Source organism: Pseudomonas sp. S3_B08, from assembly GCF_054667725.1.
On record NZ_CP162750.1, the window covers coordinates 4,373,186 to 4,486,016 of the forward strand.

The window sequence follows — 112,831 nt, forward strand, 5'->3', positions numbered from 1 at the left end:
CACATAGCCGCCAATGGTGTCGGTGTTGCGCCCGCCGGCCAGATGCTCGAAACCTGTAGCAAGGTGTGAGGCTTCGTCGAGCAGGGTTTGCGACAGGGTGAAGATGTTGCTCGCCGATTCGCGCACCTTGAACAGCTCTGGCGAGGTTTCGAGGATTTCATCCACGGAGCCGGAAACGAACTGGAACAGCTCGGAAATTTCGCTCAAACGCGCACGGGCGTCGCGGTCTTCGACCTGGCTGATTTTCAGCGCCGGGTTGCCCTGCAACATGCCGTTGAGCACCAGACCGAAACGCGCGGCATCGCGGCCAAAGGCATCGGCGGCCTGCTGCGAGTTTTCGTCACCGGCGAGCACGGTGTTGACGGCACCGAGGATGCGTTCGGCAAGCAACGATTGCCGTTGCGCCATTGCCACCTGCGCCGCCGGAGCGCCGCGCTGGAGCAGGATTTCCACGACTTTTTCGTATTCGATCTGCAACTGCGGCACGGTTTCGGCCAGCGTCGCGGCGACCTGATGCAGCGACAGCACGGTCTGTTCGCTGCTGAGGATCGCATCGGTGTTTTTCAACAGGCGCTCCCAGTCCATCTGCACCGCGCGCATTTCCGGGCGCACGGCGACGGGTGCCGGCGGCAGGCCGGTGTTCGGGTCACCCTTCTTCAGGTAGCCCCAGCGCTGGGCAAAATCGTTGCGCGCATCACTGAGCAGTTTGAAGGCGGCCGCCTTGCCCGCCGCCGCTTCGGTGGCGTTCTTGGCGATGCGTTGCGAGAGCACGCGCAGTTCGCCGGCATGGCCGATGTACTGCTTGTCGTAGTTCGCCTGGGTGTTGAGGTACGCGAAGTTGGCGAACAGCAGCATGATGAACACGATCAGTGCGATAAACAGCACGATGATCTGTGCGCGACTGCGCGATGCTTCTGCCGACTTGCCTGTTTTTGCTTTTGTCATCGGTCCTCGCCTATGAAACCTGCCATGGCCCTTGTGGGAGCGAGCCTTGTGGCGAGGGGATTTATCCCCGTTCGGCTGCGAAGCAGTCGCAAAAATATCGCATGCGCTGACGGTGTCAGGCCTTGCAGTTTTTGGGGCCGCTGCGCGACCCAACGGGGATAAATCCCCTCGCCACATGGCCCGCGTCCACATGGGTTCTGTTGTTCGTGCTATAGAGCCACGCCCATGAACACCGGAGATTTGGCCAGTGCAAACAGGCTGAACACCCGCCAGTTCTGTTCACGGCGGAAATAGCCTTTGACGAATTCAGCCTTGGAGCCCTGGCGCTTGCTGATCGACAGCGGCTCGAAACTGCCCTGTTCGAAATGCTGCAAGCCGATGACTTCGTCGACCATTACCCCGGCGAACACGTCTTCATGTTCCACCACCAATACCCGCCGTTGTTTGCGCAGCGGCGACAGCTCATGGCCGAAGAAGCCGCACAGGTCCATGATCGGCAGCAGCCGCCCGCGCAGATTGGCGACACCCTTGACCCACGGCTTGACCCCGGGCAACTGGGTGAAGCGCGGTTCATGCAGGACTTCGCTGACTTCGCCCATCGGCGCCACATACCAATGCTCGCCGAGGCGAAAGCCGATGCCGCTCCAGCGATCCGGGCGCGCCGCTTGCGACGGCAGGTCGGCTGCCAGCAGGCGGCAGCGCTGGTCGATCTGCCAGAGCAGTTCGAACGCGGTCAGCGATTCGTTCATGATCGCGCGATCAGCCGTTGAGGACGTTGTTCAGGGTCTTGATCAGGGTGTCTTCGTCGACCGGTTTGGTCAGGTAATCCTTGGCGCCCTGGCGGGTGCCCCAGACCTTGTCGGTTTCCTGATCCTTGGTGGTGATGATGATCACCGGGATGTGCGCAGTGTCGGCATCCTTGGTCAACTGCCGGGTCGCCTGAAAACCGTTGAGGCCGGGCATGACGATGTCCATCAGCACCGCGTCGGGTTTTTCCTGACGGGCCAGGGCCACGCCGTCGGCGCCGTTCTCGGCCTTGAGCACTTCATGGCCGTGCTTTTCGAGCATGCCGGTGAGTTTGTACATTTCAGTCGGCGAATCATCGACGATCAGGATACGTGCCATGGTCTTCCCCATTTTTCTGGTCGACTGCCGGCCCGCTGGCCGAGCGTCACTGTGCGTGTCTTACTGCGGCAAAACGGCGGCGAAGCCCGGAACATGGGCCTGGATCGCGTTGAGCAGTTCTTCTTTGCTGAACGGCTTGGTCAGAAATTGATCAGAGCCGACAATCCGCCCCTTGGCCTTGTCGAACAGACCGTCCCCGGACGACAGCATGATCACCGGCGTCGCCTTGAAGGCGCTGTTGTTCTTGATCAGGGCGCAGGTCTGATAACCGTCCAGACGCGGCATCATGATGTCGACAAAGATGATCCCGGGATGGTGGTCGGCAATCTTCGCCAGCGCATCGAAACCGTCGATGGCGGTGATCACTTCGCAACCGACATTCTTCAACAATGTTTCGGCGGTACGGCGAATCGTTTTCGAGTCGTCGATCACCATGACCTTCAAGGCGCTGGACTGCTGTTCCATAAGAGGGTTCTACCGTCGCCTTTGCGAATCAAATTGTCCGTTTTGCTGTGAATAATGGCCTGAAACCCTTGAAACCCATGGGGCGGCGCGATCTGCCAGCCTTTTTAGCACAGTCTCCAGATGCAATCTATCGACGGGTTTTTCCTTGACCCGAAACCCGCCCGGCGCCACTCTGGCGGCACTTTTTCAATACCGATCCGGTAGCCAAATTTCGAGGAAAACCCAATGAGCGTTCGCGTCGGGATTGTCATGGACCCTATCGCCAGCATCTCCTATAAAAAGGATAGCTCGCTGGCCATGCTGCTGGCCGCGCAGAAGCGTGGCTGGGAACTGTTCTACATGGAACAGAAAGACCTGTATCAGGCCGAAGGCCAGGCGCGGGCGCGGATGAGCCCGCTGAAAGTCTTCGCCAACCCGGACAAATGGTTCGAGCTGGACGCCGAACAGGACAAGCTGCTAAGCGACCTGGACGTGATCCTGATGCGCAAGGATCCGCCGTTCGACATGGAGTTCGTCTACTCCACTTACTTGCTGGAACAGGCCGAAGCCGCCGGCGTGCTGGTGGTGAACAAGCCGCAGAGCCTGCGCGACTGCAATGAAAAGCTGTTCGCTACGCTGTTTCCGCAGTGCACGCCGCCGACCATCGTCAGCCGCCGCCCGGACGTATTGCGTGAGTTCGCCGACCATCACGGTGACGTGATCCTCAAGCCGCTGGACGGCATGGGCGGTTCGTCGATCTTCCGCCACACCGCCGGGCACCCGAACCTCTCGGTGATCCTCGAAACCCTGACCCTGCATGGCAAGCAGCAGATCATGATTCAGGGTTACCTGCCGGCGATCGTCGATGGCGACAAGCGCATTTTGATGATCGATGGCGAGCCGGTGGATTACTGCCTGGCGCGGATTCCGGCTCTGGGCGAAACCCGTGGCAACCTCGCCGCCGGTGGCCGTGGCGAAGCGCGTCCGCTGACCGAGAAGGATCGCTGGATCGCCGCCCAGGTCGGCCCGACCTTGCGCGAGAAAGGCCTGCTGTTTGTCGGCCTCGACGTAATCGGCGAGCACCTGACCGAAATCAACGTCACCAGCCCGACCTGCATCCGCGAAATCGACAATGCGTTCGGCACTGATATCGGCGGCATGCTGATGGATGCGATCGATAAAAAGCTGCAAGCGGCCGGCAAAAAGCCACAAGCTTGATGTACGTCACATGCAGCCTGTCGCTTGAAGCGTGAAGCCCAAGGCGCGAAACCAACATTGCGTTATCATGCGCAGCCTCTGAAAAACGCGATGTTGGTTTTCTTGTCATGACCCTTCCGTCCGATCTGCCCGCTGAACTCGCCCATCGTGGCGTGCGCCCGGCCGATCGCCTCGGTTTTACACTGTTTCTGGCAGCGCTGATTCACCTGGCGCTGCTGCTAGGCGTCGGCTTCACCATGGTCGAGCCGCAGCAGATCAGCAAAACCCTGGAAATCACCCTGGCCACCTTCAAGGCCGAGAAGAAGCCGGAAAAGGCAGATTTTCTCGCTCAGGAAAACCAGGAAGGCAGCGGCACGCTGGACAAGAAAGCCCTGCCCAAGACCACCGAAGTCGCGCCATTCCAGGACAATCAGGTCAAAAAGGTCACCCCGCCGCCCGCCGCCAAGCCAGTGGTGCAGGAAGCCGCCCCGAAGGCAGCGGTGACCACCGTTGCGCCGAAACCGAAAAAGGCGCCGACCAAGAAAGAAGAAAGCAAAACCGAAGTCAAACCGACCGTCGACGCGCCGGTGTTCGACAGCTCGCAGTTGTCCAGCGACATCGCCAGCCTCGAAGCAGAGCTGGCCAAGGAACAACAGCTGTACGCCAAGCGCCCGCGCATCCACCGCTTGAGCGCGGCCTCGACCATGCGCGACAAGGGCGCCTGGTACAAGGACGACTGGCGCAAGAAGGTCGAGCGCATCGGCAACCTCAACTACCCCGAAGAAGCACGGCGCAAGCAGATCTACGGCAATTTGCGCCTGATGGTCTCGATCAACCGCGACGGTTCGCTGTATGAGGTGCTGGTGCTCGAATCCTCCGGCCAGCCGCTGCTCGATCAGGCCGCGCAGCGCATCGTCCGCCTGGCCGCGCCGTTTGCACCGTTTACCGGCGATCTGTCGGACATCGACCGCCTGGAAATCATTCGCACCTGGAAATTTGCCCGGGGCGACAAGCTCTCAAGCAATTAAGAGCAAAATCAAAAGATCGCAGCCTTCGGCAGCTCCTTGTATGTTCCCCACACACCAGCATGAATGAGATCTAAGCTCGCTGGTGCGACATACGAAGATGTGTTTCTGGGGGAGACCGATCGCTCCTTAAGGCAGGACTTGCTCCTGACCTTGTATGTAGAGAGGTCCCCCCGCCTCATTGCCCACCACGAAGAGTATCGAGAAGCCGACGAGTCGGACTTCGCATTACAAGGTTGCAGTGGCATGAAGTTCGAGGTCAGGGGAACCAGGAAGCATTTTTAACTCAGTTCTCTTGGAGTTGAAAGCATGAACATGCACGTCGGTTTGGATGTGGGATCTCGCACTACAGCGATGGGCTGGCGCAATGGCGGCCGTTTTGCAGGTCAGTGCAATATCGACCAGACACCGGCGGGGCGCAAAGCTGCTGTCGGCAAGTTACTTGAGCTCAAGCCTATATCTGTGGTGATGGAAGCCACCGGAATCTACTACCTGGACTTGGCCATGGAGCTCGCTGCGGCGGGTTTGCCAGTCTCGGTTATCAATCCGAAGAGTTTTCACAACTTTGCAAAGCTGATGCTGAAAAACAGCAAAACGGACGCAATCGATGCCCAGTTATTAGCTGAGTACGGCGAACGCATGAGCCCAAGGTTGTGGACGCCGCCCACTTCAATACAGCTTGAGCTACGCGCTATCGGTCGCCACATCAATCGTTTGACGGGTCATCGCACCCGCGCCAAAAACGAGCTGCATGCACTAAAAGCCACTCAAACAACTCTTCTGATGCTGATTGAAGACGAAGAAGAAGCCATCAACGCCTTTGACAAACGAATCGAGCGTTTCCGACTCGCTGGTCGGGCACTGATCGACAACTGCCCAACGTTGAGCGCCCAGTTCGCCCACATGATCGCCGCCCCTGGCATGGGTGAGATCTCAGTATTTGCGGCGCTGGCTGAACTGACGACCTTACCGGTAACGCTCAAGTCAGCGCAGGTCAGCCGCCATGCCGGACTCGATGTCCGACTCACGCAATCAGGCACCAGCATTGATAAACCCGGCCGGATAAGTAAGGGCGGCAATGCCTATTTGCGATCAGCGATGTACATGCCTGCGCTGACCGCCATACGTTGCGACCCAAATGTGAAAGCGTTTTACGAAGCCTTGGTGGCTCGAGGAAAGAGGAAGATGCAGGCTATTGTCGCAGTCATGCGCAAATACCTGACCGGACTATGGGCCTGCATGCGGGCAGGCGAAGACTTCAGTACAGCCAAGCTTTTTAGCGATAAACACACCCAAAAAGCTTGACCGTGAACAGAGTATCTACAGTGGGCCTGCGTACACCCTGTAGGAGCTGCCGAAGGCTGCGATCTTTTAAAGCCTCAGCTTGTCAGTTCGCCCTTGCGACGCCACACTAGCGCTCATGAAAAACGTCAGCCCCAGCTACCTCAAGCATCACTTCCTGATCGCCATGCCACACATGGCCGACCCGAACTTTGCCCACACCTTGACCTACATCGTCGAGCACACGGCCAATGGCGCGATGGGGCTGGTGGTCAACAGGCCGCAAGACTTGAACTTGGCCGACATCCTCGAACAGTTGCGCCCGGACATCGAGCCGCCGGCACGCTGCCAGGATGTGCCGATCTTCATCGGCGGGCCGGTGCAGACCGATCGCGGTTTCGTCCTGCACCCGGCGGGCCAGACCTTCCAGGCCACGGCGCAGCTGGACGGCGACCTGGCCCTGTCGACTTCGCAGGACGTGCTGTTCGCCATCGCTGACGGCGTCGGCCCCGCGCAGAGCCTGATCACCCTCGGTTACGCCGGCTGGGAAGCCGGGCAACTGGAAGCCGAACTGGCCGACAACGCCTGGCTGACCTGCCCTTTCAACGCCGACATACTGTTCAACACCCGCAGCGAATTGCGCCTGGAAGCGGCAGCGCGGCACTTGGGCATCGATCTCAATCTGCTCACCAGCCAGGCAGGTCACGCCTGATGGCCCTGCGCCTGATTCTCGGCTTCGACTACGGCACCAAACAGATCGGCGTCGCGGTCGGCCAGGTCATCACCGGCCAGGCCCGCGAGCTGTGCACTTTGAAAGCGCAGAACGGCGTGCCGAACTGGGATCAGGTCGAAGCGCTAATAAAAGAATGGAAACCCGACGCCGTGGTGGTCGGCCTGCCGCTGAACATGGACGGCACGCCCAGCGACATGTGCGTACGCGCCGAGAAATTCGCCCGCCGCCTCAACGGCCGCTACAACCTGCCCTTCTATACCCACGACGAACGCCTGACCACTTTCGAAGCCAAGGGCGAGCGACTGGTGCGTGGCGGGCAGAAAGGCAGTTACCGCGACAACCCGGTGGACGCCATCGCCGCTGCCCTGCTGCTGCAGGGCTGGCTCGATGAAAACACTGCATTGTTTGAATCCTGACAAGCGCTTCGGCGCTTTTCTTTTGGTTATAAACCGAGCTTCGTCCAGCAGGACGCAGCGCGGAATCACGAAGGAGCAACCATGAGCCTGCCCAATCCCGCCGATCTGATCAGCCAGATGGCGACCCGCCTCAAGGCGCACCTTGCCCAGCGTGACATCAGCGAACCGCGTTACATCGGTATCCGCACCGGCGGCATCTGGGTCGCGCAGGCGCTGCTCAAGGAACTGAACAGCGATGCGCCACTGGGCACGCTGGATGTGTCCTTCTATCGCGATGACTTCAGCCAGAATGGCCTGCACCCGCAAGTGCGCCCGTCCGCCCTGCCCTTCGAGATCGAAGGCCAGCATCTGGTGCTGATCGACGACGTGCTGATGAGCGGTCGGACTATCCGCGCCGCCATGAATGAATTGTTCGATTACGGCCGCCCGGCCAGCGTCACCCTGGTCTGCCTGCTGGACCTGGACGCCGGCGAGCTGCCGATCCGCCCCAACGTGGTCGGCGCCACCCTGACCCTGGCCGGCAACCAGCGGGTCAAGTTGTCCGGCCCCGAGCCGCTGACGCTCGAACTGCAAGACGTCACCCTTTAATCCGCCCTATTGAGAGTCCCCCTCGCGATGACGCCTCTAGATACCAAGCGCCCGCTGCAGCTCAATGATCAGGGCCAGCTGCGCCACTTCCTCTCGCTCGACGGCCTGCGCCGCGAGTTGCTGACGGAAATCCTCGACACTGCCGACTCGTTCCTTGAAGTCGGTGCCCGGGCGGTGAAGAAAGTCCCGTTGCTGCGCGGCAAGACCGTGTGCAACGTGTTCTTCGAAAACTCCACGCGCACCCGCACCACGTTTGAACTGGCGGCCCAACGGTTGTCGGCAGACGTGATCACCCTGAACGTGTCGACATCGTCGGCGAGCAAGGGCGAAACGTTACTCGATACCCTGCGCAACCTTGAGGCGATGGCCGCCGACATGTTCGTCGTGCGCCACGGCGACTCGGGCGCGGCGCACTTCATCGCCGAGCATGTCTGCCCGCAGGTGGCGATCATCAACGGCGGCGACGGCCGGCATGCGCACCCGACCCAAGGCATGCTCGACATGCTCACCATCCGTCGGCACAAGGGCGGTTTCGAAAACCTCTCGGTGGCGATCGTCGGCGACATCCTGCATTCGCGGGTGGCGCGCTCGAACATGCTCGCGCTGAAAACCCTCGGCTGCCCGGATATCCGCGTGATCGCGCCGAAAACCCTGCTGCCGATCGGCATCGAGCAATACGGCGTCAAGGTCTACACCGACATGGCTGAAGGCCTGAAAGACGTCGACGTGGTGATCATGCTGCGCCTGCAGCGTGAACGCATGACCGGTGGCCTGCTGCCCAGCGAAGGCGAGTTCTACCGCCTGTTCGGCCTGACCACCGCGCGTCTGGCCGGGGCCAAACCCGATTGCATCGTCATGCACCCGGGGCCGATCAACCGTGGCGTGGAGATCGAGTCGGCGGTGGCCGACGGCCCGCACTCGGTGATCCTCAATCAAGTGACCTACGGCATCGCGATTCGTATGGCCGTGCTGTCCATGGCCATGAGCGGGCAGACTGCGCAACGTCAATTCGAGCAGGAGAACGCCCAGTGAAGCTCAGCATTCTCGGCGCACGCGTCATCGATCCCAGCAGCGGCCTGGATCAAATCACCGACATCCACGTTGAAGCCTGCAAGATCGTCGCCCTCGGCGCCGCACCGGCCGGTTTCAGCGCAGTAGAAACCATCGATGCCCAAGGTCTGGTCGCCGCGCCCGGCCTGGTCGACCTCAACGTTGCCCTGCGCGAGCCGGGCTACAGCCGCAAAGGCTCGATCGTCAGCGAAACCCGCGCCGCCGCTGCCGGTGGCGTGACCAGCCTGTGCTGCCCGCCGAAGACCAGACCGGTGCTCGACACCTCAGCCGTCGCCGAACTGATCCTCGACCGCGCCCGCGAAGCCGGCAACACCAAGGTGTTCCCGATCGGCGCGCTGAGCAAAGGTCTCGACGGTGAGCAATTGGCCGAACTGGTGGCCTTGCGCGACGCCGGATGCGTGGCGTTCGGCAACGGTCTGGAGAGCTTTCGCAACAGCCGCACCCTGTGCCGGGCGCTGGAATATGCGGCGACTTTCGACCTGACGGTGATCTTCAACTCGCAGGATCACGATCTGGCCGAGGGCGGTCTGGCCCACGAAGGCGCGGTCGCCAGTTTCCTTGGCCTGCCGGGGATTCCGGAGACGGCGGAAACCGTGGCGCTGGCTCGCGATCTGCTGCTGGTCGAGCAAACCGGCGTACGTGCGCATTTCAGCCAGTTGACCAGTGCGCGCGGTGTGGCGCTGATTGCCCAAGCGCAGGCCCGTGGCCTGAAAGTCACCGCGGATGTAGCGCTGTATCAGCTGATCCTGACTGACGAAGCCCTGATCGACTTCAACAGCCTCTACCACGTGCAACCGCCGCTGCGCACCCGCGCCGACCGCGATGGCCTGCGTGAGGCAGTGAAGTCCGGGGTGGTTTCGGCCATTTCCAGCCATCACCAGCCCCACGAGCGCGACGCCAAACTGGCACCGTTCGGCGCCACCGAGCCGGGCATCAGCAGTGTTGAGTTGCTGCTGCCGCTGGCGATGACGCTGGTTGAGGATGGTTTGCTCGACTTGCCGACGCTATTGGCTCGGTTGAGCGCAGGCCCGGCCGAAGCGCTGCGCCTGCCGGCGGGCAAACTGGCGGTGGGCGGTGCGGCGGATATCGTGCTGTTCGATCCGAAGTCATCCACGGTGGCCGGTGAACAATGGCTGTCGAAGGGCGAGAACTGCCCGTTCATCGGGCATAGTCTGCCGGGCGTGGTGCGCTATACGCTGGTGGATGGGCGGATTACGCACCAGGCTTGATAGCCAGTTGACCCCTTCGCGAGCAGGCTCGCTCCCACAGGTATTGCGGTGATTCCTGTGGGAGCGAGCCTGCTCGCGAAAGCTTACTGAAAGGCGCCGCGATTCTGCGCGTTGCGCACCGACACCTGATCGTTCAGCGTCCAGAAGTCATACAGCACGCCAATAAAGAACAACCCGCCGGTCAGCAGATACAGCAAGCCGCTGATCCATTTGCCCTGATACATCCGGTGCACGCCGAACACACCGAGGAAGGTCAGCAGGATCCACGCGACGTTGTACTCGATCGGCCCGGCGGCAAAGCGCAGATCCGCTTCGCGATCCATCGCCGGGATCAGGAACAGGTCGATCAGCCAGCCAATCCCCAGCAAACCGAAGGTGAAGAACCAGATCGTCCCGGTCACCGGTTTGCCGTAATAAAAGCGGTGCGCTCCCGTGAATCCGAAAATCCACAGCAGGTAGCCGATGACTTTGCTGTGAGTGTCTTTTTCTTTCACGCGGGGTAGCTGATAGCTGTTCATTAAGACCTCATTGCACTCGATAGATAAATATTCTTCATTTCTTTGTGACTTTTTTACAGGTGGCCGACGTATGGCAAATGTTACCGTTGCTAGCGCGAAACCCTTGTAGAACCTGACTTCTGTCGGACAATTGCGTACTTTTTGAGCGTTTTTGGTTCCGTAGCCAGCCGAATGAATCGATGAACGGCCTCGGAACGGCAAAAAAAGCTGTTATAAAGTTGCGCGCTATCACTTATGAGCCACGCCTAATGCGACCATTTTTCAAGACATGGCTGACTATTTGCCTATTAATGCCACTGGCCGCCCACGCCACCAATCGTGAGCAACGTCTTCCCAACGTCAACGGCTTCACCCCTAAATCCCATGCTTCGGCTCCATCGAGCAAAAGCAGCAAGAGCAAGACCACCACGCTGAGCAGCAAGAGCCGCAGCAAGCTGGTGCCACCGATGGCGAGCAAGGAAAGCAGCAATGTGCTGAGCCGTGCGGTAAACGTCCTCGGTACACCTTATCGTTGGGGCGGCAGCAGCCCAAGTAAAGGCTTCGATTGCAGCGGTCTGGTGAAATACGCGTTCAACGACGCTACTTTCGACCTGCCACGCACCTCCAATGCCATGGCCAGCGGTCACGGCGAGAAAGTCGAGCGCAAGGATCTGAAGCCGGGCGATCTGATTTTCTTCAACATCAAGAGCCGTCGGGTCAACCACGTTGCCATCTACCTGGGCAACGACCGCTTCATCCACGCCCCGCGCCGTGGCAAAGCGGTGAGCATCGACACGCTGAACAAGCCGTACTGGGAAAAGCATTACGTCGTCGCCAAACGCGTGTTGCCGAAAGAACAACAGCAACTGCGCGTAGTCCAGCGCTGAGCTGTTTGATCTCCTGAATCAGCTTCAGCAGTACCGGCCTTTTCGCGAGCAGGCTCGCTCCCACAGAAGAATGCATTCCAGCTGAAGGAATACGGTTTGATGTGGGAGCGAGCCTGCTCGCGAAGGGGCCGGCAGCCGCACCAGCGACCCTCAGAAATTATCCGGCGTACGCGCTTTCTCGCGTGCATGCTCGCGGCTGATCAAGCCCTTGGTCACCAGATCCTTCAGGCACATATCGAGTGTCTGCATCCCCAACGACCCACCGGTCTGAATCGCTGAATACATCTGCGCCACCTTGTCCTCGCGAATGAGGTTACGGATCGCCGATGTCCCGAGCATGATTTCATGCGCCGCCACCCGCCCGCCGCCGATCTTCTTGATCAACGTCTGCGACACCACCGCCAGCAACGACTCTGACAGCATCGAACGCACCATCGATTTCTCGTCGCCGGGAAACACGTCGACCACGCGGTCGATGGTCTTCGCCGCCGAGGTCGTGTGCAGCGTGCCGAACACCAGATGCCCGGTCTCAGCGGCGGTCAGCGCCAGGCGAATGGTTTCCAGATCACGCATTTCGCCGACCAGAATCACGTCCGGGTCTTCACGCAGGGCCGAGCGCAGTGCAGTGGCGAAGCTGCGAGTATCTCGATGGACTTCGCGCTGATTGATCAGGCATTTGCGCGATTCATGGACGAACTCGATGGGGTCTTCGATGGTGAGAATGTGGTGATGGCGATGGGTGTTGAGGTAATCGATCATCGCCGCCAGCGTGGTCGATTTGCCGGAGCCGGTCGGCCCGGTGACCAGCACCAAACCGCGCGGCGCATCAGTGATCTTGCGGAAAACATCGCCCATGGCGAGGTCTTCCATGCTCAGCACTTTCGACGGGATGGTGCGGAACACCGCGCCGGCGCCACGGTTCTGGTTAAAGGCGTTGACGCGAAACCGCGCCACGCCGGGTACATCGAAGGAAAAATCCGTTTCCAGATTTTTCTCGAATTCGATGCGCTGGGTGTCGTTCATGATGTCGTAGATCAGATCGTGCACTTGCTTGTGGTCCAGCGCCGGCAGATTGATCCGTCGCACGTCGCCATCGACGCGGATCATCGGCGGCAGGCCGGCCGACAGGTGCAGGTCGGAAGCGCCCTGTTTGGCGCTGAAGGCCAGCAGTTCAGTGATATCCATAGCGTCCCTCAATTCCAGTAGAATGCCGCGAACCTACAGACCGCCGGCGCCTCTTGATGTCCACGATAGCAGACAACATCCTTCAGGTTAGTTCGCGCATCCAGGCAGCGGCCAAAGCCGCGCACCGCGACGAAAACAGCATCCATTTGCTCGCCGTGAGCAAGACCAAACCCGCCCAGGCCCTGCGGGAGGCCTACGCCGCCGGCCTGCGCGACTTCGGCGAGAACTACTTGCAGGAAGCCTTGGGCAAACAGCTGGAGCTGGCCGACCTGCCCTTGATCTGGCACTTCATCGGCCCCATTCAATCGAACAAGACTCGCGCGATTGCCGAGCATTTCGACTGGGTGCACTCCGTGGATCGTCTGAAAATTGCCCAACGCCTGTCCGAACAACGCCCGGCCGAACTGCCGCCACTGAACATCTGCATTCAGGTCAATGTCAGCGGCGAGGCGAGCAAATCCGGTTGCACCCCGGCCGATCTGCCAGCGCTGGCCGAGGCCATCAGCGCGTTGCCCCGTTTGAAACTGCGCGGACTGATGGCGATTCCCGAGCCGACCGAGGAGCGCGCCGAACAGGACGCTGCCTTCGCCGCCGTGCAGACATTGCAGGCGAGCCTCGCTCTGCCGCTCGACACACTGTCCATGGGCATGAGCCACGACCTTGAGTCGGCCATTGCCCAAGGCGCCACCTGGGTGCGGATCGGTACCGCGCTGTTTGGCGCCAGAGATTATTCCCAGTCTTGAACGTTTCCAGATAAGGACCACACATGAGCAACACACGTATTGCGTTTATCGGTGCGGGCAACATGGCGGCCAGTCTGATTGGCGGCCTGCGCGCCAAAGGTCTGGAAGCGGCGCAGATCCGCGCCAGCGATCCGGGCGAAGACACCCGTGCCAAGGTCAGCGCCGAACACGGCATCGAAACCTTCGCTGACAACGCCCAGGCCATCGACGGCGTCGATGTCATCGTGCTGGCGGTCAAGCCACAGGCGATGAAAGCCGTGTGCGAGGCGATTCGCCCATGCCTGAAACCGAATCAACTGGTGGTGTCGATCGCCGCCGGCATTACCTGCGCGAGCATGACCGCGTGGCTCGGCGAACAGCCAATCGTGCGCTGCATGCCGAACACCCCGGCGCTGCTGCGTCAGGGTGTCAGCGGTTTGTACGCGACCAGCGAAGTAACCGCCGAGCAGCGTCAGCAAGCCGAAGAGCTGCTGTCCGCCGTCGGCATCGCCCTGTGGCTGGAAGAAGAACAGCAACTGGACGCGGTCACCGCAGTGTCCGGCTCCGGCCCGGCGTACTTCTTCCTGCTGATCGAAGCCATGACCGCCGCCGGCGTCAAACTTGGCCTGCCAAAAGAGATCGCTGAGCAACTGACCGTGCAGACTGCTCTGGGCGCCGCGCACATGGCGGTGTCCAGCGATGTCGACGCCGCCGAATTGCGTCGCCGCGTGACCTCGCCGAATGGCACCACGGAAGCAGCGATCAAATCATTCCAGGCTGGCGGCTTCGAAGCGCTGGTTGAAACCGCACTCGGCGCCGCCGCGCACCGCTCGGCCGAAATGGCCGAACAACTGGGCAAATAAAGGAGCCTTACATGATCGGATTGAACACCGCAGCGGTTTACGTGCTGCAAACCCTCGGCAGCCTGTACCTGCTGATCGTGCTGCTGCGCTTCGTCCTGCAACTGGTGCGGGCGAACTTCTATAACCCGCTGTGCCAGTTCGTGGTCAAGGCCACCCAGCCGCTGCTCAAGCCTTTGCGCCGGATCATCCCGAGCCTGTTCGGCCTCGACATGTCGTCGCTGGTGCTGGCGATTCTGGTGCAACTGCTGCTGATGGCGCTGACCCTGCTGCTGACCTACGGCACCACTGGCAATCCGCTGCAACTGTTGATCTGGTCGCTGATCGGCGTCACTGCACTGTTCCTGAAGATCTTCTTCTTCGCTCTGATCATCAGCGTGATTCTGTCGTGGGTCGCACCGGGCAGCCACAATCCGGGCGCTGAGCTGGTCAACCAGATCTGCGAGCCGGCGCTGGCACCGTTCCGCCGCTTCCTGCCGAACCTTGGTGGCCTGGATCTGTCGCCGATCTTCGCCTTCCTCGCGCTTAAATTGATCGACATGCTGGTGATCAACAATCTGGCGGCGATGACGATGATGCCGGAGATTCTGCGTTTGCTGATGTAAGCCAGTGCGTTCGGTCTGACTGACCGAGTCGCCTTTTTCGCGAGCAGGCTCGCTCCCACATTGGAATGCATTTCAACTGTGGGAGCGAGCCTGCTCGCGAATGGCTGCACCTCGATCCGAAGCGAAAACGCCGGACCTGATCGTTGCTTGCCGCTAACCCCCCCCGGTCTTTAGACTTACGCCTCATTTCAACGAGAGCAGGGTCGATGCCAACTGCCTTTCCCGCCGATTCTGTTGGTCTGGTAACGCCGCAAACCGCGCATTTCAGCGAACCGCTGACGCTGGCCTGTGGCCGTTCGCTGGCCGCTTATGACCTGATTTATGAAACCTACGGCACGCTGAACGCCCAGGCGAGCAACGCCGCGCTGATCTGCCACGCGCTGTCCGGTCATCATCACGCCGCTGGTTATCACAGCGTCGACGACCGCAAGCCCGGTTGGTGGGACAGCTGCATCGGCCCCGGCAAGCCGATCGACACCAACAAGTTCTTTGTGGTCAGCCTGAACAACCTCGGCGGCTGCAACGGCTCCACCGGCCCGAGCAGTATCAACCCGGAGACCGGCAAGCCGTTCGGCGCTGACTTCCCGGTACTCACCGTGGAAGACTGGGTGCACAGCCAGGCGCGCCTTGCTGACCTGCTCGGCATCGGCCAGTGGGCGGCGGTGATCGGCGGCAGCCTCGGCGGCATGCAGGCGTTGCAATGGACCATCACCTACCCCGATCGCGTGCGGCACTGCCTGGCCATCGCCTCGGCACCAAAACTGTCGGCGCAGAACATCGCCTTCAACGAAGTCGCGCGCCAGGCGATCCTCACCGATCCGGAATTCCACGGCGGCTCGTTCCAGGAAGCAGGCGTGATCCCCAAGCGCGGGCTGATGCTGGCGCGCATGGTCGGGCACATCACCTATCTGTCCGATGATTCCATGGGTGAGAAATTCGGCCGTGGCCTGAAGAGCGAAAAGCTCAACTACGACTTCCACAGTGTCGAGTTCCAGGTCGAAAGCTACCTGCGTTATCAGGGCGAAGAGTTCTCCGGGCGCTTCGATGCCAACACTTATCTGTTGATGACCAAAGCGCTGGACTACTTCGATCCGGCGGCGAACTTCGACGATGATCTGGCGAAAACCTTCGAAAACGCCACGGCCAAGTTCTGCGTGATGTCGTTCACCACCGACTGGCGCTTCTCCCCGGCGCGCTCGCGGGAACTGGTGGATGCGCTGATGGCCGCGCGCAAGGACGTCAGTTATCTGGAAATTGACGCACCGCAGGGCCACGACGCCTTCCTGATTCCGATCCCGCGTTACTTGCAGGCGTTCGGCAATTACATGAACCGCATTTCGTTGTGAGAAAGCCATGAGAGCTGATCTGGAAATCATCCAGGAATGGATCCCCGCCGGCAGCCGCGTCCTCGACTTGGGTTGCGGTGACGGCGAGCTGCTGACCTGGCTGCGCGACAACAAGAACGTCACCGGTTATGGCCTGGAAAACGACGCCGACAACATCGCCGAGTGCGTGGCCAAGGGCATCAACGTCATCGAGCAGGATCTGGACAAAGGCCTGGGCAATTTTGCCAGCAACAGTTTCGACATCGTCGTCATGACCCAGGCCCTGCAAGCGGTGCATTACCCGGACAAGATCCTCGACGAAATGCTCCGGGTCGGCCGTCAGTGCATCATCACCTTCCCCAACTTCGGCCACTGGCGCTGCCGCTGGTACCTGGCGAGCAAGGGCCGCATGCCGGTCTCGGAATTCCTGCCTTACACCTGGTACAACACGCCGAACATTCACTTCTGCACCTTCGAGGATTTCGAAGAGCTGTGCCGCGAACGTGACGCCAAGGTCATTGATCGGCTTGCCGTGGATCAACAGCACCGCCACGGGTGGGCCAGTAAGCTATGGCCTAATCTGTTAGGTGAAATCGGTATCTACCGCGTCAGCAGTCCGCAGTTGGCGGACGCCCGAGTCGCGGTCTGAGCCAGGGCATTTGAAGGAGCACGAACATGAGCCGTCTAGCGTTGCTTTTATTCACCGCCTGCCTGAGCGCCAGCACCATGGCGGCGGACGTCATCAAAGGTGAGCGCAAGGAAACCTTCGGCGACATTACGGTGCACTACAACACCTTCAACTCGACGTTCCTGCAACCGGACATCGCCAAGGCCGCCGAGCTGATCCGCAGCAAGAACCAAGGCGTGATCAACGTCTCGGTGGTCAAGGACGGCAAACCGGTGATCGCCAGCGTCACCGGCACGATCAAGGACCTGACCAGCAACAGCGTGGCGCTGAAATTCCGCCAGGTCACCGAACAGGGCGCGATCTACTACATCGCCCAGTACCCGGTGCCGCAGCAGGAAACCCGCACCTTTGAAATCAAGGTGCAGAACGGCGACAAGATCAACACTATCAATTTCAACCAAGAACTCTTTCCCGGCGAATGATGAACATCAAGCAGCTCGTACTGGCCAGCCATAACGCCGGCAAACTCAAAGAACTCCAGGCCATGCTCGGCGACTCGGTGCAACTGCGCTCGATTGGCGAGTGGAGCAAGGTCGAGCCGGAAGAAACCGGCCTGTCGTTCGTCGAGAACGCGATCCTCAAGGCGCGCAATGCCGCGCGCATTTCAGGCCTGCCGGCACTGGCCGACGATTCCGGGCTGGCGGTAGATTTCCTTGGCGGTGCGCCGGGTATCTACTCGGCGCGTTACGCCGACGGCCAGGGCGATGCGGCGAACAACGCCAAACTGCTCGATGCGCTGAAGGACGTACCGCAAGCCGAGCGCGGCGCGCAGTTCGTCTGCGTGCTGGCACTGGTACGCCACGCCGATGATCCGCTGCCGATTCTCTGCGAAGGCCTGTGGCACGGGCGCATCCTCACCGCTGCCAGCGGCGAGCACGGCTTCGGTTATGACCCACTGTTCTGGGTGCCGGAGCGCGACTGCTCCAGCGCCGAACTGAGCCCGGCCGACAAGAACCAGATCAGCCACCGCGCCCGTGCAATGGATCTGCTGCGCCAGCGTCTGGGCTTGAAATGACCACTGATTCTTCCGCGTCGTCGCTGATTATCGGCGGCGCCGCGTCCTCGCCTCGGGCGCCGCTGCCAACTCTGCCGCCCCTGGCGCTGTACATCCACATTCCGTGGTGTGTGCGCAAATGCCCGTATTGCGATTTCAACTCGCACACCGCCAGCCCGGTGCTGCCGGAGCAGGAATACGTCGACGCGCTGCTGGCCGATCTCGATCAGGATCTGCATGCGGTGTATGGCCGTGAGCTGACTTCGATTTTCTTCGGTGGCGGGACGCCCAGCCTGTTCAGCGCCGAAGCCCTCGGGCGTTTGTTGAAGGGCGTCGAACAACGCATCCCGTTCGCTGCCGACATCGAAATCACCCTTGAGGCCAATCCGGGCACCTTCGAGCAAGAGAAGTTTGTCGCCTATCGCAAGCTGGGGATCAATCGGCTGTCGATCGGTATCCAGAGCTTTCAGCAGGAAAAGCTTGAGGCCCTCGGCCGCATCCACAACGGTGACGAAGCCGTGCGTGCGGCGGGCATGGCGCGGCAGGCCGGGTTCGATAACTTCAACCTGGACTTGATGCACGGTTTGCCCGATCAGTCGCTGGACGATGCCTTGAGCGATCTGCGTCAGGCCATCGCGCTGAAGCCGACGCACATTTCCTGGTATCAACTGACGCTGGAGCCCAATACGGTGTTCTGGAATCAGCCGCCAGTGCTGCCGGAAGACGACACGCTGTGGGACATTCAGGAAGCCGGTCAGGCGCTGCTGGCCGAGCACGGTTACGCGCAATACGAAGTGTCGGCGTATGCCCAGGCCGGTCGACCGGCGCGGCATAACCTTAATTACTGGAGTTTTGGCGACTTCATCGGCATCGGCGCCGGCGCCCATGGCAAGTTGAGCCACCCGGACGGGCGCATCGTGCGCACATGGAAAACCCGCCTGCCGAAGGATTATCTGAACCCGGCGAAAAGCTTTCAGGCCGGCGAGAAATCGCTGAGCAATGACGAGATGCCGTTCGAGTTCCTGATGAACGCCCTGCGACTGACTGCCGGGGTCGAATCGCGCCTGTATCCGGAGCGCACCGGCCTGTCGCTGGACACCCTCGCCGAAGGCCGGCGCGAAGCCGAACAAAGCGGCCTGTTGCAGGTCGAACCGTCACGCCTGGCGGCGACCGAACGCGGCCAACTGTTCCTCAACGATTTGCTGCAACAATTTCTGAACTGACTTCAGCTCAAAGGGAAAACGCATGGATTTGATACTCGACCTGCTGGCCACCGTCTCCCGCTGGAGCCGCAGCAATCTCTCGGAAATCGCTTTGGCGCTGGTCGGTTGCCTGCTGGTGCTGTTTGGCGCTGACTTCAAAGGCTGGGTCGAGCAACGCCTGGGCAGCATCGCCGGCGCCCTGCGCGTGCCCCTGATGGCCCTGCTCTGCCTGATCGGCAGCGGCGCCGCGCTGATCTATGCCACGCCGTGGGTGATCAAAGGCCTGAGCCAGTTCAACAACTACAGCCTGGCGCCGGTGCTGCTGGTGGTACTGGTGCTGATCGGCGTGGTTGCTGATCGCCGCTGATCTTTCGGCACACCCAAAACGAATGTAGGAGTGAGCCTGCTCGCGATAGTGGTCTGACATTCAACCTCTTCGGTGACTGTCAGTCCGCAATCGCGAGCAGGCTCACTCCCACAGTTGATCGCAATGAAAGGGAAGTTCATGAGTAAAAAACTACTGGATGAGACGAGCAAATTTCTTAGCTTCGTGTTGCGTCACGAGCCTCAGGCGATCGGACTGAATCTGAATTCGGAAGGCTGGGCAAATATCGAAGCACTGATCAGCGGCGCGGCGCGTGATGGCAGGCATTTAAGTCGTGAGCTGATTGAAAACGTCGTGACCAGCAGTGACAAGAAGCGTTTTACGATTTCCGCTGATGGCCACTGTATACGCGCTGTTCAAGGCCACTCGACGAAAAGCGTTGATCTGCAATTCGAGCAGAAACAGCCACCGCAAACGCTCTACCACGGAACAGCGACGCGTTTTCTCGACTCGATCCACAGACAAGGCTTGATTCCAGGACAACGCCATCAGGTGCATCTGTCCGACGAGATCGCCACCGCGTCGGCCGTGGGTCAACGCTACGGAACGCCAGTCGTTCTGAAGGTTGCCGCGAAGCAGATGGAAGAACAGGGCTTCAAGTTCTATCAGGCCGAAAATGGCGTCTGGTTGACAGAGCAGGTGCCCGCTCGATTTCTTGCCCCCCTGTAATCTCCTCATACACAAAACAATTGTGGGAGCGAGCCTGCTCGCGAAGGCGTCTTGACATCCAACATCATCGTTGAACGTCAAACCGCTTTCGCGAGCAGGCTCGCTCCCACAGTTTTTTTTGCGTGATGCTTAAGCGATCTTTTCGAACTTCAGATCCCACACGCCATGGCCAAGACGTTCGCCACGGCGTTCGAACTTGGTGATCGGGCGTTCGGCCGGGCGTGGGACGCATTTGCCGTCTTCGGCGAGGTTGCGGTAGCCGGGGGCGACGTTCATCACTTCCAGCATGTACTCGGCGTAAGGCTCCCAGTCGGTGGCCATGTGCAGAATGCCGCCGACCTTCAACTTGCTGCGCACCAGTTCAGCGAACGAGGCCTGGACGATGCGGCGCTTGTGGTGGCGGCTCTTGTGCCACGGATCCGGGAAAAACAGCATCAGGCGATCGAGGCTGTTGTCGGCGATGCAGCGGTTGAGCACTTCGATCGCGTCGCAATCGTAGACCCGCAGGTTGGTCAGCCCTTGGGTCAGCACGCCATTGAGCAGCGCGCCGACACCCGGACGGTGTACTTCAACACCGATGAAATCCTGCTCTGGAGCAGCAGCGGCCATTTCCAGCAGCGAGTGGCCCATGCCGAAACCGATTTCCAGCGAGCGCGGCGCCGAGCGGCCGAACACCTGGTCGTAATCGACCGGCGCATCGGCCAGCGGCAGCACGTACAGCGGCGCGCCCTGGTCCAGGCCGCGTTGCTGGCCTTCGGTCATGCGCCCGGCGCGCATCACGAAGCTCTTGATGCGGCGGTGTTGGCGCTCGTCGCCTTCGTCCGGCTGGACAGGCGTGTCGTTCGATTCAGTCATCAATGGCTCTTACTTGATCAGACCATCCAGCGGCGAAGAGGCGCTGGCATAGAGTTTTTTCGGCATGCGGCCGGCGAGGTACGCCAGGCGACCGGCGACGATGGCGTGCTGCATGGCTTGCGCCATCATGACCGGTTGCTGGGCGTGGGCGATGGCCGAGTTCATCAGTACAGCGTCGCAACCCAGTTCCATGGCGATGGTCGCGTCGGAAGCGGTACCGACACCAGCATCCACCAGCACCGGGATCCTGGCTTCTTCGAGGATGATCTGCAGGTTGTACGGATTGCAGATACCCAGACCGGAGCCGATCAGACCGGCCAGCGGCATCACGGCGATGCAGCCGATTTCCGCCAACTGGCGAGCGATAATCGGGTCATCGCTGGTGTAGACCATCACGTCGAAGCCTTCCTTGACCAGGGTTTCGGCGGCCTTGAGGGTTTCGATCACGTTGGGGAACAGGGTTTTCTGGTCGGCCAGCACTTCCAGCTTCACCAGATTGTGGCCATCGAGCAGTTCACGCGCCAGGCGGCAGGTGCGCACGGCTTCGATGGCGTCGTAGCAACCGGCAGTGTTCGGCAGGAAGGTGTAGCGATCCGGCGACAGCACTTCGAGCAGGTTCGGCTCGCCTTCGATCTGGCCCAGGTTGGTGCGGCGTACGGCGAAGGTGACGATCTCGGCACCCGAGGCTTCGATGGCCTGGCGGGTTTCTTCCATGTCACGGTACTTGCCGGTACCGACCAGCAAACGCGACTGGTAAGTACGACCGGCCAGCACAAAAGGCTTGTCGCTACGAACGATGCTCATGGGGAATCCTCTTTTAGGGTGAGGGTCTTGCAGAATTCTGTGCCCTTGCGGGCCGGGACAATCAGCCGCCGCCGATGGCGTGGACCACTTCGACGTTGTCGCCGTCGTTCAACGTGGTGTCGGCATGCTGGCTGCGCGGGACGATGTCCAGATTGAGCTCGACCGCCACACGACGTCCGGTCAGATCCAGACGGGTGATCAGGCCCGCAACGGTTTCACCGTCGGGCAATTCAAAGGACTCACCGTTCAACTGAATGCGCATGCACAACGCCGCCATCATTTTTAGGGGCTGGCATTCTAGCCCGATCATGACCTAAAGGTCAGTACCAAGCGTCAAGCGGTTAGCTGCAAGCGCCAAGCGGCTAGCCCCAGACATAACCAACCGATGAGAAACGCCAGGCCTCCGAACGGCGTGATGATACCGAGCTTGCTGATGCCGGTGGTGGTCAGCAGATACAGACTGCCGGAGAACAACACAATGCCGACGGTGAAGGACACGCCGGCCCAAGTGACCAGCCGCCCTGGAATCTGCGTGGCCAGCAGCGCAACGCCGAACAGTGCGAGCGTGTGCACCAGTTGGTAGGTGACGCCAGTGTGGAAGATCGTCAGGTATTCCGGCGTCAGACGGTTTTTCAGGCCGTGGGCGGCAAACGCGCCCAGCGCAACACCGGTGAATCCGAAAAAAGCAGCCAGCATCAAAAAGCCACGCAGCATGGGGAACTCCAGTCAGACGCCATCGGCAGGGTCTGTATAATGGCCCGCTCCACGGGTTCGGCCAAGCCATCTCTATGCTGCGTTCAATTTTCCGTCGTCTCACGAAGGCTCTGCTCTGGTTCGCCGGCGGCAGTGTCTTGCTGGTGCTGGTGTTTCGCTTCGTGCCACCGCCGGGCACGGCGCTGATGGTCGAGCGCAAGGTCGAATCCTGGGTCGACGGTGAGCCGATCGACCTGCAGCGCACCTGGAAACCGTGGAACGAGATCTCCGATGACCTGAAAGTGGCGGTAATTGCTGGCGAGGACCAGAAATTCCCCGAGCACTGGGGCTTCGATCTGCGCGCGATTCAGGCCGCTCTGGCCCACAACGAACTGGGCGGTTCGATTCGCGGCGCCAGCACCTTGAGCCAGCAGGTGTCGAAAAACCTCTTTCTCTGGTCGGGCCGCAGCTATCTGCGCAAAGGCCTGGAAGCGTGGTTTACCGCGCTGATCGAGGTGTTCTGGCCCAAGCAGCGGATTCTCGAGGTGTACCTGAACAGCGTTGAGTGGGATGACGGCGTATTTGGCGCTGAAGCGGCGGCCCGCCACCACTTTGGTGTGAGCGCAAAGTCGTTGTCGCGCCAGCAGGCGAGTTATCTGGCTGCCGTACTGCCCAATCCACGGGTGTGGAGCGCGAGTCATCCGACCGGTTATGTATCGCGCCGGGCTGGGTGGATTCGGCAGCAGATGAGTCAGTTGGGCGGCGACAGTTACTTGCTCGGGCTGAACGATTCGCGGCGGGCGCCTTGGGCTGAATAACACCGAAATTCCAATGTGGGAGCGAGCCTGCTCGCGAAAGCGGTGTGTCAGCTTGCATTGATGGCACTGATAAACCGCTTTCGCGAGCAGGCTCGCTCCCACAGGGTTTGTGTTGAAACAGAAATGAAAACGCCCCGATCATCGCTGATCGGGGCGTTTTTTATTGCGGATTCGCCAGTTAAGCGGCGATCGACAACTTGAGCTTGTTCATCGCGCTCTTTTCGAGCTGACGGATTCGCTCGGCCGACACGTTGTACTTCTGCGCCAGATCGTGCAGCGTGGCTTTCTCTTCCGCCAGCCAGCGCTGGTAGAGGATGTCACGGCTGCGTTCGTCCAGCACTTCCAGTGCTTCGTGCAGGTTGGTGTTCGAGTTGTCGCTCCAGTCGGCATCTTCCAGTTGACGCGCCGGGTCGTACCGGTGGTCTTCCAGGTAGTTGGCCGGAGACTGGAAAGCACTGTCGTCGTCGGCTTCGGCAGCCGGGTCGAAGGCCATGTCGTGACCGGTCAGGCGACTTTCCATCTCGCGCACTTCACGTGGTTCGACGCCAAGGCTTTCCGCCACACGGTGGACTTCCTCGTTATTCAGCCACGCCAGGCGCTTCTTCTGGCTGCGCAGGTTGAAGAACAGCTTGCGCTGGGCCTTGGTGGTCGCGACTTTCACAATGCGCCAGTTGCGCAGGATGAACTCGTGAATTTCCGCCTTGATCCAGTGCACGGCGAACGACACCAGACGCACACCCATTTCCGGGTTGAAACGCTTGACGGCCTTCATCAGGCCGACGTTGCCTTCCTGGATCAGGTCAGCCTGAGCCAGACCGTAGCCGGAATAGCTACGGGCAATGTGTACGACAAAACGCAGGTGGGCGAGCACCATCTGCCGAGCCGCCCCCAAATCCTGCTCATAGTAGAGACTCTCGGCCAGTTCACGCTCCTGCTCCGGCGTCAGCAATGGAATGCTGTTGACGGTGTGCACGTAGGCTTCCAGGTTCGCACCCGGAACCAACGCATACGCAGGTTGCAAAGAATTGGTCATACGAAAAAACCTCCCACTCACATACTCGTGCCTCTCGGCACTGCGAAAAATTGACCGGGAACTCAGGTACAAGTTCCCATAAAAACCGCAAGGTCAATCACGCGCAAAAAAGATTCTACTTCGGCGCCAGCTCCCTGAGATGACGTGCGACTGCAATCCATGCACCGATATAACCCAACAGCACCGCGCCAAGCAAGAGCGACAGACCGTCGGCCACTGGCACACCGGCCAGGGCGAAATCACTGCCGTACAAGCCGGCCAGTCCGACCACCGCATCGTTCAGCCAGTTGAGGCCGAACGCCAATACGCCCCAGGACAACAGCCCTGCACCGAAGCCATACAACGCGCCCATATAAAGGAAAGGGCGGCGCACATAACTGTCAGTGCCGCCGACGAGTTTAATCACTTCTATCTCGGTGCGGCGGTTTTCAATATGAAGACGAATGGTATTGCCTATCACCAAAAGTAATGCAGACACCAACAACACCGTCAGACCGAAGACAAAGCGGTCGCCAAGCTTGAGGATGGCGGCCAGACGCTCGACCCAGACTAGATCAAGTTGCGCCTGTTGTACCTTCGGCAGCTCGGAAAGTTTTTGTCTTAATGCTTCGAGTGTCGGCTTGTCGACTTCGTTCGGTGTCACCAGCACCACACCCGGCAACGGGTTGTCAGGCAGCTCACGCAGGGCTTCGCCCAGGCCGGATTGCTGCTGGAACTCTTCCAGCGCCTGATCGCGGCCGACATATTCGGCATCAGCGACGCCCGGCATGCCTTTGATCTGCTCACGCAGCGCTTCGCCTTGTTCCGGGCTGGCGTCGAGTTGCAAGTACAGTGAAATCTGCGCCGCGCGCTGCCAGGAACCGCCGAGACGTTCGACATTATTGAGCAATAGCGACAGCCCCATCGGCAGACTCAACGCCACGGCCATCACCATGCAGGTGAAGAAGCTGCCGATCGGCTGTTTGCCGAGACGGCGCAGGCTGTCGAGCAGGCTGGCGCGATGGCTTTCGATCCAGGCGCGAAACAGCGTGGCGAAGTCCGGGCCGTCATCATCGTCGTGCTTTTTCTTTTTCTGCGGTTGCGGATCGGCGGCCTTCGGGGCCACGCGCTCGGAAACCTTAGGACTGCGTGTCGCACTCATACCCCGGCCTCCCCGTCGCCGATCAGGCGGCCGCGTTGCAGGGTCAGCATGCGATGCCGCATGCGCGCGATCAGTGCCAGGTCGTGACTGGCGATCAGCACGCTGGTGCCCAGACGGTTGATGTCTTCGAACACGCCCATGATTTCGGCGGCCAGACGCGGGTCGAGGTTACCGGTCGGTTCGTCCGCCAGCAGCAAGGCCGGGCGGTGGACGATGGCGCGGGCAATGCCGACGCGCTGTTGCTGACCGGTGGACAGGTCGCCCGGGTACAGATCGGATTTATCCGACAGCGCCACGCGCTCCAGCGCCGAATCGACGCGCTTGGCGATCTCGACCTTGGACAGGCCGAGGATCTGCAGCGGCAAGGCGACGTTGTTGAACACCGTGCGATCGAACAACAACTGGTGATTCTGGAACACCACGCCGATCTGCCGACGCAGAAATGGAATCTGCGCATTGCTGATAGTGCTCAGGTCTTGCCCGGCGAGCAGCAATTTGCCGCTGGTCGGCCGTTCCATTGCCAGCAACAGGCGCAACAGCGTGGATTTACCGGCACCGGAGTGGCCGGTGACAAACAAGAACTCGCCACGACGGACTCGAAAGCTCAGCTCATGCAAGCCGACGTGACCGTTCGGGTAGCGTTTACCGACCTGTTCGAAACGAATCATGAACGCTCCCGCTCGGCAAACAGTGCCTGGACAAAGGGTTCGGCTTCAAAGGTACGCAAATCGTCGATGCCTTCACCGACGCCGATGTAGCGAATCGGCAGGCCGAATTGCTTGGCCAGGGCGAAAATCACCCCGCCCTTGGCAGTGCCATCGAGCTTGGTCAGCGCCAGGCCGGTCAGTTCGACGGTCTGGTTGAACTGCTTGGCCTGGTTGATCGCGTTCTGGCCAGTGCCGGCGTCGAGCACCAGCAGCACTTCATGCGGCGCGTCGGCGTCGAGCTTGCCGATCACCCGGCGAACCTTTTTCAGCTCTTCCATCAAGTTGTCTTTGGTGTGCAGACGACCGGCGGTGTCAGCGATCAGCACGTCGATGCCACGGGCCTTGGCCGCTTGCACGGCGTCGAAGATCACCGAAGCGGAATCGGCGCCGGTGTGCTGAGCGATCACCGGAATCTTGTTGCGCTCGCCCCAGACCTGCAATTGCTCCACGGCCGCTGCACGGAAGGTGTCGCCGGCCGCCAGCATGACCTTCTTACCCTCCAATTGCAGCTTCTTCGCCAGCTTGCCGATGGTGGTGGTTTTGCCGGCGCCGTTGACGCCTACCACCAGAATCACGAACGGCTTGTTCTGCGAGGCGATTTTCAGCGGTTGTTCGACCGGTTTGAGCATTGCGGCCAGTTCGGCCTGCAGGGATTTGTACAGGGCGTCGGCGTCTGCCAGTTCCTTGCGTGCAACCTTCTGGGTCAGGCGCTGGATGATCTGCGTGGTGGCTTCAACGCCGACGTCGGCGGTGAGCAGACGGGTTTCGAGGTCGTCGAGCAGGTCATCGTCGATGGTCTTGCGCCCGAGGAACAGGCTGGCCATGCCCTCGCCGATGCTGGCGCTGGTCTTCGACAGGCCTTGCTTGAGGCGGGCGAAGAAACCGGCTTTGGTTTCTTCGGTGCGCGGGGTTTCGACTGGCGCTTCTACAGGGACTTCGACCGGCACGACCGGAGCGACCGGAGCGACAACCGGCGCAGCGGCAATCGGTGCAGGCTCCGACGGCGGGACAACCGGGGCGGCGGGTTCAGAAATGACCGGCGCAGGCTCGACAACCGGTTCAGGCACAGGCTGCGCAGGCACCTCGGCAACCGGCGCAGGAATCACTGGCGTCACATGCGGCGCCGCTTCTTCAACAAGCGCGACCGGTTCTTCTGCCACCGGCAAGGTCAGCCACGGCTCGGCGGCGGGCGTCAGCGGCAGTTCGGGAGCGGCGGGCGCTTCCGGCTCGGCTTCAGCATCCGGTTGCAGCACCGGCTCGGCGATCGGCAGCACAATCGGCGCCGGCTCTTCTTCTATTACAGGTGCAGGCGCAGGGGCCGGCTCAGGAATCGCGGGCGGCTGTTCGACGACGGGTTCCTGCGGTTTCTTCCGCAGCCATCCGAACAGGCTTTTCTTCTCGCCAGCCGCAGCTGGGCTCTTCTTGTCGTCGTTGGAACCAAACATGGAGGACGGCTATCTCACGGTAGCGACGCGCCAACAGGGCGCCCCGGCAAATAAATATTCGATGCAGAACAGACTGTGTTTCACCCAGCTTGTTCACGCGCAACATTTTGTCGAGGCACCGAAGGCACCTCAAGGATCGTATTAACGTTGATCTAAACCGGCAAAGATCAGCGAAAACGCGGAGTTTAGTGGGAAAAACACAGCTTTTCGCCGCAAACCTATACAGCCTTATCAAACCCTGAAGCCTGATAGGCGTGGCCGCCAGTAAAACGGATCAGTATCCTAGGGCGTGTCATTGATCATTACCAGTACCGCGTGGCCGCCTGAAAACGGGCCAGACAAGGCGCAGGCCGCAGGGAATGTGCTTTCCTTGCCAAGGACTGCAACGCAGTATGGCCCGTTTTCAGGCGCCACCCGGAGGGCCGGGCCTGATAGTGTGCAGGGCTGCGTTGCTCGGAGTTTATTTGGAACAACCAAACCACACTCCTCGCGCCTTGCCCTGCACACTATCAGGCGCCGGCGCGGTACTGGTAATGATCAATGACACGCCCTACCTCTCGCCCGCCGACGCTAAGACCAAGCGGGCAGCCCAACAGGTTGAAAAACGAATGAATGCTCTAGCCCGCCGCGCTGCTGGCCTGCTGCTCAGCGCAGTCTGCCTGCCCCTTTCGGCCCTGGCGGCCGACCCGCAACCGACCCATGAATTCACCCTCGACAACGGCCTCAAGGTCGTCGTGCGCGAAGACCATCGTGCGCCGGTGGTCGTTTCCCAGATCTGGTACAAGGTCGGTTCCAGCTACGAGACTCCGGGGCAGACCGGTCTGTCCCACGCGCTTGAGCACATGATGTTCAAGGGCAGCGAAAAAGTCGGCCCCGGCGAAGCCTCGCTGATCCTGCGCGACCTCGGTGCCGAAGAGAACGCCTTTACCAGCGACGACTTCACGGCTTATTACCAGGTGCTGGCCCGTGACCGTCTCGGCGTGGCCTTCGAGCTGGAAGCCGACCGCATGGCCAACCTGCGCCTGCCGGCCGACGAGTTCGCCAAGGAAATCGAAGTCATCAAGGAAGAGCGCCGCCTGCGCACCGATGACAAGCCGATGTCCAAGGCCTACGAGCGCTACAAGGCCATGGCCTACCCGGCCAGCGGTTATCACACGCCGACCATCGGCTGGATGGCTGACCTCGACCGTATGAAAGTCGAGGAACTGCGCCACTGGTACCAATCCTGGTACGCGCCGAACAACGCCACGCTGGTGGTGGTCGGTGACGTCACTCCGGACGAAGTGAAAACCCTCGCCCAGCGCTACTTCGGCCCGGTCGCCAAACGCGACGTGCCACCGGCGAAAAAACCGCTGGAACTGGCCGAGCCCGGCGAACGCCAGATCACCCTGCGCGTGCAGACCCAACTGCCGAGCCTGATGCTTGGCTTCAACGTGCCGAGCATTGCTACCGCTGAAGACAAACGCTCGGTCAACGCCCTGCGCCTGATCTCCGCGCTGCTCGATGGCGGCTACAGCGGGCGCATCCCTACGCAGCTGGAACGCGGCGAAGAGCTGGTCTCCGGCGGCTCGTCGGACTATGACGCCTACACCCGTGGTGACAGCCTGTTCACCCTGTCGGCCACGCCAAATACGCAGAAGAAAAAGACCATCGCCCAGGCCGAAGCCGGCTTGTGGAAACTGCTTGAGCAACTGAAAACCACCGCGCCGTCTGCCGAAGAGCTGGAACGCGTCCGCGCTCAAGTTATCGCCGGCCTGGTCTACGAGCGTGACTCGATCACCAGCCAGGCCACCGCGATCGGTCAACTGGAAACGGTCGGTCTGTCGTGGAAGCTGATGGACACCGAACTGGCCGATCTGGAAAGCGTGACCCCGCAAGACATCCAGAACGCCGCGAAAAAGTATTTCACCCGCGAACGTCTCAGCGTCGCCCACGTCCTGCCTTTGGAGACGACTCATGAGTGAGCGCAAAACCCCACGCCTGATGCTGCTTGGCCTGATTGCTGTCGCGGTGATCGGCTCGGCGGCTGTGTATCTGTCGCCCGGCGCTGACAGCCACGCCAGCGAAGCCCTGGATAACGCCAAGTCCAGCCAGAAATTGCAATCGCTGGCCGAACTCGATGGCAAGGCCCCGGCCAGCCGCAAGCTCGATGTGCAGACCTGGAACACCGCTGAAGGCGCCAAAGTGCTGTTCGTCGAAGCGCATGAGTTGCCGATGTTCGACATGCGCCTGATCTTCGCCGCTGGCAGCAGCCAGGACGGCAACGCGCCCGGCCTCGCCGTGCTGACCAACGCCATGCTCAACGAAGGCATCGCCGGCAAAGACGTCGGCGCTATCGCCCAGGGTTTTGAAGGCCTTGGGGCCGACTTCGGCAACGGTGCGTTCAAGGACATGGCGCTGACCTCGTTGCGCAGCCTGAGCGCACCTGAGCAGCGTGAACCGGCGTTGAAGCTGTTCGCCGATGTGGTCGGCAAACCGACCTTCCCCGCCGATTCCTTCGCGCGCATCAAGAACCAACTGCTCGCCGGTTTCGAATACCAGAAACAGAACCCCGGCAAACTCGCCAGCCTGGAGCTGATGAAGCGTCTGTACGGCGATCACCCGTACGCGCATTCCAGCGACGGCAATCCGCAAAGCGTGCCGAAGATTACCGTCGCGCAATTGCGCGAGTTCCACGCCAAGGCCTACGCCGCCGGCAATGCTGTGATTGCACTGGTCGGTGACCTGTCGCGAGCCGAAGCCGAGGCGATCGCCAATCAGGTCTCCTCTGCCCTGCCGAAAGGCCCGGCACTGGCGAAAATCGCTGCGCCGCAGGAACCGCAAGCCAGCGTCAACCACATCGAGTTTCCGTCGAAACAGACCAACCTGATGCTCGCGCAACTGGGCATCGATCGCGATGATCCGGATTACGCCGCGCTGTCGCTGGGCAACCAGATCCTCGGCGGCGGTGGTTTCGGAACGCGCCTGATGAGCGAAGTGCGCGAGAAGCGTGGCCTCACCTACGGCGTGTATTCGGCGTTCAGCCCGATGCAGGCCCGTGGGCCGTTCATGATCAACCTGCAGACCCGCGCCGAGATGAGCGAAGGCACCCTGAAACTGGTGCAGGACGTGCTCGCCGACTACCTGAAAACCGGGCCGACACAGAAAGAACTCGACGATGCCAAGCGCGAACTGGCCGGCAGCTTCCCGCTGTCCACCGCGAGCAACGCCGACATCGTTGGCCAGCTCGGCGCGATGGGCTTCTATAATCTGCCACTGAGCTATCTCGACGATTTCATGCGGCAGTCGCAGAGCCTGACCGTAGAGCAGGTCCGCGATGCGCTGAACAAACACCTGAGCACGGAGAAAATGGTCATCGTCACCGCTGGCCCGACCGTGCCGCAAAAGCCGTTACCGGCCCCATCTGATAAACCTGCCGAGCAACCGCTCGGGGTTCCGGAGCATTAATGGCCACTCGAGCACCGAAAAAACCTGTGCAAAACGTGCACAACGGCGTGAACCAGCTGCGCATCATTGGCGGCCAGTGGCGCAGCCGCAAGCTGAGCTTCCCCGACGCACCGGGCCTGCGCCCGACCCCGGATCGCGTGCGTGAAACCCTGTTCAACTGGCTCGCGCCCTATGTCGAAGGGGCGAAAGTGCTCGACCCGTTCGCCGGCAGCGGCGCGCTGTTTCTCGAAGCGCTGTCCCGAGGCGCGGCCACGGCCCAGGCGCTGGACGCCAGCAACGTTGCGGTTTCCAGTCTGAAGGAACACCTCGGCACGTTGCGTTGCAGCAACGGCCAGGTGCAAACCGCCGACGCGCTGCGCTACCTGGAAACCCAGGCCGCGACGCCGTTCGATCTGGTGTTCCTCGACCCGCCGTTCAACCAGAACCTGTTACCGGCGGTTTGTACTTTGCTGGAAGAGCGCCAATGGCTGGCGGCCGATTCGTGGATCTACACGGAAAGCGAAACAGCGCCATCGACGCTGGGCCTGCCGGGCAACTGGCGCCTGCACCGCGAACAGAAATCCGGTCGTGTGTATTACGCGTTGTGGCAGCGCAGCGCCTGAACCATCCGCACTGCGCTTTAGCGTGCGGTAGATAGTTACCGCACCCAGTGCCTCGCAGTCCGCCACAGTGGTTGCCGCAATCTGCGTTAACCACTGAGGATTTCGCGTATGGATACGCTCTGCAGCCGGATGCTGCTTTTTCTTGGCCTCGCGCCGTTCATGACGCTGGCCGCCACGCCCCCGCCGACTCATCAATTCACCCTGGAAAACGGTTTGCAGGTACTGGTGCGCGAGGATCACCGTGCGCCGCTGGTCACTTCGCATTTGTGGTTCAAGGTCGGCTCGGCAGACGAGGCGCCGGGGCAAGCCGGGCTATCGCACGTTCTTGAACACATGCTCTACAAAGGCAGCCGCAAGACCTGCGCCGGTGAGGCTTCGCGTCTTTTGGAGTCCCTGGGTGCCGAAGAAAATGCCTTCACCGCCGAGGACGTCACCGGCTACTACCAGACCTTGTCGCCGCGCTATCTGGGCGTGGTTTTCGAGCTGATGGCCGACCTGATGACGACTGCTGATTTGCACGTCGACGACCTGAAAACCGAACTGGCAGTCATCCGCGAAGAGCGCCAGCTGCGCATCGACGACGATGTCGACGCCGCTGCGCTGGAACACTTCACCAGCCAGGCGCATGTCGCCAACAGCTATCGCACGCCAGTCATCGGCTGGATGCACGACCTGCAGCACGTGGACGCCAAGGAACTTCGCCATTGGTATCAAAGCCGTTATGCGCCGGGCAACGCCGTACTGGTGATCGTCGGCGATGTCACGCTCGCACACGTGCAGCCGCTGGCCGAGCGCTATTTTGGCGCGCTCGCAAATCGTCCCGTGCCGCGCCTGTTACGGCCCGTGGAGCTGAAAGTGCCGGGCGAACGCAGACTGACCTTGCAGCGCCATGTCCCAGCAGAGCGGTTGCTGATGGCTTTCAATCTGCCCGGACTGGCCACGGCCAAAGACCTGCACACCGTGCACGCCCTGCGCCTGATCAACGCGATACTCGGCGGCGCACATGGCGCGCGCCTGCAAAAGAAATTGATTTTCACCGACCGCGTTCTCAATCGTGTCGACACTCACTACGACGAACGGACGCGCGGCGACAGCCTGCTGCTGTTGACTGCCGAGCTGGCCGATCCGCCGCTGACCGATCTTGAAGGTGCGCAAGCGCGGGTGTGGGAGCAGATCGAAACGTTGCGCACCACACCACCGTCGGCAGAAGAGCTCGAGCGGGCACGCACGCAACTGATCGCGCAGCAGGTGTATGCCCGCGATTCGATTCAGGAACAGGCGCGTCAGCTGGCCAGGCTCCAGGCCATCGGCTTGCCTTGGCGAATACTCGATGAAGATGCAGCTGCATTGGCGAAAGTGACGCCGCAACAGATCCGCGAAGTGGCCGCCACGTGGCTGACACCCGAGCGTCTCAGCGTTGCCCACGTGCGCAAGGTGGACGTCCGATGAGCAGGCCCTCAAGGCGCACGGGGTTGGTCCTGATGTGGCTGTCGGCTGCGGCGGCTTGCGCTGATGGTCAGCCTGAACAAGCGCGGACATCGCGCCTGCAATCGCTCAGCGAAGTCCAGGCGCTGGAAATCAAGCCGCGCGCATTGCAGATCAGGGGCTGGAAAACCCTGACCGGCACCAAGGTGCTGTTCGTGCGCACGAGCGATCTGCCGATGTTCGATATTCACGTCAGCTTCGCCGCAGGCAGCGCCCGCGACGGTAGCCTGCCGGGCCTGGCTGCCACGACCTTTTCCATGCTCAATGAAGGTATCCCCGGCAAGGATTTGTCCGCCATCGTCGAAACCTTCGACGGGCTCGGCGCGCAATGGGAAATGGACATCGATCACGACCGCGCCGTGTTCTCCCTGCGCAGCCTCAGCGATCCGGCCAAGCGCCTACCGGCGATGGATCTGTTGACGCGAATATTCAGCGAGCCATCGCTCAGCGCCCAGCGCCTGCCGCCAGTGAAAGACGAACTGCGCGCCGCGCTCATCGCAGAGCAAGGCGATGCCGCGGGTCTGGCCTCGCAGAGCATCAAGGCACTGCTTGCGCCGGACAGCCCGTACAGCCTTCCGGTCTATGGCACGCAATGGGGCCTCAATGCCGTGACCCGGGCCGCCGTGGAGGATTTCCATCGCCGCTATTACGCTGCCCGACATGCGCAAATCACCCTCGTCGGCGACCTCACTCTGGACCAGGCACAAGCGATCAGCCTGCAGATCAGCAATGCCCTGCCCAAGCCTCCTGACGCGCTGGTGTCTTCAGCAATGGCAACACCCGGAAACGTCCAGTCCAGTCACCTGGAACTGAATCAACTGCAGACCCACATTGCCTTTGCCCAAATCAGCGTGCCGCGACGACATGCCGATCACCCCGCCTTGTACGCCGCCAGTCAGATTCTCGCCGGAGGCAGCAACAGTCGGTTGATGAATGAACTGCGGCACAAGCGCGGACAGGTTTATGACGTGTATGGCGCCAGCGTCAATTGGGCTGGTGGCGCCGGGTTGCTGACCGTCACCTTGCAGACCGGTAGCTCCATGAGCGACAGCACCGTCGCTTTGGTGCGCTCGATGCTCAATGATTTTCTTCGGGAAGGGCCGACCGCCCCGGAACTCGAGCACCTCAAGCGCAGGCTGGCCAACAGAAATGTGCTCACCAGCGCCAGCAACCGGCACATTCTGGCCAGACTCGTGGAGATCAACCGCTACGACTTGCCGCTCGATATGGATTACACAATGCAACAAGTGCAGAGGCTGACGGTGGACGACATCAAACTCGCTATGAACCGTCACTTGTCTGTTGATCGCTGGGTGTCGGTTACGGTCGGCCCCAGTGTCGAGCAACAGCCACTGCCTGGACCGGAGGTTGCGCCGATCGGTCAGGCTGAAGAGGACATGTGTCGCGCCGACCCGGGCTTTGTGGCAAGTTAGGCGCTTTCGTTGAGAAGCGACAGCCCGCCCTGTGCGCCGGTCGCTTTACGCAAGACCTGTCGAGATTTGCCGTGCAATCACCGTCCCCGCTTCCCGCCTCGCGTTTCGTTCCGGCCTTCGGCCTCGGCAATCCGCATCTGCAAACCCTGTGGGGTCCGCTGTGGCGCAAGACCGTGCACATCGAGCGCGAACGCGAACGCCTGTGGCTCGAGGACGGCGACTTCCTCGACCTCGACTGGCACGGCCCGCACAGCGCCGAGGCGCCGTTGGTACTGGTGCTGCACGGTTTGACCGGCTCATCCAATTCGCCCTATGTGGCGGGCATTCAAAAGGCCTTGGCCGAGCAGGGCTGGGCCAGCGTGGCGCTGAACTGGCGCGGTTGTTCCGGCGAGCCGAATCTGTTGCCGCGCAGCTACCACTCCGGCGCCAGCGAAGACCTTGCCGAAGCCATCCAGCACCTGCGCGCGAAACGACCGTTGGCGCCGTTGTACGCGGTCGGCTATTCACTGGGCGGCAACGTGCTGCTCAAACATCTTGGCGAAACCGGCAGCAACAGCGGCGTGCTCGGCGCAGTGGCGGTGTCGGTGCCGTTCAGGCTCGACCAGTGCGCAGACCGGATTGGCCAGGGATTTTCGCGGGTTTACCAGGCGCATTTCATGCGCGAAATGGTCGCCTACATCAAGAACAAGCAGCGCCAGTTCCAGCATGACGGACGCGAAGACGGCCTGGCGAAACTGGCCGCGCTCGGCTCGCTGGAAAACATGCGTACGTTCTGGGATTTCGACGGCCGGGTCACCGCGCCGCTGCATGGTTTCACCGATGCCGAGGATTACTACCGCCGCGCCTCGAGCCGCTACTACCTCGGCGAGATCCGCACGCCGACGCTGATTATTCAGGCAGCGGATGATCCGTTCGTATTTCCCCACAGCCTGCCGCAAGCCGATGAGTTGTCAGCCTGCACCCAGTTCGAATTGCAAACGCGTGGCGGTCATGTCGGTTTCGTCGACGGCTCGTTTCGCCAGCCCGGGTATTACCTGGAGCGGCGCATACCACAATGGCTGGCCGCACTCGGTCAATGAACGCCGCATATCCCTTGCAGGAGTGAGCCTGCTCGCGATGGCGGTGGGTCAGTCTGGAAATTCAATGCCTGACAGGACGCCTTCGCGAGCAGGCTCGCTCCCACAGGGATTTGTGTCGGCATGAAAATGCATGGCACAACCTGGTTCAATGTGGGAGCGATCCTGCTCGCGAAAGCGGTGAGTCAGGTGGCATTTAACTCACAGACACACCGCCATCGCGAGCAGGCTCACTCCTACAGAGAGATCGCTGGGTTTATTCGCCCGTGGCAATGCTGCGCGACGGTTCGTTGATCCACTCGCTCCACGATCCGGCATACAGCGCACCCAGCGGATAGCCAGCCAGGCACAGTGCGAACAGGTTATGGCACGCCGTCACCCCGGAGCCGCAGTAGGCGACCAGTTCCGACGGTGAGCGATCACCCAGCTTCGCCGCAAAGCGCTGCTTGAGCTGCTCCGCCGGCAAAAAACGTCCATCACTGCCGAGGTTGTCGGTGAACGCCGCGCACTGCGCGCCGGGAATGTGCCCGGCGACCGGATCGATCGGTTCCACTTCGCCCTTGAAGCGCGGCAAGGCGCGGGCGTCGAGCAGGGTCAGGGTTGGCTGGCCGAGACGTTGTAGCAGTTGCTCGGCGCTGAGCAGCAGGCTCATGTCCGGCTGACCGCTGTAGTGGCCCGGAGTCATGCTCGGCGGATCCAGGCTCAGCGGCAGGCCGGCCGCGTGCCAGGCCTTGAGCCCGCCGTCGAGAATGAACACGCCGTCGCGCTTGCCCAGCCATGCCAGCAACCACCACGCCCGCGCCGCATACGCACCCGGGCCGTCGTCGTACAAAACCACATCGCTGTCGTTGCTGATGCCCCAGGCTTGCAGGCGCTCGATCAACACCGCCGGCTCGGGCAACGGATGACGTCCGGTCACGCCCTTCTCGACTTTACCGCTCAGATCCTGCTCCAGATCGGCGAAACTCGCCCCGGCAATGTGCCCTTCGGCGTAGCTGCGCTGGCCGTAATCCGGATCTTCGAGGGCGAAACGACAATCGAGAATCACCAGCCCCGGCTGCTCTTTGCGAGCGTCCAAAGCTTGTGGGCTGATCAACTGCGCAATCGACATAACGGGCTCCTGTGGAATTCGGCTGAACGGTTTATTTCACGTCTTCAAGGGCCTGCGCCAGCGGCACATAGAATTCGTCGAACAGTGCGTTGACTTCATCCCGCGCCTGATCGGTGACAAACCCTGCCTCAAGCACCAGCACCTGATACACGCCACGCTTCACGGCCTGTTCGCTGAGGTGGTTGGAGTTTTCCCGCGTGGTGCACAGAAAACGCACCCACGAGGTCAGGATGATCCACGCATTGAGGGTCAGCGATTCGATCTGCACGCGATCCATTTTCAGGATGCCGGCGGCGACAAAACCTTCGTAGATAGCGGCCCCCTGGATCACGCAGCGCTGGGAGAAGCGCCGATAACGCGCGGCCAGTTCCGCATCGCTGTCGAGCAGATGCTCAAGATCGCGATGCAGAAAACGGTAACGCCACATGGCCGAGAGCAGTTCCTTGAGATAGAAACGCTTGTCCTCGACGGTCGCCGGGCGACCCTGAGGCGGACGCAAAAAGCTGTCCACCAGGGCTTCGTACTCACTGAACAACACAGCGATGATCGCCTGCTTGTTGGGGAAGTGGTAGTACAGGTTGCCCGGAGAAATCTCCATGTGCGCGGCGATGTGGTTGGTGCTGACGCTGCGCTCGCCCTGCTGATTGAACAGCTCCAGGCTGTTCTGAACGATGCGCTCGCTGGTTTTTATTCGTGGGGCCATGGCTTGAGCTTTAATTCAGAGTGCGTAGACGGCGCATCTTACGACCTAACCGGAAATGGATAAAACCTTGCCGTGCACGGAAGTCGTTTGACTTTCTAGAGCTTAGACTCTAAAAAGTGTCCATTACAATAAAATCCGGAGCCCGCGATGACTGCCGACATTGCCTACCTGCAAACCCTGCAACAGCCTCTTGAAACCCTCAATCGGCAGTTCCAGGCACAACGGGCCGCGTACGCCGCCAACCCGATGCCGCCGGCCGCACAACGTCAGCAATGGCTCAAGGCTTTGCGCGATTTGCTCAGCGCTGAGCGGCAGGCATTGATCGACGCGATCAGCGCCGATTTCAGTCACCGCAGCGCCGACGAAACCCTGCTCGCCGAACTGATGCCGAGCCTGCACGGCATTCACTACGCCAGCTGTCACCTGAAAAAATGGATGAAGCCGTCGCGGCGCAAGGTCGGCATGGCCTTCCAGCCTGCTTCGGCAAAGGTTGTTTACCAGCCGCTGGGCGTGGTCGGTGTGATCGTGCCGTGGAACTACCCGCTGTATCTGGCCGTAGGGCCGATGGTCGGCGCCCTGGCGGCGGGCAATCGGGTGATGCTCAAGCTCAGCGAATCGACCCCGGCCACCGGCCTGTTGCTCAAAGAGCTGCTCGCGCGGATCTTTCCCGAAGACCTGGTTTGTGTAGTGCTGGGCGAAGCGGATGTCGGCGTAGCGTTCTCGCGGTTGCCGTTCGATCACCTGCTGTTCACCGGTTCCACCAGCGTCGGCAAACACGTCATGCGCGCTGCAGCGGAAAACCTCACGCCGGTCACCCTGGAACTGGGCGGCAAGTCGCCGGCCATCGTCTCCACAGACGTACCGCTCAAGGACGCCGCCGAACGCATCGCCTTCGGCAAAACCCTCAACGCCGGGCAGACCTGCGTCGCGCCCGACTATGTGCTGGTGCCGGAAGACCGCGTCGGCGCCTTCGTCGAGGCCTACCGTCAGGCTGTGAAAGGCTTCTACCCGACCCTGGCCGACAACGCCGACTACACCGCGATCATCAACGAACGCCAGATGGCCCGACTGAACGGTTACGTCAGCGACGCGACCAGCAAGGGCGCGCTGCTGATCCCGTTGTTCGAACAAGGCCAGGGCCGACGCATGCCGCACAGCGTGCTGCTCAATGTCAGCGATGAGATGACGGTGATGCAGGACGAGATTTTCGGCCCGTTGCTGCCGATCGTGCCTTATCGCGATCTGGAGCAGGCATTCGCTTACATCAATCAGCGGCCTCGTCCTCTGGCTCTTTACTACTTTGGCTACGACAAACGCGAACAGCATCGCGTACTGCACGAGACCCATTCCGGCGGCGTATGCCTGAACGACACCTTGTTGCATGTCGCTCAGGACGATATGCCCTTCGGTGGCATCGGCCCCTCGGGCATGGGCCATTACCACGGCCACGAAGGTTTCCTGACCTTCAGCAAGGCCAAGGGCGTGCTGATCAAACAACGCTTCAACGCGGCCCGGCTGATCTACCCGCCCTACGGCACATCGATTCAGAAACTGATTCAGAAGCTGTTCATTCGCTAAACGTTCGTCGACGCCGGGTAATAAAAACAATGCACCCAAGCCTGACCGAAACACCCGCCCTGTCGCGCCGTGGCATGCTGAAATTCAGCCTCGGCGCCAGCGCGTTTCTCGCCACCGCCGGCCTTGGCGCCAGCCTCACTGGCTGCTCGTCGAGCGTCAGCGCCAACGGCTTCGTCAGTTTGCGCGACGGCGATCTGCTGTTCCTGCGCGCGCTGATCCCGGTGATGCTCGACGGCGCCGTTGCCACCGGGGAAATGCCCGCGGCGGTCGACGGCACGCTGAAGTCGCTGGACTACAGCCTTGATCACGTGTCGCCGGAAATGCTCAAGCTCACTCGGCAACTGTTCGATGTGCTCGGCATGGCCGTGACCCGTGGCCCGCTCACCGGCATCTGGGGCAGTTGGGAAAACGCCAGCCCTGAAGCGATGCGGCATTTCCTTGAACGCTGGGAGAACAGCTCACTGAGCTTGTTGCGCATGGGCCACAGCTCGTTGCAGCAGATGGTGATGATGGCCTGGTACACCCGCGCCGAGTCCTGGGCTCACTGCGGTTATCCCGGTCCGCCGAAGGTCTGAAACCAGGGCGCGGCCTTCGCGAACAGGCTCGCTCCCACATTTGAAATGCATCCCCCTGTGGGAGCGAGCCTGCTCGCGAAGGGGCCTGCTGCATCACCTCAGCATCCAGAATAATAAAGAGAACCTGACCGATGCCCGTACCCGATCCCTTCCGCGAAGGCCTCGCCCGAGGCTGGAAAACCTACAACGGCGCGCAACTGAGCGACGACCTCACCCTCGAAGCCGACGTGGCGATCATCGGCAGTGGCGCCGGCGGCGGCACCACGGCAGAGATCCTCAGCGCGGCCGGCTACAAAGTCCTGCTGATCGAAGAAGGCCCGCTGAAGACCAGCTCGGATTTCAAACTGCTCGAAGACGAGGCCTATAGCAGCCTCTACCAGGAAGGCATCGGGCGCATGAGCAAGGACGGCGCGATCACGATCCTGCAGGGCCGCGCGGTCGGCGGCACGACGCTGATCAACTGGACCTCGAGCTTCCGCACACCCGAGCCGACCCTCGAACACTGGGCCAGCGAGCACAACGTCACAGGCCATAGCCCGGCAGAGATGGCGCCGTGGTTCGAAAAAATGGAGCAGCGCCTGGGCGTCGCGCCGTGGATGGTGCCACCCAACGCCAATAACGACGTGATCCGCAAAGGCTGCGAGCACCTCGGCTACAGCTGGCACGTGATCCCGCGCAACGTTCGCGGTTGTTGGAATCTGGGCTATTGCGGCATGGGCTGCCCGAGCAACGCCAAGCAATCGATGATGGTCACGACCATCCCGGCGACGCTGGAAAAGGGCGGCGAGCTGCTGTATCTGGCGCGGGTGGAGAAGCTGCTGATCAGCGGCGACAAGGTTACCGGGCTGCATTGCGTGGCGATGGACGAACGCTGCGTCGAGCCGACCGGGCGCAGCATCACCGTCAAGGCGCGGCATTATGTGCTGGCCGGCGGCGGCATCAACAGCCCGGCGCTGTTGCTGCGCTCCGACGCGCCGGATCCGCATGAGCGCATAGGCAAGCGCACCTTTCTGCACCCGGTGAACATGTCCGCCGCGCGTTTCGCCGAGGTGGTCAATCCGTTCTACGGCGCGCCGCAGTCGATCTACTCCGACCATTTTCAGTGGAAGGACGGCACCACCGGGCCGATGGCTTTCAAACTCGAAGTGCCGCCGCTGCACCCGGCGCTGGCCGCCACACTGCTCGGCGGTTTCGGTCAAGAGAACGCGCAACACATGGCTGATCTGCCGCACACCCACGCGATGCTGGCGCTGCTGCGCGATGGCTTCCATCCGGACAGCAGCGGTGGCTCGGTGGAGCTGCGCGGTGATGGCTCGCCGGTGCTCGACTATCAGGTTTCGCAATACGCCTGGGACGGTTTGCGCCGGGCCTTTCACGTGATGGCCGAAATTCAGTTCGCCGGCGGCGCGCAATCGGTGATGCCGATGCACGCCGACGGCCGCTATGTGAAGACACTGGCCGAGGCGCGCTCAATGATCGATGGACTGAGCCTGGAGCTGTACCGCACGCGACTGGGCAGTGCCCACGTGATGGGTGGTTGTGCGATGGGTGAAGATCCGAAAAGCGCGGTCGCCGACAGCCTTGGTCGCCATCATCAACTGCGCAATCTGTCGATTCACGACGGCTCGCTGTTCCCCACCAGCATCGGCGCCAACCCGCAGTTGTCGGTGTATGGCCTGACCGCGCAACTGGCGACAGCCTTGGCTGACCGACTGAAAAATCCATGAAAAAGCAGAATATTCCCATCGTCTATAGTGCTTTCTTACCCAACAGGCGACTTGGCCGACCGGGAAGGCTGCGATACCATCCGACTCCCCAACGGACTCCCGCCAGGACGACGCGATGAACCGAGTGTTGTACCCAGGTACCTTCGACCCTATTACCAAGGGCCATGGCGATCTGGTCGAGCGCGCCTCGCGCCTGTTCGATCACGTGATCATTGCGGTCGCCGCCAGCCCGAAAAAGAACCCGCTGTTCCCGCTGGAACAACGGGTCGAACTGGCTCGCGAGGTCACCAAACACCTGCCTAACGTGGAAGTGGTCGGTTTCTCGACGCTGCTCGCGCATTTCGCCAAAGAGCAGAACGCCAATGTGTTCCTGCGTGGTCTGCGCGCGGTCTCGGACTTCGAGTACGAATTCCAGCTGGCCAACATGAACCGCCAACTGGCGCCGGATGTGGAGAGCCTGTTTCTCACGCCGTCGGAGCGTTATTCGTTCATTTCCTCGACGCTGGTGCGGGAGATTGCCGCGCTGGGCGGCGATATCAGCAAGTTCGTCCACCCGGCCGTGGCCGACGCGCTGACCCTGCGCTTCAAGAAGTAGGAGCTGCCGCAGGCTGCGATCCTTTCGTTTTTGGATCGCAGCCAAAGATTGCCCTTGATCGCCCCCGCGTGCACTGCGAGCGTCAATGCGGCACAATTGCGCGCATTGATTTATAGCGCCCGGGCCTGCCGCCCCGGCTGGAGTTAGCATGTCCCTGATCATCACCGACGATTGCATCAACTGCGACGTCTGCGAACCCGAGTGCCCGAACGCCGCCATTTCCCAAGGCGAAGAGATCTACGTGATCGACCCGAACCTGTGCACCCAGTGCGTCGGCCACTACGACGAGCCGCAGTGCCAGCAGGTCTGCCCGGTGGATTGCATTCCACTGGACGAAGCCCATCCGGAGACTGAAGAACAGTTGATGGAGAAGTACCGCAAGATCACCGGCAAGGCCTGATCTCTTCAGTGCCCGTCCGGCCCTCTTCGCGAGCAGGCTCGCTCCCACATTTGCAATGCATTCTCCTGTGGGAGCGAGCCTGCTCGCGAATGGGCCATCAGCCACACCCCTGAAACCCGATTAGCTCACTCGCGCTGCTCGAACCCCTCCCCCGTACACCCCAGACACCGCACAAACGCCGCTTTCGCCGGGTCTACCACCAGCGCCTGACCGGCATCGCCAACACCGCCGCCGAGCGCGGTAAACGGCAACGACACCACAAACGCTCCCGCACCGATCACCGTCGCCACCACCAGCAAAGGTCGGGCAATCAGCAGGTCGCCAAGCATGGCGTAGGCCGGGGGATTCTGGATGGTGTATCGCGGGTCACCGCTGCCGTTTTCCGAGGCCTGAACGGCCAAGCTGGAACACAACAGCAGCGTGACGAAGAAGACTTGCAGGAGTTTCATGGCACGATCCTTCGGGCTGAACAGTGAGACTTCTCACTATAGACCCAAGGATTTTTTCAGGTCTGGCAGCGCGGGCAAAACACGCTGGCGCGCTGGCCGAGCTTCACTTCGCGCAATCCGGTGCCGCAGACCTTGCAGTGCTGTCCTCCCCGGCCGTAGACAAACAGTTCCTGCTGGAAATAGCCGGGCTGACCGTCACCGCCAATGAAATCGCGCAATGTCGTGCCGCCACGCTCAATGGCGGCGGCAAGGATGCGTTTGATCTCGATCGCCAGTTTCAAGTAACGCCCGCGGGAAATGCTTCCGGCTTCGCGGCGCGGGTCGATGCCGGCGGCGAACAGCGCTTCGGTCGCGTAGATATTGCCCACCCCGACCACCACCGCGTTATCCATGATGAACGGCTTGACCGCCATCGAGCGCCCGCGTGACAGCTGGAACAGGCGCTCGCCATCGAACAGATCGGTCAGCGGCTCCGGCCCGAGGCGAATCAGCAGTTCGTGATTGAGCGGGTCGTTGCTCCACAGCATCGCACCGAAGCGTCGCGGGTCGGTGTAGCGCAAGGCCAGTCCGGATTCCAGTTCAATGTCGACGTGTTCATGCTTCAACGCCGGCAACCCGGCCTCGACCAGACGCAAATTGCCCGACATGCCCAAATGGCTGATCAGCGTGCCGATCTCGGCGTTGATCAACAGGTATTTAGCGCGCCGCTCGACCAGCACGATGCGCTGCCCGGACAGGCGCACATCGAGGTCTTCGGGGATCGGCCAGCGCAGGCGCCGGTCGCGGACGATGACCCGGCTGACCCGTTGGCCTTCCAGGTGCGGGGCGATTCCGCGTCGGGTAGTTTCGACTTCCGGCAGTTCAGGCATGGTGTCCTCGGATCAATGCGCGCCGAGGTCGCGAATCGTTTGTTTGAGTGTTTCGAAGTCGTAGTCCGACAGACCGACGTAATCGAGCACCAGCGGGCCGACCGCGTTCCACTCGAAATCTTCGCTCTGGTTGCCCAGCACCCGATACGAGGCGCAGATGTGCTCGGCCATTTTCAGTATCGCCAGCAAGTTTTTCAGCTGGCTGTTCTTCGACGATTCGTCGCTGAAAATCGCCAGCGCGTTGTGGTGGTTGGCGATGGCGGCGCTGACATGCTCCGGCAGGCGCCAGGACTTGGCCGTGTAGTAACCGACCACGGCGTGGTTGGTGTTGAACACACGGTTTTCCGTATCGACCACGCGGCATTCCGGGCTGGCGCTGGCGTAGGCCTCTTCCAGCACGGTCATGTAATTGGGGAAACGCTGCAGCATCAACGGTACGCCGCAATCGTGGAACAGCCCTAACGCATAGGCTTCGTCACCGGCCTGGGTGCCGATGCGCTTGGCCAGGGTCAGGCAGGTCATCGCCACATCCTGCGCGGTGTCCCAGAAACGATTGAGGGTGACGATGGTGTCGTCGTTCATCTCGCCCTTGATCGACTGCGCGTTGATCAGGTTGATGATCGAGCGGCTGCCCAACAGGTTCACCGCACGCTGGATCGAGGTGATCTTGTTGCTCAGGCCGTAATACGGCGAGTTGACGATTTTCAGCAGCGCGCCGGACAGACCGGGGTCCTGGGAGATCAGTTTGGCGATCACCTCCAGGTCCGGGTCGGGCATGTACTGCTCCATTTGCAGATCCACCATGATCTGCGGTTGCGCCGGCACACTGATGCCTTGCAGCGATTGTTGAATCTGTTCGGTGGTCAGCTCTTGGGACATAAGTACACACTCCGGGGCAGGCGGCGATTCTAACCGCTGAAACCGCAGGGCGACACACCGATGGGCACATCGCCGGAACTTTCATCTGCGTCCAGGCTTCGGAATCTGTAGGGCGCATCGGACCTCAACGGTTCGCTGCGAAGGCAAAATCTCCACAGACTCAGGAGCTTACCGATGGCAACTTCCCTCAATGGCAAACGCGTCGCTATTTTGGTTACCGATGGTTTCGAACAGGTCGAAATGACCGGCCCCAAGGATGCCCTGGAGCAGGCCGGCGTGCAGGTCGATATCCTTTCCGCCGAGGCTGGCACGGTGAAAGGCTGGAACCATGACAAACCGGCCGACGACTTCCCGGTCACCAACACTTTTCAGGCTGTGAGCGTCGATCAATACGATGCCGTGCTGCTGCCGGGCGGTGTGCAGAATTCCGACACTATCCGTATCGATCAGGATGCTCAGCATCTGGTCAAGACTGCTGCTTCGGCGGGCAAGCCGATTGCCGTGATCTGTCATGGCAGCTGGCTGCTGATTTCCGCAGGGCTGGTCAATGGCAAGACCATGACCAGCTACAAAACGGTCAAGGACGATCTGGTCAATGCCGGGGTCAACTGGGTCGATCAGGAGGTGGTCAAGGACGGCAACCTGATCAGCAGCCGCCAGCCGGATGATGTGCCGGCGTTCAGTCAGGCCCTGATTGACGCACTGGCTGCATAAGAGCTGAAATCGCTTTCGCGAGCAGGCTCGCTCCCACAGGTGAATGCATTCCAAGTGTGGGAGCGAACCTGCTCGCGAAGGCATCATCAGCGTTTCATCGCATCCTCAGCCCTGCGCAAACCTCAACACGCTATACTCCCGCTCTTTTTTCCGGAGCGACGTCATGTCCCTGCCTAGCCTGCGCCTCAAAGCCAACGCCGACCGTCGCCTGCGCAACGGCCACTTGTGGGTCTACAGCAACGAAATCGACGTGGCCGCCACGCCTCTGCACGGCTTCAAGGCCGGCGATCAGGCGGTGCTCGAAGCCGCTGGCGGCAAGCCGTTGGGCATCGTCGCCATGAGCCCGAACAACCTGATCTGCGCGCGCCTGCTGTCGCGCGACATCAAACTGGCACTCGACAAGTCGTTGCTGGTGCACCGTCTGAACGTCGCGCTGTCGTTGCGCGAGCGTCTGTTCGACAAGCCGTTCTATCGCCTGGTCTACGGCGACTCCGACCTGCTGCCGGGTCTGGTGGTCGATCGTTTCGGCGACATTCTTGTGGTGCAGATCGCCTCGGCGACCATGGAAGCGCACAAAGACGACGTGATCGCCGCGCTGACTCAAGTGCTCAAGCCAAGCGGCATTTTGTTCAAGAATGATTCCGCCGCCCGCGACGCCGAAGGCCTCAACCGTTATGTCGAAACCGTGTTCGGTCTGGTGCCGGAGTGGGTCGCGCTGGAAGAGAACGGCGTCAAGTTCGAAGCGCCGGTCATTCAAGGGCAGAAAACCGGCTGGTTTTACGATCACCGCATGAACCGCGCGCGCCTGGCACCTTACGCAAAGGGCAAACGCGTACTTGATCTCTATAGCTACATCGGTGGCTGGGGCGTGCAGGCCGCTGCGTTCGGCGCCAGCGAAGTGTTCTGCGTCGACGCCTCTGCATTCGCCCTCGACGGCGTCGAGCGCAATGCCGCGCTGAACGGCTTCGCTGACAAGATGACCTGCATCGAAGGCGACGTCTTCGAAGCCTTGAAGGAACTCAAAGCCAGCGAAGAGCGCTTCGACGTGATCGTTGCCGATCCGCCGGCCTTCATCAAACGCAAGAAAGACATGAAGAACGGCGAAGGCGCCTACCGTCGTCTGAACGAGCAAGCCATGCGCCTGCTGACCAAGGACGGCATTCTGGTCAGTGCTTCGTGCTCCATGCACCTGCCGGAAGACGATCTGCAGAACATCCTGCTGACCAGCGCCCGTCACCTGGACCGCAATATCCAGATGCTCGAGCGTGGCGGTCAGGGTCCGGATCATCCGGTGCATCCGGCCATCGCTGAAACCCGTTACATCAAAAGCATCACCTGCCGTCTGCTGCCCAACAGCTGATTGCGCTTGAACACCGGGGAGCCACTGAGCTCCCCGTTTTTTTTGCGCGCCCTCCCCCCGTTTTTTCACACTCGACATGAGTGTCCTGCCCTCTTCCTACAACTTCTTTCTCGCTGCCTTGCAGGAAGTTTCGTCATGCCTGTCAATCATGGAAATTAAACCTACGCAGTAAGCCTCCTGCAAAAGATCACTCCGACAAAATTACTGGAATATTCCTACTTAATATCCGCTTGCCAATATTCGATTACAAACTAATATGAAGTTGTCGCAACGAAGCGACTCAACTACCAACGAACAAGGAGTTCACATCATGAAAACCATTTATCTCGAAACAGACAAACTCGCCAACCTGGCCTTTCTGGTTGCAGCCACCGGCCGCTAAGTAAGCCTGGACGCCGGAGAGTGCCGGCACTCTGGCGTCCATCAGACTTTTTCCCGAGTGACCTGAGCCCATGTATATCAATCCTTTTCTTTTTATATTGCCGCGCCCGCCTGGACAAGTTGTCTGGAACTACAAGAACCACACTCAACACGAACTTGATCTTGAATACTCCCATCGCCTCGCCAGCCTTATACACAACCCTGATATATTTGACCCGAACAACATAATAGACACACAACTTCTGGACGCCGGCATTTTAATAACTTTAAAAATAGACAGTCCGAATTGGGGCTGGGATGAATTGTCGAAGATCTATCACATCGGCACACAAAACATACCTAGCGCACATACGCCTCGGAATATCCACGAGTGGTCCAGGCAATATCTGGCGCACTGCAGCGAAGTGCTGGCGAAGCCAGAACCTGCAGACACCCGGGCGCGGCGATCAGTGCAGCCCCTGATTACCCTGCCCGTACCGGGCGCCATTGATGATGACAGCCTGACTCAGGCCCTGATGAGGCGCAAAACCTGTCGTTCCTACACCGGTGCAGCGGTGACACTGGATGAGGTTGGCACGCTGCTGTATTTGACCCTCGGCTATCTTCCCCCACGCGACAATGCCCACGACGATCCGGTCGCACCGGGTCTCGAGGCACGCCGAAGCTGCCCGTCCGGCGGCGGACTGAACGCCTGTGAGGGATTTGTCCTGGCGCAAAATGTCAGCGGACTGGAACCCGGCATCTACGCCTATCACCCTGCCGAACACGCCCTGAGTCGGATCAATGCGCTGCCGGATCCGGAGCTGGGTCAATTGCTCGGCGGCCAGCATTTCATCAACAACCTGCCACTGGGCGTGTTCATCACTGCAAGGTTTGATCGTCTCTGGTGGAAGTACGAGCACTCGCGTGCCTATCGCATGGCCTTCATCGAAGCCGGTCATCTCTCGCAAACCTTTCAACTGGTAGCGACGACGCTGGGGTTGAACACCTGGTTGACCGGCGCATTTGCCGACGCACAGATTGAAACCCTGCTCGGCATCGCGGACAGCGCCGAGCAACCGTTGTTCTTCGTCGGCTGCGGACAAAGCGATGGCCAGGCCATGTGCCAGGAAATGCGTGATCTGCTCAGCGGAGCACAGTCATGATTCCCACGGCTATGGACGAAAGCGAAGCCCCGGTGTCATGGTCGCTCAAATTCACGCTTCCAGGCTGGGAGAACCGTGCATCGGTACGCAGCAGTGTCCACGACTATCGATTACCGGGCGATGTCGAGCAGCAATTGCAAACCCGCTACTGGTTACCCCCGGCCTTTGTGCCCTATCTGGCGCATCCGGCCATCCAGGCCAAAGGTCGCGAAACCCTGCACCGCCTTACCGCCAATCATCTGGTGTATTTCCTCGACTACACCACCCTGCTCGAACACCGCATCGTCAACCGCGCGGTGGAAGTCATCGTGCACCGCGAACTGCCCATTTATATACCGCTACCGATGAAACATGCGGCACTGCAGCTGTATACCGACGAGGGCTACCACGCGCTGTTTTCCAACCAGATTGCCGAGCAGATCGCTGCGCTCTACGGCATCACCCGGCGACCGGTCATTCCGAAGCGGATCAGCCGCATGAACGCTTTGATCGCGCGCACGCCGGAGAAAAACCGTGCATTGGCCTGGTTCCTGCTGGGATTTGTCTCGGAAACCATCATTGCCCGCGAGTTGCTGGAGGTCTGCCGCGACACGCTGGTATCCAGTGTGAGTGACATGTTGCGTGATCACCTTGCCGACGAAGCCCGGCACAGCCGCTATTTCGCCGAAGCCTTCCATTACTTCTGGATTGCGATGAACAGTCGTCAACGCCTGTTCGCCAGCAAGACCCTCGTGGAGATCATTTCCATCTTCTTCGAAGCAGATGAAGGCTGGCTGCAACAAAGCCTGCGTTCGGCCGGTATTGCCGAGATCGACGTGATGGAGATTGTCGGCGGCACGGCAACGGTGCAGGCCAACCGCGCTCGTGCACGCGCAGGCTGCAAACCTACTGTGGAGGCCCTGCACAAGGCCGGCTTCTTTGCATTGCCCCATAACCAGACACTCTTCGCCAAAGCAGGATTGATCGATGGATAAACACAGCCGTGCAACCACCCGCCGACAACAGCGCGGAGCAATCAGCCTGCTGCTGGCGATGATCCTGCTTGGCGTGTTTCCGCTGGATGTGCTGCTGCCTTCCTTTCCGGCATTGGCAGCCCACTTTGGCCGATCGGCAAACGACATCGCGCTGTCGATCAGTCTGTTTGCCGTGGGCATCGCATTTGCCCAGTTATTGATCGGCCCGCTGTCAGATGTGATCGGGCGCAAAGGTCTGCTGCTTGCCGGCATGAGCGTGTCGCTGCTCGGCGCACTTGGCTGCGTGCTGAGCAATGACTACACGCTGTTCCTGATTTTCCGGGTGATGCAGGCGCTGGGATGCGGTTGCTTCGTGCTGTCCCAGGCACTGGTGCAGGATCTGTTCGAAGGCAACGAGCGTGATCGCCTGCGGATCCTGATGGTCACCGCAACGGGCATCTTCATTTCGGTATCACCATTGGCGGGCACGTTTCTGCAGGCCACGCTCGGCTGGCGCGGCAGCTTCTGGGTCTTCATCGCCCTGGCCGCAGCAGTTCTGATCAAGACCTGGCGATTGCTCGATAACAGCCGTCCTCCTCATGATGCCAACCGTCTGGGCTTCATCCAGTCCTATCAGCGCGTCCTGGGCAATTTCGAATTTGTCGGCTGCTGGCTGATTTCCGCATTCGCTTTCGCTTGCCACTTTTCCTTCATCGTCATTTCCCCGCTGATCTTCATGGAGCAGCTGCAGATGGCACCTTACGATTTCGCCTTGATCCTGCTGATCTACGGCGCCGCCTATGTCTTTGGCGGCGTGCTCGCCAGCGTGCTGAACCGGCATATCAATGCGCAACAGCAGATTTTTACCGGGCTGAGTCTGATCCTGCTCTCGGGACTGGTAATGCTCTATCTGGCCGCCAACCATGATTTGTCAGCTGCGACGGTGCTGATTCCAATGCTCATCTGCACGGTGGGCACGACCATTTCCCGGCCACCGGCTACCTCCCGCGCCATGAGCCTGTTTGCCGAAAATGCTGGCGCATCGGCGTCTGCCGGCAGCACCATCATCTTTATCTGTGGCGGGCTGGTCAGCGCCTTGATCAGCCTCGGCCCGGCCAACCTGCAAGCGACGCTGGGTTACGGCTTCGTGGTGTTGAGCGGCGTATCGCTGTTGCTCAACAGCGTGATTGGCCGTCGCGTCAGCAACCTGCGCAGCAATCCGGTGATGCCGGGAGGCGACCACTGATCCTGCCAGTCGTCATCCCGCGTGCCTCTTCAGCGGGGGAACAACGCTTTGCGCCATTCCCTCGCGACGCCAGCGGTGTAGAATCGCCTCATTCATCGCCATTCATCCCCGGCGGGTTTATGAGCTCAGGCTGAGACCAGCGGCGATCCCGCAACGTCATCGGCAGCTTCCGGACACACGGCCATTTTTCGGGTGTTTCAGAGGTCAACAGAAGCTCACTCCCCTTTAGTACGTGATTAGCCGCCCGGAGTGCTCCATGCCAGATTACCGCTCGAAAACATCCACCCACGGCCGCAACATGGCCGGCGCCCGCGCACTGTGGCGCGCCACCGGCATGAAAGATGACGACTTCAAGAAGCCGATCATTGCCATCGCCAACTCGTTCACCCAGTTCGTCCCGGGGCATGTGCACCTGAAGGACCTGGGTCAACTGGTCGCCCGCGAAATCGAACGCGCCGGTGGCGTGGCCAAGGAATTCAACACCATCGCCGTCGATGACGGCATCGCCATGGGCCACGACGGCATGCTGTATTCGCTGCCGAGTCGCGAGATCATCGCCGACTCCGTCGAGTACATGGTCAATGCCCACTGCGCCGACGCTATCGTGTGCATTTCCAACTGCGACAAGATCACCCCGGGCATGCTGATGGCCGCGCTGCGCCTGAACATCCCGGTGATCTTCGTTTCCGGTGGCCCGATGGAAGCGGGCAAGACCAAACTCGCCTCCCACGGCCTCGACCTCGTCGACGCCATGGTGATCGCCGCCGACTCCAGCGCTTCTGACGAGAAAGTCGCCGAGTACGAGCGCAGCGCCTGTCCGACCTGTGGTTCATGCTCCGGCATGTTCACCGCCAACTCGATGAACTGTCTGACCGAAGCACTGGGTCTGGCCTTGCCGGGCAACGGTTCCACTCTGGCCACTCACAGCGACCGCGAGCAGCTGTTCCTGCAGGCCGGTCGCACCATCGTCGAGCTGTGCAAGCGTTACTACGGTGAGAACGATGACTCCGTGCTGCCGCGCAACATCGCCAACTTCAAGGCGTTCGAGAACGCGATGATGCTCGACATCGCCATGGGCGGTTCGACCAACACCATCCTGCACTTGCTCGCAGCCGCCCAGGAAGCCGAGATCGATTTTGACCTGCGCGACATCGACCGTCTCTCGCGCAGCGTGCCGCAGCTGTGCAAAGTCGCACCGAACATCCAGAAGTACCACATGGAAGACGTGCACCGCGCCGGCGGCATTTTCAGCATCCTCGGTTCGCTGGCCCGTGGCGGCCTGCTGCACACCGACCTGCCGACCGTACACAGCCGCAGCATGGAAGAAGCCATCGCCAAGTGGGACATTACCCAGACCAGCGACGAAGCCGTGCATCACTTCTTCAAGGCAGGTCCTGCGGGCATTCCGACCCAGACCGCGTTCAGCCAGTCGACCCGCTGGGAAACCCTCGACGACGACCGTGAAAACGGCTGCATCCGCAGCTTCGAGCACGCCTATTCGAAAGAAGGCGGCCTCGCCGTGCTGTACGGCAACATCGCGCAAGACGGTTGCGTGGTGAAAACCGCCGGAGTCGATGAGTCGATCCACGTCTTCGAAGGCAACGCGAAAATTTTCGAAAGTCAGGACAGCGCCGTGCGCGGCATCCTCGCTGACGAAGTGAAGGAAGGCGACATCGTCATCATTCGCTACGAAGGCCCGAAAGGAGGCCCGGGCATGCAGGAAATGCTCTACCCGACGTCCTACCTGAAATCCAAAGGTCTGGGCAAAGCCTGTGCGCTGCTCACCGACGGGCGTTTCTCCGGCGGTACTTCCGGCCTGTCGATTGGTCACGCTTCGCCAGAAGCTGCGGCCGGCGGCGCGATTGGTCTGGTGCAGGATGGCGACAAGGTGCTGATCGACATTCCGAACCGCTCGATCAACCTGTTGGTCAGCGACGAAGAACTGGCGGCACGCCGCGCCGAGCAGGACAAGAAAGGCTGGAAACCGGTCGAGGTGCGTCCACGCAAAGTGACCACCGCGCTCAAGGCCTACGCCCTGCTGGCGACCAGTGCCGACAAGGGCGCGGTGCGCAACAAAGCGATGCTCGACGGGCTGTAACCGTCAAATCGCCGATGCAAAAATGCCCCGCCATGTGCGCGGCTGATCGTTCCCACGCTCTGCGTGGGAATGTCTCAAGGGACGCTCCGCGTCCAGTGACGCAGAGCGTCACGGGCTGCATTCCCACGCAGAGCGTGGGAACGATCCAAAACAAGATCAAAAGATCGCAGCCTTCGGCAGCTCCTACATGCGATCGTGGCTTACTGAATGTCTTCCGGTTTGACGATCACCCAGTTCTTGTCCGCCGTCACCGGCAAGCCTTCCTTGGCCTGCGCCGCCGCGTGCCCGGCCATCATGCCGTTGATTTGCGTCATGTACTTGTCCTTGCGGTTGATCCACAAGTGAATGCCGCCCTTGGCCACGTCGACATCATGGAACAGCATGTAACCGTCGCTGGTTGGGGTGTCGCCACCGACCAGTACCGGTTTTTTCCATTCATCGATATAGGTCAGGATCGCTGCGTGCTTGCCGGCCATCCACGTTGCCGGGGTCCACAGGTACGGCGTCAGTTCGAGCCCGAGGTTGGCCTTCTCGTCATATTTGCCGGCGGTGATCTGTTTGCGCGCAGTGGTCAGCTCGCCAGTCTTCTGATCCTTGAGCAGCAGTGAAACGCCAATGACGTTCTGCGGTTTGACGTTGTAACCGTACTTGGGATCCGCCGCGACCATGCGTACCAGCTCCTCTGAAGCGGCGGTCATTACGTAGACCTCGATGCCGTTCTCCATCAGCTTGTTGTACAGCTCCTGCTGGCCAGTGAAGATCTTCGGCGGATTGACGTCGAGCTTCTTCACCACATCGCCTTCGTAATACGTCGCCGGCACCGGTTTGCCCGAAGCCATCAACTCGTCAACGTAGCCCTTGAGTTCCTTGAGGGTGAAGCCAGAGAACACCTGCGCCACCCACGGGTAGCAGACCATGTCGTCGACTTCGCAGAGCCGGTAGTAATAACTGAACAGGCTTTCCTTGTGCTCGGCGGTGTCCTTGAAGGGCATCAGTTTCAGCGAGGGGTCGAGCTTTTCGCGGGTAATAAGGCCCTTGTTTTCCATGAACGGCAGCAAGGATTCTTCGAGGTCGTAGCGGTAACTGGTGTTGTCCATGTCGAACACCGCGTAATTACCCTTGTTGGCGTTGGCGGCAATCATCGCGTCCAGCGCCTTGGCCTGATCCGCCGGCCAATGCTTGAGGTCCGTGGCGAATACATGGCCGGCGAGGCCAGCCGCCAGTGCTACAGCCAACAACGTGCGTGCAATTCTCATAGCGCTACTCCCCGATGCAAAGAGTTCGACGCTAACAAATCAGTGTGACAACCCTCGCCTGTCAGCGACCGCCTGCGTCCCCTGCGCGCCAGATGCATTGCCGACAGCGACACGCGCTTATTCCAAAAACGACGGTTGCCCAGCCATTTTGGTATTAAATCATTGCAAATCAAGCTGTTAGGCTTGCCGGTTCGCAGCAGCCCCGGATGGCTGTTGGCACAGTCTTTACTGGAGTTCTCATGAATCTACCGCTGATTCTCAACCTGCTGGTGTTCCTCGCCCTGCTCTTCGGTCTGGCGCAAACCCGCCACACCACTTGGAGCCTGGCGAAAAAAGTCCTGCTCGCACTGGTCCTCGGCGTGGCGTTCGGCGTCGCGCTGCACACGATTTACGGTGCCGGCAACCCGGTGCTGAAAGCCTCGATCGGCTGGTTCGATCTGGTCGGCAACGGTTACGTGCAGTTGCTGCAAATGATCGTGATCCCGCTGGTGTTCGCTTCGATCCTCAGCGCCGTCGCCCGCCTGCACAACGCCTCGTCGCTGGGCAAGATCAGTTTCCTGACCATCGGCACGCTGCTGTTTACCACCGCCATCGCAGCGCTGATCGGCATCGGCCTGACCAACCTGTTCGGCCTCAGCGCTGAAGGTCTGATCGCCGGCACTCAGGAAATGGCGCGCCTGCAAACCATTCAGAACGACTACGCCGGCAAGGTCGCCGACCTCAATGTGCCGCAACTGCTGCTGTCGTTCATTCCGCAGAACCCGTTTGCCGACCTGGCCCGGGCCAAGCCGACCTCGATCATCAGTGTGGTGATCTTCGCCGCGTTCCTCGGGGTTGCCGCGCTGCAACTGCTCAAGGACGACGTCGAGAAAGGTCAGAAAGTGATCAACGCCATCGACACCCTGCAAGCCTGGGTGATGCGTCTGGTGCGTCTGGTGATGAAGCTGACCCCGTACGGTGTGCTGGCGCTGATGACCAAAGTGGTCGCCGGTTCCAACCTGCAGGACATCATCAAGCTGGGCAGTTTCGTCGTGGTCTCGTATATCGGCCTGGGCCTGATGTTCGTCGTGCACGGCGTGCTGGTGTCGGCCGCCGGGATCAACCCGCTGCGCTTCTTCCGCAAGATCTGGCCGGTGCTGACCTTCGCCTTCACCAGCCGCTCCAGCGCGGCAACCATTCCGCTGAGCATCGAAGCGCAGACCCGTCGTCTGGGCATTCCGTCGTCAGTCGCCAGTTTCGCTGCCTCGTTCGGTGCGACCATCGGCCAGAACGGTTGCGCAGGACTGTACCCGGCGATGTTGGCGGTGATGGTCGCGCCAACTGTCGGCATCAACCCGCTCGATCCACTGTGGATCGCGACGCTGGTGGCGATTGTCACGTTGAGTTCGGCCGGTGTGGCCGGAGTTGGCGGCGGCGCAACGTTCGCCGCACTGATCGTGCTGCCGGCGATGGGCTTGCCGGTGTCACTGGTGGCGTTGCTGATTTCGGTCGAGCCGCTGATCGATATGGGTCGCACGGCGTTGAACGTGAGTGGCTCGATTACCGCAGGGGCGATTACCAGTCAGGTCATGCAGCAGACGGATAAAGCGCTGCTGGATGCCGATGAACACGCAGAGTTGGCCCAGGCTTAAGCTTCTCAGCGACTGAGCGGGCCTCTTCGCGAGCAGGCTCGCTCCCACACTGAAATGCGTTCCCCTGTGGGAGCGAGCCTGCTCGCGAAGCTGTTAGGCTTTCTCCCAAACCTCAAAGCTATATGCAGGTTTATCGCCCTCTGCCGGATTCGGTACATCCGACACCAGCTTCCATTCGCTCAGATCAAACTCCGGAAACCACGCATCCCCTTCCGGGCTCAGCGCTACGCGGGTCAGGTACAGCCGATCGGCCTGCGCCAGCCCTTGCGCATACAACTGCGCGCCGCCAATCAGCATCAGTTCATCAACGCCCTGGGCTTTCGCCCATTCCTCGGCGCGCGCCACGGCGGCTTCCAGCGACGGATAGACCTCGGCGCCTTCGAGCTGCAGATCAGGCTGACGGCTGACCACGATGTTCAAGCGCCCCGGCAACGGCCGGCCGAGCGAATCCCAGGTCTTGCGACCCATGATGATCGGCTTGCCGAGCGTGGTCGCCTTGAAGTATTTGAAGTCCCCCGGCAGGTGCCAGGGCATGCTGTTGTCGACGCCGATCACGCGGTTTTCACCGAGGGCTGCGATCAGGCTGAGGGGCAGTGATTTAGTCATGCCGGCGAGGATACCAGAGCCGCGCTTACCCCGATAAGCGCCACAGCGGTTATGCTCAGCGCTCGATTTAGCGATGGGACGCCGCGTGACTGAACTGACTCCACTGCAAAACCTCTGGCTCACCGAAACCATCCGCCTGCGCGAAGAACACGCGGGGCCGCTGGATGACCTGGAAGCCAATCGTCTGGCCCGCGCCGCTGGTGGCGATCTGCCGAGCCGCATTGCGCGCCGGGCGCTATGGCTGGCCGAGCGTGACGGGCTGACCGCCGCCCTCAAGCACTGGCTGCAAGGCGCGCGCCTGGCGCTGGTGCTGTTGATGATTGTCGCCGTGCTCAGCGGCGCCGGCCTGGCATTCGCCGCACTTGGGCAGACGCCGGTGAATGTGTTCTGGGCGCTGGGCAGTCTGCTCGGGATCAATATGATTTTGCTGCTGAGCTGGGCGCTGGGCTTGATTTTCGCTGGCGAACACGGCGCCACCCTCGGGCGCTTGTGGCTGTGGCTCAGCGAAAAATTCGCTCGCGACACCAAAGCCGCGCAACTGGCGCCGGCCCTGCTGTTGCTGCTGCAACGCAAGAAACTCAACCGCTGGGCGCTCGGCGCGTTGGTCAATGGCCTGTGGCTGCTGGCGATGCTCAGCGCGTTGATTCTGCTGCTGACGCTGATGGCCACGCGGCGCTACGGCTTTGTCTGGGAAACCACGATCCTCGGCGCCGACACCTTTATCCATGTCACCCAGGCCCTTGGCTATCTGCCGTCGCTGCTCGGCTTCAATGTGCCGACCGAGGAAATGATCCGCGCCAGCGGCGACGGCGCACTGGATATTGAAAGCGCACGACAAGCCTGGGCAACCTGGCTGGTCGGTGTGCTGGTGGTCTACGGCGTGCTGCCGCGCCTGCTGCTCGCGCTGTTGTGCCTGTGGCGCTGGAACAGCGGCAAAGCCGCGCTGCGCCTGGATCTGAACCTGCCCGGCTACGCGCAACTGCGCGAACGGTTGATGCCGACCAGCGAGCGCCTTGGTGTCAACGACCCGGAGCCGGCGCAACTGCATCGCGTCGAAAGCAACATCGGCGAACGCGCCAGCGAAGGCGCGCTGCTGGTGGCGATCGAGTTGGACGAACAGCGTCCGTGGCCACCCGCGCTGCCGAAAAACGTCAGCAACGCGGGCATCCTCGACAGTCGCGAATCGCGGCACAAACTGCTCGAGCAACTCAGTCGCTTCCCGCCAGCGCGGCTGGCCATCGCCTGTGATCCGCGACGTTCGCCGGATCGCGGCAGCCTCGCGCTGATCGCCGAACTCGCGCGCAACGCCGGCGCCACTCGCATCTGGCTGCTGCAAGCGCCACCCGGCGAAGCGCTGGACGGGCAACGTCTGGGTGACTGGCACGCGGCGCTGCAACAGCTGGAACTGCCATTCGCCGATTGCGCGCCGATGAACTGGCTGGAGAGCGGACATGACTGATGCACGCAAGGCCCCGCTGAAACTGGCAGTGGTTGGCCACACCAACGTCGGCAAGACCTCGCTGCTGCGCACGCTGACCCGTGACGTCGGCTTCGGCGAAGTCTCGCACAGGCCGAGCACCACCCGGCATGTCGAAGGCGCGCGGTTGTCGGTGGATGGCGAGCCGTTGCTCGATCTGTACGACACGCCGGGGCTGGAAGATGCGATCGCCCTGCTGGATTTTCTCGAGCGTCTGGAACGCCCCGGCGAACGCCTCGACGGCCCGGCACGACTGGCGCGGTTTCTCGACGGCAGCGAGGCGCGCCAGCGTTTCGAACAGGAAGCCAAGGTACTGCGACAACTGCTGGCCTCCGATGCCGGTCTGTATGTGATCGACGCCCGCGAACCGGTGCTGGCCAAGTACCGCGACGAGCTGGAAGTGCTCGCCAGTTGCGGCAAACCGCTGCTGCCGGTGCTGAATTTCGTCAGCAGCGCCAACCATCGCGAACCCGATTGGCGTGAAGCGCTGGCGCGGTTGGGGCTGCATGCGTTGGTACGTTTCGACAGCGTCGCGCCGCCCGAGGGTGGCGAGCGGCGCTTGTACGAGAGCCTCGCCCTTCTATTGGAAAACGCCCGGCCGCAACTGGAGCGGTTGATCGCCGACCAGCAGGCGCAGCGCCTCGCCCGTCAGCAAAGCGCCGCGCGCTTGATTGCCGAATTGCTGATCGACTGCGCTGCGTGCCGACGCAGTGTGGTCAGCGAAGCCGAGCAGGAACAACAGGCGATCAGCGAGCTGCGCAAAGCCGTACGTCAGCGTGAGCAGAAGTGCGTTGAGGCGCTGCTCAAGCTCTACGCGTTTCGCCCGCAGGACGCGGCGGCCAGTGACTTGCCGTTGCTCGACGGGCGCTGGGGCGATGATCTGTTCAACCCGGAAACCCTGAAGCAACTCGGCGTGCGCGTCGGCGGCGGCATTGCTGCCGGTGCAGCGGCCGGGGCTGGGGTGGATTTGCTGGTCGGCGGGATTACCCTTGGCGCGGCGGCGTTGGCCGGTGCGATCGCCGGCGGTGCGCTGCAAACCGCGCGCAGTTATGGCAGTCGCCTGCTCGGCAAAATCAAAGGCCAGCGGGAATTGACAGTGGATGACGCCGTGCTGCGCCTGTTGGCGTTGCGCCAGCGCCAGTTGCTGCTGGCCCTGGATCAGCGCGGGCATGCGGCGATGGACAGCATTCAGGTGGCCACGCCTCTGGACAAGACCTGGCGCGAAGGCAAGTTGCCGGAAGCGCTGAACAAGGCGCGCGCGCATCCGCAGTGGTCGTCGCTCAATCCGCAGGCGAAGTTGAATCAGGCGGAAAGGCAGGAGCAGGTTGAGGCGTTGGTTGATCGGGTGCTTGAGCTTTAGATCGCTACCCCCTCACCCCAGCCCTCTCCCGGAGGGAGAGGGGGCCGACTGTGTTGCTCTTGGGTCATACACCGACCTGAGATATCCAGTCGAACTCAGGTTTGAAAAGCATGGAGATCAGCTCCCTCTCCCTCCGGGAGAGGGCTGGGGTGAGGGCTGCAATCACTCAGCCGACAACAATTTCTCAGCCTTGCGCTTTAACACACTCAGATCCACCAGCGGCACCGCAACCTCCTTCGCCAACTCATCCCAACACCGCATGCGCAGACTCAGCGCACACAACGGATCAGCCTCGAACGCATCCGCCTCAGCCGCCCTCATTACCCCGCCCTGATATTCCAGCGTCCTGCGACTCGCCTCACTCAACCGTGCGTAATAGCCCGGCTCGCGCAAGGTCAGATAGCGCTTGGCCTGAACGTGATATTCCACCAGTCGCGCCAGCCGTTCGCTGAAACCTGCCTCACGCAGATAATCGGCCCCGAGCCGTTCATGGCTGACCACGCCATAACCGCCCATGTTTTCCGCGCCCTCGGCACACAAATGGCCGATGTCATGAAAGAACGCCGCCAGCACCACTTCATCGTCACAGCCTTCAGCCATGGCCAATTCTGCGGCCTGGGACATGTGCTCGAGCTGCGACACCGGTTCGCCGATGTAATCGCTGGCGCCGAAGCGTTCATACAGGCCGAACACCCGGGCGATCACCTGTTCGTGATTCATGCCTCCTCCAGTAATTGCGCGATGTTGCGTTCGGCCAGCGCCGGGCCGACGCTCATGCCGACGCCGGTGTGCATCAGCGCCACGCTCAGGCCCGGTGCCGGGCGCAGGAAAGAAAACGGACCAGGCCCACGAGCACCATAGACGCCCTGCCAGCGTTCGACCACTTGCACCCGGCAGCCCAGCGTCTGCTCGGCGAGTTCGAGCATCCAGTTATCGACCTGCTCGGCGTTGAACGGTGACGCATCGCTGCCGTAATGATGCGAATCGCCGATGATCAGTTCGCCATACGGCGTCGGGCTGATCAGCAAGTGAATGCCGTTGGCGTGCAGGTGCGGTTGTTCACGTAGGATCTGCGCCTGCACCGCTGCGGCTTGCGGCAAATCGGCGAAGGCGCCGTAGTGCACGCAGCTCAGGCCGGTGAGCACTGCGTGTTGCAGATTGAGACCGGCCTGCGGTCTGGCGCGGAGCATTTGCAAACGACAGATCTGCGGATTGAGCGCGGCAATCGGCTCGGCCAGTAGGGTCTGATAGTCGTGGCCGGAGCAGACGATGATCTGCTTGCCGGTAAAACTGCCGGCGGTGCTGTGCAGACGCCCCGGCTCGACGTCGCGCACCAGCGTGGAAAAGTGAAACTCGACACTCAGGTCGCGGCGCAAATAATCGATCAGCGCCGGAATCGCTTCGCGCGAGTACAACTGCTGATCATCGATACCGTGCAACGCGGCGCGGTGATGGCTGAACTGGCCGCCATAGAGATCACGCAACGCCGCGCCGCGCAGCAGCTCGACGTTGTAGCCATGCTCGACCGCGCGGTCGGCGCAGAAGGCTTCGAGCAGGTGTTCTTCGGCCTCGCTGCGGGCGAACAGGTACGAACCGTTGCGCTTGATCTGCACACCGGCAAGTTGCGCCCAGTCGCCCCAGATCTCGCGGCTGGCCTTGGCCAGTTCAAGCATGATGCCGGGCGGCTGACCGGTCACCAGCGCCTGGCCGAAGTTGCGCACCGAAGCGCCGAGGGGCGTGGCGGTGCGTTCGAATACCGCGACTTTCAGGCCGCGTTTGGCGGCGGCATAGGCGTGGGACAGACCGAGGATGCCAGCGCCGATGATGAGCAGGTCTTTGGGTTGTGTCATGTAGAGGTGCTCTGAATGAGAAACCGCTTTCGCGAGCAGGCTCGCTCCCACAGGGGACAGCATTGCAACTGTGGGAGATTCTATGGTTATCCTCAAGCGATAACTGCCCCTTTCGATTGATATTCGCTCTGGTTTTTCATCAGGGCGAACGCTATGCGGGCGAGTTTACGGCTGAGCATCACCAGTACCTGTGTAGTCGCTTTTCCACAGCTGAGATGGTGGTTGTAGAACGCCTTCCAGGCATTTGATCGGCAGGCTGACATGGCGGCGTTATGCAGTAACCGTCGCACCTCCGAGCATCCGCGCTTGGTTAAATATCTACGGCCATTTTTTTGGCCCGAGTCGCTCACTCTCAGATCCATGCCTAAAAACGCGACATAAGAGTCGCCACTGGTAAAGTCGCCTCGGTTGTATGCCATGACCAAAGCAGTTGCAGTTAGAAAGCCTATACCTTCGATGGCTTGGCATCTGGCAACTTCTTCCAGCAAACCAGCTTCACGCAAGATTTCCTTGAGCTTTTTCTGAACTAGCAAATCCAGCCTTTCCATGGACTTTACGAAAGTTGCGAACACGGCTTTCAAGCTGGCGTCATTTGCCCAGCTCTGGGTCAGGCTGGTTTTGGCCTGTATCAGCGAAGCTCTACGTCGTAGAAGGCTTTGCAGCTTGCCGTAGACCGCCGGAGGTGGGGTCCAGGGGCGTAAATCTTCGCCTTCATTTTTTAGAAAACGGGCGAGAAGACGGGCGTCAGATGCGTCCGTTTTACTACGGCCACCGACACCTTTACGATAATTACTGAGTTGAAAACCGTCGATGATGAAAACGTCGTGGCCTGACTCATGAGCCAACTCAACCAAGTCGACGTGATAAACATTTGTCGCCTCAACAGCTATGGCGGTGGGTCCCGGCAACGTTTTAAGCCAGCGCTTTATGACGGGCTTTTCATTGGTTATCGAGGTGAGCAGATCTGGATCTGCTAAATAAATAACAAGTTCAGCTTTGGCGACGTCCACACCCACAATTGACTTCGACACGCGCATTGCCACTGACACTTCTCCACGCTAAGGTTTTACGACTTGTAGGGGTTTCACCCAGAGGCGCAGGCTTGTTTCTATCGTCGCTTGAACGAAGCATTCTCTATCGGCGCTTTTGGTGGAAGGGGTGGGGCGAGGTCTCCCACGGTCTGTACTGTTACAGCAGTCAGATGCGAACTGTTCGTCCCACCACCCCTTCAAGTCTAACCATACAAGCGAGCCTGCTCGCGAAGGGGCCTTGTCAGTCGGTAAAGATCTTACTTGGCGACAACTTTCTCGGACTTGCCGTCATACCGCTTGCGCCATTCAGCCAGGATCTCGTCGCGATTCTTTGAGGCCCAGGCAAAGTCGTTCTTGATCAGGCGCTGCTCATAATCGGCTGGCAATTCGGTCTGCGGCTTGGCAATCCCCGGCTGCGCGAGCACGGCGAAGTTCTCTTTGTACAGATCCATCGCCTCGGCGCTGGCGGAGAAATCAGCGAGTTTCTTCGCCGCTTCTTCATGCGGTGTGCCTTTGATCACCGCTGTCGCTTCGATCTCCCAGCCCAGGCCTTCCTTCGGCAGGATGATGTCCAGTGGCGCACCCTGGCGTTTCAGCTGTACGGCTGGATATTCAAAGGAAATCCCGATCGGAAACTCCCCCGCCGCCGCCAGTTTGCACGGCTTGGAACCGGAGTGAACGTACTGGCCGATGTTCTGGTGCAGGCCGTCCATATACGCCCAGCCCTGCTTCTCGCCGAAGGTCTGCAGCCAGGCGCTGACGTCGAGGAAACCGGTGCCGGACGACGCCGGATTGGGCATGACGATCTTGCCCTTGTATTCAGGCTTGGTCAGATCCTGCCAGCTCACTGGCTTGGTCAGGCCCTGCTTCTCGGCCTCGACGGTGTTGAAGCAAATGGTCGCGGCCCACACATCCATGCCTACCCAGGCTGGCGGGTTGGCGGCGTCGCGGTAATTCGCGCCGATCTTGGCCAGATCCTTCGGTGCATAGCTTTGCAGCATGCCTTGCTGATCGAGAATCGCCAGGCTCGACGCGGCCAGGCCCCACACCGCGTCAGCCTGCGGACGAGCCTTTTCGGCGAGCAGTTTGGCGGTGATGATCCCGGTGGAATCGCGCACCCATTTGATCTCGACGTCCGGGTTGGCTTTTTCGAACGCGTCCTTGTAGGACTTCAGTTGCTCGGCTTCGAGTGCGGTGTACACCGTCAACTCGGTTTTTGCCGCGAAGGCATTCAGGCTGAAAGTCGCGAGCACAGCAGCGGCCAGGGCCATAGGCTTGAACATGAGCGTTTTCCTGTAGATGAGTTGATCGGGTTTGCAATCAGTGACCGGGCGCGGTTTGCCGCCAGGCCTGGGAGCGGCGCAACAGGCCGCGCGAAGCCCACGCCAGCAGCAGCGACACGCCGGCCGAAGTGAACAGAATCAGGGTCGACATCGCCGCCGCGCCGCCAACGTTGCCGGCATCGTCCATGTTCAGCACCGCCACCGCCGCGAGGATGGTGTCGGGGCTGTAGAGGAAGATCGCGGCGGAAACCGTGGTCATTGCCGAGACGAACAGGTAGCGCACGATGTCCAGCAGCGCCGGCAGGCAGATCGGCACGGTCACGCGCAGGTAATGCCGATACAGCGGCGCCTTCAGCGACAGCGCAGCGGCTTCAAACTCGGCGTCGAGCTGGCGCAGCGCGGTGGTCGCGGTCATTTGTGCGGTGGTCAGATAGTGCGCAATGGTGCAGACAATCAGCAGCGTCATCGTCCCGTAGAGCACGTGCAGCGGATTGCCGCTGAGGTTGAAGAAGAAAACGTAACCCAGGCCAAGCACCAGCCCCGGCACCGCCATCGGCACGAAGCTGAGCATGCGCAAAGCCAGGTTCAGCCCGCGCTGAGTGCGGGTTTTCTCCATCAGATAGGCGCCAGTGAAAATCAGCACGCTGCCAATCAGCGCCGTGCCCAGAGCCATCTTCAGACTGTTGCCGTAGGCGAGCCAGCCACCGCCGGCGGTCTCGTTGAACTGATAGTGGTTGAGCGACAGCGACAGGTTGTACGGCCAGAACTTCACCAGCGACGAAAACACCGCCATGCCGAACACCAGAATCAACGCCGCGCTGATCAGCAAAACAATGGCCAGATAGCAGCCGTCGCGCAGCTTGCACGGCAGCGGTTTGAACACCTGCGCGCGCCCGCTCATGGAGTCACCATGGCGGCGACGCAACCAGGCATCGACACCGAAACTGAACAGCGCCGGCAGCAACAGCACCATGCCGATCAACGCGCCGCGACCGAATTGCTGCTGGCCGACCACGGCTTTGTAGGCCTCCAGCGCCAGCACTTGATAGTCGCCACCGACCACCACCGGCACACCAAAATCGGTAATGGTCAGGGTGAACACCAGACAGAACGCGGCGAACACCGCCTGCCGGGTCGCCGGCCAGGTGATGCTGCGAAACGCCTTGGCCGGACTGGCGCCCATGCTCGATGCGGCATCGAACAGCCGCGCATCGGCCAGCGACAATGCCGAGAGCAAAATCATCAGCGCATGGGGAAAGGTGTAGATCACCTCACCCAGCACAATGCCCCAGAACCCATAGATATTGTCCGAGAGCAGCCCACGCAGCATGCCCTGATTGCCGAACAGATAGACCAGCGCAATGCCCGGCAGCATCGACGGCGCCATCAGCGGCAGCAGCGAGATCCCGCGCCAGATGCTTTTGCCCGGAATCAGCGTGCGTTGCAGCGCGTAGGCAAACAGGTAGGCCAGCGGTACGACAATGGCCGCAACGCTGAGGGACACTTTCAGGCTGTTGCCGAGCAACCAGTGGAAATTGGCGCTGGTCACCAACTCTTTCGCCGCGAGCCAGCCACCGCCCTGCCCGGCGTCATTGCTGAAACCGCGCCAGAAGATCGCCAGCAACGGCAGCAGCACCGCGAGACCGAGCAACACCAGCAGGATTACTTTGCCGCCGACCACAAACAGGCGATCGCCGATCTCGGCTTTCGAGGACTGTCGCACCTGCTTGTGCGGTAGCGGCAGCGCGAGGTTGCTGTTCATCAGGCGAACACCTGCAAACTGCGCGGCGGCAAGGCGACCATGATCTGCTGGGCGCCGAGGCGCGGCATGGCTTCTGGCGCGAGTTCGGCGAGCAGCGCATGGCCCGGCAGTTGATCGAGTTCGAAGCTCATCCGGCAGCGGTTGCCGAGGAAAGTGATTTCGCGAACCCTGGCCGGGAACAGGTTCTCTTCGTGCACCAGCGGGTTGACGTTGATCGCCTCCGGGCGGCAGAACAGTCGACCCGAAGCGCCGTGTACGCTGCCCTCGGCCAGGCGCAGATTCATCCCGCCGACCTGGGCGTGACTGTCGCTGCTGCGCTGGAACGGCAGCCAGTTGCCCTGGCCGACAAACTCGGCCACGAACGGCGTGGCTGGACGGTTGTAGATTTCCTGCGGCGTGGCGTACTGCTCGACGCGGCCGTTGTTCATCACGGCGATGCGATCGGCCATCAACATCGCTTCGTCCTGATTGTGCGTGACCATCAGCGTGGTGATGCCGAGGTTGCGTTGCAGCTGACGCAGCTCGGTGCACAGATGCTCGCGCACCCGCGCGTCGAGGGCCGACATCGGTTCATCGAGTAATAACAGCGACGGCGCCGGCGCCAATGCGCGAGCGAGCGCTACTCGCTGTTGCTGACCGCCGGACAATTGGCCTGGGTACTTTTTCTCACTGCCGCTGAGGCCGACCAGTTCCAGCATCTGACCGACACGCCGGCGCACTTCATCGCGACCGCTGCCCGCGAGGCCGTAGGCAATGTTCGCCTCGACCGTCAGATTCGGGAACAGCGCGTAGGACTGGAACAGAATCCCGTAATCCCGCGCTTGCGGGGCAAGATGCGAGACATCGCGATCGCCCAGATACAGCTCGCCACTGTCCTGCTGTTCCAGCCCGGCAATGCAGCGCAGCAATGTGGTCTTGCCACAGCCCGACGGGCCGAGCAGGCACACCAGTTCACCGGCGGCGACGTCGAGGGAGACGTTATCCAGCGCAGTGAACGCACCGAAACGCTTGTGCACGCCGCGCACTTTCATCGGCGCGCCGGGGTTGGTCAGGGCAGTTGCGATGGCAGGATTCATGGACGGACCTCAGCAAACGGATGAGGCCAATCCTAGAGTTGTAATGCGTCCGTCATGTGGCAACGAGGCAAAAACGGCTGATAGTGGTATTCGGGGATTTTGGTTCAGATTGTGTTTTGCCTGGGCTGACGCCTTCGCGAGCAGGCTCGCTCCCACAGGGGATCGTGTTCACAACCCAAATCCAATGTGGGAGCGAGCCTGCTCGCGAAGAGGCCTTCTCAGACATTGAAGGTCTCATGCCGGAGACATCTCTTGTGCCAAGCCGAGGAACGCCGCCGGCAGACGCGCACCCTTGCGCTCTTTGAGGCAATACAGATACTCCGGAATCTGCGGCGCATTCTCGATGGTCAGCACGCGCAATTGCGGATCATGCGGCACTTCCTGCCGGGCAATGATGCTGATGCCGATATTGCGCAGCACCGCCTCGCGAATCGACTCGCGGCTGCCGATCTCCAGCAACGGCCCGAAACTGACCCCGGCGCTGGCCAGCAACTCTTCGGTCAAGCGCCGCGTGGTCGAACCCGGCTCGCGCATCAACAACGTATGCCCGGCCAGCGCGTTCAGCGTCACATGCTCCAGCGAGGCCAACGGATGATTGCGATGCACCGCCAGCACCAGCGGATCGGTGCCGAGCACCCGGCGAATCAACCGTGCATCGTCGAGCAACTGCGACGATGCCGCGACATCCACGCGGTAATCCTCCAGCGCTTCCAGGACCTGCTGCGAGTTGCCGATTTCCACCGACACTTCCACCTGCGGCAAACGCTCGCGGAAGGTCTTCACCAGATCGAGGATGTAATACGGCGCCGTCGCGGCAATGCGCAGCGTGCCCTGCACTTGCCCGCTATTGCGCAGAAAGAACTCGATGTCGGCCTCTTGCTGCAATAGGGTCTTGACCATCGGCAGCAAGCGCGCGCCTTCGTCACTGACGCTTAAGCGGCGCCCGCCACGGTAGAACAGTTCCACCGAATACTGACTCTCCAGATTGCGGATTTGCGTGGTCACGGTCGGTTGGCTGAGGCCGAGTTTTTTCGCCGCCAGCGTAATGCTGCCCAGGCGGGCGACCATGTAAAACGCTTTCAGCTCGGCACTCAGCACACTCTTTCCTCATCTATTTGCGCAGCAGGCGCAAACCGTTGAACACCACCAGCAGGCTCACACCCATATCGGCAAACACCGCCATCCACATGGTGGCAAGCCCGGCAAAGGTTACCGCAAGAAAGATCGCCTTGATCACCAGCGCCAGTGCGATGTTCTGTTTCAGGATGCTGGCGGTGTTGCGCGACAGGCTGATGAACGCGGGGATCTTGCGCAGATCGTCGTCCATCAGGGCGACATCGGCGGTTTCGATCGCGGTATCGGTGCCGGCGGCGGCCATGGCGAAACCGATCTCGGCGCGGGCCAGTGCCGGGGCGTCGTTGATGCCATCGCCGACCATACCGACCCGGTGGCCCTGCTTGTACAGATCTTCAATCGCTTGCAGCTTGTCGGTCGGCAGCAAGTCGCCGCGCGCCTCGTCGATGCCGACCTGGGCGGCAATCGCTTGCGCGGTGTGGACGTTGTCGCCGGTCAGCATCAGGGTTTTCACCCCGAGTTCATGCAACTGACGAATCGCTTCAAGGCTGGTTTCCTTGACCGTGTCGGCCACGGCGAACAGTGCCAGTGGGCCTGATTTGTCGAGCAGCAACACCACGGATTTGCCCTGCTTTTCCAGCGCGAACAGCTTCTCTTCCAGCTGCGGTGAGCACAGGCCAAGCTCTTCGACCAGACGATGATTGCCCAAGTGATAAGTCTGGCCGTTGATGTCACCTTTAACACCTCGCCCGCCCAGTGCCTCGAAGTTATCCACAGTCAGCGCGGCGAGGTTTTTATCCACAGCGGCGTTGGCAATCGCCAGCGACACCGGGTGATCGGAGCGCCCGGCCAGCGCGGCGGCGATTGCCGGTGCGCTGGCATCGGCCGTCGGGTCGAGTGACAGGTAATCGGTCTGCACCGGTTTGCCGTGGGTGATCGTGCCGGTCTTGTCCAGCGCCAGATAATCAAGCTTGAAGCCGCCCTCCAGATACACGCCGCCCTTGACCAGAATGCCCTTGCGCGCCGCCGCCGCGAGGCCGCTGACGATGGTCACCGGGGTGGAAATCACCAGTGCGCACGGGCAGGCAACCACCAGCAACACCAGCGCGCGGTAGATCCAGTCGAACCACGCCGCGCCCATGAACAACGGCGGGATGATCGCCACGGCCAAGGCGAAGACGAATACCGCCGGGGTGTAGATTTTCGAGAATTGGTCAACGAAACGCTGCGTCGGCGCCCGCGCGCCCTGGGCCTGTTCGACGGCGTGAATGATCCGCGCCAAGGTCGAATTGTTCGCCGCAGCGGTCACCGTATATTCCAGCGAACCGGCCTGATTGATGGTGCCAGCGAAGACTTTGTCACCGACGGTTTTTTCCACCGGCAGGCTTTCGCCGGTGATCGGCGCCTGGTCGATGGTCGAGCTGCCGCTGACCACCGCGCCGTCCAGCGCGATGCGCTCGCCGGGTTTCACCCGCACGCGGGCGCCGAGATCGACGCTTTTCACCTCTTGTTCGCGCCAGTTGCCGTCGGCCTGCAAGACCGTGGCTTGCTCGGGGGTCATCTGCATCAAGCCGCTGATCGCATTGCGTGCACGATCCAGCGAGCGTGCCTCGATCAGCTCGGCGACGGTGAAGAGGAACATCACCATCGCCGCTTCCGGCCACTGGCCGATGAGAATCGCGCCAGTCACGGCGATGCTCATCAGCGCGTTGATGTTGAGGTTGCGGTTCTTCAGGGCGATCCAGCCCTTTTTATAAGTGCCGAGGCCGCCGCTGAGGATCGACACCAGCGCAACGACTGCCACCACCCAGTCCGGCGCGGCGCTGGTGAAATGAATGACTTCGGCGCCCAGCGCGGTCAAGCCGGACAGCGCCAATGGCCACCAGTGTTTTTTCACCGCTGCCGGTACTGGCGCGTCGACACCCGCCTCGAGCGGCTCGGCGTGCATGCCGAGGGACTTGATCGCTTCGGTGATCGGCTCGGTGCCCGGCAGATTGTGGGTCACGCCAAGTACGCGGTTGATCAGGTTGAATTCCAGTTGCTGCACCCCGGCCAGTTTGCCGAGTTTGTTCTGGATCAGCGTCTGCTCGGTCGGGCAGTCCATTGCCTCGATGCGGAAGCTGCTCAGGCGCGCGTCGGCGCTGGTCTTTTCGCTCAGTTGCACCCGCGCAGGTGCGGCGGCTTTTGAGGAGCAGCAGGAATCGCCGCCATGCGCATGTTTATGCACGGGCTGCAATTTATGACTGTGATCGTGACCGTCGCCGGGCTTGTGGGTGTGCAGGGAATCGCTCATTGGTCGCGTCCATGAAGGTGCCTGTTGCCAAGTAAAGACCCTGTAGCCACTATAGGGTCAAGCACCCTTTTGGAGATGGCGGTCATGAAGATCGGCGAACTGGCGAAACTCACCGACTGTGCGGTTGAAACCATCCGCTACTACGAGCGCGAAAACCTCCTGCCGGAACCGGCGCGCAGCGACGGCAACTATCGCGTCTACACCCAAGCCCACGCCGAGCGCCTGACCTTCATCCGCAACTGCCGCACCCTCGACATGACCCTCGAAGAAATCCGCAGCCTGCTCGCCCTACGCGACAGCCCGCAGGATCAGTGCGAGAGCGTCAATGCGCTGATCGACGAACATATTCAGCATGTGAAGGCGCGGATTGATGGCTTGCTGGCCTTGCAGACACAACTGCTCGACCTGCGCCAACGCTGTGGCGAAGGGCCGGAGGCGGATCAATGCGGGATCTTGCAGCGGCTGGAAGTGAGTGGCGGGGTTGTCGCAACCGAAGTCGAACACTCCCACGTAGGCCGTAGCCACGGCCACTAAGCACACCGCAAAAACAAATGTGGGAGCGAGCCTGCTCGCGAAAGCGGTGTATCAGTCGACACATCTGTGACTGACACGCCCTCTTCGCGAGCAGGCTCGCTCCCACAGGGATATTGCGGTGTGGTTTAGACCGCCATCGGCGCGGTCATTGGTGGGTGGTGCTCGTAGCCTTCCAGCGAGAAATCGCTCGGTTCCACCAGCTCCAGCCACTCCGGCTGATATACACCAGTCTTGGCAAACTCCGGCACGCGGTCGGAGATTTTCAGTTTCGGCATGGCAAACGGCTCGCGCTTGAGCTGTTCGTTGAGCATGTCCAGGTGGTTTTCGTAGACGTGCGCATCGCCGATGAAATAGGTGAACCAGCGCGGCGTGTAACCGGTCAGGCGACCGATCAGGCTCAGCAGTGCGGCGCCTTCGGTGAGGTTGAACGGCGTGCCCAGGCCCAGATCATTGGAGCGGATGTACAGGGTCAGCGAGATCTCTTTGGTCTCGACATTCGGGTGGAACTGGTACAGCAGGTGGCATGGCGGCAGGGCCATTTCATCGAGCTGGGCGACGTTCCAGCCGTGGAACAGAATGCGGCGGCTGCCCGGATCCTTGATGATCGTGTCGACGCACTGGCGTACCTGGTCGATCGCCTTGTACAGCACGACGTAGGCCTGGCCGTCTTCTTCGCCCTGAGCGATCTGCTTGTAGCCGTTGCTCAGGGTCTGTTCGATGGCAGCGGTGCTGCTCAGCGGGATCTGCTTGTACGCCGGCCACTTGCGCCATTGCACGCCGTAGATTTCACCGAGGTCGTCGTCGCCCTGACGGAACGGGTTGGCCAGCCACTGCGCGTTTTCGTTGGCGTTCTGGTCCCAGACCTTGCAGCCCAGCGCGCGGAATTCAGCGGCGTTGTTCACGCCACGCAGAAAGCCGCACATCTCGCCGATGGCCGATTTGAAGGCCATTTTGCGCGTGGTGATCGCCGGGAAGCCTTCCTGCAGATCGAAACGCAGCATCGCTCCCGGGAAACTGATGGTGTTGATACCGGTGCGGTTGGCCTGCTTGGTGCCGTTCTGAATGACGTGCGAGACCAGTTCGAGATATTGCTTCATGAGTTACCTGTGTCCTTGGAGCCCCGGCGTCGCGCGCCGGGGTTCGTAGTTTAAGCCGTCGGCGCGAGCGGCGCTGCCGGGGCGCGACGATAGGCCAGCCAGATCAGCAACAGCCCGCCGACAATCATCGGCACGCAGAGCACCTGGCCCATGGTCAGCCAGTTCCACGCCAAGTAGCCGAGCTGAGCATCCGGGACGCGGACGAACTCGACGATGAAACGGAAGATGCCGTAGAACAGCGCGAACATGCCGGAGACCGCCATGGTCGGACGCGGTTTGCGCGAGAAGATCCACAGGATCAGGAACAGCGCCACGCCTTCGAGGGCGAACTGATACAGCTGCGACGGGTGGCGCGGCAACTGCGCCGGATCGCTGAACGGCGGGAACACCATCGCCCACGGCACGTCGGTGGCCTTACCCCACAACTCGGCGTTGATGAAGTTGCCGATGCGCCCGGCGCCCAGGCCGATCGGCACCATCGGCGCGACGAAGTCCATCAGCTGGAAGAACGACTTGCCATTGCGCTTGCCGAACCACAAGGCCGCGAGCATCACGCCGATGAATCCGCCGTGGAACGACATGCCGCCCTTCCACACTTCGAAAATCAGCGTCGGGTTGGCCAGGTACGCGCTCAGATCATAGAACAGCACGTAACCCAGACGGCCGCCAACAATCACGCCCATCGATAGCCAGAACACCAGATCGGAGAGTTTCTCCTTGGTCCAGGTCGGGTCGAAGCGGTTGAGCCGGCGCGACGCCAACAGCCACGCGCCGCCGATGCCGATCAGGTACATCAGACCGTACCAGTGGATTTTCAGCGGACCGATGGCCAGGGCCACCGGGTCGATCTGCGGGTAAGGCAGCATTGCGACTCCTTGTTAGAGTTGAAAGCAAAATTCCCGGGTGACGCTGCCACCTCAGGATTAAGCCAGGATTGCCACGCGATCAGAGCAGAAAGCTCAAACCCACGCAGAACAGCAAAGCGGCGAACAGCCTTTTCAGCAAGCGCGGCGACAACCTGTGCGCCAGACGCGCGCCGAGCCGAGCGAAGACCATGCTGGTCAGGGCGATGCCCAACAATGCCGGCAGATAAATAAAACCGAGACTATGGGCCGGCAACAACGGATCGTGCCACCCCAGAATCATGAAACTTAACGCGCTGGCCAAGGCAATCGGCAGGCCACAGGCCGACGAGGTCGCCACGGCCTGCTGCATCGGCACGCTGCGCCAGGTCAGAAACGGCACGGTCAGCGAGCCGCCGCCAATACCGAAAATCGCCGAGGCCCAGCCAATCACCGTACCGGCAGCGGTCAGACCGAGTTTGCCCGGTACCGTTCGGCTGGCCTTGGGTTTGACGTCCAGCGCCAGCTGCACGGCGATCACCAGGGCAAATACGCCGATGATCTTTTGCAGGTTCGGCCCGGAGATCGCTTCAGCAGTCAGCGCCCCGAAACCGGCGCCGAGCAGAATGCCCACGGTCATCCAGCGAAAAATCGCCCAGCGCACCGCGCCGCGACGGTGATGTTCACGCACGGCGTTGACCGAGGTGAATATGATCGTCGCCAGCGACGTCCCTACCGCCAAATGCGTAAGAATCGACTGATCGAAGCCCTGCAAAGTGAAGCTGAACACCAGCACCGGGACGATGATGATCCCGCCGCCAACGCCAAACAGCCCGGCGAGCACGCCCGCACAGGCACCGAGCGCCAGGTAGAGCAGAAATTCCATGACCGTCTCCAGCACGCATCGGCAAAACAGGAGCGGCATGTTAACGGATGCGCAGCCTTCTGCTCCACTGGCGATGGATGCACGGACGCCGGATGCGTAGAGTGGGCAAAAAACACACAAGGACCACCTTATGTGCCTGATTGTTTTCGCTTGGCGCCCGGACCATGCCCAGCCGCTGATCGTCGCGGCCAACCGCGACGAATTCTACGCCCGCCCCAGCCTGCCATTGGCGCCGTGGCCCGAGGCGCCGCATGTGCATGCCGGGCGCGATCTTGAAGCCGGCGGCACGTGGCTGGGGATCGGCAGCAACGGACGCTTCGCCGCGCTGACCAATATCCGCGATCCGCAACAGCCGCCCGCGACCAAATCCCGGGGCGAGCTGGTGGCGCGGTTTCTTGCGGGCGATCTGTCGATTGATGATTATTTGAGCGATGTGGTGGGTCGTGCCGCCGAATATGCCGGGTTCAATCTGCTGCTGGGCAATGCCCATGAGTTGTGGCACTTCAATGCGCGGGCGTCAGAGCCGGTGATGTTGCAGCCTGGAGTTTATGGGTTATCCAACGCGGGGCTGGATACGCCGTGGCCGAAACTGCTCAAGGCCAGGGCGGCGTTGAGCGCGGTACTGGATGATCCGCAGCCTGAGCGCTTGTTGACCCTGCTCAGCGATGCACAGACCGCCCCCGAGGCGGAGTTGCCGGATACCGGGGTGGGCATGGCGACGGAAGCATTGTTGTCGAGCGTGTTTATTGCCAGCCAGAGTTATGGCACGCGGGCGAGTACAGCGTTGGTTGTGCAGGCGGACGGAACGCGGCGGATGGTGGAGCGCAGTTTTGGGCCGTATGGCGGGCATCTCGGGGAAGTTGAGGTTTGTGTCTAACAGCAGCCCCTCACCCCAGCCCTCTCCCGGAGGGAGAGGGGGCCGACCGAAGTGCCTTGCGGTATACATCGACCTGAGAGATCGAGTCGATTATGGATTCAGCAAAGCACTTACAGGTCGACGGAGTTCTGCAGCATCCCCCAATCAGTCCCCTCTCCCTCTGGGCGGTCCGACGTTTCGGGAGGGCTAGGGTGAGGGGCCTTTGATCTTTAGAGAGCCTTGGTCACCACCGGCGAATTCATCTTGGCCAACCCGAGATTCTTCAGCGCCAGTTGCAGCGAGCTGTGGATAACCTGCGGGTTATCGATCTTCATCAATTCCGCCAGCATCTCCTGCGCCTTGCTCAGGTTCACCTGACGCAACATCCACTTCACCTTCGGCAGGTTGGTGGCGTTCATCGACAAGCTGTCGAAACCCATCGCCATCAACAGCACCGCCGCCGCCGGATCACCGGCCATCTCGCCGCAGATGCTCACCGGTTTGCCTTCGGCATGGGCGTCAGTGACCACGGTTTGCAGAGCTTGCAGCACCGCAGGGTGCAGATAGTCGTAGAGGTCGGCGACGCGCGGGTTGTTGCGGTCTACCGCCAGCAGATACTGGGTCAGGTCGTTGGAGCCGACGGAGAGGAAGTCGACCATCCGCGCCAGTTCCTTGGTCTGGTACACCGCTGCCGGGATTTCGATCATCACGCCGATCGGCGGCATCGGCACGTCGGTGCCTTCGTCGCGCACTTCGCCCCAGGCACGGTGGATCAGGTGCAGGGCTTCTTCGAGTTCGTGAGTGCCGGAGATCATCGGCAGCAGAATCCGCAGGTTGTTCAGGCCTTCGCTGGCCTTGAGCATCGCGCGGGTCTGCACGAGGAAGATTTCCGGGTGGTCGAGGGTGACGCGGATACCGCGCCAGCCGAGGAACGGGTTGTCTTCCTTGATCGGGAAGTACGACAGCGACTTGTCACCGCCGATGTCGAGGCTGCGCATGGTCACCGGTTGCGGGTGGAACGCGGCGAGCTGTTCGCGGTAGATCGCCAGCTGTTCCTTCTCGCTCGGGAAGCGCTGGTTGATCATGAACGGCACTTCGGTACGGTACAGGCCGACCCCTTCGGCGCCACGCTTCTGCGCCCGCGCCACATCGGCGAGCAGGCCGGTGTTGACCCACAGCGGCATGCGGTGGCCATCGAGGGTCACGCACGGCAGGTCGCGCAGGGTGTCGAGGCCCAGCGCCAGTTGTTTCTCTTCTTCGACGACTTCGGCGAACTGCTTGCGCAGTACTTCGCTGGGGTTGGTGTAGACCTCGCCACGGGTGCCGTCGACGATCATTTCGATGCCGTCGACCTTGGCGTACGGCAGATCGACCAGACCCATTACCGTCGGAATGCCCATGGCTCGGGCGAGAATCGCAACGTGGGAGTTACCTGAACCGAGCACCGAGACCAGACCGACCAGCGTGCCTTCCGGCACCTCGCCGAGCATCGCCGGCGTCAGCTCTTCGCTGACCAGAATGGTTTTTTCCGGGTAGACCAGGTTCTGCTGGCGCTCTTCCTGCAGATAGGCGAGCAGACGGCGGCCAAGGTCTTTGACGTCCGAAGCACGCTCGCGCAGGTAGGCGTCGTCCATCAGTTCGAAACGGTTGACGTGCTCAGTGACCACCTGACGCAGCGCGCCCTGAGCCCACTGCCCCGTCTTGATCACCGTAGTGATTTCGCTGCCCAGCGAGGCATCGTCGAGCATCATCAGGTAGACGTCGAACAGCGCGCGCTCTTCCGGGCGCAGCTGGGTCGCGAGTTTGGCGGACAAGGCGCGCATGTCGGCGCGCACGCCTTCGATGGCGGTCTTGAACAGCGCCAGCTCAGCGTTGATGTCGGTGATGGTCTTGTCCGGCACCACGTCCAGGTCCGCCGGCGGCAGCATGACCACGGCGGTACCGACGGCAGCACCCGGCGAACCCGGTACGCCGACGAACTTGGCTTCCTGAATGCCCTTGCCCTGCCGGCCCAGACCACGGATCGAACCGGTGGCCTCGGCGTGGGCGATCACGCCGGCAAGCTGCGCGCTCATGGTCACGAGGAAGGCTTCTTCACCTTCGTCGAACTGGCGGCGTTCTTTCTGCTGGATGACCAACACGCCGACGACGCGGCGGTGGTGGATGATCGGTGCACCGAGGAACGAGGCGTAACGCTCTTCACCGGTTTCGGCGAAGTAGCGATAGCGCGGGTGAACCGAAGCGTTTTCCAGGTTCAGGGGTTCTTCACGCGTGCCGACCAGACCGACCAGACCCTCGTTGGGGGCCATGCTGACCTTGCCGATCGAGCGCTTGTTCAAGCCCTCGGTGGCCATCAGGACGAAGCGATTGGTTTCCGGATCAAGCAGGTAGACCGAGCAGACCTGGCTGCCCATGGCCTCTTTGACGCGCAACACAATAATCCCCAACGCCGCCTTGAGATCCTTGGCGGAGTTAACTTCCTGGACGATCTTGCGCAGCGTATTGAGCATGGCTCGGGGTCGAACTCCGTCGTCAGTCGCGCGCTAAAAGGCGCGGGGCAAGCTCTTTGAGAGCGCGTCGATACACCTCGCGCTTGAATGTCACCACCTGGCCCAACGGATACCAATAGCTGACCCAGCGCCAGCCATCGAACTCCGGTTTACCGGTCAGATCCATCCGCACCCGCTGCTCGTTGGAGATCAGGCGCAGGAGGAACCATTTCTGTTTCTGGCCGATGCACAGCGGTTGGCTGTGGGTACGCACCAGGCGTTGCGGCAAACGATAGCGCAACCAGCCTCGGGTACAGGCCAGTATTTCAACATCTTCACGTTCCAGGCCAACTTCTTCGTTCAGCTCGCGGTACAAGGCGTCTTCCGGCGTCTCCTCGGGGTTGATCCCCCCTTGCGGAAACTGCCAGGCGTCCTGATTGATACGGCGAGCCCATAGCACCTGGCCGGCGTCATTCGTCAGAATGATCCCGACATTGGGGCGGAAACCATCGGGGTCGATCACGGCAACAACCTCGCAAACGCATGTCGCCGCATTGTTCCACAAAGCTTGATCAGGCGGCAACGAAGGTTCCTACCTTATGTGCACTCTTGTGAAAAGACCGTATTCTTGTCGCCTTTTTACTGACTTTTCAGCGGGTAACTGCAATGCGCCTGGCTTTATTCGATTTGGACAACACCCTTCTGGGCGGCGACAGCGATCACGCTTGGGGCGATTATCTGTGCGAGCGCGGCTTCCTCGACCCGATCGCCTACAAGGCGCGTAACGACGAGTTCTATCAGGATTACCTGGCCGGCAAGCTGGACAACGCCGCCTACCTGAACTTCTGCCTGGAAATTCTCGGCCGCACGGAAATGGCCGTGCTTGAGCAATGGCACAGCGATTACATGCGCGACTGCATCGAGCCGATCGTGCTGCCCAAGGCACTGGAGCTGCTGAAGAAGCACCGCGATGCCGGCGACAAACTAGTGATCATCACCGCCACCAACCGTTTCGTGACGGCACCGATCGCCGTGCGCCTGGGCGTGGAAACCCTGATTGCCACCGAATGCGAAATGATCGACGGCCGCTACAGCGGGCGCAGCACCGACATCCCGTGCTTCCGCGAAGGCAAGGTCACGCGCCTCAATCGCTGGCTGGAAGAGACCGGCTATTCGCTCGAGGACAGCTATTTCTATAGCGATTCGATGAATGATCTGCCGCTGCTGGAGCAGGTGGCGAATCCGGTGGCGGTGGACCCGGATCCGAATCTGCGGGCCGAGGCCGAGAAGCGTGGCTGGCCGGTGATTTCGTTGCGCGGCTGAGATTGCTATCGCTGGCAAGCCAGCTCCCACAGGGTTGTCAGTGTCCACTTAATCTGTGTTCACTGAATACCCCTGTGGGAGCTGGCTTGCCAGCGATGGGGGTCAACTCGGCCTCAAGCCTTAAACCGGCTTGGCCCCCATCAACGCCGCGATGGCGACAAATCCGACGCCGCTGACAATCGCCAGCGCCAGATTGAACTTGCGATTGCCCACCCCGCTTGTCCACAGCCGATCCAGCCGGACCAGCAGCCAGACCGCACTGAACGTGGCCACGGCGTAGATCACGCTGGAACCCAGAATCCAAAACTGGCCCAACGGCCAGCCAACCAGATGCACCAACCACCAGCCGGTGAAGGGCATGCTGAGCATGCCGATCAGCATCAGACACCAGATGAACAGCCAGGGACGGCGCATCGTACTGGCCGGCCCTTCACTGCGATTTCGCCAGGTCAGGGCGGCGAGCACCAGCCCGCTCGCGAGGATCACCACGGTCGCCGCGACGTGAAGGACTTTCAGGGTGGTCAGGGTTTCCATGTCGTTCTCATCCGTAGATCCATGCCCATCAGCGTAGCCGCTCAGCCAAGAAACAGCTGATAGGCCGGGTTATCGCTTTCATCCCAGTATGGATAGCCGATTTCCGCCAGCGCCGCCGGCACCAGATGACGCTCGTCATGCGGCACTTGCAAGCCGGCGACCACACGCCCGTCCGCCGCGCCGTGGTTGCGGTAGTGGAACATCGAGATGTTCCAGCGCCCGCCGAGCTTGTTGAGGAAGTTGAACAGCGCGCCCGGGCGCTCCGGGAATTCGAAGCGCAGCACCACTTCATCGACCACCTGCGCGGCGCGGCCACCGACCATGTGGCGAATGTGCAGCTTGGCCAGCTCGTTGTCGGTCAGGTCGAGCACCGGAAACCCCTGCTCGGTCAGGCTCGCCAGCAAGGCGCTGCGCGGATCGTTGTCCGGGTGGGTCTGCACGCCAACAAAGATGTGCGCTTCGCTGCCGGTGTTGTAGCGGTAATTGAATTCAGTGATCTGGCGCTTGCCGATGGCTTCGCAGAACGCCTTGAAGCTGCCGGCCTTTTCCGGAATGGTCACGGCGATGATCGCCTCGCGACCTTCGCCCAGTTCGGCGCGCTCGGCGACGTGGCGCAGGCGGTCAAAATTGACGTTGGCGCCGGAGTCGATGGCGACGAAAGTCTGCCCGCTGACGCCACGTTGCTCGACGTACTTCTTGATTCCGGCCACGCCCAGCGCGCCGGCAGGTTCGGTGATCGAGCGGGTATCGTCGTAGATATCCTTGATTGCTGCGCAGATCTCGTCGGTGCTGACGGTAATCACTTCGTCGACGTAATCCTTGCAGATCTCGAAGGTGTACTGGCCGATCTGCGCCACCGCCACGCCGTCGGCGAAAATGCCCACGGCCGGCAGAACCACGCGCTCGCCCGCTGCCATTGCCGCTTGCAGGCAGTTGGAGTCGTCCGGCTCGACGCCAATTACCTTGATGTCCGGACGCAGGTATTTCACGTAGGCCGCGATACCGGCGATCAGGCCGCCACCGCCGACCGGGACGAAAATCGCATCCAGCGGCTGCGGGTGCTGACGCAGGATTTCCATGGCCACGGTGCCCTGCCCGGCAATGGTGTGCGGATCGTCGTACGGGTGGATGTAGACGTAGCCTTTTTCATCGACCAGTTTCAGCGAATAGGCCAGCGCTTCCGGAAACGAGTCACCGTGCAGCACCACTTTGCCGCCGCGCGAACGCACGCCTTCGACTTTGATTTCCGGGGTGGTCTTGGGCATGACGATGGTGGCTTTGACGCCCAACACTTTCGCCGCCAGAGCCAGACCCTGCGCATGATTGCCCGCCGAGGCGGTGACCACGCCACGAGCGCGCTCTTCGTCGCTCAATTGCGTCAGCTTGTTGTAGGCGCCGCGAATCTTGAACGAGAACACTGGCTGCAAGTCTTCGCGCTTGAGCCAGATGTCATTGCCCAGCCGCTCGGAGAGCTGGCGGGCGTTCTGCAGCGGGGTTTCTACGGCAACGTCATAAACGCGCGAGGTGAGGATCTTTTTGACGTACTGTTCGAGCATCGGAAAGCATCACTGGCGATTGGGCGGGACCAGCGAGTCTAACCCGCCTTTTGCCGAGGCGACCACACTAAACAGGTGGTTTTAAGGTCTGGAAACCCAATCTTGAGTGAGCACCGTTGTGGTGAGGGGATTTATCCCCGCTGGAGTGCGAAGCGCTCCCCTGCTTTTTTTCAGTCACACCGCGTTCCTGGGTTTTACGACGACTGCGTCGCCGAACGGGGATAAATCCCCTCGCCACAGCTTGTTTCCCCCTGTACCACCGCGAGGCCTATAATGCCGGCCTTTCTGCCCAACCCTTGCCCGCTTCCGGAGCCCGCATGACCCAGGATCAACTCAAACAGGCCGTGGCCCAGGCCGCCGTCGACTTCATCCTGCCGAAACTCGACGACAAGAGCATCGTCGGCGTCGGCACCGGCTCCACCGCCAACTGCTTCATCGACGCCTTGGCCCAGCACAAGGGCGCGTTCGATGGCGCCGTTGCCAGCTCCGAAGCCACTGCCGCGCGCCTCAAGGGCCACGGGATTCCGGTGTATGAGCTGAATACCGTCAGCGATCTGGAGTTCTACGTCGACGGCGCCGATGAGAGCGATGCGCACCTGAACCTGATCAAGGGCGGCGGCGCGGCGCTGACCCGCGAGAAGATTGTCGCCGCTGTGGCCAAGACCTTCATCTGCATCGCTGACGCCAGCAAACTGGTGCCGGTACTCGGCGAGTTCCCGCTGCCGGTGGAAGTCATCCCGATGGCCCGCAGCCACGTTGCCCGCCAACTGGTCAAACTGGGTGGCGACCCGGTCTACCGCGAAGGCGTGCTGACCGACAATGGCAACATCATCCTCGACGTGTTCAACCTGCAGATCACCAACCCGGTGGAGCTGGAAGCACAGATCAATGCCATCGTCGGCGTGGTCACCAACGGCCTGTTCGCCGCGCGTCCGGCGGATCTGTTGTTGCTGGGCACCAGTGAAGGCGTGAAAACCCTCAAGGCTGAGTAACAGACTGCCCACTTGCCATGGGCTGATAAGTAACCTGTGGGAGCGAGCCTGCTCGCGAAAGCGTCGGGTCAGTCAACATATTCAGAGACTGATCAACCGCCTTCGCGAGCAGGCTCGCTCCCACAGTGTTTTGTGATGTCAGTTAGTTTGGTGTGGGTTTTTTGAACACGTAAAACAGATTCGGCTCGCTCACCAGGTACAACGTGCCGTCATCATCCATTGCAATTCCCTCCGCCTGCGGCACGGTTTTCTGCAAACCCTGGCGCCCGCCGCTGATCGACATGGTGCTCAACGGGCGCCCGTCGACATCCAGTTCGATAATCAACCGCGACTCGTCCGACAGCGCCAGCAAGTGCCCGCTGCGCTCGTCGTACTGCAGACTCGACAGATCACGCACAAACATTCCGGCATCGCGCTTGGGGTTGTTGATCACGTGCACCGCGTAGGTCTTGTCCGGTTTGAAATGCGGGAAGCCGTGGACTTCGTAGATCAGCATCGGGTCGCGTTCTTTCGCCACGAACAGCCGCTTGCCCACAGAATCATAAGCAAGCCCTTCGAAACCCTTGTTGCCGGACATGTGCACGCCAAGGGTCATTTGCTCGGCATCCTCGGCATCGAGAAAAGTGGTGTCGGCCTCGAGGTGGATCTTGATCAGGCGTTGCTGACGCTCGTCGGTGATCACGTAGGTGTCGGCACTGATGTACTCGACGGCTTCCGGATCGCCAAACCCCACCAGAGCGATGCGCCGCAGAATCTTGCCTTCCAGGGACAATTCGACCAGTTCGGAATTCTTGTTGGTGACCGTGAACAGACTTTTGCGCACCGGATCGTAGGTCAGCGCCGAGACGTCATCGTCGAGCCCCTCGATCGGCCGCGCCTCGATCGTCACCCGATACTGGTCGAGCCCGATCGCCTCGCTGCTCACCGGTTGCCACAGCGTGTGCAGGTTGAACCAGGCGCGCTCGAACAGACGCAGGTATTGGCCGATCGCGATCAACGCAATCAGGACAATCATCAACAGGACGAGAATCAGCGGTTTGGGGCGGGCAAGTCGACGCATTCAGGCAGGCTCGGATTCATGACAGGCCGATGAAATATCACGCCTGTCTGAACTGAAGCTTAATGGCCACTTGCCTCAGATCACAAGCCAAGCGCCGTAGGAGCTGCCGAAGGCTGCGATTTTTTGACTTTCATAAGCAAGATCAAAAGATCGCAGCCTGCGGCAGCTCCAGGGAAGGCATCACCGGTGTTTTTCGAATCGGTAGAACAGGTTCGGCTCGCTGACCATGTACAGCGTGCCGTCCGCATCCATGGTCATGCCTTCGGCGCGGGGGATGGTGTCTTTCAGACCGTTGAAATTCCCAAGCAACGTCATGAAGCTGACTTGCTTGCCATCCTCGTCGAGTTCAAGCAACAGGTGTGAATCCGCCGACAGCACCAGCAGATGGCCAGTGCGCGGATCGACAGCCAGCGCCGACAGGTTGCGCAGATCCAGCTGATCGCTGGCCAGCTTCTGCTTGTCGCCCTGCAGGGTCTGGCCGCCATCGCTTTTCCAGGTGAACAGCGCCGGTGGGCGTTCCTCCCCCAGAATCAATCGCTGATTGCGCGGATCCCACGTGATGGCCTCAAACGCCTTGTTCTGATCTTTCGACGGCCCGAGGTCGTATTTCGGGAAATCGGCGATGTTCAGCTCACGAGTCGCGGCGTCGATCTTGACGATCGACAAGGTATGCTCACGCTCATCGACAATGGCCAGCAAACCGTTTTCCATGACCGTCAGGCCTTCCGGATTGCTCCAGCCCACCAACGGCATCTTGCGCAACACGTCGCCCTCAAGCGTCAGCTCGACCAGGAAGGCATTCTTGCCCATCACCGCGAACAGGGTCTTGGTCTGCGGGTTATAGGCCAGATCCGAAGCTTCGTCCTTTTCCATACCCGGCAGCGGTTTGGCATCGATCACCACCTGATAATCCGGCAGCCACACACTCTCCTTTTGCTCGGCCTTGCTCTCGAAGCGCTCCAGCACCCACAGCACGCCGCGATCATCCCAATGCATGGCGAACGCCAGTCCATAGGCTGCGGCGATGACCAGCAACAGCCAGACATACCAGCGCAGGACGAAGCGCGAACGGGAGGGGGATTTCTGCTGAGTTCGAGATGCCATCGAGGGATGCGTTCCGTTAATTCAGGCCAAGGGTAATAGCACAAAGAGGCCGGCTGAGACGCCAGAATCGCGGGAATTATCCAGAGAGGATGTGAAAAAAACGGGAAATGGCGGGATTGCCGTGTGCATTTGCCAGCAGCACACTTGTGGCGAGGGGATTCATCCCCGTTGGCGCGCGAAGCGCGCCCCTCTTGATCTTGAAGAGGGGCCTGCTGCGCAGTCCAACGGGGATAAATCCCCTCACCACAAAGCTCACCCCCTGCAAGGGGTTCCGCGGTTAGCGCACGCTGCTGCTGAAGCTGCTCGCCCCCGGCAGTTCGAGGACGATTTCATCGCCGACGTTCAGCGGGCCGACGCCCACTGGCGTGCCGGTGAGGATCACGTCACCGGCCTGCAGCGAGAAGCAGCCGGCCATGTGCTGGATCATCGGCACGATCGGGTTGAGCATCGCGCTGCTGTTGCCGTCCTGGCGCACTTCGCCGTTGATGGTCAGGCGGATGCCGATGTCGGTCAGGTCAGCGAAGGTGCTGCCGACCACGAACGGCGCGATCACCGCCGCGCCGTCGAACGACTTGGCGATTTCCCACGGCAGGCCCTTGGCTTTCAGCTCGGCTTGCTTGTCGCGCAGGGTCAGGTCCAGCGCCGGGGCAAAACCGGAGATTGCGTCGAGGACTTCTTCACGGCTCGGTTTGGTCGACAGCGGCTTGCCGATCAACACAGCGATTTCCGCTTCGTAGTGCACCGAACCGCGCTCGGTCGGAATGCTGAAACCGCCTTCCAGCGGCACCACGCAACTGCCCGGCTTGATGAACAGCAGCGGCTCGGTCGGCACCGGATTATCCAGTTCCTTGGCGTGTTCGGCGTAATTGCGGCCAATGCACACGACTTTCCCGATCGGGAAGTGAATGCGCGTGCCGTCGACGTACTGGTGCTGATAGCTCATTTACCGACTCCTGCCTTTATTGATTCAACAGAGATTACCGATCAAACCGGGAAAATCTTGCCCGGGTTCATGATGCCGTTCGGGTCGAACACTGCCTTGACCGCTTTCATGTACTCGATCTCGGCCGGCGAGCGGCTGTAGGTCAGGTAATCACGCTTGGTCATACCGACGCCGTGCTCGGCCGAGATCGAGCCGTTGTATTTCTCGACGGTTTCGAACACCCACTTGTTGACGGTGGCGCACTTGGCGAAGAACTCGTCCTTGCTCAGGTTTTCCGGCTTGAGGATGTTCAGGTGCAGATTGCCGTCGCCGATGTGGCCGAACCAGACGATTTCGAAATCCGGGTAGTGCTCGCCAACGATCGCGTCGATTTCGCGCAGGAACGCCGGCACTTTCGAGACGGTAACCGAGATGTCGTTCTTGTACGGCGTCCAGTGGGAAATGGTTTCGGAAATGTACTCGCGCAGCTTCCACAGATTGTGCAACTGGGTTTCGCTCTGGCTCATCACGCCGTCGAGCACCCAGCCCTGTTCTACGCAGTGTTCGAAGGTTTCCAGCGCGCTATTGGCCACTTCTTCGGTAGTCGCTTCGAATTCCAGCAGGGCGTAGAACGGGCACTCGGTGTCGAATGGCGCCGGCACGTCGCCACGGCCCATGACCTTGGCCAGCGCCTTGTCGGAGAAGAATTCGAACGCCGTCAGGTCGAGTTTGCCCTGGAAGGCATGCAGCACCGGCATGATCGAATCGAAATCGGCGGTACCGAGGACCATCGCCGTGAGGTTTTTCGGCGCGCGATCAAGGCGCATGGTCGCTTCGACGACGAAACCGAGGGTGCCCTCGGCGCCGATGAACAGCTGACGCAAGTCGTAACCGGTGGCGTTCTTGATCAGGTCCTTGTTCAGTTCGAGCACATCGCCCTTGCCGGTGACGACTTTCATGCCGGCCACCCAGTTGCGGGTCATGCCGTAGCGAATCACTTTGATCCCGCCGGCATTGGTGCCGATATTGCCGCCAATCTGGCTGGAACCTGCCGAGGCGAAGTCGACCGGATAGTACAGGCCGTTTTCTTCGGCGACGTTCTGCAGATGCTCAGTGACCACGCCCGGTTGGCACACGGCAGTGCGGTCGGTGAGGTTGACGTCGAGAATCTGGTTCATGTAATCGAACGAAACCACCACTTCGCCATTGGCCGCCACCGCAGCGGCGGACAACCCGGTGCGCCCGCCGGACGGCACCAGCGCAATTTTGTGGGTGTTGGCCCAACGCACCACGGCCTGCACTTGCTCGATGGTCTTGGGAAACACGATGGCGCTCGGTGCCGGGGCGAAGTGCTTGGTCCAATCCTTGCCGTAAGTGTTCAGGGAGTCGGCGTCAGTGAGGACTTTGCCAGGCTCAACCAGGGTCTTCAGTTCATCAATCAGCGCAGGATTGGTCATCGACAGAACTCTCGAACAATTCATGGTCATCCTGAGAACGCTTCACGTCGCAGGAATGAGTGTTTAGCGGGGTGGCTATGCTAGCATACCGACCCCGCCGGACAGTGCCCAAGGCCAGATCCGCGGTGACGGCTTTGTTGCCGTGCGGGTCAGCTCCAGGCTGCTCCCTCCCTGCCATTTTTCTCCGGGATACAGGTTTACGCAGATGAGCAAGACTTCTCTCGATAAGAGCAAGATCAAGTTCCTTCTTCTCGAAGGCGTCCACCAATCGGCTGTCGACGTCCTCAAGGCGGCGGGCTACACCAGCATCGAATACCTGACTGGTTCCTTGCCGGAAGCCCAGCTCAAGGAAAAGATTGCTGACGCTCACTTCATCGGCATCCGCTCGCGCACGCAACTGACCGAAGAGATCTTCGATCACGCGAAGAAACTGGTCGCGGTCGGCTGTTTCTGCATCGGCACCAACCAGGTTGACCTCAGTGCGGCCCGCGAGCGCGGTATTGCCGTGTTCAACGCGCCGTACTCCAACACCCGTTCCGTAGCGGAACTGGTACTGGCCGAAGCGATCCTGCTGCTGCGCGGCATCCCTGAGAAAAATGCCTCCTGCCACCGTGGCGGCTGGATCAAGTCCGCTGCCAACTCGTTCGAGATCCGTGGCAAGAAACTGGGCATCGTCGGTTACGGCTCGATCGGCACGCAGTTGTCGGTGCTGGCTGAAGGTCTGGGCATGCAAGTGTTCTTCTATGACACCGTGACCAAGCTGCCACTGGGCAACGCTACGCAGGTCAACAATCTGCACGAGCTGCTGGGCATGTCCGACATCGTCACCCTGCACGTACCGGAAACCGCCGCCACTCAGTGGATGATCGGCGAGAAGGAAATCCGCGCCATCAAGAAGGGCGGCATTCTGATCAACGCTGCACGTGGCACCGTGGTCGAGCTCGACGCCTTGGCGGACGCGATCAAGGACAAGCACCTGATCGGCGCGGCCATCGACGTGTTCCCGGTGGAGCCCCGCTCCAACGACGAAGAGTTCGAAAGCCCGCTGCGTGGCCTCGACAACGTGATCCTGACCCCGCACATCGGCGGCTCGACCGCCGAAGCGCAAGCCAACATCGGTCTGGAAGTAGCGGAGAAACTGGTCAAGTACAGCGACAACGGTACCTCGGTGTCGTCGGTCAACTTCCCGGAAGTGGCCCTGCCGGCTCACCCCGGCAAGCACCGCCTGCTGCACATCCACGAGAACATCCCGGGTGTGATGAGCGAGATCAACAAGGTCTTCGCCGAAAACGGCATCAACATCTCCGGTCAGTTCCTGCAGACCAACGAGAAGGTCGGTTACGTGGTGATCGACGTCGACGCCGAATACTCGGAGCTGGCGCAAGAGAAGCTGCAACACGTCAACGGTACTATCCGTAGTCGGGTGCTTTTCTAAAAGCAGCTAAAAGCGGCAAGTGAAAGCGCTTTGCCTTTACTTGCCGCTTGCAGCTAGCCACTTGAAGCTGAATAAAAAAGGGAGCCCCGAAAGGCTCCCTTTTTTTATTTCACGTTGACCGTGATTTTTTCCGAAACGATCGATGGGTCGAACGGCATGTGGCCGCTGTCGCCGAGGATCAGTTGCAAGGTGTGCTTGCCCGGGGCCAGTTTGATCGTGGCTTCGGTCTGCGCCTTGCCGAAATGCATGTGGTGAGCGTCAGTCGGAATCGGCGCGCCTTCGGCCGGCAGGTCGTCGACGTCGATCAGCAGGTGATGGTGGCCGGTGTTCTTGGTGGTGTCACCCGCCGGGGCCAGCGCGACGTTCTTGACGCCGAACTTGACCTTGAATTCCTGCGAGACGGTGGCGCCGTCCTCGGGAGAAACGATGAACACTTCAGCATCCTTCGGCGCCGGTGTCGCCGCACTGGCCAGCACCGAAACACCCATCAGCACACCGGCCAACGCTGCACGAGACATAAAGCTTTTCATTTTCTTCTCCAGTTTTTCCGTAAAATCCGCACGGCCATGACAACTTCATGACCATTCGTTGTCGAAGGCACTCGACAACCATAGCAAAGCGAGCCTGAATCAGAGCGTCGCGATAATGATTTCAAAGGAGTGACCATGCGCTTGCTGCCTGGCCTGATCTGCCTGCTACCCCTTCTGAGCCCGCTGGCTCACGCCGAACTGATTGATGACGTCAACGACCGTGGCGAGCTGCGCATAGCCCTTGAGGCTAATACACCGCCCTTCAATTACAAGGAAGGCGACACCCTCACGGGGTTCGAGGTCGAGCTTGGGCAACTTCTGGCCCAGGAGCTGGATGTACGCGCCGACTTCATCGTCACCGACGAGGGCGACCTGCTCCAGGGCGTTGAAAGCGGCAAATACGATGTCGCGCTCAACCACATAGCACTGACACCCGAACTCAAGGATCGTTTCGACTTCAGCGAGCCGTACGGCGAGGTCGACGGGCAGTTGCTGGCAAAGAAGGACGAGACGCCGCGGCCGCTGGTGCTGGTGCAGGCGTTGACCGAAGCGAAGCCGAAAGCGGCAGCGCCGGTCGAGTTGGCGATCCCGTTTCAGAAGGGTAATCCGGCATTTCAGGCCAGCCTCAAGAGCGCGCTGGAACGGATCAAGGCGGATGGGCGGTTGGCGGCGCTGTCCGAGAAGTGGTTGAAACCGTAAGAGCCCCTCACCCTAACCCTCTCCCGGAGGGAGAGGGAACTGATCCGGGGATGCTTTAGAGGTACGCCGACTTGGGATTGCTATAACGAATCCGAAATCGACTGATCATGGCTTTGTCGAATCTCTGGTCGCCAAGGTCTTTCAGGTCGATGGACAGCGCCAGACACCTCGGTCGGCCCCCTCTCCCCCCGGGAGAGGGCTGGGGTGAGGGCAACGATGGCGGATCAGTCCAAAGCCGCCAGAGTCACCGCCGCCTCAACCAGCTCAAGTTCACTGAAAACCCGAACCCCATGACGCTTGAGCAACGCCGCCGTCACCCCTTCGCCACTGACTTTGACCCCACTGAACGTGCCGTCATACGTCAACAGATTCCCGCAAGAGGGGCTGTTGGCCTTGAGCACCGCCACCCGAATGCCGTGCTTTTGCACCAGTTCCAGCGCTTGCCGCGCCCCCTCGAGAAATTGCGCGCTGACATCCTCGCCCTCAGTAGTGATGACTGCGGCAATGCCATCCAGCACCTCACCGCCCTGCCCGCCGGGAATCTCCGCCGCCGCCCGCGGCGTCGGCAATCCACCGGCCACCTCCGGACACAACGGCACCACGCGCCCTTCTTCGATCCACTGCTCAAGCAGATCAAACGGCCCGCTCGCGCCACCGTCATAACGCACGCGGTGACCCAGCAGGCAGCGACTGACCAGGATCTTTTCCATGTTCAGAACGGCTCGTTGCCACGGCGACGGAACCAGCCAGTCAGCGACAGGCGCTCGCGATGGGCCGGCAACACTTCGTGGGGCACTTCGCCGGAGAGAAACACCACCAGACAGCCGCCGGTCGGCTGTACGTCATGCACACGTTCTTCGCCCAGGTACATGCGCAACTGTCCGCCGTCCTCCGGCAGCCAGGCGTCGTTGAGGTAGATCACCGCCGACACCATGCGCCGGTCATCATCGCGAAAGCGGTCGAGATGCTTGAGGTAGAACGCGCCGGGCGGGTACAGGGCGAAATGGCATTCGAAATCCTCGAGCCCCAGAAACAAGCCACGATTGAGTGCCTCGCGCAGCCTGTCCATCAGGCTCAGGTAGCGGTCAGTGGCGTCGGCCTGACCCGGGTCGATCCACTGGATGTGATCGCCGCGAATACCCTCGCGAATCTCCGAAAACGGCCCGCGACCGACCGCCGCCGGCGCCAGCTCACCCTCGGCTTCACGTTTACGGCACTCGGCCGCCAGCGCCCGGGTCAGATCGGCGGGCAGGAAGATGTTCTGCTGCGACCAGCCGTGTTCGGCCAGGTCGTCGACAATGCGTAACAGCAGCGGGTGTTCAGAGGATATCGGCATGGCGCGCATAGTATGCCGACGGCAACAAATCCGACAGAGCCACGCAGCGCCTTGCTACGAATTCTCGACAAGTACCGGCACCGCACGGACAATAGTCCGCTGCTGACAGGAGTCCCTATGCGCCGTTTGCTTTTTTCACTGTTGATGTTCTGCGTATTGCCCGCCTGGGCGGACGGCCACGATCAGTTGTACAAGGTCGCCGGCTGGCCAGAACAACGCGCGCATTTCAACGATGCCCTGAGCGCCGCCCAGCAGCGCTATCAGAACAGCCTGCCGCCTGCGGTATTTCAGGCGCTGGTCAACAACAGCAATCAGCGCTTCGCCGCGCAGGCCATGGATCAGCGTGCCGAAGCGCAACTGCGGCAGAAACTCGCCGACCCGAAACCGGCGCTGACCTTCTTCCAGTCACCACTGGGCAAGAAAATCGTCGCCGCCGAATTGCTCGCAACCCGTCGCGATCAACTGGCAAAAAATGCCCAGGGCCTGCCGAAGATGCAGGCCAGCGACAGTCGCTTGCTGATCATCGGCCATCTCGCCCAGGCCCTGCCGGCCCGTGAGGCGGGCGCCGAGGTCAGTCTGGCGATTGCCGGCGTAGCGGCGGACAGCTTGAGTTCGATGATCCCGGGATTGCTCGGCGGCGGACAGGCACAGGGCATGTTGAACGGTCAGCGCCAGCGCCTGATGGATCAGATCGGCGCCGATCTGAACAACACGCTGCTCTATGTCTATCGCGACTTGTCGGATGAAGAGCTGGAAGAGTTTGCGACATTTGCCGAGTCGACCGAGGGCAAGGCTTACTACCAGGCGGCACTGGCGGCGATTCGGGCGGGGTTGGCGGTCGGCCAATAATCTTCGTTGCCTGAAAGATCGCATTCGCGAGCAGGCTCGCTCCCACATTGGATCATCAGTGGACACAAAATGTGTGAGCATCCCGAATTCCCTGTGGGAGCGAGCCTGCTCGCGAAGAGACCCGCACAGCCGCTACAGATTCCTGCCCCTGATCCGCTTGCTCAAGAATTCGAAATACTCCTCACGCATCTCCGCCGTTTCATTGGCCAGGTGATGCCGTGCCTCGGCCAACAGCAGTATCTGCGGCCGGTCGAACTTCCATTTCAACACCTGCAGATTGTGCTGCCAGTCGACAGTCATGTCCGCCTGCCCCTGAATGATCAGCGGCCGTCGCGGACTTTTTTTCGCGTGCTCGACGCGGATGATCCAGCGCGACAGCGCGCCCACCCATTTCGTTGGCAGACGTCTTGGCTGTAACGGGTCGGCCTGCAGAAACGGCAGAAAATCCGGATCGTTGGAATTCTCGCTAAAGCGTCGCACCACCCCGCGCACAAACGGCCGCAGCAGGTAATAACTCAGCTGCGACCAGCCCCACGCCCTCGGTCGCACCAACGGCGCCAGCAGAATCACCTGCCCCTGCGCCGGGCTGTTCTCGCCATGGTTGAGTAGATGATCGACGACAATCGCGCCACCGGTGCTTTGCCCGCACAAATGCCAAGGCTGCGGCAGCGCGATCGAGTTCGCTTCAGCGAACAGCGCCTGCAACACGTCCTGGTATTCAGCGAAATCACGAATGCTTGCCCGTGGCCCGCTCGACAGACCATGGCCCGGCAAGTCGCAGGCGATCACGGCGAAATCCTGATCCAGCGCCCACTCGATCACATGCCGGTACAGGCCGATGTGGTCGTAATAACCGTGGAGCAGAAACAGCGTCGCCTTGACCTTCTCCGGCCACCAGCAATGGCTGACCAGCTCGTAGCCATCGACTTCGAAACGACCCATGCCGCGCCAGACATCGCGCTCGGCGAAGTCGGTCTTGTAGAAGCGCTGATAAGCCTTCGCCTCATCCGATAACGGCTGCCACTCGGCCAATGGCTTGAGGCTCGCGCGTAAATGATCGGGGTCGAAAGTATCAGGCATGCGCACATCCCAAAGCGGTAAACGGACTTTATCGGCCTGCGATATTCATCTGTCGGAGCAAGCATGGCAAGCTAGCCAACCTTTTCAGATTCCGAAATCATGCGTTCGCCCTACCGCACCGCACTGTTCGCCAGCCTGCTCGCGCTGATCTGCGCCGGGGTGCTGTGGGCGGCATATGACTGGTTTCAGGGCCGCTATCTGCGCGCGTTCAGCGAACATACGGCGGTATTTTCCGGTGACCCGCTGCGCCTGCCGGACAACCTCGCCGGGCCGGGCAATATCCGCCTCGTGCACTTCTGGGACCCGGCCTGCCCGTGCAACGTCGGCAATCAACAGCACCTGAGCGAGATGGTCGAACAGTTCGGCGCGCGTGGCGTGGAGTTCTTCGCCGTGCAAAAGCCCGGCAGCCACGGCCAGTTGCCCGCCACCCTCGCCAGCCTGAAAACCATCATCGTCCTGCCCGGCGCCGAACAGATCCCCGCCAGCCCTGCCGTGGCGATCTGGGATCGCAGCGGCAAACTCGCCTACTTCGGCCCGTACAGCGAAGGCCTGACCTGCAACTCCAGCAAGAGCTTTATCGAACCGATCCTGCATGCCCTGACGGAAGATCGCCCGGTCAATGCTACTCACACCTTGGCGGTGGGTTGTTATTGCCCATGGCCGGCGGACGCGAAGTAAGGCATTCCGGACTTTTCAAGGACAGCGCTGCAGCGCACAGATGCTCTGTGATAAATGTTTGCAGCCCGATGGGCGGCCCTCCCGCCTGCACAAGGAGTCACCATGAAGCGTGCGTTCACCGTTGTTGCCCTGCTCATCGTTGTCCTGCTCTGCGCCGCCGGCGGGTATGTCTACAGCAAGCAGCCGACGCGCCAGGGCCAGGTCGAGCTGCGCAACCTGCAAGGCTCGGTGACCGTGCGCTATGACGAGCGCGGTGTGCCGCATATCCGCGCCGAAAACGAAACCGACCTTTATCGCGCCCTCGGTTATGTGCACGCGCAGGATCGTCTGTTCCAGATGGAAGCCATGCGCCGCCTCGCCCGGGGCGAGCTGGCCGAAGTGCTCGGGCCGAAACTGCTCGACACCGACAAGCTGTTCCGCAGCCTGCGCATCCGCGAGCGTGCGGCCAGTTACGTCGCCAGCCTCGACAAGCAGTCGCCGGCGTGGAAGGGCCTGCAAGCCTATCTGGATGGCATCAACCAATATCAGGACACCCACGCCGCGCCGATCGAGTTCGACGTGCTGGGCATCCCCAAGCGGCCGTTCACTGCCGAAGACAGCATCAGCGTCGCCGGCTACATGGCCTACAGCTTTGCCGCTGCGTTTCGCACCGAGCCGCTGCTGACCTACGTGCGCGATCAGCTCGGCGCCGATTACCTCAATGTCTTCGATCTCGACTGGCAGGCCAAAGGCGTTCTGGCCACCAATCACACCCGGCACGCACCGGCCCTCGCCGCTGGCGACTGGCAGGACCTCACCGCCCTCGCCCGCCTCAGCGAACAGGCGCTGCTCGACAACGGCCTGCCGCAGTTCGAGGGCAGCAACGCCTGGGTGATTGCCGGCAGCCGCAGTCAGAGTGGCAAGCCATTGCTGGCCGGCGATCCGCATATCCGTTTCTCGGTGCCGTCGGTATGGTACGAGGCGCAGTTGTCGGCGCCGGGTTTCGAGTTGTACGGCCATCATCAGGCACTGGTGCCGTTCGCGTTTCTGGGACACAACCTCGATTTCGGCTGGAGCCTGACCATGTTCCAGAACGATGACCTCGATCTGATCGCCGAGAAGGTCAACCCGGACAATCCCAATCAGGTCTGGTATCGCGGCCAGTGGACCGAGATGCTCGTCAGCGAACAACAGATCAATGTAAAGGGTCAGGCGCCGGTGACTCTCACCTTGCGCCAGTCCCCGCACGGGCCAATCGTCAACGATGCTCTTGGCAGCGCCGCCGGCAAGACCCCGATCGCGATGTGGTGGGCCTTCCTCGAAACACCTAACCCGATCCTCGACGGCTTCTACCAGCTCAACCGCGCCGACACCTTGGCCAAGGCCCGCGCGGCAGCGGCCAAGGTGCAGGCGCCGGGCCTGAATCTGGTGTACGCCAACGCCAAAGGCGATATCGCCTGGTGGGCCTCGGCCCTGCTGCCCAAACGTCCGGCCGGGGTGAAACCGGGCTTCATCCTCGACGGCAGCACGCCTGAAGCGGACAAGGACGGTTACTACCCGTTCAGCGCCAACCCGCAGGAAGAGAATCCGGCGCGCGGCTATATCGTCTCGGCCAACTTCCAGCCCGTGTCGCCGACCGGCATGGAGATCCCCGGTTACTACAACCTTGCCGATCGTGGTCAGCAGCTTGACCGTCAGCTCAGCGACAACCGGGTGAAGTGGAGCAACGAGGCCAACCAGCAACTGCAACTGGGCACCGCGACCGGTTACGGCCCGCGTCTGTTGGCGCCGCTGTTGCCGGTGTTGCGTGAGGTGGTGAGTGATCCGGCGCAGCTCAAACTGGTCGAGCAATTGGCGCAATGGCCCGGCGACTATCCGCTGAATTCCGTCAGCGCGACGGTGTTCAACCAATTCCTCTACGACCTTGCCGATGCGGCGATGCGCGATGAGTTGGGCAACGACTTCTTCGAAACACTGCTGTCGACGCGGGTGATCGACTCCGCGCTGCCACGCCTGGCGGCCAAGGCGGACTCACCGTGGTGGGACAATCGCAGCACGCCGGCCAGAGAAACCCGCGCCGATGTCGTGCGCACGGCGTGGGCGGCAAGCATGGCGCATCTGAAACTGACCCTCGGCGATAACGTGGCCGGTTGGCAGTGGGGCGCGGCGCACACTCTGACTCACGGCCATCCGCTGGGGCAGCAGAAGCCGCTGGATCGCCTGTTCAACGTCGGCCCGTTCGCGGCGCCGGGCAGTCATGAAGTGCCGAACAACCTCTCGGCAAAAATCGGCCCGGCGCCATGGCCGGTGACGTATGGACCGTCGACCCGACGCCTGGTGGACTTCGCCGATCCGGTACATGGCCTGACGATCAATCCGGTCGGCCAGAGTGGCGTGCCGCTGGACAGTCACTATGACGATCAGGCCGAGGCGTATGTGGAGGGAATTTATGTGCAGGCGCATTTCAGCGAGGAAGAGGTGCTGGCGAATACGCGCAGTACGTTGAAGCTGTTGCCTGCGCGGGCTGCGCAATAGATTGATGCAATCTGCACCGGCCCTTTCGCGAGCAAGCTCGCTCCCACAGGAGATTGCATTCCAAATGTGGGAGCGAGCCTGCTCGCGAAAGCGCTGTGTCAGCCGACATGTGAGTCGACTGACACTCTGTCTTCGCGAGCAGGCTCGCTCCCACATTTACAACCAGGTTGGCCGCAGGGTTGAGGCCAACCTGATATTGCTTAGGCCGCTTCCGGCGCTGGCGCGCGGCGTGCGTCCGGTTGTTTCCACGAATCGGCGGCGCTTTCTTCGATGGCTTGCTGGATGGCTTTCTTGCGTGCTTCTTCGGCGCGGCGGCTGAAGAACCAGACGAGGAAGGTCACCAGCGACACCGCCAGCAGAATCAGACTGGCCACGGCGTTGATTTCCGGCTTCACGCCCAGGCGCACGGCCGAGAACACCTCCATCGGCAGGGTCGTCGAACCCGGGCCGGACACGAAGCTCGCCAGCACCAGGTCATCCAGCGACAGCGCGAACGACATCATGCCGCCCGCCGCCAGCGACGGCGCGATCATCGGGATGGTGATCAGGAAGAACACCTTCCACGGCCGCGCGCCCAAGTCCATCGCCGCCTCTTCGATCGACAGGTCCAGCTCACGCAAGCGCGCTGACACCACCACCGCCACATACGCGGCGCAGAACGTGGTGTGGGCGATCCAGATGGTGACGATGCCGCGCTCCTGCGGCCAGCCGATCATTTGGGCCATGGCCACGAACAGCAGCAACAGCGACAGACCGGTGATCACTTCCGGCATCACCAACGGCGCAGTCACCAGGCCACCGAACAGCGTACGGCCCTTGAAGCGGGTGATACGGGTCAGCACGAACGCTGCCAGGGTACCCAGTGCCACCGCCGCCACGGCGGTGTAACAGGCGATTTCCAGCGAGCGCAGCACCGAGCCCATCAGTTGCGAGTTGTCGAGCAGGCCGACGTACCACTTGATCGACCAGCCGCCCCACACCGTCACCAGTTTCGAGGCGTTGAACGAGTAGATCACCAGGATCAGCATCGGCAGATAGATGAAGATCAGACCCAGTACCAGCATCAGGCTGGAGAAACGGAAGCGCTTCATTCTTTACCCTCCATTTCCTTGGCCTGACTGCGGTTGAACAGAATGATCGGCACAATCAGGATCGCCAGCATCACCACCGCCAGGGCGGACGCCACCGGCCAGTCGCGGTTGTTGAAGAATTCTTGCCACAGCACCTTACCGATCATCAGGGTTTCCGGGCCGCCGAGCAGTTCCGGGATCACGAACTCGCCGACCACCGGAATGAACACCAGCATGCAGCCGGCAATGATGCCGTTCTTGGACAGCGGAATGGTGATTTTCCAGAAGCTGTTGAAGGTGCTCGAACCCAGATCCGACGCGGCTTCCAGCAGACTCTGATCATGCTTCACCAAGTTGGCGTACAGCGGCAGGATCATGAACGGCAGGTACGAATAGACAATCCCGATGTACACCGCCAGGTTGGTGTTGAGGATCTGCAGCGGCTCGTCGACCAGGCCCATGCTCATCAGGAAGCCGTTGAGCAGGCCGTTGTTGCTGAGGATGCCCATCCACGCGTACACGCGGATCAGGATCGCCGTCCAGGTCGGCATCATGATCAGCAGCACCAGCACCGTTTGCAGCTCCTTGCGCGCGCTGGCGATGGCGTAGGCCATCGGGTAACCGATCAGCAGGCAGAGCACGGTGCTGATAAAGGCCATTTTCAGCGAGCCGAGATAGGCGGCGATGTACAGTTCGTCGTCGCCAAGCAACGCGTAGTTGCCCAGGTTCAGCAGCAGTTGCAGCTTCTGCTCGGCGTAGGTGTAGATCTCCGTGTACGGCGGGATCGCCACGTCGGCTTCGGCGAAGCTGATCTTCAGAACGATGAAGAACGGCAGCATGAAGAACAGGAACAGCCAGATGAACGGCACCCCGATGACCAGCTGCCGGCCATTGGGGATGATTCGGTTTATACGGCGTTTGAATTTGCGCATGTTCATGAGCGAAGTACCACGCCGCTATCGTCTTCCCACCACACGTAGACCTGATCGCCCCAGGTCGGACGCGCGCCGCGACGTTCGGCGTTGGCGACGAACGACTGCACCAGTTTGCCGCTCGGCAATTCGACGTAGAACACCGAGTGCCCGCCCAGATAAGCGATGTCGTGGACCTTGCCGCTCGACCAGTTGTACTCGCAGGTCGGCATGTCGGCGGTGACCAGCAGTTTTTCCGGGCGAATCGCGTAGGTGACCGACTTGTCCTGCACCGAGGTACTGATGCCGTGGCCGACGTAGATCTGCCGGTCGAGGTCCTTGCAGGTGATGGTCGCGTGGCCTTCGGCGTCGTCGATCACTTCGCCTTCGAAGATGTTGACGTTGCCGATGAATTCGCAGACCAGACGGCTGGTCGGGGTTTCGTAGATGTCAATCGGGCTACCAATCTGCGCAATCCAGCCCAGGTGCATGATGGCGATGCGCTCGGCCATGGTCATGGCCTCTTCCTGGTCGTGGGTCACCATCACGCAGGTCACGCCGACGCGCTCGATGATTTCCACCAGTTCCAGCTGCATCTGCGAACGCAGCTTTTTGTCCAGTGCGCCCATCGGTTCGTCGAGCAGCAACAGCTTCGGCCGCTTGGCCAGCGAACGGGCCAGGGCCACGCGTTGACGCTGGCCGCCGGACAGTTGATGCGGCTTGCGCTTGGCGTACTGGCTCATCTGCACCAGCTTGAGCATCTCGGCCACGCGGGCGTCGATCTCGGCCTTGGGGATCTTGTCCTGCTGCAAGCCGAAGGCAATGTTCTGCGCCACGGTCATGTGCGGGAACAAAGCGTAGGACTGGAACATCATGTTGATCGGACGGTCGTACGGCGGCATGTCGGTGATGTCGACGCCGTCGAGGAAAATCCGCCCTTCCGTGGGCCGTTCGAAGCCTGCCAGCATCCGTAGCAAGGTGGATTTGCCCGATCCCGAACCGCCGAGCAGAGCAAAAATTTCGCCCTTCTTGATTTCCAGGGACACGTCGTCCACGGCAATCGTCTCGTCGAACTTCTTCGTGACCCGGTCGATTTTGACCAGCACCTGTTTTGGTGTCTGGTCGCCCTCGAGGGCTTTCTTGTAGGCGCCGGAGGCAACTGCCATTTACGAAACTCCCAACAGAAGCAGCAGTTCGCCCCGCAAGACGAACCCTGGATAGTTTGTGCGTTATTTGCCCGACTTGACCTTGGTCCAGCTACGGGTCATCAAACGCTGAATATTGGCTGGCAACTCGGTCGACACGTAGGTCTTGTCGAGGACTGCTTGCGGTGGGTAAACCGCTTCATCGGTGCGAATGGATTGTTCCATCAGCTTGTCCGAACCCGGATTGGGGTTGGCGTAACCGACGTAATCACTGACCTGGGCGATCACCTCAGGTTTCAGCAAATAATTGATGAAGGCGTGGGCCTCTTTGACGTTGGACGAATCCTTGGGGATCGCCAGCATGTCGAACCACAGCGCGCCGCCCTCTTTCGGAATCGAATAGGCGATGTTGACGCCCTTCTTGGCTTCCTCGGCACGGTTCTTCGCCTGGAAGATATCGCCGGAGAAACCGATGGCCACGCAGATGTCGCCGTTGGCCAGATCGCCGATGTACTTCGACGAATGGAAATAGGTCACGTAGGGACGCACCGCGAGCAGCTTGGCGGTGGCCTTTTCGTAGTCCTTGGTGTTGGTGCTGTTGGCGTTCAGGCCCAGGTAATTGAGCATGGTCGGCATCATTTCGTCAGCCGAATCGAGGAACGCGACACCGCAGCTGTGCAGCTTCTTGATGTTTTCCGGCTCGAACAGCACGGCCCAGGAATCGATCTTGTCGACGCCCAGCACAGCTTTGACCTTGTCGACGTTGTAGCCGATGCCGTTGGTGCCCCACAGATACGGTACGGCGTAGAGGTTGCCGGGATCGTTGTGCTCCAGGCGCTTGAGCAGCACCGGGTCGAGGTTGGAATAATTGGGCAGCTGCGCCTTGTCGAGCTTCTGGAACGCGCCCGCCTTGATCTGCTTGCCAAGAAAGTGGTTCGACGGCACGACCACGTCATAACCGGTGCGCCCGGCGAGCAGCTTGCCTTCCAGGGTTTCGTTGGAGTCGAAAACGTCGTAGACCGGTTTGATCCCGGTCTCTTTCTCGAAGTCGGCCAGAGTCGATTCGCCGATGTAATCGGACCAGTTATAAATATGCACCGTACCGGCAGCCTGGGCTCCGACAGCGATTGTCAGGCCGGCAGCGGCCAGCAGGGCTTTGCGCAAAGAAGAAAATACAGGCAAGTGGAGGTCCTCTAAATTGATTGGGCCCAAGTTGCCCCGCGCTGCATGACAGCCATGGCTGCCCGACAACAAAACCGGCGCGCAACTTACCCTCGAAAAACCGATCCAGCAAAACTTTCTGTCATTTAATTATCCGCTGGCCGCCATCGCGACGACGACGGCCAGTGGTTGTGGCGACAAACCGGCTTATTTGCCCGATTTGATCTTGGTCCAGCTGCGGGTGATCAGACGCAGTGTGGCGGCGTCCAGATCGCTGATCGCATAGAGCTGCTTCTTCACTTCAGCCGAAGGATAGATGCTCGGGTCGCTGGTGATGTCCTTGTCCACCAGAGGCGTTGCCGCCTTGTTGCCGTTCGGGAAACGCACGGCGTTGGTGATGCCGGCCATCACTTGCGGCTCCAGCAGGTAGTTCATGAACTTGTAGGCGGCTTCGACGTTTTCGGCATCCTTGGGAATGGCGACCATGTCGTAGAAAGTACCGGCGCCTTCTTTCGGAATGGTGTAGGCCAGCTTGACCTTGTCACCGGCTTCCTGGGCGCGGGTCTTGGATTGCTCCAGGTCACCCGAGTAACCGACGGCGACGCAGATGTTGCCGTTGGCCAGGTCGGAGATGTACTTGGAAGAGTGGAAGTAGGCGACCGAAGGACGGATCTTCAGGAACAGGTCTTCGGCGGCCTTCAGATCAGCCTTGTCCTTGCTGTTGGTCGGCTTGCCCAGATAGTGCAATGCCGCCGGAATCATTTCGGTCGGGGCATCGAGGAAGCTCACGCCGCAGCTTTTGAGTTTCTCGATGTTTTCCGGCTTGAACACCACGTCCCACGAATCGATCTTGTCGATACCCAGCGCAGCCTTGACCTTGGCCGGGTTGTAGCCGATGCCGATCGAGCCCCACATGTACGGGAAGGCGTGTTTGTTGCCCTGGTCGCTGGCGTCGCCAACGGCCTTGAGCAGGTCTTCGTCGAGGTTTTTCCAGTTCGGCAGCTTGGACTTGTCCAGCTCCTGGTAAACCCCGGCCTTGATCTGCTTGGCGAGGAAGTTGTTGGAAGGCACCACGATGTCGTAACCGGACTTGCCGGCGAGCAGCTTGGCTTCCAGGGTTTCGTTACTGTCGAAGACGTCGTAGACGACTTTGATCCCGGTGGCTTTTTCGAAGTTGGCCACGGTGTCCGGCGCGATGTAGTCGGACCAGTTGTAGACGTGCAGCACCTTGTCGTCCGCGTGCACCGCACCCGCCATCATGCCCGCCATGGACAGCGCGAGCAGAGTCTTGCCAGCTAGCTTTTTACCTAATGCCTTCATGCGTCATGCTCCAAATTTTTCTTTTTTGAACCACTTTGTTCAGCGGCCGAACCCGGACAACTGGAACCGCGGCTAGTCTGGCAAGATCCGAGGCGGTCTTTCAACAAAAGACCAGCCTTTCTGACAGCTTTGAGCGAGTGCGCCGCAGCTCCCCCGCCCAAAGCCTAGCACCTAGGCCTGCAGCGCATTGAGGGTCAGGTCCAGACACTTGCGTGCTTTTGTAACCAGCTCATCGATCTCGGCTTTGCTGATCACCAGCGGCGGCGCGATGATCATGGTGTCGCCGACTGCGCGCATGATCAGGCCGTTGTCGAAGCAGAACTGCCGGCAGATCATGCCCACGCCCTTGCCTTCGTAACGCTTGCGCGTAGCCTTGTCTTGCACCAGCTCGATCGCCCCCAGCAGACCGACGCCGCGAACTTCACCCACCAACGGGTGATCGTTCAGCTCGCGCAGACGTTTCTGCAAATACGGTGCCGTTTCGTTGTGGGCGTTCTCGATAATTTTTTCGTCGCGCAGGATGCGGATGTTTTCCAGGCCCACCGCGGCTGCCACCGGGTGCCCGGAGTAAGTGAAGCCGTGGTTGAAATCGCCGCCTTCGTTGAGCACGGCCACCACCGAATCACGCACGATCAATCCGCCCATCGGGATGTAGCCGGAGGTCAGGCCCTTGGCGATGGTCATCATGTCAGGCGCAAGGTCGTAGAAATCGCTACCGAACCACTCACCGGTACGGCCGAAACCGCAGATCACTTCATCGGCGACGAAGAGGATGTCGTACTTGGCGAGGATTTCCTTGATGCGCGGCCAGTAAGTGTCGGGCGGAATGATCACGCCGCCGGCACCCTGAATAGGCTCGGCAATAAAGGCACCGACGTTGTCGACGCCGACTTCGAGAATCTTTTCTTCGAGCTGATTGGCCGCCCAGATGCCGAACTCTTCCGGCGACATGTCACCGCCTTCGGCAAACCAGTACGGCTGGGCGATGTGGACGATGCCCGGAATCGGCAGGTCGCCCTGCTCGTGCATATAGGTCATGCCGCCGAGGCTCGCGCCGGCCACGGTCGAACCGTGATAACCGTTCTTGCGGCTGATGATGACTTTCTTGTTCGGCTGGCCTTTGATCGCCCAGTAGTGACGGACCATGCGCAACATGGTGTCGTTGCCTTCAGAGCCGGAGCCGGTGAAGAACACGTGGTTCATGCCTTCTGGCGCCACGTCGGCAATCGCCTTGGCCAGTTCCAGTGCCGGCGGGTGTGCGGTCTGGAAGAACAGGTTGTAGTACGGCAGTTCGCGCATCTGTTTGGCGGCGGCATCGGCCAGTTCATCGCGACCGTAACCGATCGCCACGCACCAGAGGCCGGCCATGCCGTCGAGGATCTTGTTGCCTTCGCTGTCCCACAGATAAACGCCCTTGGCGTTGGTGATGATCCGCGGGCCTTTCTCTTTCAGTTGCTTGAAGTCGCTGAACGGGGCCAGGTGGTGATCGCTGCTCAGCGCTTGCCACTCGCGGGTTTGCGGGTTGTTGCTGGTCATGCCAATTCTCCTTGTTATCGGTGAAGGCGCGACGGCTGGCCGCCGCGCCCGGCGTATCAGACGGCGAAGAGCAGGTACTCACGCTCCCAGGAACTGATCACGCGCTTGAAGTTTTCATGCTCGGCGCGCTTGACCGCGACGTAGCCGGTGATGAAGGTCTTGCCGAGGTATTTCTCGATGGTCGCGCTGTTTTCCATACGCTCCAGCGCGTCTTCGATGGTCAGCGGCAGGCGCAGGTTGCGGCGCTCGTAACCACGGCCGACCACTGGCGCGCTCGGGTTCAGGCCCTCGACCATGCCGATGTAACCGCAGAGCAGGCTCGCGGCGATCGCCAGGTACGGGTTGGCGTCGGCGCCCGGCAGGCGGTTTTCCACGCGCCGGTTCTGCGGGCCGGCATCCGGTACGCGCAGGCCGACGGTACGGTTCTCTTCGCCCCACTCGACGTTTACCGGTGCCGAAGTGTCCGGGAGGAAGCGGCGGAACGAGTTGACGTTCGGTGCGAAAAGCGGCAGCAGCTCGGGGATCAGCTTCTGCAAGCCACCGATGTGGTGCAGGAACAACTGGCTCATGGTCCCGTCTTCGTTGGAGAAGACGTTCTTGCCGGTTTGAATGTCGATGATGCTCTGGTGCAGGTGCATCGCGCTGCCCGGCTCGCCGGTCATCGGCTTGGCCATGAAGGTCGCCGCCACGTCGTGCTTGAGCGCGGCTTCGCGCATGGTGCGCTTGAACACCAGAATCTGATCGGCCAGCGACAGGGCATCACCGTGACGGAAGTTGATTTCCATCTGCGCGGTGCCGTCTTCGTGGATCAGCGTGTCGAGGTCCAGCTCCTGCAATTCGCACCAGTCGTAGACGTCTTCGAACAGCGGGTCGAATTCGTTGGCCGCTTCAATGGAGAACGACTGCCGGCCGATTTCCGGACGGCCCGAGCGGCCGATCGGCGGCTGCAACGGATAGTCGGGGTCGTCGCTGCGCTTGGTCAGGTAGAACTCCATTTCCGGCGCCACGATCGGCTGCCAGCCCTTGTCGGCATACAGCTTCAAGACTTTCTTGAGGACGTTGCGCGGCGACAGCTCGATCGGGTTGCCTTGCTTGTCGTAGGTGTCGTGGATCACCTGCGCGGTCGGCTCGATAGCCCACGGCACCAGGTACACGGCGTTCTGGTCGGGGCGGCAGATCATGTCGATGTCGGCCGGGTCGAGCAGTTCGTAATAGATGTCGTCTTCGACGTAGTCGCCGGTCACGGTCTGCAGCAGCACGCTCTCCGGCAGACGCATGCCTTTCTCGGCGATGAACTTGTTGGTCGGCGAAATCTTGCCCCGGGTAATACCGGTCAAGTCGCCGATCATGCATTCGACTTCTGTGATCTTGCGGTCTTTCAACCAATCGGTGAGCTGGTCGAGGTTGTTACTCATAAATGCCTCTGGGCTGAGTCTCCTGACGCGATGTCAGGCAATTTTGACGCTTGCGGCGTCGCGTTAAAGGGGGCTTGCTCGCGCAGTGCCGGCTTACGCCTGGCACCGCGCATAGACAATGAAAGAGGAGCTTACCTGCCCTTGACGCTGGCGTTGCATTTCCCGTGCACTTTGCAAACGTGCAGAATCAAAAGCACGGCGCCAAGTGCGGCACGGGCTTTGAGCGGGAAAGAGTTCTATAGTGGAAGGAGACGCCATAAAGCGGATGCTGTGCCCGACGTCCAGAATATCGGACGCTGCCGTTTTGCCGGATGTTGACGAGAGTCTCGTCAACAGGCTGCGCGCCTTGCTGGCTGCGCTACGGACGGATTGATCGCCACTGATGTGATGAGCATGCAGACCGGACTGTTGCGAGCAGTCGGTGATGCCGATTAACGGCAGGCGAGACATGAAGCACCCCGGTATTATTGCTGTTATGGGTTTGACCGGAGCTTAGCCTTGTTCATTTTTTTACACAACACCCCCGTAAAAAATACAACACGGCCTGCTCAAGCCCGCAGCTGAGCAACGTTCAAGGTTTGAAAAAACGCCCCAAAGTGCCCCATAAATGCCCTTCAAGCGCTTTTTCGGGGCAAAAAAGGCCTCGCTTGACTTCGGCAGGCCGTTCGGGTTGACTGAAACCAGAAAAGATCAATGATTGATATTTTTAACAACAAAGGTGTTGCATCATGTCGGTACCCCCGCGTGCCGTTCAGCTTAACGAAGCGAACGCGTTCCTTAAGGAACATCCTGAGGTTCTGTACGTTGACCTTCTGATTGCGGATATGAATGGTGTGGTGCGCGGCAAGCGCATCGAACGCACCAGCCTCCACAAGGTTTACGAGAAAGGCATCAACCTGCCGGCCTCTCTATTTGCTCTGGATATCAATGGCTCCACGGTGGAAAGCACCGGGCTGGGCCTGGACATCGGCGACGCCGATCGTATCTGCTATCCGATCCCCGATACCCTGTGCAACGAGCCATGGCAGAAGCGCCCGACCGCGCAGCTGTTGATGACCATGCACGAACTCGAAGGCGATCCGTTCTTCGCCGATCCCCGTGAAGTGCTGCGCCAGGTGGTGACCAAGTTCGACGAGCTCGGCCTGACCATCTGCGCCGCCTTCGAACTCGAGTTTTACCTGATCGACCAGGAAAACGTGAACGGCCGTCCGCAGCCGCCACGCTCGCCGATCTCCGGCAAACGCCCGCACTCGACTCAGGTCTACCTGATCGACGACCTCGACGAATACGTCGACTGCCTCCAGGACATTCTGGAAGGTGCCAAAGAGCAAGGCATCCCGGCCGACGCGATCGTCAAGGAAAGTGCCCCGGCGCAGTTCGAAGTGAACCTGCACCATGTCGCCGACCCGATCAAGGCCTGCGACTACGCGGTCCTGCTCAAGCGTCTGATCAAGAACATCGCCTACGACCATGAAATGGACACCACCTTCATGGCCAAGCCGTATCCGGGCCAGGCGGGCAATGGTCTGCACGTACATATTTCGATTCTGGACAAAGCCGGCAAAAACATTTTTGCCAGCGAGGATCCCGAGCAGAACGCCGCGCTGCGTCACGCGATCGGCGGTGTGCTCGAGACCCTGCCGGCGCAGATGGCTTTTCTCTGCCCGAACGTCAACTCCTACCGTCGCTTCGGCGCGCAGTTCTACGTACCGAACTCGCCGTGCTGGGGCCTGGACAACCGCACCGTGGCGATTCGCGTACCAACCGGTTCTGCCGATGCCGTACGTATCGAGCACCGCGTGGCCGGCGCCGACGCCAACCCGTACCTGCTGATGGCTTCGGTACTGGCCGGCGTGCACCACGGCCTGGTCAACAAGATCGAACCGGGCGCGCCTGTCGAAGGCAACAGCTACGAGCAGAACGAACAGAGCCTGCCGAACAACTTGCGCGATGCCCTGCGCGAGCTGGACGACAGCGAGGTGATGGCCAAGTACATCGATCCGAAGTACATCGATATCTTCGTTGCCTGCAAGGAAAGCGAGCTGGAGGAGTTCGAACACTCCATCTCCGACCTTGAGTACAACTGGTATCTGCATACCGTTTAAGCGGTTGTAGCTTCAGGAAAAACGCCGTTGGCTGATTCAGCCAGCGGCGTTTTTTTATGGCCTAACACAAAACCTGTGGCGAGGGGATTTATCCCCGTTGGGTTGCGAAGCAGCCCCAAATCCATCCCACTCGGTGTGTCAGGAATACCCGGCTCTCAGGGTTTACGACTGCTGCGCAGCCGAACGGGGCGGTGCGACGTTTCGCTAAATCCCCTCGCCACAGGGTACTGGCAGACAACGCACAAGCCGCCTCGTACAATGCCCGCTGCCCCGCAGGAGACTTCCATGACGCGTCCCGCCACCGTCCGCAAACCCCGTGCCCGCAGTCAGGCGCGGATCGATTCGATCCTCGATGCCGCGCGCACGTTGCTGGCGGCGGAGGGCGTGGCCAGTCTGTCGATTTACAGCGTGGCCGAGCGCGCGCAGATTCCGCCCTCCTCCGTGTATCACTTTTTCGCCAGCGTCCCGGCGCTGCTCGAAGCGCTGACCGCCGATGTCCACGCAGCATTCCGCGCTTGCCTGCAAGCACCGATCGATCATGATGCCTTGCGCGACTGGCGAGATCTGTCGCGACTGGTCGAACAGCGCATGCTGGAGATCTACGACGAAGACGCAGCCGCGCGGCAATTGATTCTGGCGCAACATGGCCTGACCGAAGTCACCCAGGCCGACCGCCAGCACGATCTGGAACTGGGCGACCTGATGCACAAGCTGTTCGACCAGCATTTCGAGTTGCCGAGGCTGCCGGACGATGTCGATGTGTTTGCCCTGGCGATGGAACTTGGCGACCGGGTTTATGCCCGTTCGGTGCAGCAGCACGGGCAGATCACCCCGCGCATGGCCGAGGAAGGGATGCGCGTGTTTGATGCCTATATCGGGTTGTACCTTCCGCCGTATCTACCCAAAAGAAATCTCTAGCGCATGCACCGGCCCTTTCGCGAGCAGGCTCGCTCCCACATTTGAAATGCGTTCCCCTGTGGGAGCGAGCCTGCTCGCGAAAGCCGCGCCGCCGAATCCGCGACAGGCACAAAAAACCCCGCAGGGCTCACACCCTCCGGGGTTGTTTTTTGCTCACCGGCTCACAACTTGGCGATGGACACCTCGGTGGACTTCACAAAGGCGATCACCTCACTGCCGACCACCAGCTCCAGCTCTTTCACAGAACGGGTGGTGATCACCGAAGTGACGATGCCCGAAGCGGTCTGCACGTCGATTTCCGACAGCACGTCGCCGAGGACGATTTCCTTGATCGAGCCTTTGAACTGGTTGCGCACGTTGATGGCTTTGATAGTCATGGCATTGATTCCTGTCGTTGATAAAGGTGTTATTGCGCCCAGCGCAATTGCGTAGGCAGGGGTGAAACGGGTTCCGGCGCCGGCGGTTCGCCGGGCTGGGACAGAACACGGTTGAGCACTTCGGCTTCCAGTGCGGCGAGGCGATGCGAGCCACGCACCCCGGGGCGCGGCAGTTCGACGTGCAGGTCGAGACCGACTTCGCCGTCCTCGATCAGGATCACCCGATCGGCGATCGCCACCGCTTCACTGACGTCATGGGTCACCAGCAGCACGGTAAAACCGTGTTGCTGCCACAGCCGTTCGATCAGTTGCTGCATCTCGATGCGGGTCAGTGCATCCAGTGCGCCGAGCGGTTCGTCGAGCAGCAGCAGACGCGGCTGGTGAATCAGCGCCCCGGCCAGCGCGACGCGCTGCTTCTGGCCACCGGACAACGCCGCCGGCCATTCATTGGCGCGATCGGCCAGGCCCACTGCTTCCAGTGCGTCCAGCGCTTGCTGGCGCCAGTTGCCCTTGAGGCCGAGACCGACGTTGTCGATGATCCTTTTCCACGGCAGCAGCCGCGCTTCCTGGAACATCAACCGCGTGTCGTCACGCGCCTGGCTGAGCGGCGCGGAGCCGGCAAGCAAGTCGCCGCCAGTCGGTTGATCGAGGCCGGCGAGCAGGCGCAAGAACGTGCTCTTGCCACAACCGCTGCGCCCGACCACGGCGACAAACTGCCCCGCCGGAATGTGCAGATCGATGTCACGCAACACTTGGCGTGAGCCGAAGGTCTTCTGCAGGTTGCGCACCGCCAGCGGAATCCCGCGCAACAGGCGTGGAGGTTGTTGAGCAGTCATGCCGCACCTCCCTTGGCAACCTGATAGGCCGGGTGCCAGCGCAGCCACACACGCTCAAGTCCACGGGCGGCGAGGTCAGCAAGTTTGCCGAGCACCGCGTAAAGCAGGATCGCCAGCACTACCACATCGGTCTGCAAGAACTCGCGGGCGTTCATCGCCAGATAGCCGATACCGGAGCTGGCCGAGATCGTTTCAGCGACGATCAGCGTCAGCCACATAAAGCCCAGGGCGAAGCGCACGCCAACCAGAATCGACGGCAACGCACCCGGCAGAATCACCTGCCAGAACAGGCTGAAACCGCTCAGACCATAACTGCGCGCCATCTCCACCAGCGCCGGGTCGACGTTGCGGATGCCGTGGTAAGTGTTGAGGTAGATCGGGAACAAGGTGCCGAGCGCCACGAGGAAAATCTTCGCTGACTCGTCGATACCAAACCACAGGATCACCAGCGGAATCAGCGCCAGGTGCGGCACGTTGCGGATCATCTGCACCGAGCTGTCGAGCAGGCGCTCGCCCCACTTCGACAGGCCGGTGATGAAACCCAGCACCAGGCCGATGCTGCCGCCGATGGTGAAACCGAGTGCTGCGCGCCAGCCACTGATCGCCAGGTGTGTCCAGATCTCGCCGCTGCGCACCAGACTGACGCCGGCTTCGAGCACCGCCACCGGTGCCGGCAGAATCCGCGTCGACAACCAACCGGCCGACACCGACAACTGCCACACCGCCAGCAGCAACACCGGCAACGCCCAGGGCGCGAGGTTGTGGATAAATTTGTTCATGGCCGCGCCTCAGCTCTGCGACGCGGCTTTGGGCAGGATGTCGTTGGCGACCATCTCGCCGAACGGGCTGACATAACCGGCGCTCTTCGGCAGTTCCGGGCGTTCAACGTCAAGATGCGGGAACAGCAGCTCGGCCACCCGATACGATTCTTCGAGGTGTGGATAACCGGAGAAGATGAAGGTGTCGATGCCCAGATCCGCATATTCCTTGACCCGCGCTGCCACGGTCGGGCCATCGCCGACCAGCGCCGTACCGGCACCGCCGCGCACCAGACCGACACCGGCCCAGAGGTTCGGGCTGACTTCAAGGTTGTCGCGGCTGCCGCCGTGCAGCGCGGCCATGCGTTGCTGGCCGACCGAATCGAAGCGCGCCAGCGAGGCCTGCGCACGTTGGATGGTGTCGTCGTCCAGATGCGAGATCAGCCGGTCCGCTGCCTGCCAGGCTTCGGCGTTGGTTTCACGGACGATCACATGCAGACGAATACCGAAGCGCACGGTGCGGCCGAGCCCGGCGGCTTTGGCGCGCACTTGTGCGATCTTCTCGGCCACCGCGGCCGGCGGCTCGCCCCAGGTCAGAACCATCTCGACCTGCTCGGCCGCCAGATCCTGCGCCGCTTCCGAAGAGCCACCGAAATACAGCGGCGGACGCGGTTGCTGGATCGGCGGATACAGCAGCTTCGCGCCCTTCACGCTTATGTGCTCGCCGTCGTAATCGACAGTTTCGCCTTCCAGCACACGGCGCCAGATGCGGGTGAATTCCACCGAGGCCTGATAGCGTTCCTCATGGTTGAGGAACAGACCATCGCCAGCCAGTTCCTCCGGATCGCCACCGGTGACCAGATTGAACAGCGCACGCCCGCCGGACAAACGATCCAGCGTCGCTGCCTGGCGCGCCGCGACCGTCGGGGAAATGATCCCGGGGCGCAGGGCGACCAGAAACTTCAGGCGCTGGGTCACCGGAATCAGCGAGGCCGCCACCAGCCACGAGTCTTCGCAGGAACGCCCGGTCGGAATCAGCACCCCGCCAAAACCCAGACGATCCGCCGCTTGCGCGACTTGCTGCAAATAACCGTGATCAACCGCGCGGGCGCCCTCGGCGGTGCCAAGGTAATGGCCGTCGCCGTGGGTCGGCAGGAACCAGAAGATATTGAGGCTCATGGAGTGGTCTCCTTGTGGATTCGAATTACTGGGCTTGGGAGCTTTGGGCCACAGCGGCCGGCGGGGTCCAGATCACATCCTTGATGCTCAACGGCTTGGGAATCAGCTTGAGCTGGAAGAACGTGTCGGCGATTTTCTGTTGCGCAGCGACCACTTCCGGGGTCAGGAACAGCGCGCCGTAGCCCTGGCGTTTCACCGAGGTCAGGGTGATGTCCGCCGGCAGGCCCAGCAGCGGCGCGACCTGTTGCGTCACGTCTTCGGGATTGGCTTTCGACCATTCACCAACCGCGCGCACCTCTTCGACGAGGGTCTTGATCACCTCGGGATTTTTCTTCGCGTAAGGTTTTGTGGCCAGATAGAACTGGTGGTTGTCGACGATGCCTTTGCCGTCACGCAGGGTGTGCGCTTGCAGTTGTTTCTCGGCAGCGGCCTGATACGGATCCCAGATGACCCAGGCGTCGACACTGCCACGTTCGAACGCAGCGCGGGCATCGGCCGGCGGCAGGAACACGGTCTGAATATCGCTGTACTTGAGGCCGGCGTCTTCCAGCGCGCGCACCAGCAGGTAGTGCACGTTGGAGCCTTTGTTCAGGGCGACTTTCTTGCCCTTGAGATCGGCCACCGATTTGATCGGCGAGTCTTTCGGCACGAGGATCGCTTCGCTGTTCGGCGCTGGCGGTTCATAGGCGACGTAGAGCAGATCGGCGCCAGCGGCCTGGGCGAATACCGGTGGGGTTTCGCCGGTCACGCCGAAATCGATCGAGCCAACGTTGAGGCCTTCGAGCAGCTGCGGGCCGCCGGGGAATTCCGTCCATTGCACGTCGACGCCTTGCGCCGCCAGACGTTTTTCCAGCGTGCCTTTGGCTTTGAGCAGCACCAGCGTGCCGTACTTCTGATAACCGATCCGCAATGTCTCGGCTTGAGCTTGGGTGATGGCGCCGAAGGTGACAGCCGCAGCAAACAGAGCGACCAGACCACGACGCAAAAATACAGTGCGCATAGCGCTCTCCTTTTTGCTGTTGGGTTGTGGCTGCACCTGCTTGCCCGTTGGCGGGCGAGTAAGGCCAGTACTTCAAATTTCGATGAGGCTTAAATGCTCCAGCGAGCACTCAACAAACGTTCGTTCAGCAGGCCTGGCTCCAGCGGTTTCGGCCGGCGCGCCATGGCGCCGATGAACTGATCCAGGGCCTCGTGTAACCGTTGCTCCAGGGCAGGCGCCAGTTGCGCGGCGGCACTGCCTTCGCCATAAGCGATCTGGCTGTCCTCGGCGAAAATACCCTGAAGCATTTCCTGCGCTTTGAGTGCCGACAGCACGGGCTTGAGGGCGTAATCGACCACTAGCATGTGGGCGATGCTGCCGCCGGTAGCCATCGGCAAGACAACCTTGTGATTCAAGGCACGCTCCGGCAGCAGATCCAGCAGGGTCTTCAGCGCACCGGAAAACGAGGCCTTGTAAACCGGCGTGGCGATCAGCAGGCCATCGGCGTTTGCGATCTGTTGCAGCAGGTCGAGGACCTTCGGACTGTCGAAGCGCGCGTGGAGCAGATCCTCGGCCGGGAAGTCCCGCACCTGATAACTCACCACTTCCACCCCTTGCTGTTGCAACCAGCGTTGCGAACGCTCCAGCAGCACCCCGGAACGGGAGCGCAGGCTGGGGCTGCCACCGAGTGAGACGACCAGCATTGCAGATTCCTTTAAGCGTTACAGGCGATTCGCAGGCTGCGATCTCGCTTCAATGGCAGTGACCTTACCAGCTGATTTATATATCCATAAATCATATTTATTCATTTGGTTATGCATTTAAGAGATATATCGCGGAGCAGAATCCAGGCGAAAAAAAAGGCCGTCGAAACGGCCGAAATTCCCCTGCGTTGTGATTCTGGATTCTCAAGTGCCTGGACTGACGCCTTCGCGAGCAGGCTCGCTCCCACAGGGGAATGCATTGCAAATGTGGGAGCGAGCCTGCTCGCGAAAGCGGCGGTGACTGCACCACAAATCTTATTTGTTCGGCTGCGGCGTCAGGCGCAGGTAGGGCTTCACCGCGCGATAGCCTTTAGGGAAGCGCTGCTTGATCTCGTCTTCGTCCTTGAGCGACGGCACGATCACCACCTCTTCACCGTCCTGCCAGTTAGCCGGTGTGGCGACTTTGTAGTTGTCGGTGAGTTGCAGCGAGTCGATCACCCGCAGGATCTCGTGAAAGTTGCGCCCGGTGCTCGCCGGGTAGGTGATGGTCAGACGGATCTTCTTGTTCGGGTCGATGACGAACAGTGAACGCACGGTCAGCGTGTCATTGGCGTTCGGGTGGATCAGGTCGTAGAGATCGGAGACCTTGCGATCGGCATCGGCCAGGATCGGGAAGTTGACGATAGTGTTCTGGGTTTCGTTGATGTCCTCGATCCACTTGTGGTGCGAGTCCACCGGGTCAACCGACAGCGCGATGGCCTTGACGCCGCGTCGGCTGAATTCATCCTTGAGCTTGGCGGTGAAACCCAGCTCGGTGGTGCACACCGGAGTGAAGTCCGCCGGATGGGAAAACAGCACGCCCCAGCTATCGCCCAGCCATTCGTGAAAACGAATCTTGCCGGCGCTGGAGTCCTGTTCGAAATCGGGGGCGATGTCGCCGAGTCTGAGGCTCATGGTGCTGCTCCTGATGAGGGATGGGAGACAACAACTGTAGCTCGGGATCGATCAGCGCGAAAAAGAATAAATAACTAGATATCTAGATCATTAATGAATATTAAACATCTGTTCATTGGACACCGACCCGCATCGCGACGAACATCCAACGCAAGGTTCGAGAAGGCCTTGAGTTGCAGCAAAGAGGGAAATCGAGAAGGGCTTACGGGGGTGAGCCTGACTCGAAACGCAAAAGCCCCGTCCGGCGCGATGCCGGACGGGGCTTTTTTTTGCTTCAGTTGCTCGAGTGCTATTACAGCAGCGGGATCGAGTAGCTGAGGATCAGGCGGTTTTCGTCCTGGTCGCGTTGACCAGCGATGTCGGTGCGCCACGAAGCGTTTTTCCACATGAAGCCGACGTTCTTCAACGGGCCTTCCGGAACCACGTACGCCACGGTCAGATCGCGTTCCCACTCGGAAGCGCCATTGGAGGTTTGCACACGACTCGCGTAGGTATCGACATTGTCGCCACGCAGGTAAACCATGCCTGCGGTCAGGCCAGGCACGCCAACCTTGGCGAAGTCATAGGAGTAACGTGCTTGCCAGGTGCGCTCGCCGGCACGGTTGAACTTCTGGATCTGCATGTCGGTGATGGTGTAGTTCGACGAACCGTCGCCCTGGTTCAGCCAAGGGAAGTCGCTGCTGCCGTTGCTCACCTGATAGCCGCCACCAAAGGTGTGACCGGCAACGGTGTACAGGAACAGGCCGCTGTACAGATTGTTGTCGACCTTGCCTTTGCCGTTACCCAGCGAACTGTTGCCGTAGGCACCGTTGCTGAAATAGGCAGATTCATCGCCATTACGGCCGTCGTCGGAGCTATTGAAGTAACGGAAGTCGGACTTCAACACACCTGGACCGATCGACCAGTTATGCACCAGACCCAGGAAATGCTGCTTGTAGAAGTTTTCCAGATTGCCGTAGTAGTACTGGGCAGTCAGGTCCTTGGTGATTTTGTAATCACCACCGGCGTAGATGAACTTGTTGCTGTTCGCGGTGCGTGCGTTTGCACCACCGATCGACAGCTGTTCATTGTTGCTGGAGTTACGACCTTTCACGTGCTCGATCTGGCCACCGACCAGAGTCAGGTCCTTGATCTCGCCGGAAGTGATCTGGCCACCCTGCCAGGTTTGCGGCAGCAAACGACCGTCGTTGGTGACGATGACCGGGTTCTTCGGCTGCAGAGTACCCAGCTTCAGTTCGGTCTGGGAGATCTTCGCTTTGGCTGTCAGGCCCAGGCTGGAGAAGTTATCAACTGCCTGACCGTTGGATTCGCTTGGGAAAACAGTGCCGCCGTAAGCAGTGCCTGGGGTGCCGTTGGAGGCAACGTTACCGTTGGTGCCGCCGCCCGAATCCAGACGTACGCCCAACAGGCCGATGGCATCGATACCGAAGCCGACAGTGCCTTGGGTGTAACCGGAAATGAAACGCAGATCGAAGCCTTGGCCCCACTCTTCGTTGCGGCTTGGTTCGGCAGTGCCGTTACGGTTGTCAGTGTTGATGTAGAAGTTGCGCAGACCCAGAGTAGCCTTGCTGTCTTCGATGAAACCGGCGGCGCCTG

General features: G+C 60.9%; 111 protein-coding genes (2 of these 111 cut by a window edge). 51 read left to right on the forward strand and 60 right to left on the reverse strand.

The window, feature by feature from the left end; all coding sequences use genetic code 11:
- The 4 genes from AB4N73_RS19815 to pilG form a co-directional block, all read right to left on the reverse strand.
- Window positions 1-945 carry the 5' end (the start) of a methyl-accepting chemotaxis protein gene (locus AB4N73_RS19815; RefSeq protein ID WP_041476807.1) on the reverse strand. It extends 1,104 nt beyond the left edge of the window, so the window shows 945 of its 2,049 coding nt (coding positions 1-945); its start codon is at window positions 943-945; the stop codon falls past the left edge of the window.
- A gap of 209 nt (window positions 946-1,154) precedes the next feature.
- On the reverse strand, window positions 1,155-1,694 hold the full coding sequence (locus AB4N73_RS19820; protein ID WP_056786402.1) for a chemotaxis protein CheW: 540 nt from the start codon (window positions 1,692-1,694) through the stop codon (window positions 1,155-1,157).
- A gap of 10 nt (window positions 1,695-1,704) precedes the next feature.
- Entirely contained in the window at window positions 1,705-2,070 is a 366-nt protein-coding gene (gene pilH / locus AB4N73_RS19825; RefSeq protein WP_016772744.1) for a twitching motility response regulator PilH, read from the reverse strand.
- A gap of 60 nt (window positions 2,071-2,130) precedes the next feature.
- Window positions 2,131-2,535 carry a twitching motility response regulator PilG gene (gene pilG, locus AB4N73_RS19830; RefSeq protein ID WP_460059584.1) on the reverse strand — a complete coding sequence of 135 codons (405 nt, stop codon included), beginning with the start codon at window positions 2,533-2,535 and terminating at the stop codon, window positions 2,131-2,133.
- 225 nt (window positions 2,536-2,760) lie between these two features.
- Here pilG and gshB point away from each other — a divergent pair, with 225 nt between their 5' ends.
- The 8 genes from gshB (at window position 2,761) to AB4N73_RS19870 (ending at window position 10,054) form a co-directional block, all read left to right on the forward strand.
- On the forward strand, window positions 2,761-3,732 hold the full coding sequence (gshB, locus tag AB4N73_RS19835) for a glutathione synthase (RefSeq protein ID WP_056786399.1): 972 nt from the start codon (window positions 2,761-2,763) through the stop codon (window positions 3,730-3,732).
- A 107-nt stretch (window positions 3,733-3,839) separates the two neighbouring features.
- A complete protein-coding gene (locus tag AB4N73_RS19840) occupies window positions 3,840-4,739 on the forward strand; it encodes an energy transducer TonB (protein WP_039757551.1) in 900 nt (299 codons plus the stop codon).
- 306 nt (window positions 4,740-5,045) lie between these two features.
- The gene (locus tag AB4N73_RS19845; RefSeq protein ID WP_150638880.1) at window positions 5,046-6,041 is read left to right on the forward strand and encodes an IS110 family RNA-guided transposase; all 996 of its coding nucleotides are present in this window, start codon (window positions 5,046-5,048) and stop codon (window positions 6,039-6,041) included.
- A 115-nt stretch (window positions 6,042-6,156) separates the two neighbouring features.
- The gene (locus AB4N73_RS19850) at window positions 6,157-6,729 is read left to right on the forward strand and encodes a YqgE/AlgH family protein (RefSeq protein WP_016772739.1); all 573 of its coding nucleotides are present in this window, start codon (window positions 6,157-6,159) and stop codon (window positions 6,727-6,729) included.
- Window positions 6,729-7,166, forward strand: coding sequence for a Holliday junction resolvase RuvX (ruvX, locus tag AB4N73_RS19855; RefSeq protein WP_041476809.1), 438 nt, complete (start codon window positions 6,729-6,731; stop codon window positions 7,164-7,166). The genes AB4N73_RS19850 and ruvX overlap by 1 nt, the downstream gene beginning before the upstream one ends.
- A gap of 81 nt (window positions 7,167-7,247) precedes the next feature.
- Window positions 7,248-7,754: a bifunctional pyr operon transcriptional regulator/uracil phosphoribosyltransferase PyrR gene (gene pyrR, locus AB4N73_RS19860; protein WP_016772737.1), complete on the forward strand. Its 507-nt coding sequence runs from the start codon at window positions 7,248-7,250 to the stop codon at window positions 7,752-7,754.
- A gap of 27 nt (window positions 7,755-7,781) precedes the next feature.
- Window positions 7,782-8,786: an aspartate carbamoyltransferase catalytic subunit gene (locus AB4N73_RS19865; RefSeq protein ID WP_016772736.1), complete on the forward strand. Its 1,005-nt coding sequence runs from the start codon at window positions 7,782-7,784 to the stop codon at window positions 8,784-8,786.
- Entirely contained in the window at window positions 8,783-10,054 is a 1,272-nt protein-coding gene (locus tag AB4N73_RS19870) for a dihydroorotase (protein WP_024014656.1), read from the forward strand. The genes AB4N73_RS19865 and AB4N73_RS19870 overlap by 4 nt, the downstream gene beginning before the upstream one ends.
- 83 nt (window positions 10,055-10,137) lie before the next feature.
- Here the strand turns inward: AB4N73_RS19870 and AB4N73_RS19875 are convergent, their stop codons facing one another.
- Window positions 10,138-10,572 carry an NINE protein gene (locus AB4N73_RS19875; protein WP_016772734.1) on the reverse strand — a complete coding sequence of 145 codons (435 nt, stop codon included), beginning with the start codon at window positions 10,570-10,572 and terminating at the stop codon, window positions 10,138-10,140.
- 248 nt (window positions 10,573-10,820) lie between these two features.
- Here AB4N73_RS19875 and AB4N73_RS19880 point away from each other — a divergent pair, with 248 nt between their 5' ends.
- Entirely contained in the window at window positions 10,821-11,438 is a 618-nt protein-coding gene (locus tag AB4N73_RS19880; protein WP_024014657.1) for a C40 family peptidase, read from the forward strand.
- Between the two features lie 150 nt (window positions 11,439-11,588).
- Here AB4N73_RS19880 and AB4N73_RS19885 read toward each other — a convergent pair whose 3' ends face one another.
- Window positions 11,589-12,623, reverse strand: coding sequence for a type IV pilus twitching motility protein PilT (locus AB4N73_RS19885; RefSeq protein WP_016772732.1), 1,035 nt, complete (start codon window positions 12,621-12,623; stop codon window positions 11,589-11,591).
- A gap of 56 nt (window positions 12,624-12,679) precedes the next feature.
- Here AB4N73_RS19885 and AB4N73_RS19890 point away from each other — a divergent pair, with 56 nt between their 5' ends.
- The 10 genes from AB4N73_RS19890 to AB4N73_RS19935 all read left to right on the forward strand — a co-directional run bounded on the left by AB4N73_RS19890 (window position 12,680) and on the right by AB4N73_RS19935 (window position 20,073).
- Window positions 12,680-13,366 carry a YggS family pyridoxal phosphate-dependent enzyme gene (locus AB4N73_RS19890; protein ID WP_071172225.1) on the forward strand — a complete coding sequence of 229 codons (687 nt, stop codon included), beginning with the start codon at window positions 12,680-12,682 and terminating at the stop codon, window positions 13,364-13,366.
- A gap of 23 nt (window positions 13,367-13,389) precedes the next feature.
- Window positions 13,390-14,208, forward strand: a complete 819-nt coding sequence (gene proC / locus AB4N73_RS19895; RefSeq protein WP_460142454.1) for a pyrroline-5-carboxylate reductase — start codon at window positions 13,390-13,392, stop codon at window positions 14,206-14,208.
- Between the two features lie 11 nt (window positions 14,209-14,219).
- Window positions 14,220-14,810: a YggT family protein gene (locus AB4N73_RS19900; RefSeq protein WP_039757546.1), complete on the forward strand. Its 591-nt coding sequence runs from the start codon at window positions 14,220-14,222 to the stop codon at window positions 14,808-14,810.
- A 206-nt stretch (window positions 14,811-15,016) separates the two neighbouring features.
- A complete protein-coding gene (gene metX / locus AB4N73_RS19905) occupies window positions 15,017-16,156 on the forward strand; it encodes a homoserine O-succinyltransferase MetX (protein WP_122748361.1) in 1,140 nt (379 codons plus the stop codon).
- 7 nt (window positions 16,157-16,163) lie between these two features.
- Complete coding sequence (gene metW, locus AB4N73_RS19910) at window positions 16,164-16,784, forward strand: methionine biosynthesis protein MetW (RefSeq protein ID WP_056786380.1); 621 nt, start codon at window positions 16,164-16,166, stop codon at window positions 16,782-16,784.
- Between the two features lie 26 nt (window positions 16,785-16,810).
- On the forward strand, window positions 16,811-17,245 hold the full coding sequence (locus AB4N73_RS19915; protein WP_150636919.1) for a DUF4426 domain-containing protein: 435 nt from the start codon (window positions 16,811-16,813) through the stop codon (window positions 17,243-17,245).
- Window positions 17,242-17,838, forward strand: coding sequence for an RdgB/HAM1 family non-canonical purine NTP pyrophosphatase (gene rdgB / locus AB4N73_RS19920; RefSeq protein ID WP_024014661.1), 597 nt, complete (start codon window positions 17,242-17,244; stop codon window positions 17,836-17,838). The genes AB4N73_RS19915 and rdgB overlap by 4 nt, the downstream gene beginning before the upstream one ends.
- A complete protein-coding gene (gene hemW, locus AB4N73_RS19925) occupies window positions 17,835-19,040 on the forward strand; it encodes a radical SAM family heme chaperone HemW (RefSeq protein WP_056786374.1) in 1,206 nt (401 codons plus the stop codon). Before rdgB ends, hemW begins: the two co-directional genes overlap by 4 nt.
- Window positions 19,041-19,062: 22 nt before the next feature.
- Entirely contained in the window at window positions 19,063-19,386 is a 324-nt protein-coding gene (locus tag AB4N73_RS19930) for a DUF3392 domain-containing protein (RefSeq protein WP_008083808.1), read from the forward strand.
- Window positions 19,387-19,524: 138 nt separating this feature from the next.
- Window positions 19,525-20,073 carry an RNA 2'-phosphotransferase gene (locus tag AB4N73_RS19935; RefSeq protein ID WP_150636923.1) on the forward strand — a complete coding sequence of 183 codons (549 nt, stop codon included), beginning with the start codon at window positions 19,525-19,527 and terminating at the stop codon, window positions 20,071-20,073.
- A 129-nt stretch (window positions 20,074-20,202) separates the two neighbouring features.
- Here the strand turns inward: AB4N73_RS19935 and trmB are convergent, their stop codons facing one another.
- The 4 genes from trmB to AB4N73_RS19955 form a co-directional block, all read right to left on the reverse strand.
- Window positions 20,203-20,928, reverse strand: coding sequence for a tRNA (guanosine(46)-N7)-methyltransferase TrmB (gene trmB, locus AB4N73_RS19940; protein WP_024014663.1), 726 nt, complete (start codon window positions 20,926-20,928; stop codon window positions 20,203-20,205).
- 9 nt (window positions 20,929-20,937) lie between these two features.
- The gene (locus AB4N73_RS19945; RefSeq protein WP_041476820.1) at window positions 20,938-21,732 is read right to left on the reverse strand and encodes a thiazole synthase; all 795 of its coding nucleotides are present in this window, start codon (window positions 21,730-21,732) and stop codon (window positions 20,938-20,940) included.
- Window positions 21,733-21,793: 61 nt separating this feature from the next.
- Entirely contained in the window at window positions 21,794-21,994 is a 201-nt protein-coding gene (gene thiS, locus AB4N73_RS19950) for a sulfur carrier protein ThiS (RefSeq protein WP_160769632.1), read from the reverse strand.
- A 71-nt stretch (window positions 21,995-22,065) separates the two neighbouring features.
- Window positions 22,066-22,446 (reverse strand): DUF423 domain-containing protein, encoded by a 381-nt coding sequence (locus tag AB4N73_RS19955; RefSeq protein WP_252886932.1) that lies wholly within the window; start codon window positions 22,444-22,446, stop codon window positions 22,066-22,068.
- A gap of 74 nt (window positions 22,447-22,520) precedes the next feature.
- Here AB4N73_RS19955 and mtgA point away from each other — a divergent pair, with 74 nt between their 5' ends.
- Window positions 22,521-23,243 carry a monofunctional biosynthetic peptidoglycan transglycosylase gene (mtgA, locus tag AB4N73_RS19960; protein WP_095181330.1) on the forward strand — a complete coding sequence of 241 codons (723 nt, stop codon included), beginning with the start codon at window positions 22,521-22,523 and terminating at the stop codon, window positions 23,241-23,243.
- 178 nt (window positions 23,244-23,421) lie between these two features.
- On the opposite strand, the gene rpoH is transcribed toward mtgA, so the two are convergent.
- The 4 genes from rpoH to ftsY form a co-directional block, all read right to left on the reverse strand.
- Window positions 23,422-24,276, reverse strand: a complete 855-nt coding sequence (gene rpoH / locus AB4N73_RS19965) for an RNA polymerase sigma factor RpoH (protein WP_016772717.1) — start codon at window positions 24,274-24,276, stop codon at window positions 23,422-23,424.
- Window positions 24,277-24,391: 115 nt separating this feature from the next.
- Entirely contained in the window at window positions 24,392-25,417 is a 1,026-nt protein-coding gene (gene ftsX / locus AB4N73_RS19970; RefSeq protein WP_016772716.1) for a permease-like cell division protein FtsX, read from the reverse strand.
- Complete coding sequence (gene ftsE / locus AB4N73_RS19975; RefSeq protein ID WP_016772715.1) at window positions 25,414-26,085, reverse strand: cell division ATP-binding protein FtsE; 672 nt, start codon at window positions 26,083-26,085, stop codon at window positions 25,414-25,416. Before ftsE ends, ftsX begins: the two co-directional genes overlap by 4 nt.
- A complete protein-coding gene (ftsY, locus tag AB4N73_RS19980; RefSeq protein ID WP_460142455.1) occupies window positions 26,082-27,569 on the reverse strand; it encodes a signal recognition particle-docking protein FtsY in 1,488 nt (495 codons plus the stop codon). The genes ftsE and ftsY overlap by 4 nt, the downstream gene beginning before the upstream one ends.
- A gap of 608 nt (window positions 27,570-28,177) precedes the next feature.
- Here ftsY and AB4N73_RS19985 point away from each other — a divergent pair.
- From AB4N73_RS19985 to AB4N73_RS20010, 6 genes are all read left to right on the forward strand, one after another.
- Window positions 28,178-29,533: a M16 family metallopeptidase gene (locus tag AB4N73_RS19985; protein WP_041476824.1), complete on the forward strand. Its 1,356-nt coding sequence runs from the start codon at window positions 28,178-28,180 to the stop codon at window positions 29,531-29,533.
- Entirely contained in the window at window positions 29,526-31,016 is a 1,491-nt protein-coding gene (locus AB4N73_RS19990; RefSeq protein ID WP_150636927.1) for a M16 family metallopeptidase, read from the forward strand. The genes AB4N73_RS19985 and AB4N73_RS19990 overlap by 8 nt, the downstream gene beginning before the upstream one ends.
- Window positions 31,016-31,618 (forward strand): 16S rRNA (guanine(966)-N(2))-methyltransferase RsmD, encoded by a 603-nt coding sequence (gene rsmD / locus AB4N73_RS19995; protein ID WP_041476826.1) that lies wholly within the window; start codon window positions 31,016-31,018, stop codon window positions 31,616-31,618. The genes AB4N73_RS19990 and rsmD overlap by 1 nt, the downstream gene beginning before the upstream one ends.
- 108 nt (window positions 31,619-31,726) lie before the next feature.
- Complete coding sequence (locus tag AB4N73_RS20000) at window positions 31,727-33,067, forward strand: M16 family metallopeptidase (RefSeq protein WP_460142456.1); 1,341 nt, start codon at window positions 31,727-31,729, stop codon at window positions 33,065-33,067.
- Window positions 33,064-34,536, forward strand: coding sequence for a M16 family metallopeptidase (locus AB4N73_RS20005; protein ID WP_460142457.1), 1,473 nt, complete (start codon window positions 33,064-33,066; stop codon window positions 34,534-34,536). The genes AB4N73_RS20000 and AB4N73_RS20005 overlap by 4 nt, the downstream gene beginning before the upstream one ends.
- 71 nt (window positions 34,537-34,607) lie before the next feature.
- Window positions 34,608-35,615, forward strand: coding sequence for a hydrolase (locus AB4N73_RS20010; protein ID WP_095181327.1), 1,008 nt, complete (start codon window positions 34,608-34,610; stop codon window positions 35,613-35,615).
- Between the two features lie 253 nt (window positions 35,616-35,868).
- Here the strand turns inward: AB4N73_RS20010 and AB4N73_RS20015 are convergent, their stop codons facing one another.
- A complete protein-coding gene (locus tag AB4N73_RS20015) occupies window positions 35,869-36,723 on the reverse strand; it encodes a sulfurtransferase (RefSeq protein ID WP_095181326.1) in 855 nt (284 codons plus the stop codon).
- Between the two features lie 31 nt (window positions 36,724-36,754).
- A complete protein-coding gene (locus AB4N73_RS20020) occupies window positions 36,755-37,426 on the reverse strand; it encodes a TetR/AcrR family transcriptional regulator (RefSeq protein ID WP_016772708.1) in 672 nt (223 codons plus the stop codon).
- 147 nt (window positions 37,427-37,573) lie between these two features.
- Between AB4N73_RS20020 and AB4N73_RS20025 the strand changes: the two genes are divergently transcribed.
- The 5 genes from AB4N73_RS20025 (at window position 37,574) to AB4N73_RS20045 (ending at window position 42,301) form a co-directional block, all read left to right on the forward strand.
- On the forward strand, window positions 37,574-39,004 hold the full coding sequence (locus tag AB4N73_RS20025; RefSeq protein WP_460142458.1) for a coniferyl aldehyde dehydrogenase: 1,431 nt from the start codon (window positions 37,574-37,576) through the stop codon (window positions 39,002-39,004).
- A 29-nt stretch (window positions 39,005-39,033) separates the two neighbouring features.
- Window positions 39,034-39,579 carry a twin-arginine translocation pathway signal protein gene (locus tag AB4N73_RS20030; RefSeq protein ID WP_460142459.1) on the forward strand — a complete coding sequence of 182 codons (546 nt, stop codon included), beginning with the start codon at window positions 39,034-39,036 and terminating at the stop codon, window positions 39,577-39,579.
- A 131-nt stretch (window positions 39,580-39,710) separates the two neighbouring features.
- The gene (locus AB4N73_RS20035) at window positions 39,711-41,306 is read left to right on the forward strand and encodes a GMC family oxidoreductase (RefSeq protein WP_460142460.1); all 1,596 of its coding nucleotides are present in this window, start codon (window positions 39,711-39,713) and stop codon (window positions 41,304-41,306) included.
- Window positions 41,307-41,421: 115 nt separating this feature from the next.
- Window positions 41,422-41,901 carry a pantetheine-phosphate adenylyltransferase gene (coaD, locus tag AB4N73_RS20040; protein ID WP_003229157.1) on the forward strand — a complete coding sequence of 160 codons (480 nt, stop codon included), beginning with the start codon at window positions 41,422-41,424 and terminating at the stop codon, window positions 41,899-41,901.
- Window positions 41,902-42,049: 148 nt separating this feature from the next.
- Window positions 42,050-42,301, forward strand: a complete 252-nt coding sequence (locus AB4N73_RS20045; RefSeq protein WP_003195146.1) for a YfhL family 4Fe-4S dicluster ferredoxin — start codon at window positions 42,050-42,052, stop codon at window positions 42,299-42,301.
- 125 nt (window positions 42,302-42,426) lie between these two features.
- On the opposite strand, the gene AB4N73_RS20050 is transcribed toward AB4N73_RS20045, so the two are convergent.
- From AB4N73_RS20050 to AB4N73_RS20060, 3 genes are read right to left on the reverse strand one after another with little or no spacing between them, the layout of a single operon-like run.
- Complete coding sequence (locus tag AB4N73_RS20050) at window positions 42,427-42,750, reverse strand: hypothetical protein (protein WP_041476834.1); 324 nt, start codon at window positions 42,748-42,750, stop codon at window positions 42,427-42,429.
- 56 nt (window positions 42,751-42,806) lie between these two features.
- Window positions 42,807-43,619: a bifunctional DNA-formamidopyrimidine glycosylase/DNA-(apurinic or apyrimidinic site) lyase gene (gene mutM / locus AB4N73_RS20055; protein ID WP_041476835.1), complete on the reverse strand. Its 813-nt coding sequence runs from the start codon at window positions 43,617-43,619 to the stop codon at window positions 42,807-42,809.
- 12 nt (window positions 43,620-43,631) lie between these two features.
- Window positions 43,632-44,444 carry an HDOD domain-containing protein gene (locus AB4N73_RS20060; protein WP_161984078.1) on the reverse strand — a complete coding sequence of 271 codons (813 nt, stop codon included), beginning with the start codon at window positions 44,442-44,444 and terminating at the stop codon, window positions 43,632-43,634.
- 228 nt (window positions 44,445-44,672) lie between these two features.
- On the opposite strand from AB4N73_RS20060, the gene AB4N73_RS20065 reads away from it, so the two are divergent.
- The 6 genes from AB4N73_RS20065 (at window position 44,673) to ilvD (ending at window position 52,395) form a co-directional block, all read left to right on the forward strand.
- Window positions 44,673-45,212 carry a type 1 glutamine amidotransferase domain-containing protein gene (locus AB4N73_RS20065; protein WP_071172203.1) on the forward strand — a complete coding sequence of 180 codons (540 nt, stop codon included), beginning with the start codon at window positions 44,673-44,675 and terminating at the stop codon, window positions 45,210-45,212.
- 163 nt (window positions 45,213-45,375) lie between these two features.
- The gene (locus AB4N73_RS20070) at window positions 45,376-46,572 is read left to right on the forward strand and encodes a class I SAM-dependent rRNA methyltransferase (RefSeq protein WP_016772700.1); all 1,197 of its coding nucleotides are present in this window, start codon (window positions 45,376-45,378) and stop codon (window positions 46,570-46,572) included.
- A gap of 452 nt (window positions 46,573-47,024) precedes the next feature.
- Window positions 47,025-48,098, forward strand: a complete 1,074-nt coding sequence (locus AB4N73_RS20075; protein WP_460142461.1) for a SagB family peptide dehydrogenase — start codon at window positions 47,025-47,027, stop codon at window positions 48,096-48,098.
- Window positions 48,095-49,072, forward strand: coding sequence for a diiron oxygenase (locus AB4N73_RS20080; RefSeq protein WP_150636946.1), 978 nt, complete (start codon window positions 48,095-48,097; stop codon window positions 49,070-49,072). The genes AB4N73_RS20075 and AB4N73_RS20080 overlap by 4 nt, the downstream gene beginning before the upstream one ends.
- The gene (locus AB4N73_RS20085; RefSeq protein WP_460142462.1) at window positions 49,065-50,297 is read left to right on the forward strand and encodes an MFS transporter; all 1,233 of its coding nucleotides are present in this window, start codon (window positions 49,065-49,067) and stop codon (window positions 50,295-50,297) included. The genes AB4N73_RS20080 and AB4N73_RS20085 overlap by 8 nt, the downstream gene beginning before the upstream one ends.
- A 256-nt stretch (window positions 50,298-50,553) precedes the next feature.
- Window positions 50,554-52,395, forward strand: coding sequence for a dihydroxy-acid dehydratase (gene ilvD, locus AB4N73_RS20090; RefSeq protein WP_024014684.1), 1,842 nt, complete (start codon window positions 50,554-50,556; stop codon window positions 52,393-52,395).
- 200 nt (window positions 52,396-52,595) lie between these two features.
- Here the strand turns inward: ilvD and AB4N73_RS20095 are convergent, their stop codons facing one another.
- Window positions 52,596-53,651, reverse strand: coding sequence for an HAD family hydrolase (locus AB4N73_RS20095; RefSeq protein ID WP_460142463.1), 1,056 nt, complete (start codon window positions 53,649-53,651; stop codon window positions 52,596-52,598).
- A gap of 239 nt (window positions 53,652-53,890) precedes the next feature.
- Here AB4N73_RS20095 and AB4N73_RS20100 point away from each other — a divergent pair, with 239 nt between their 5' ends.
- Entirely contained in the window at window positions 53,891-55,282 is a 1,392-nt protein-coding gene (locus tag AB4N73_RS20100; RefSeq protein ID WP_150636952.1) for an L-cystine transporter, read from the forward strand.
- A 93-nt stretch (window positions 55,283-55,375) separates the two neighbouring features.
- Here the strand turns inward: AB4N73_RS20100 and AB4N73_RS20105 are convergent, their stop codons facing one another.
- Window positions 55,376-55,888 (reverse strand): dihydrofolate reductase, encoded by a 513-nt coding sequence (locus AB4N73_RS20105; protein WP_095181318.1) that lies wholly within the window; start codon window positions 55,886-55,888, stop codon window positions 55,376-55,378.
- Between the two features lie 85 nt (window positions 55,889-55,973).
- On the opposite strand from AB4N73_RS20105, the gene AB4N73_RS20110 reads away from it, so the two are divergent.
- Entirely contained in the window at window positions 55,974-57,347 is a 1,374-nt protein-coding gene (locus AB4N73_RS20110; RefSeq protein WP_460142464.1) for a DUF2868 domain-containing protein, read from the forward strand.
- Window positions 57,340-58,725, forward strand: a complete 1,386-nt coding sequence (locus AB4N73_RS20115; RefSeq protein WP_460142465.1) for a GTPase/DUF3482 domain-containing protein — start codon at window positions 57,340-57,342, stop codon at window positions 58,723-58,725. The genes AB4N73_RS20110 and AB4N73_RS20115 overlap by 8 nt, the downstream gene beginning before the upstream one ends.
- Before the next feature lie 162 nt (window positions 58,726-58,887).
- Here the strand turns inward: AB4N73_RS20115 and AB4N73_RS20120 are convergent, their stop codons facing one another.
- The 8 genes from AB4N73_RS20120 to AB4N73_RS20155 all read right to left on the reverse strand — a co-directional run bounded on the left by AB4N73_RS20120 (window position 58,888) and on the right by AB4N73_RS20155 (window position 69,094).
- On the reverse strand, window positions 58,888-59,445 hold the full coding sequence (locus AB4N73_RS20120; protein WP_460142466.1) for a phosphonate degradation HD-domain oxygenase: 558 nt from the start codon (window positions 59,443-59,445) through the stop codon (window positions 58,888-58,890).
- Window positions 59,442-60,575, reverse strand: coding sequence for a TIGR03364 family FAD-dependent oxidoreductase (locus AB4N73_RS20125; RefSeq protein ID WP_460142467.1), 1,134 nt, complete (start codon window positions 60,573-60,575; stop codon window positions 59,442-59,444). The genes AB4N73_RS20120 and AB4N73_RS20125 overlap by 4 nt, the downstream gene beginning before the upstream one ends.
- Window positions 60,576-60,667: 92 nt before the next feature.
- Window positions 60,668-61,618: an IS110 family transposase gene (locus AB4N73_RS20130; RefSeq protein WP_076563955.1), complete on the reverse strand. Its 951-nt coding sequence runs from the start codon at window positions 61,616-61,618 to the stop codon at window positions 60,668-60,670.
- A 245-nt stretch (window positions 61,619-61,863) separates the two neighbouring features.
- Entirely contained in the window at window positions 61,864-62,889 is a 1,026-nt protein-coding gene (locus AB4N73_RS20135) for a putative 2-aminoethylphosphonate ABC transporter substrate-binding protein (protein ID WP_460142468.1), read from the reverse strand.
- A gap of 37 nt (window positions 62,890-62,926) precedes the next feature.
- Entirely contained in the window at window positions 62,927-64,651 is a 1,725-nt protein-coding gene (locus AB4N73_RS20140) for a putative 2-aminoethylphosphonate ABC transporter permease subunit (RefSeq protein ID WP_460142469.1), read from the reverse strand.
- Complete coding sequence (locus tag AB4N73_RS20145; protein ID WP_122748337.1) at window positions 64,651-65,727, reverse strand: putative 2-aminoethylphosphonate ABC transporter ATP-binding protein; 1,077 nt, start codon at window positions 65,725-65,727, stop codon at window positions 64,651-64,653. The genes AB4N73_RS20140 and AB4N73_RS20145 overlap by 1 nt, the downstream gene beginning before the upstream one ends.
- A gap of 234 nt (window positions 65,728-65,961) precedes the next feature.
- Entirely contained in the window at window positions 65,962-66,825 is an 864-nt protein-coding gene (locus tag AB4N73_RS20150) for a LysR family transcriptional regulator (RefSeq protein ID WP_024014693.1), read from the reverse strand.
- A gap of 13 nt (window positions 66,826-66,838) precedes the next feature.
- Entirely contained in the window at window positions 66,839-69,094 is a 2,256-nt protein-coding gene (locus AB4N73_RS20155; RefSeq protein WP_460142470.1) for a heavy metal translocating P-type ATPase, read from the reverse strand.
- 84 nt (window positions 69,095-69,178) lie between these two features.
- Here AB4N73_RS20155 and cadR point away from each other — a divergent pair, with 84 nt between their 5' ends.
- Window positions 69,179-69,628, forward strand: coding sequence for a Cd(II)/Pb(II)-responsive transcriptional regulator (cadR, locus tag AB4N73_RS20160; protein WP_016772685.1), 450 nt, complete (start codon window positions 69,179-69,181; stop codon window positions 69,626-69,628).
- Window positions 69,629-69,753: 125 nt separating this feature from the next.
- Here cadR and AB4N73_RS20165 read toward each other — a convergent pair whose 3' ends face one another.
- The 3 genes from AB4N73_RS20165 to AB4N73_RS20175 all read right to left on the reverse strand — a co-directional run bounded on the left by AB4N73_RS20165 (window position 69,754) and on the right by AB4N73_RS20175 (window position 72,453).
- Window positions 69,754-70,725, reverse strand: a complete 972-nt coding sequence (locus AB4N73_RS20165; RefSeq protein WP_460142471.1) for a thymidylate synthase — start codon at window positions 70,723-70,725, stop codon at window positions 69,754-69,756.
- 50 nt (window positions 70,726-70,775) lie between these two features.
- On the reverse strand, window positions 70,776-71,591 hold the full coding sequence (lgt, locus tag AB4N73_RS20170) for a prolipoprotein diacylglyceryl transferase (protein ID WP_016772683.1): 816 nt from the start codon (window positions 71,589-71,591) through the stop codon (window positions 70,776-70,778).
- Window positions 71,592-71,670: 79 nt separating this feature from the next.
- Window positions 71,671-72,453: a sulfite exporter TauE/SafE family protein gene (locus AB4N73_RS20175; protein ID WP_095181309.1), complete on the reverse strand. Its 783-nt coding sequence runs from the start codon at window positions 72,451-72,453 to the stop codon at window positions 71,671-71,673.
- A gap of 130 nt (window positions 72,454-72,583) precedes the next feature.
- On the opposite strand from AB4N73_RS20175, the gene AB4N73_RS20180 reads away from it, so the two are divergent.
- Entirely contained in the window at window positions 72,584-73,330 is a 747-nt protein-coding gene (locus AB4N73_RS20180) for an NRDE family protein (protein WP_252877071.1), read from the forward strand.
- Between the two features lie 209 nt (window positions 73,331-73,539).
- Here AB4N73_RS20180 and ptsP read toward each other — a convergent pair whose 3' ends face one another.
- Both ptsP and AB4N73_RS20190 read right to left on the reverse strand, forming a co-directional pair.
- The gene (gene ptsP / locus AB4N73_RS20185) at window positions 73,540-75,819 is read right to left on the reverse strand and encodes a phosphoenolpyruvate--protein phosphotransferase (RefSeq protein ID WP_024014698.1); all 2,280 of its coding nucleotides are present in this window, start codon (window positions 75,817-75,819) and stop codon (window positions 73,540-73,542) included.
- Window positions 75,820-75,841: 22 nt separating this feature from the next.
- Window positions 75,842-76,321 (reverse strand): RNA pyrophosphohydrolase, encoded by a 480-nt coding sequence (locus tag AB4N73_RS20190; protein WP_003229203.1) that lies wholly within the window; start codon window positions 76,319-76,321, stop codon window positions 75,842-75,844.
- Between the two features lie 143 nt (window positions 76,322-76,464).
- On the opposite strand from AB4N73_RS20190, the gene AB4N73_RS20195 reads away from it, so the two are divergent.
- Entirely contained in the window at window positions 76,465-77,121 is a 657-nt protein-coding gene (locus AB4N73_RS20195; RefSeq protein ID WP_056786265.1) for a histidinol-phosphatase, read from the forward strand.
- A 120-nt stretch (window positions 77,122-77,241) separates the two neighbouring features.
- Here the strand turns inward: AB4N73_RS20195 and AB4N73_RS20200 are convergent, their stop codons facing one another.
- Complete coding sequence (locus AB4N73_RS20200) at window positions 77,242-77,655, reverse strand: DUF2269 family protein (RefSeq protein WP_252886951.1); 414 nt, start codon at window positions 77,653-77,655, stop codon at window positions 77,242-77,244.
- Window positions 77,656-77,696: 41 nt separating this feature from the next.
- Entirely contained in the window at window positions 77,697-79,211 is a 1,515-nt protein-coding gene (gene ilvA, locus AB4N73_RS20205) for a threonine ammonia-lyase, biosynthetic (RefSeq protein WP_150637035.1), read from the reverse strand.
- 317 nt (window positions 79,212-79,528) lie between these two features.
- Between ilvA and rpiA the strand changes: the two genes are divergently transcribed.
- The gene (gene rpiA, locus AB4N73_RS20210) at window positions 79,529-80,203 is read left to right on the forward strand and encodes a ribose-5-phosphate isomerase RpiA (RefSeq protein WP_007913886.1); all 675 of its coding nucleotides are present in this window, start codon (window positions 79,529-79,531) and stop codon (window positions 80,201-80,203) included.
- 142 nt (window positions 80,204-80,345) lie between these two features.
- Here rpiA and AB4N73_RS20215 read toward each other — a convergent pair whose 3' ends face one another.
- The 4 genes from AB4N73_RS20215 to AB4N73_RS20230 form a co-directional block, all read right to left on the reverse strand.
- On the reverse strand, window positions 80,346-81,263 hold the full coding sequence (locus AB4N73_RS20215; protein WP_056786260.1) for an SdiA-regulated domain-containing protein: 918 nt from the start codon (window positions 81,261-81,263) through the stop codon (window positions 80,346-80,348).
- A 180-nt stretch (window positions 81,264-81,443) separates the two neighbouring features.
- Window positions 81,444-82,367: an SdiA-regulated domain-containing protein gene (locus AB4N73_RS20220; protein ID WP_252877073.1), complete on the reverse strand. Its 924-nt coding sequence runs from the start codon at window positions 82,365-82,367 to the stop codon at window positions 81,444-81,446.
- A gap of 277 nt (window positions 82,368-82,644) precedes the next feature.
- Window positions 82,645-83,310 carry a fumarylacetoacetate hydrolase family protein gene (locus tag AB4N73_RS20225; RefSeq protein ID WP_024014705.1) on the reverse strand — a complete coding sequence of 222 codons (666 nt, stop codon included), beginning with the start codon at window positions 83,308-83,310 and terminating at the stop codon, window positions 82,645-82,647.
- Window positions 83,311-83,351: 41 nt separating this feature from the next.
- Window positions 83,352-84,746, reverse strand: a complete 1,395-nt coding sequence (locus AB4N73_RS20230) for an FAD-binding oxidoreductase (protein WP_252879061.1) — start codon at window positions 84,744-84,746, stop codon at window positions 83,352-83,354.
- A gap of 205 nt (window positions 84,747-84,951) precedes the next feature.
- On the opposite strand from AB4N73_RS20230, the gene serA reads away from it, so the two are divergent.
- Window positions 84,952-86,181, forward strand: coding sequence for a phosphoglycerate dehydrogenase (gene serA, locus AB4N73_RS20235; RefSeq protein WP_024014707.1), 1,230 nt, complete (start codon window positions 84,952-84,954; stop codon window positions 86,179-86,181).
- A 104-nt stretch (window positions 86,182-86,285) separates the two neighbouring features.
- On the opposite strand, the gene AB4N73_RS20240 is transcribed toward serA, so the two are convergent.
- Window positions 86,286-86,711 carry a DUF4399 domain-containing protein gene (locus AB4N73_RS20240; RefSeq protein ID WP_252882838.1) on the reverse strand — a complete coding sequence of 142 codons (426 nt, stop codon included), beginning with the start codon at window positions 86,709-86,711 and terminating at the stop codon, window positions 86,286-86,288.
- Between the two features lie 135 nt (window positions 86,712-86,846).
- On the opposite strand from AB4N73_RS20240, the gene AB4N73_RS20245 reads away from it, so the two are divergent.
- Complete coding sequence (locus tag AB4N73_RS20245) at window positions 86,847-87,410, forward strand: transporter substrate-binding domain-containing protein (protein ID WP_095181303.1); 564 nt, start codon at window positions 86,847-86,849, stop codon at window positions 87,408-87,410.
- Between the two features lie 224 nt (window positions 87,411-87,634).
- Here AB4N73_RS20245 and AB4N73_RS20250 read toward each other — a convergent pair whose 3' ends face one another.
- Entirely contained in the window at window positions 87,635-88,120 is a 486-nt protein-coding gene (locus AB4N73_RS20250; protein ID WP_236167736.1) for a 2-thiouracil desulfurase family protein, read from the reverse strand.
- Between the two features lie 2 nt (window positions 88,121-88,122).
- Entirely contained in the window at window positions 88,123-88,755 is a 633-nt protein-coding gene (locus AB4N73_RS20255; RefSeq protein WP_252886953.1) for a 2OG-Fe(II) oxygenase, read from the reverse strand.
- A gap of 108 nt (window positions 88,756-88,863) precedes the next feature.
- Between AB4N73_RS20255 and AB4N73_RS20260 the strand changes: the two genes are divergently transcribed.
- The gene (locus AB4N73_RS20260; protein WP_024014712.1) at window positions 88,864-89,595 is read left to right on the forward strand and encodes a DUF2059 domain-containing protein; all 732 of its coding nucleotides are present in this window, start codon (window positions 88,864-88,866) and stop codon (window positions 89,593-89,595) included.
- 132 nt (window positions 89,596-89,727) lie between these two features.
- On the opposite strand, the gene bipL is transcribed toward AB4N73_RS20260, so the two are convergent.
- The gene (gene bipL, locus AB4N73_RS20265; RefSeq protein WP_076564480.1) at window positions 89,728-90,675 is read right to left on the reverse strand and encodes a phospholipase BipL; all 948 of its coding nucleotides are present in this window, start codon (window positions 90,673-90,675) and stop codon (window positions 89,728-89,730) included.
- Window positions 90,676-90,774: 99 nt separating this feature from the next.
- Here bipL and AB4N73_RS20270 point away from each other — a divergent pair, with 99 nt between their 5' ends.
- Window positions 90,775-91,353 carry a DUF6436 domain-containing protein gene (locus AB4N73_RS20270; RefSeq protein WP_460142472.1) on the forward strand — a complete coding sequence of 193 codons (579 nt, stop codon included), beginning with the start codon at window positions 90,775-90,777 and terminating at the stop codon, window positions 91,351-91,353.
- A gap of 102 nt (window positions 91,354-91,455) precedes the next feature.
- Entirely contained in the window at window positions 91,456-93,867 is a 2,412-nt protein-coding gene (locus tag AB4N73_RS20275) for a penicillin acylase family protein (RefSeq protein WP_460142473.1), read from the forward strand.
- A gap of 200 nt (window positions 93,868-94,067) precedes the next feature.
- Here the strand turns inward: AB4N73_RS20275 and AB4N73_RS20280 are convergent, their stop codons facing one another.
- The 8 genes from AB4N73_RS20280 to AB4N73_RS20315 all read right to left on the reverse strand — a co-directional run bounded on the left by AB4N73_RS20280 (window position 94,068) and on the right by AB4N73_RS20315 (window position 102,875).
- Window positions 94,068-94,958, reverse strand: a complete 891-nt coding sequence (locus AB4N73_RS20280) for an ABC transporter permease subunit (RefSeq protein ID WP_056786237.1) — start codon at window positions 94,956-94,958, stop codon at window positions 94,068-94,070.
- The gene (locus tag AB4N73_RS20285; RefSeq protein ID WP_460143599.1) at window positions 94,955-95,836 is read right to left on the reverse strand and encodes an ABC transporter permease subunit; all 882 of its coding nucleotides are present in this window, start codon (window positions 95,834-95,836) and stop codon (window positions 94,955-94,957) included. The genes AB4N73_RS20280 and AB4N73_RS20285 overlap by 4 nt, the downstream gene beginning before the upstream one ends.
- Before the next feature lie 35 nt (window positions 95,837-95,871).
- Window positions 95,872-97,014 carry an ABC transporter ATP-binding protein gene (locus tag AB4N73_RS20290; protein ID WP_016772662.1) on the reverse strand — a complete coding sequence of 381 codons (1,143 nt, stop codon included), beginning with the start codon at window positions 97,012-97,014 and terminating at the stop codon, window positions 95,872-95,874.
- A 63-nt stretch (window positions 97,015-97,077) separates the two neighbouring features.
- The gene (locus AB4N73_RS20295) at window positions 97,078-98,175 is read right to left on the reverse strand and encodes a polyamine ABC transporter substrate-binding protein (RefSeq protein WP_460142474.1); all 1,098 of its coding nucleotides are present in this window, start codon (window positions 98,173-98,175) and stop codon (window positions 97,078-97,080) included.
- Between the two features lie 186 nt (window positions 98,176-98,361).
- Window positions 98,362-99,474 carry a polyamine ABC transporter substrate-binding protein gene (locus AB4N73_RS20300; RefSeq protein ID WP_039757472.1) on the reverse strand — a complete coding sequence of 371 codons (1,113 nt, stop codon included), beginning with the start codon at window positions 99,472-99,474 and terminating at the stop codon, window positions 98,362-98,364.
- A 171-nt stretch (window positions 99,475-99,645) separates the two neighbouring features.
- Window positions 99,646-101,010, reverse strand: coding sequence for an aspartate aminotransferase family protein (locus tag AB4N73_RS20305; protein ID WP_095181295.1), 1,365 nt, complete (start codon window positions 101,008-101,010; stop codon window positions 99,646-99,648).
- A 56-nt stretch (window positions 101,011-101,066) separates the two neighbouring features.
- Window positions 101,067-102,425, reverse strand: a complete 1,359-nt coding sequence (locus AB4N73_RS20310; protein ID WP_016772658.1) for a glutamine synthetase family protein — start codon at window positions 102,423-102,425, stop codon at window positions 101,067-101,069.
- A gap of 93 nt (window positions 102,426-102,518) precedes the next feature.
- On the reverse strand, window positions 102,519-102,875 hold the full coding sequence (locus tag AB4N73_RS20315; RefSeq protein WP_150742952.1) for a glutamine amidotransferase: 357 nt from the start codon (window positions 102,873-102,875) through the stop codon (window positions 102,519-102,521).
- 278 nt (window positions 102,876-103,153) lie between these two features.
- On the opposite strand from AB4N73_RS20315, the gene AB4N73_RS20320 reads away from it, so the two are divergent.
- Entirely contained in the window at window positions 103,154-104,530 is a 1,377-nt protein-coding gene (locus tag AB4N73_RS20320; protein ID WP_016772657.1) for a glutamine synthetase family protein, read from the forward strand.
- A 285-nt stretch (window positions 104,531-104,815) separates the two neighbouring features.
- Entirely contained in the window at window positions 104,816-105,448 is a 633-nt protein-coding gene (locus tag AB4N73_RS20325; protein WP_041476873.1) for a TetR/AcrR family transcriptional regulator, read from the forward strand.
- A gap of 161 nt (window positions 105,449-105,609) precedes the next feature.
- On the opposite strand, the gene AB4N73_RS20330 is transcribed toward AB4N73_RS20325, so the two are convergent.
- The 8 genes from AB4N73_RS20330 to AB4N73_RS20365 form a co-directional block, all read right to left on the reverse strand.
- On the reverse strand, window positions 105,610-105,825 hold the full coding sequence (locus tag AB4N73_RS20330) for a TOBE domain-containing protein (protein ID WP_003229256.1): 216 nt from the start codon (window positions 105,823-105,825) through the stop codon (window positions 105,610-105,612).
- A gap of 29 nt (window positions 105,826-105,854) precedes the next feature.
- A complete protein-coding gene (gene ssuB, locus AB4N73_RS20335) occupies window positions 105,855-106,661 on the reverse strand; it encodes an aliphatic sulfonates ABC transporter ATP-binding protein (RefSeq protein WP_460142475.1) in 807 nt (268 codons plus the stop codon).
- The gene (ssuC, locus tag AB4N73_RS20340; RefSeq protein ID WP_315434589.1) at window positions 106,658-107,440 is read right to left on the reverse strand and encodes an aliphatic sulfonate ABC transporter permease SsuC; all 783 of its coding nucleotides are present in this window, start codon (window positions 107,438-107,440) and stop codon (window positions 106,658-106,660) included. Before ssuC ends, ssuB begins: the two co-directional genes overlap by 4 nt.
- A 9-nt stretch (window positions 107,441-107,449) precedes the next feature.
- A complete protein-coding gene (ssuD, locus tag AB4N73_RS20345; protein ID WP_460142476.1) occupies window positions 107,450-108,598 on the reverse strand; it encodes an FMNH2-dependent alkanesulfonate monooxygenase in 1,149 nt (382 codons plus the stop codon).
- Window positions 108,599-108,623: 25 nt separating this feature from the next.
- Window positions 108,624-109,598 (reverse strand): sulfonate ABC transporter substrate-binding protein, encoded by a 975-nt coding sequence (locus tag AB4N73_RS20350; RefSeq protein ID WP_315434588.1) that lies wholly within the window; start codon window positions 109,596-109,598, stop codon window positions 108,624-108,626.
- Between the two features lie 89 nt (window positions 109,599-109,687).
- Complete coding sequence (gene ssuE, locus AB4N73_RS20355; RefSeq protein ID WP_016772651.1) at window positions 109,688-110,281, reverse strand: NADPH-dependent FMN reductase; 594 nt, start codon at window positions 110,279-110,281, stop codon at window positions 109,688-109,690.
- A gap of 315 nt (window positions 110,282-110,596) precedes the next feature.
- Window positions 110,597-111,235, reverse strand: coding sequence for a peroxiredoxin (locus AB4N73_RS20360; RefSeq protein ID WP_041476878.1), 639 nt, complete (start codon window positions 111,233-111,235; stop codon window positions 110,597-110,599).
- 292 nt (window positions 111,236-111,527) lie between these two features.
- Window positions 111,528-112,831: the 3' portion of an OprD family porin gene (locus AB4N73_RS20365; protein ID WP_095181290.1), read on the reverse strand. Its footprint extends 55 nt past the window's final position; only the last 1,304 of its 1,359 coding nucleotides appear in the window; its start codon lies beyond the right edge, outside the window — the gene reads right to left on this strand; the stop codon is at window positions 111,528-111,530.

Bases quoted from the DNA above. Each gene is read 5' to 3' on its own strand.
- ssuC (WP_315434589.1), bottom strand. From the start codon at position 107,440: ATGAACAAATTTATCCACAACCTCGCGCCCTGGGCGTTGCCGGTGTTG.
- AB4N73_RS20070 (WP_016772700.1), top strand. From the start codon at position 45,376: ATGTCCCTGCCTAGCCTGCGCCTCAAAGCCAACGCCGACCGTCGCCTG.
- AB4N73_RS19990 (WP_150636927.1), top strand. From the start codon at position 29,526: ATGAGTGAGCGCAAAACCCCACGCCTGATGCTGCTTGGCCTGATTGCT.
- ssuE (WP_016772651.1), bottom strand. From the start codon at position 110,281: ATGCTGGTCGTCTCACTCGGTGGCAGCCCCAGCCTGCGCTCCCGTTCC.
- hemW (WP_056786374.1), top strand. From the start codon at position 17,835: ATGACCACTGATTCTTCCGCGTCGTCGCTGATTATCGGCGGCGCCGCG.
- AB4N73_RS20325 (WP_041476873.1), top strand. From the start codon at position 104,816: ATGACGCGTCCCGCCACCGTCCGCAAACCCCGTGCCCGCAGTCAGGCG.
- AB4N73_RS20250 (WP_236167736.1), bottom strand. From the start codon at position 88,120: ATGGAAAAGATCCTGGTCAGTCGCTGCCTGCTGGGTCACCGCGTGCGT.
- AB4N73_RS20030 (WP_460142459.1), top strand. From the start codon at position 39,034: ATGCACCCAAGCCTGACCGAAACACCCGCCCTGTCGCGCCGTGGCATG.
- AB4N73_RS20125 (WP_460142467.1), bottom strand. From the start codon at position 60,575: ATGACACAACCCAAAGACCTGCTCATCATCGGCGCTGGCATCCTCGGT.
- AB4N73_RS20240 (WP_252882838.1), bottom strand. From the start codon at position 86,711: ATGAAAAGCTTTATGTCTCGTGCAGCGTTGGCCGGTGTGCTGATGGGT.
- AB4N73_RS20015 (WP_095181326.1), bottom strand. From the start codon at position 36,723: ATGTCGATTGCGCAGTTGATCAGCCCACAAGCTTTGGACGCTCGCAAA.
- AB4N73_RS20225 (WP_024014705.1), bottom strand. From the start codon at position 83,310: ATGAGCTATCAGCACCAGTACGTCGACGGCACGCGCATTCACTTCCCG.
- AB4N73_RS20255 (WP_252886953.1), bottom strand. From the start codon at position 88,755: ATGCGCGCCATGCCGATATCCTCTGAACACCCGCTGCTGTTACGCATT.
- AB4N73_RS20200 (WP_252886951.1), bottom strand. From the start codon at position 77,655: ATGGAAACCCTGACCACCCTGAAAGTCCTTCACGTCGCGGCGACCGTG.
- AB4N73_RS20105 (WP_095181318.1), bottom strand. From the start codon at position 55,888: ATGACTAAATCACTGCCCCTCAGCCTGATCGCAGCCCTCGGTGAAAAC.
- rpiA (WP_007913886.1), top strand. From the start codon at position 79,529: ATGACCCAGGATCAACTCAAACAGGCCGTGGCCCAGGCCGCCGTCGAC.
- bipL (WP_076564480.1), bottom strand. From the start codon at position 90,675: ATGCCTGATACTTTCGACCCCGATCATTTACGCGCGAGCCTCAAGCCA.
- ftsX (WP_016772716.1), bottom strand. From the start codon at position 25,417: ATGAGTGCGACACGCAGTCCTAAGGTTTCCGAGCGCGTGGCCCCGAAG.
- AB4N73_RS20275 (WP_460142473.1), top strand. From the start codon at position 91,456: ATGAAGCGTGCGTTCACCGTTGTTGCCCTGCTCATCGTTGTCCTGCTC.
- AB4N73_RS20095 (WP_460142463.1), bottom strand. From the start codon at position 53,651: ATGAGAATTGCACGCACGTTGTTGGCTGTAGCACTGGCGGCTGGCCTC.
- AB4N73_RS19845 (WP_150638880.1), top strand. From the start codon at position 5,046: ATGAACATGCACGTCGGTTTGGATGTGGGATCTCGCACTACAGCGATG.
- AB4N73_RS20145 (WP_122748337.1), bottom strand. From the start codon at position 65,727: ATGAATCCTGCCATCGCAACTGCCCTGACCAACCCCGGCGCGCCGATG.
- AB4N73_RS20050 (WP_041476834.1), bottom strand. From the start codon at position 42,750: ATGAAACTCCTGCAAGTCTTCTTCGTCACGCTGCTGTTGTGTTCCAGC.
- AB4N73_RS19930 (WP_008083808.1), top strand. From the start codon at position 19,063: ATGGATTTGATACTCGACCTGCTGGCCACCGTCTCCCGCTGGAGCCGC.
- AB4N73_RS20115 (WP_460142465.1), top strand. From the start codon at position 57,340: ATGACTGATGCACGCAAGGCCCCGCTGAAACTGGCAGTGGTTGGCCAC.
- pyrR (WP_016772737.1), top strand. From the start codon at position 7,248: ATGAGCCTGCCCAATCCCGCCGATCTGATCAGCCAGATGGCGACCCGC.
- coaD (WP_003229157.1), top strand. From the start codon at position 41,422: ATGAACCGAGTGTTGTACCCAGGTACCTTCGACCCTATTACCAAGGGC.
- AB4N73_RS20075 (WP_460142461.1), top strand. From the start codon at position 47,025: ATGTATATCAATCCTTTTCTTTTTATATTGCCGCGCCCGCCTGGACAA.
- AB4N73_RS19850 (WP_016772739.1), top strand. From the start codon at position 6,157: ATGAAAAACGTCAGCCCCAGCTACCTCAAGCATCACTTCCTGATCGCC.
- AB4N73_RS19875 (WP_016772734.1), bottom strand. From the start codon at position 10,572: ATGAACAGCTATCAGCTACCCCGCGTGAAAGAAAAAGACACTCACAGC.
- AB4N73_RS20000 (WP_460142456.1), top strand. From the start codon at position 31,727: ATGGATACGCTCTGCAGCCGGATGCTGCTTTTTCTTGGCCTCGCGCCG.
- AB4N73_RS19985 (WP_041476824.1), top strand. From the start codon at position 28,178: ATGAATGCTCTAGCCCGCCGCGCTGCTGGCCTGCTGCTCAGCGCAGTC.
- AB4N73_RS20320 (WP_016772657.1), top strand. From the start codon at position 103,154: ATGTCGGTACCCCCGCGTGCCGTTCAGCTTAACGAAGCGAACGCGTTC.
- metW (WP_056786380.1), top strand. From the start codon at position 16,164: ATGAGAGCTGATCTGGAAATCATCCAGGAATGGATCCCCGCCGGCAGC.
- ssuB (WP_460142475.1), bottom strand. From the start codon at position 106,661: ATGACTGCTCAACAACCTCCACGCCTGTTGCGCGGGATTCCGCTGGCG.
- AB4N73_RS20155 (WP_460142470.1), bottom strand. From the start codon at position 69,094: ATGAGCGATTCCCTGCACACCCACAAGCCCGGCGACGGTCACGATCAC.
- AB4N73_RS19840 (WP_039757551.1), top strand. From the start codon at position 3,840: ATGACCCTTCCGTCCGATCTGCCCGCTGAACTCGCCCATCGTGGCGTG.
- AB4N73_RS20140 (WP_460142469.1), bottom strand. From the start codon at position 64,651: ATGAACAGCAACCTCGCGCTGCCGCTACCGCACAAGCAGGTGCGACAG.
- AB4N73_RS20315 (WP_150742952.1), bottom strand. From the start codon at position 102,875: ATGTCTCGCCTGCCGTTAATCGGCATCACCGACTGCTCGCAACAGTCC.
- mtgA (WP_095181330.1), top strand. From the start codon at position 22,521: ATGCTGCGTTCAATTTTCCGTCGTCTCACGAAGGCTCTGCTCTGGTTC.
- AB4N73_RS20175 (WP_095181309.1), bottom strand. From the start codon at position 72,453: ATGGAATTTCTGCTCTACCTGGCGCTCGGTGCCTGTGCGGGCGTGCTC.
- rpoH (WP_016772717.1), bottom strand. From the start codon at position 24,276: ATGACCAATTCTTTGCAACCTGCGTATGCGTTGGTTCCGGGTGCGAAC.
- serA (WP_024014707.1), top strand. From the start codon at position 84,952: ATGAGCAAGACTTCTCTCGATAAGAGCAAGATCAAGTTCCTTCTTCTC.
- proC (WP_460142454.1), top strand. From the start codon at position 13,390: ATGAGCAACACACGTATTGCGTTTATCGGTGCGGGCAACATGGCGGCC.
- thiS (WP_160769632.1), bottom strand. From the start codon at position 21,994: ATGCGCATTCAGTTGAACGGTGAGTCCTTTGAATTGCCCGACGGTGAA.
- AB4N73_RS20290 (WP_016772662.1), bottom strand. From the start codon at position 97,014: ATGGCAGTTGCCTCCGGCGCCTACAAGAAAGCCCTCGAGGGCGACCAG.
- AB4N73_RS19900 (WP_039757546.1), top strand. From the start codon at position 14,220: ATGATCGGATTGAACACCGCAGCGGTTTACGTGCTGCAAACCCTCGGC.
- AB4N73_RS19890 (WP_071172225.1), top strand. From the start codon at position 12,680: ATGTCCACGATAGCAGACAACATCCTTCAGGTTAGTTCGCGCATCCAG.
- AB4N73_RS20120 (WP_460142466.1), bottom strand. From the start codon at position 59,445: ATGAATCACGAACAGGTGATCGCCCGGGTGTTCGGCCTGTATGAACGC.
- AB4N73_RS20310 (WP_016772658.1), bottom strand. From the start codon at position 102,425: ATGAGTAACAACCTCGACCAGCTCACCGATTGGTTGAAAGACCGCAAG.
- AB4N73_RS19915 (WP_150636919.1), top strand. From the start codon at position 16,811: ATGAGCCGTCTAGCGTTGCTTTTATTCACCGCCTGCCTGAGCGCCAGC.
- rsmD (WP_041476826.1), top strand. From the start codon at position 31,016: ATGGCCACTCGAGCACCGAAAAAACCTGTGCAAAACGTGCACAACGGC.
- AB4N73_RS20020 (WP_016772708.1), bottom strand. From the start codon at position 37,426: ATGGCCCCACGAATAAAAACCAGCGAGCGCATCGTTCAGAACAGCCTG.
- AB4N73_RS20080 (WP_150636946.1), top strand. From the start codon at position 48,095: ATGATTCCCACGGCTATGGACGAAAGCGAAGCCCCGGTGTCATGGTCG.
- pilH (WP_016772744.1), bottom strand. From the start codon at position 2,070: ATGGCACGTATCCTGATCGTCGATGATTCGCCGACTGAAATGTACAAA.
- AB4N73_RS20305 (WP_095181295.1), bottom strand. From the start codon at position 101,010: ATGACCAGCAACAACCCGCAAACCCGCGAGTGGCAAGCGCTGAGCAGC.
- AB4N73_RS20135 (WP_460142468.1), bottom strand. From the start codon at position 62,889: ATGTTCAAGCCTATGGCCCTGGCCGCTGCTGTGCTCGCGACTTTCAGC.
- AB4N73_RS20005 (WP_460142457.1), top strand. From the start codon at position 33,064: ATGAGCAGGCCCTCAAGGCGCACGGGGTTGGTCCTGATGTGGCTGTCG.
- AB4N73_RS20215 (WP_056786260.1), bottom strand. From the start codon at position 81,263: ATGCGTCGACTTGCCCGCCCCAAACCGCTGATTCTCGTCCTGTTGATG.
- mutM (WP_041476835.1), bottom strand. From the start codon at position 43,619: ATGCCTGAACTGCCGGAAGTCGAAACTACCCGACGCGGAATCGCCCCG.
- ftsY (WP_460142455.1), bottom strand. From the start codon at position 27,569: ATGTTTGGTTCCAACGACGACAAGAAGAGCCCAGCTGCGGCTGGCGAG.
- AB4N73_RS20165 (WP_460142471.1), bottom strand. From the start codon at position 70,725: ATGAAGCAATATCTCGAACTGGTCTCGCACGTCATTCAGAACGGCACC.
- AB4N73_RS19945 (WP_041476820.1), bottom strand. From the start codon at position 21,732: ATGAGCATCGTTCGTAGCGACAAGCCTTTTGTGCTGGCCGGTCGTACT.
- gshB (WP_056786399.1), top strand. From the start codon at position 2,761: ATGAGCGTTCGCGTCGGGATTGTCATGGACCCTATCGCCAGCATCTCC.
- AB4N73_RS20230 (WP_252879061.1), bottom strand. From the start codon at position 84,746: ATGACCAATCCTGCGCTGATTGATGAACTGAAGACCCTGGTTGAGCCT.
- AB4N73_RS20035 (WP_460142460.1), top strand. From the start codon at position 39,711: ATGCCCGTACCCGATCCCTTCCGCGAAGGCCTCGCCCGAGGCTGGAAA.
- lgt (WP_016772683.1), bottom strand. From the start codon at position 71,591: ATGCTGCCTTACCCGCAGATCGACCCGGTGGCCCTGGCCATCGGTCCG.
- AB4N73_RS20300 (WP_039757472.1), bottom strand. From the start codon at position 99,474: ATGAAGGCATTAGGTAAAAAGCTAGCTGGCAAGACTCTGCTCGCGCTG.
- AB4N73_RS20330 (WP_003229256.1), bottom strand. From the start codon at position 105,825: ATGACTATCAAAGCCATCAACGTGCGCAACCAGTTCAAAGGCTCGATC.
- ilvA (WP_150637035.1), bottom strand. From the start codon at position 79,211: ATGCTCGAACAGTACGTCAAAAAGATCCTCACCTCGCGCGTTTATGAC.
- AB4N73_RS20245 (WP_095181303.1), top strand. From the start codon at position 86,847: ATGCGCTTGCTGCCTGGCCTGATCTGCCTGCTACCCCTTCTGAGCCCG.
- ftsE (WP_016772715.1), bottom strand. From the start codon at position 26,085: ATGATTCGTTTCGAACAGGTCGGTAAACGCTACCCGAACGGTCACGTC.
- AB4N73_RS19885 (WP_016772732.1), bottom strand. From the start codon at position 12,623: ATGGATATCACTGAACTGCTGGCCTTCAGCGCCAAACAGGGCGCTTCC.
- AB4N73_RS19935 (WP_150636923.1), top strand. From the start codon at position 19,525: ATGAGTAAAAAACTACTGGATGAGACGAGCAAATTTCTTAGCTTCGTG.
- ruvX (WP_041476809.1), top strand. From the start codon at position 6,729: ATGGCCCTGCGCCTGATTCTCGGCTTCGACTACGGCACCAAACAGATC.
- AB4N73_RS20100 (WP_150636952.1), top strand. From the start codon at position 53,891: ATGAATCTACCGCTGATTCTCAACCTGCTGGTGTTCCTCGCCCTGCTC.
- ssuD (WP_460142476.1), bottom strand. From the start codon at position 108,598: ATGAGCCTCAATATCTTCTGGTTCCTGCCGACCCACGGCGACGGCCAT.
- pilG (WP_460059584.1), bottom strand. From the start codon at position 2,535: ATGGAACAGCAGTCCAGCGCCTTGAAGGTCATGGTGATCGACGACTCG.
- rdgB (WP_024014661.1), top strand. From the start codon at position 17,242: ATGATGAACATCAAGCAGCTCGTACTGGCCAGCCATAACGCCGGCAAA.
- AB4N73_RS19865 (WP_016772736.1), top strand. From the start codon at position 7,782: ATGACGCCTCTAGATACCAAGCGCCCGCTGCAGCTCAATGATCAGGGC.
- AB4N73_RS20220 (WP_252877073.1), bottom strand. From the start codon at position 82,367: ATGGCATCTCGAACTCAGCAGAAATCCCCCTCCCGTTCGCGCTTCGTC.
- trmB (WP_024014663.1), bottom strand. From the start codon at position 20,928: ATGACTGAATCGAACGACACGCCTGTCCAGCCGGACGAAGGCGACGAG.
- metX (WP_122748361.1), top strand. From the start codon at position 15,017: ATGCCAACTGCCTTTCCCGCCGATTCTGTTGGTCTGGTAACGCCGCAA.
- AB4N73_RS20350 (WP_315434588.1), bottom strand. From the start codon at position 109,598: ATGCGCACTGTATTTTTGCGTCGTGGTCTGGTCGCTCTGTTTGCTGCG.
- AB4N73_RS20045 (WP_003195146.1), top strand. From the start codon at position 42,050: ATGTCCCTGATCATCACCGACGATTGCATCAACTGCGACGTCTGCGAA.
- AB4N73_RS20360 (WP_041476878.1), bottom strand. From the start codon at position 111,235: ATGAGCCTCAGACTCGGCGACATCGCCCCCGATTTCGAACAGGACTCC.
- AB4N73_RS20195 (WP_056786265.1), top strand. From the start codon at position 76,465: ATGCGCCTGGCTTTATTCGATTTGGACAACACCCTTCTGGGCGGCGAC.
- AB4N73_RS19880 (WP_024014657.1), top strand. From the start codon at position 10,821: ATGCGACCATTTTTCAAGACATGGCTGACTATTTGCCTATTAATGCCA.
- AB4N73_RS19820 (WP_056786402.1), bottom strand. From the start codon at position 1,694: ATGAACGAATCGCTGACCGCGTTCGAACTGCTCTGGCAGATCGACCAG.
- AB4N73_RS20280 (WP_056786237.1), bottom strand. From the start codon at position 94,958: ATGAAGCGCTTCCGTTTCTCCAGCCTGATGCTGGTACTGGGTCTGATC.
- AB4N73_RS20180 (WP_252877071.1), top strand. From the start codon at position 72,584: ATGTGCCTGATTGTTTTCGCTTGGCGCCCGGACCATGCCCAGCCGCTG.
- cadR (WP_016772685.1), top strand. From the start codon at position 69,179: ATGAAGATCGGCGAACTGGCGAAACTCACCGACTGTGCGGTTGAAACC.
- AB4N73_RS20270 (WP_460142472.1), top strand. From the start codon at position 90,775: ATGCGTTCGCCCTACCGCACCGCACTGTTCGCCAGCCTGCTCGCGCTG.
- AB4N73_RS20260 (WP_024014712.1), top strand. From the start codon at position 88,864: ATGCGCCGTTTGCTTTTTTCACTGTTGATGTTCTGCGTATTGCCCGCC.
- ptsP (WP_024014698.1), bottom strand. From the start codon at position 75,819: ATGCTCAATACGCTGCGCAAGATCGTCCAGGAAGTTAACTCCGCCAAG.
- AB4N73_RS20085 (WP_460142462.1), top strand. From the start codon at position 49,065: ATGGATAAACACAGCCGTGCAACCACCCGCCGACAACAGCGCGGAGCA.
- AB4N73_RS20025 (WP_460142458.1), top strand. From the start codon at position 37,574: ATGACTGCCGACATTGCCTACCTGCAAACCCTGCAACAGCCTCTTGAA.
- AB4N73_RS19955 (WP_252886932.1), bottom strand. From the start codon at position 22,446: ATGCTGCGTGGCTTTTTGATGCTGGCTGCTTTTTTCGGATTCACCGGT.
- AB4N73_RS20065 (WP_071172203.1), top strand. From the start codon at position 44,673: ATGGCAACTTCCCTCAATGGCAAACGCGTCGCTATTTTGGTTACCGAT.
- ilvD (WP_024014684.1), top strand. From the start codon at position 50,554: ATGCCAGATTACCGCTCGAAAACATCCACCCACGGCCGCAACATGGCC.